112 protein-coding genes and 2 tRNA genes (2 of these 114 only partly in view) are annotated in these 111,319 nt (G+C 62.8%); 43 read left to right on the top strand and 71 right to left on the bottom strand.

Annotation, left to right across the window (positions count from 1 at the left end; all coding sequences use genetic code 11):
* The 4 genes from EB230_RS22690 to clpP all read right to left on the bottom strand — a co-directional run.
* A protein-coding gene (locus EB230_RS22690) for an HU family DNA-binding protein (protein WP_006201846.1) crosses the window boundary here: on the bottom strand, positions 1-68 show its start. 205 nt of this gene lie to the left of the window's left edge; 68 of the gene's 273 nt are visible here — the first part of the coding sequence; the start codon lies at positions 66-68; the stop codon falls past the left edge of the window.
* A gap of 196 nt (positions 69-264) precedes the next feature.
* The gene (gene lon / locus EB230_RS22695; RefSeq protein WP_056562362.1) at positions 265-2,676 is read right to left on the bottom strand and encodes an endopeptidase La; all 2,412 of its coding nucleotides are present in this window, start codon (positions 2,674-2,676) and stop codon (positions 265-267) included.
* Between the two features lie 273 nt (positions 2,677-2,949).
* A complete protein-coding gene (gene clpX, locus EB230_RS22700) occupies positions 2,950-4,224 on the bottom strand; it encodes an ATP-dependent Clp protease ATP-binding subunit ClpX (protein WP_023759839.1) in 1,275 nt (424 codons plus the stop codon).
* Positions 4,225-4,519: 295 nt separating this feature from the next.
* Positions 4,520-5,149, bottom strand: a complete 630-nt coding sequence (gene clpP, locus EB230_RS22705) for an ATP-dependent Clp endopeptidase proteolytic subunit ClpP (RefSeq protein ID WP_056562366.1) — start codon at positions 5,147-5,149, stop codon at positions 4,520-4,522.
* 341 nt (positions 5,150-5,490) lie between these two features.
* Between clpP and EB230_RS22710 the strand changes: the two genes are divergently transcribed.
* Together EB230_RS22710 and EB230_RS22715 are read left to right on the top strand one after the other, a co-directional pair.
* Positions 5,491-6,081, top strand: a complete 591-nt coding sequence (locus EB230_RS22710) for a hypothetical protein (protein WP_172373997.1) — start codon at positions 5,491-5,493, stop codon at positions 6,079-6,081.
* 49 nt (positions 6,082-6,130) lie between these two features.
* Positions 6,131-7,510: a pyridoxal-dependent decarboxylase gene (locus EB230_RS22715; protein ID WP_172373998.1), complete on the top strand. Its 1,380-nt coding sequence runs from the start codon at positions 6,131-6,133 to the stop codon at positions 7,508-7,510.
* Here the strand turns inward: EB230_RS22715 and EB230_RS22720 are convergent.
* On the bottom strand, positions 7,504-8,643 hold the full coding sequence (locus EB230_RS22720; RefSeq protein ID WP_172373999.1) for an FAD-dependent oxidoreductase: 1,140 nt from the start codon (positions 8,641-8,643) through the stop codon (positions 7,504-7,506). The two genes, EB230_RS22715 and EB230_RS22720, sit on opposite strands and share 7 nt — an antisense overlap.
* Before the next feature lie 103 nt (positions 8,644-8,746).
* On the opposite strand from EB230_RS22720, the gene EB230_RS22725 reads away from it, so the two are divergent.
* A complete protein-coding gene (locus tag EB230_RS22725) occupies positions 8,747-9,997 on the top strand; it encodes a cytochrome P450 (RefSeq protein ID WP_056562376.1) in 1,251 nt (416 codons plus the stop codon).
* A 198-nt stretch (positions 9,998-10,195) separates the two neighbouring features.
* Here the strand turns inward: EB230_RS22725 and EB230_RS22730 are convergent, their stop codons facing one another.
* The 7 genes from EB230_RS22730 to EB230_RS22760 form a co-directional block, all read right to left on the bottom strand.
* Positions 10,196-10,546: a cupin domain-containing protein gene (locus EB230_RS22730; protein ID WP_056562378.1), complete on the bottom strand. Its 351-nt coding sequence runs from the start codon at positions 10,544-10,546 to the stop codon at positions 10,196-10,198.
* An 87-nt stretch (positions 10,547-10,633) separates the two neighbouring features.
* Entirely contained in the window at positions 10,634-11,914 is a 1,281-nt protein-coding gene (locus EB230_RS22735) for an O-acetylhomoserine aminocarboxypropyltransferase (protein ID WP_056562381.1), read from the bottom strand.
* Positions 11,915-12,057: 143 nt separating this feature from the next.
* Positions 12,058-12,579 (bottom strand): CoA-binding protein, encoded by a 522-nt coding sequence (locus EB230_RS22740; RefSeq protein ID WP_056562384.1) that lies wholly within the window; start codon positions 12,577-12,579, stop codon positions 12,058-12,060.
* Positions 12,566-13,324: a GNAT family N-acetyltransferase gene (locus tag EB230_RS22745; protein WP_056562388.1), complete on the bottom strand. Its 759-nt coding sequence runs from the start codon at positions 13,322-13,324 to the stop codon at positions 12,566-12,568. The genes EB230_RS22740 and EB230_RS22745 overlap by 14 nt, the downstream gene beginning before the upstream one ends.
* An 11-nt stretch (positions 13,325-13,335) precedes the next feature.
* Complete coding sequence (locus tag EB230_RS22750) at positions 13,336-14,118, bottom strand: AAA family ATPase (protein WP_056562391.1); 783 nt, start codon at positions 14,116-14,118, stop codon at positions 13,336-13,338.
* Positions 14,118-14,540, bottom strand: coding sequence for a VOC family protein (locus EB230_RS22755; RefSeq protein WP_056562394.1), 423 nt, complete (start codon positions 14,538-14,540; stop codon positions 14,118-14,120). The genes EB230_RS22750 and EB230_RS22755 overlap by 1 nt, the downstream gene beginning before the upstream one ends.
* Before the next feature lie 2 nt (positions 14,541-14,542).
* Entirely contained in the window at positions 14,543-15,364 is an 822-nt protein-coding gene (locus tag EB230_RS22760; RefSeq protein WP_056562397.1) for an enoyl-CoA hydratase, read from the bottom strand.
* Positions 15,365-15,517: 153 nt separating this feature from the next.
* Here EB230_RS22760 and EB230_RS22765 point away from each other — a divergent pair, with 153 nt between their 5' ends.
* From EB230_RS22765 to EB230_RS22780, 4 genes are all read left to right on the top strand, one after another.
* Positions 15,518-15,982 (top strand): PaaI family thioesterase, encoded by a 465-nt coding sequence (locus tag EB230_RS22765; RefSeq protein WP_056562399.1) that lies wholly within the window; start codon positions 15,518-15,520, stop codon positions 15,980-15,982.
* A gap of 214 nt (positions 15,983-16,196) precedes the next feature.
* Positions 16,197-16,661: a 50S ribosomal protein L13 gene (gene rplM, locus EB230_RS22770; protein WP_010915638.1), complete on the top strand. Its 465-nt coding sequence runs from the start codon at positions 16,197-16,199 to the stop codon at positions 16,659-16,661.
* Between the two features lies 1 nt (position 16,662).
* Positions 16,663-17,145 (top strand): 30S ribosomal protein S9, encoded by a 483-nt coding sequence (rpsI, locus tag EB230_RS22775; RefSeq protein WP_013895952.1) that lies wholly within the window; start codon positions 16,663-16,665, stop codon positions 17,143-17,145.
* 293 nt (positions 17,146-17,438) lie between these two features.
* Positions 17,439-18,227 carry a class I SAM-dependent methyltransferase gene (locus EB230_RS22780; protein WP_172374000.1) on the top strand — a complete coding sequence of 263 codons (789 nt, stop codon included), beginning with the start codon at positions 17,439-17,441 and terminating at the stop codon, positions 18,225-18,227.
* Positions 18,228-18,344: 117 nt separating this feature from the next.
* Here EB230_RS22780 and EB230_RS22785 read toward each other — a convergent pair whose 3' ends face one another.
* Together EB230_RS22785 and EB230_RS22790 are read right to left on the bottom strand one after the other, a co-directional pair.
* On the bottom strand, positions 18,345-19,403 hold the full coding sequence (locus tag EB230_RS22785) for a glycerophosphodiester phosphodiesterase family protein (protein WP_172374001.1): 1,059 nt from the start codon (positions 19,401-19,403) through the stop codon (positions 18,345-18,347).
* Between the two features lie 85 nt (positions 19,404-19,488).
* Positions 19,489-20,697 (bottom strand): acyltransferase, encoded by a 1,209-nt coding sequence (locus EB230_RS22790; protein WP_056562407.1) that lies wholly within the window; start codon positions 20,695-20,697, stop codon positions 19,489-19,491.
* Positions 20,698-20,820: 123 nt separating this feature from the next.
* Between EB230_RS22790 and speB the strand changes: the two genes are divergently transcribed.
* The 3 genes from speB to EB230_RS22805 are packed head-to-tail and all read left to right on the top strand — an operon-like array spanning position 20,821 to position 23,624.
* Positions 20,821-21,828 (top strand): agmatinase, encoded by a 1,008-nt coding sequence (speB, locus tag EB230_RS22795; RefSeq protein WP_172374002.1) that lies wholly within the window; start codon positions 20,821-20,823, stop codon positions 21,826-21,828.
* 30 nt (positions 21,829-21,858) lie between these two features.
* Positions 21,859-22,785 (top strand): N-acetyl-gamma-glutamyl-phosphate reductase, encoded by a 927-nt coding sequence (gene argC / locus EB230_RS22800; RefSeq protein WP_056562414.1) that lies wholly within the window; start codon positions 21,859-21,861, stop codon positions 22,783-22,785.
* Positions 22,782-23,624, top strand: a complete 843-nt coding sequence (locus EB230_RS22805; RefSeq protein ID WP_196772371.1) for an aminoglycoside phosphotransferase family protein — start codon at positions 22,782-22,784, stop codon at positions 23,622-23,624. Before argC ends, EB230_RS22805 begins: the two co-directional genes overlap by 4 nt.
* Before the next feature lie 74 nt (positions 23,625-23,698).
* On the opposite strand, the gene EB230_RS22810 is transcribed toward EB230_RS22805, so the two are convergent.
* Positions 23,699-24,793, bottom strand: coding sequence for a COX15/CtaA family protein (locus EB230_RS22810; protein WP_081294710.1), 1,095 nt, complete (start codon positions 24,791-24,793; stop codon positions 23,699-23,701).
* 152 nt (positions 24,794-24,945) lie between these two features.
* On the opposite strand from EB230_RS22810, the gene EB230_RS22815 reads away from it, so the two are divergent.
* Positions 24,946-25,161, top strand: coding sequence for a DUF2842 domain-containing protein (locus EB230_RS22815; RefSeq protein ID WP_056562423.1), 216 nt, complete (start codon positions 24,946-24,948; stop codon positions 25,159-25,161).
* A 19-nt stretch (positions 25,162-25,180) separates the two neighbouring features.
* Here the strand turns inward: EB230_RS22815 and EB230_RS22820 are convergent, their stop codons facing one another.
* Positions 25,181-26,239 (bottom strand): polysaccharide deacetylase family protein, encoded by a 1,059-nt coding sequence (locus tag EB230_RS22820; protein WP_056562425.1) that lies wholly within the window; start codon positions 26,237-26,239, stop codon positions 25,181-25,183.
* A 93-nt stretch (positions 26,240-26,332) separates the two neighbouring features.
* On the opposite strand from EB230_RS22820, the gene EB230_RS22825 reads away from it, so the two are divergent.
* Positions 26,333-27,562, top strand: a complete 1,230-nt coding sequence (locus EB230_RS22825) for a GNAT family N-acetyltransferase (protein ID WP_172374003.1) — start codon at positions 26,333-26,335, stop codon at positions 27,560-27,562.
* Between the two features lie 21 nt (positions 27,563-27,583).
* Positions 27,584-28,420 carry a GNAT family N-acetyltransferase gene (locus EB230_RS22830; RefSeq protein WP_172374004.1) on the top strand — a complete coding sequence of 279 codons (837 nt, stop codon included), beginning with the start codon at positions 27,584-27,586 and terminating at the stop codon, positions 28,418-28,420.
* 28 nt (positions 28,421-28,448) lie between these two features.
* Here the strand turns inward: EB230_RS22830 and EB230_RS22835 are convergent, their stop codons facing one another.
* Entirely contained in the window at positions 28,449-30,752 is a 2,304-nt protein-coding gene (locus tag EB230_RS22835) for an exopolysaccharide transport family protein (RefSeq protein WP_172374005.1), read from the bottom strand.
* 256 nt (positions 30,753-31,008) lie between these two features.
* On the opposite strand from EB230_RS22835, the gene EB230_RS22840 reads away from it, so the two are divergent.
* The 4 genes from EB230_RS22840 to EB230_RS22855 all read left to right on the top strand — a co-directional run bounded on the left by EB230_RS22840 (position 31,009) and on the right by EB230_RS22855 (position 35,586).
* Entirely contained in the window at positions 31,009-31,572 is a 564-nt protein-coding gene (locus tag EB230_RS22840) for a polysaccharide biosynthesis/export family protein (protein WP_056565427.1), read from the top strand.
* Positions 31,573-31,582: 10 nt separating this feature from the next.
* Complete coding sequence (locus EB230_RS22845) at positions 31,583-32,713, top strand: glycosyltransferase family 4 protein (RefSeq protein ID WP_172374006.1); 1,131 nt, start codon at positions 31,583-31,585, stop codon at positions 32,711-32,713.
* A gap of 90 nt (positions 32,714-32,803) precedes the next feature.
* Positions 32,804-34,339, top strand: coding sequence for an undecaprenyl-phosphate glucose phosphotransferase (locus EB230_RS22850; RefSeq protein WP_172374007.1), 1,536 nt, complete (start codon positions 32,804-32,806; stop codon positions 34,337-34,339).
* Positions 34,336-35,586, top strand: coding sequence for an O-antigen ligase family protein (locus tag EB230_RS22855; RefSeq protein WP_172374008.1), 1,251 nt, complete (start codon positions 34,336-34,338; stop codon positions 35,584-35,586). Before EB230_RS22850 ends, EB230_RS22855 begins: the two co-directional genes overlap by 4 nt.
* A 1,010-nt stretch (positions 35,587-36,596) precedes the next feature.
* Here EB230_RS22855 and EB230_RS22860 read toward each other — a convergent pair.
* The 3 genes from EB230_RS22860 to EB230_RS22870 all read right to left on the bottom strand — a co-directional run bounded on the left by EB230_RS22860 (position 36,597) and on the right by EB230_RS22870 (position 37,755).
* Positions 36,597-36,673 (bottom strand) — tRNA-Pro (locus tag EB230_RS22860).
* Between the two features lie 109 nt (positions 36,674-36,782).
* Positions 36,783-37,244 carry a YbaK/EbsC family protein gene (locus tag EB230_RS22865; RefSeq protein WP_172374009.1) on the bottom strand — a complete coding sequence of 154 codons (462 nt, stop codon included), beginning with the start codon at positions 37,242-37,244 and terminating at the stop codon, positions 36,783-36,785.
* 226 nt (positions 37,245-37,470) lie between these two features.
* Positions 37,471-37,755 carry a helix-turn-helix transcriptional regulator gene (locus EB230_RS22870; protein ID WP_056562449.1) on the bottom strand — a complete coding sequence of 95 codons (285 nt, stop codon included), beginning with the start codon at positions 37,753-37,755 and terminating at the stop codon, positions 37,471-37,473.
* 283 nt (positions 37,756-38,038) lie between these two features.
* Between EB230_RS22870 and EB230_RS22875 the strand changes: the two genes are divergently transcribed.
* Positions 38,039-38,653: a hypothetical protein gene (locus tag EB230_RS22875; protein ID WP_172374010.1), complete on the top strand. Its 615-nt coding sequence runs from the start codon at positions 38,039-38,041 to the stop codon at positions 38,651-38,653.
* A gap of 766 nt (positions 38,654-39,419) precedes the next feature.
* Here EB230_RS22875 and EB230_RS22880 read toward each other — a convergent pair.
* The 7 genes from EB230_RS22880 to EB230_RS22910 all read right to left on the bottom strand — a co-directional run bounded on the left by EB230_RS22880 (position 39,420) and on the right by EB230_RS22910 (position 44,264).
* The gene (locus EB230_RS22880; protein WP_056565430.1) at positions 39,420-39,722 is read right to left on the bottom strand and encodes a hypothetical protein; all 303 of its coding nucleotides are present in this window, start codon (positions 39,720-39,722) and stop codon (positions 39,420-39,422) included.
* A gap of 105 nt (positions 39,723-39,827) precedes the next feature.
* Positions 39,828-40,367: a MerR family transcriptional regulator gene (locus EB230_RS22885; protein WP_056562455.1), complete on the bottom strand. Its 540-nt coding sequence runs from the start codon at positions 40,365-40,367 to the stop codon at positions 39,828-39,830.
* A 212-nt stretch (positions 40,368-40,579) separates the two neighbouring features.
* The gene (locus EB230_RS22890) at positions 40,580-40,903 is read right to left on the bottom strand and encodes an integration host factor subunit alpha (protein ID WP_010915609.1); all 324 of its coding nucleotides are present in this window, start codon (positions 40,901-40,903) and stop codon (positions 40,580-40,582) included.
* 102 nt (positions 40,904-41,005) lie between these two features.
* Entirely contained in the window at positions 41,006-41,977 is a 972-nt protein-coding gene (locus EB230_RS22895) for a beta-ketoacyl-ACP synthase III (RefSeq protein ID WP_056562459.1), read from the bottom strand.
* Positions 41,978-41,986: 9 nt separating this feature from the next.
* Positions 41,987-43,057, bottom strand: a complete 1,071-nt coding sequence (plsX, locus tag EB230_RS22900; protein WP_019857626.1) for a phosphate acyltransferase PlsX — start codon at positions 43,055-43,057, stop codon at positions 41,987-41,989.
* Positions 43,058-43,170: 113 nt separating this feature from the next.
* Positions 43,171-43,719, bottom strand: a complete 549-nt coding sequence (locus EB230_RS22905; protein WP_056562462.1) for a DUF177 domain-containing protein — start codon at positions 43,717-43,719, stop codon at positions 43,171-43,173.
* Positions 43,719-44,264: a ubiquinol-cytochrome C chaperone family protein gene (locus tag EB230_RS22910; RefSeq protein WP_056562464.1), complete on the bottom strand. Its 546-nt coding sequence runs from the start codon at positions 44,262-44,264 to the stop codon at positions 43,719-43,721. Before EB230_RS22910 ends, EB230_RS22905 begins: the two co-directional genes overlap by 1 nt.
* Before the next feature lie 114 nt (positions 44,265-44,378).
* Here EB230_RS22910 and EB230_RS22915 point away from each other — a divergent pair, with 114 nt between their 5' ends.
* From EB230_RS22915 to EB230_RS22925, 3 genes are all read left to right on the top strand, one after another.
* Complete coding sequence (locus EB230_RS22915; RefSeq protein ID WP_056562468.1) at positions 44,379-44,894, top strand: outer membrane protein assembly factor BamE; 516 nt, start codon at positions 44,379-44,381, stop codon at positions 44,892-44,894.
* 158 nt (positions 44,895-45,052) lie between these two features.
* The gene (locus EB230_RS22920; RefSeq protein WP_056562471.1) at positions 45,053-45,598 is read left to right on the top strand and encodes a dTDP-4-dehydrorhamnose 3,5-epimerase family protein; all 546 of its coding nucleotides are present in this window, start codon (positions 45,053-45,055) and stop codon (positions 45,596-45,598) included.
* Between the two features lies 1 nt (position 45,599).
* Entirely contained in the window at positions 45,600-46,598 is a 999-nt protein-coding gene (locus tag EB230_RS22925) for a glycosyltransferase family 2 protein (RefSeq protein ID WP_172374011.1), read from the top strand.
* Positions 46,599-46,680: 82 nt separating this feature from the next.
* Here the strand turns inward: EB230_RS22925 and EB230_RS22930 are convergent, their stop codons facing one another.
* The 20 genes from EB230_RS22930 to EB230_RS23025 form a co-directional block, all read right to left on the bottom strand.
* The gene (locus EB230_RS22930) at positions 46,681-48,822 is read right to left on the bottom strand and encodes a sodium-translocating pyrophosphatase (protein WP_056562478.1); all 2,142 of its coding nucleotides are present in this window, start codon (positions 48,820-48,822) and stop codon (positions 46,681-46,683) included.
* 261 nt (positions 48,823-49,083) lie between these two features.
* Positions 49,084-49,833, bottom strand: a complete 750-nt coding sequence (locus EB230_RS22935; protein WP_056562481.1) for an ABC transporter permease — start codon at positions 49,831-49,833, stop codon at positions 49,084-49,086.
* Entirely contained in the window at positions 49,830-50,768 is a 939-nt protein-coding gene (locus tag EB230_RS22940; protein ID WP_056562484.1) for an ABC transporter ATP-binding protein, read from the bottom strand. The genes EB230_RS22935 and EB230_RS22940 overlap by 4 nt, the downstream gene beginning before the upstream one ends.
* A complete protein-coding gene (locus tag EB230_RS22945; RefSeq protein ID WP_171883319.1) occupies positions 50,765-51,964 on the bottom strand; it encodes an ABC transporter permease in 1,200 nt (399 codons plus the stop codon). The genes EB230_RS22940 and EB230_RS22945 overlap by 4 nt, the downstream gene beginning before the upstream one ends.
* Positions 51,965-51,982: 18 nt before the next feature.
* Positions 51,983-52,894: an ABC transporter substrate-binding protein gene (locus EB230_RS22950; protein ID WP_056562487.1), complete on the bottom strand. Its 912-nt coding sequence runs from the start codon at positions 52,892-52,894 to the stop codon at positions 51,983-51,985.
* Positions 52,895-53,068: 174 nt separating this feature from the next.
* Positions 53,069-54,286 (bottom strand): MFS transporter, encoded by a 1,218-nt coding sequence (locus EB230_RS22955; RefSeq protein WP_056562489.1) that lies wholly within the window; start codon positions 54,284-54,286, stop codon positions 53,069-53,071.
* Positions 54,283-54,783, bottom strand: coding sequence for a transcription antitermination factor NusB (nusB, locus tag EB230_RS22960; protein WP_056562492.1), 501 nt, complete (start codon positions 54,781-54,783; stop codon positions 54,283-54,285). Before nusB ends, EB230_RS22955 begins: the two co-directional genes overlap by 4 nt.
* Entirely contained in the window at positions 54,780-55,274 is a 495-nt protein-coding gene (gene ribH / locus EB230_RS22965; protein WP_056562495.1) for a 6,7-dimethyl-8-ribityllumazine synthase, read from the bottom strand. Before ribH ends, nusB begins: the two co-directional genes overlap by 4 nt.
* Positions 55,275-55,527: 253 nt before the next feature.
* Positions 55,528-56,040, bottom strand: coding sequence for a GNAT family N-acetyltransferase (locus EB230_RS22970; protein ID WP_056562499.1), 513 nt, complete (start codon positions 56,038-56,040; stop codon positions 55,528-55,530).
* 2 nt (positions 56,041-56,042) lie between these two features.
* On the bottom strand, positions 56,043-56,336 hold the full coding sequence (locus tag EB230_RS22975) for a DUF1778 domain-containing protein (RefSeq protein ID WP_056562503.1): 294 nt from the start codon (positions 56,334-56,336) through the stop codon (positions 56,043-56,045).
* A 480-nt stretch (positions 56,337-56,816) separates the two neighbouring features.
* Positions 56,817-57,434: a riboflavin synthase gene (locus EB230_RS22980; RefSeq protein ID WP_172374012.1), complete on the bottom strand. Its 618-nt coding sequence runs from the start codon at positions 57,432-57,434 to the stop codon at positions 56,817-56,819.
* A gap of 12 nt (positions 57,435-57,446) precedes the next feature.
* Positions 57,447-58,577, bottom strand: a complete 1,131-nt coding sequence (ribD, locus tag EB230_RS22985) for a bifunctional diaminohydroxyphosphoribosylaminopyrimidine deaminase/5-amino-6-(5-phosphoribosylamino)uracil reductase RibD (RefSeq protein ID WP_172374013.1) — start codon at positions 58,575-58,577, stop codon at positions 57,447-57,449.
* 2 nt (positions 58,578-58,579) lie between these two features.
* On the bottom strand, positions 58,580-59,059 hold the full coding sequence (nrdR, locus tag EB230_RS22990; RefSeq protein WP_056562515.1) for a transcriptional regulator NrdR: 480 nt from the start codon (positions 59,057-59,059) through the stop codon (positions 58,580-58,582).
* A 189-nt stretch (positions 59,060-59,248) separates the two neighbouring features.
* Positions 59,249-59,827 (bottom strand): hypothetical protein, encoded by a 579-nt coding sequence (locus tag EB230_RS22995; protein WP_171883362.1) that lies wholly within the window; start codon positions 59,825-59,827, stop codon positions 59,249-59,251.
* A 99-nt stretch (positions 59,828-59,926) separates the two neighbouring features.
* On the bottom strand, positions 59,927-61,240 hold the full coding sequence (gene glyA / locus EB230_RS23000; protein ID WP_015318249.1) for a serine hydroxymethyltransferase: 1,314 nt from the start codon (positions 61,238-61,240) through the stop codon (positions 59,927-59,929).
* A 193-nt stretch (positions 61,241-61,433) separates the two neighbouring features.
* Positions 61,434-63,077, bottom strand: coding sequence for a Na+/H+ antiporter (locus EB230_RS23005; RefSeq protein WP_056562521.1), 1,644 nt, complete (start codon positions 63,075-63,077; stop codon positions 61,434-61,436).
* Between the two features lie 274 nt (positions 63,078-63,351).
* Positions 63,352-64,605 carry a murein L,D-transpeptidase gene (locus tag EB230_RS23010; protein WP_056562524.1) on the bottom strand — a complete coding sequence of 418 codons (1,254 nt, stop codon included), beginning with the start codon at positions 64,603-64,605 and terminating at the stop codon, positions 63,352-63,354.
* A gap of 350 nt (positions 64,606-64,955) precedes the next feature.
* Positions 64,956-65,471, bottom strand: a complete 516-nt coding sequence (locus EB230_RS23015; RefSeq protein WP_013896002.1) for a winged helix DNA-binding protein — start codon at positions 65,469-65,471, stop codon at positions 64,956-64,958.
* A gap of 238 nt (positions 65,472-65,709) precedes the next feature.
* Entirely contained in the window at positions 65,710-66,132 is a 423-nt protein-coding gene (locus EB230_RS23020) for a DUF6163 family protein (protein WP_056562528.1), read from the bottom strand.
* A complete protein-coding gene (locus EB230_RS23025) occupies positions 66,129-67,172 on the bottom strand; it encodes an enoyl-CoA hydratase/isomerase family protein (RefSeq protein WP_056562531.1) in 1,044 nt (347 codons plus the stop codon). The genes EB230_RS23020 and EB230_RS23025 overlap by 4 nt, the downstream gene beginning before the upstream one ends.
* 186 nt (positions 67,173-67,358) lie before the next feature.
* Here EB230_RS23025 and EB230_RS23030 point away from each other — a divergent pair, with 186 nt between their 5' ends.
* The 3 genes from EB230_RS23030 to EB230_RS23040 all read left to right on the top strand — a co-directional run bounded on the left by EB230_RS23030 (position 67,359) and on the right by EB230_RS23040 (position 70,184).
* Positions 67,359-68,183, top strand: a complete 825-nt coding sequence (locus tag EB230_RS23030) for a DUF2066 domain-containing protein (RefSeq protein ID WP_056562534.1) — start codon at positions 67,359-67,361, stop codon at positions 68,181-68,183.
* A 113-nt stretch (positions 68,184-68,296) separates the two neighbouring features.
* A complete protein-coding gene (gene hemB / locus EB230_RS23035) occupies positions 68,297-69,328 on the top strand; it encodes a porphobilinogen synthase (protein ID WP_172374014.1) in 1,032 nt (343 codons plus the stop codon).
* A 208-nt stretch (positions 69,329-69,536) separates the two neighbouring features.
* Positions 69,537-70,184, top strand: coding sequence for a dihydrofolate reductase family protein (locus EB230_RS23040; protein ID WP_172375152.1), 648 nt, complete (start codon positions 69,537-69,539; stop codon positions 70,182-70,184).
* Between the two features lie 189 nt (positions 70,185-70,373).
* On the opposite strand, the gene ppk2 is transcribed toward EB230_RS23040, so the two are convergent.
* Positions 70,374-71,294 (bottom strand): polyphosphate kinase 2, encoded by a 921-nt coding sequence (ppk2, locus tag EB230_RS23045; RefSeq protein ID WP_056562540.1) that lies wholly within the window; start codon positions 71,292-71,294, stop codon positions 70,374-70,376.
* Positions 71,295-71,575: 281 nt separating this feature from the next.
* On the opposite strand from ppk2, the gene EB230_RS23050 reads away from it, so the two are divergent.
* On the top strand, positions 71,576-72,619 hold the full coding sequence (locus EB230_RS23050) for an aldo/keto reductase (RefSeq protein ID WP_056562542.1): 1,044 nt from the start codon (positions 71,576-71,578) through the stop codon (positions 72,617-72,619).
* Positions 72,620-72,637: 18 nt separating this feature from the next.
* Here the strand turns inward: EB230_RS23050 and EB230_RS23055 are convergent, their stop codons facing one another.
* Together EB230_RS23055 and EB230_RS23060 are read right to left on the bottom strand one after the other, a co-directional pair.
* A complete protein-coding gene (locus tag EB230_RS23055) occupies positions 72,638-73,609 on the bottom strand; it encodes a glycosyl transferase family 90 (RefSeq protein WP_056562545.1) in 972 nt (323 codons plus the stop codon).
* A 149-nt stretch (positions 73,610-73,758) separates the two neighbouring features.
* Positions 73,759-74,730: a glycosyl transferase family 90 gene (locus EB230_RS23060; protein WP_056562550.1), complete on the bottom strand. Its 972-nt coding sequence runs from the start codon at positions 74,728-74,730 to the stop codon at positions 73,759-73,761.
* A gap of 199 nt (positions 74,731-74,929) precedes the next feature.
* Here EB230_RS23060 and EB230_RS23065 point away from each other — a divergent pair, with 199 nt between their 5' ends.
* The gene (locus tag EB230_RS23065; RefSeq protein WP_081294707.1) at positions 74,930-75,076 is read left to right on the top strand and encodes a hypothetical protein; all 147 of its coding nucleotides are present in this window, start codon (positions 74,930-74,932) and stop codon (positions 75,074-75,076) included.
* A 54-nt stretch (positions 75,077-75,130) separates the two neighbouring features.
* Here the strand turns inward: EB230_RS23065 and EB230_RS23070 are convergent, their stop codons facing one another.
* Entirely contained in the window at positions 75,131-75,391 is a 261-nt protein-coding gene (locus EB230_RS23070) for a DUF982 domain-containing protein (protein WP_056562552.1), read from the bottom strand.
* Positions 75,392-75,585: 194 nt separating this feature from the next.
* A complete protein-coding gene (locus tag EB230_RS23075) occupies positions 75,586-76,251 on the bottom strand; it encodes a GntR family transcriptional regulator (protein ID WP_172374015.1) in 666 nt (221 codons plus the stop codon).
* 116 nt (positions 76,252-76,367) lie between these two features.
* On the opposite strand from EB230_RS23075, the gene EB230_RS23080 reads away from it, so the two are divergent.
* Positions 76,368-77,621, top strand: coding sequence for a multidrug efflux MFS transporter (locus EB230_RS23080; protein WP_172374016.1), 1,254 nt, complete (start codon positions 76,368-76,370; stop codon positions 77,619-77,621).
* Positions 77,622-77,655: 34 nt separating this feature from the next.
* A complete protein-coding gene (locus EB230_RS23085; protein WP_172374017.1) occupies positions 77,656-78,021 on the top strand; it encodes a DUF423 domain-containing protein in 366 nt (121 codons plus the stop codon).
* Between the two features lie 17 nt (positions 78,022-78,038).
* Here the strand turns inward: EB230_RS23085 and EB230_RS23090 are convergent, their stop codons facing one another.
* Positions 78,039-78,188, bottom strand: a complete 150-nt coding sequence (locus tag EB230_RS23090) for a hypothetical protein (protein WP_172374018.1) — start codon at positions 78,186-78,188, stop codon at positions 78,039-78,041.
* A gap of 55 nt (positions 78,189-78,243) precedes the next feature.
* Positions 78,244-78,387, bottom strand: coding sequence for a hypothetical protein (locus EB230_RS23095; RefSeq protein WP_172374019.1), 144 nt, complete (start codon positions 78,385-78,387; stop codon positions 78,244-78,246).
* Positions 78,388-78,551: 164 nt separating this feature from the next.
* Between EB230_RS23095 and EB230_RS23100 the strand changes: the two genes are divergently transcribed.
* The gene (locus EB230_RS23100; protein WP_172374020.1) at positions 78,552-79,628 is read left to right on the top strand and encodes a substrate-binding domain-containing protein; all 1,077 of its coding nucleotides are present in this window, start codon (positions 78,552-78,554) and stop codon (positions 79,626-79,628) included.
* Positions 79,629-79,640: 12 nt separating this feature from the next.
* Here EB230_RS23100 and EB230_RS23105 read toward each other — a convergent pair whose 3' ends face one another.
* Entirely contained in the window at positions 79,641-80,819 is a 1,179-nt protein-coding gene (locus EB230_RS23105; RefSeq protein WP_056562565.1) for an OpgC family protein, read from the bottom strand.
* Between the two features lie 201 nt (positions 80,820-81,020).
* On the opposite strand from EB230_RS23105, the gene EB230_RS23110 reads away from it, so the two are divergent.
* A complete protein-coding gene (locus EB230_RS23110; RefSeq protein ID WP_172374021.1) occupies positions 81,021-81,680 on the top strand; it encodes an alpha/beta hydrolase in 660 nt (219 codons plus the stop codon).
* A 90-nt stretch (positions 81,681-81,770) separates the two neighbouring features.
* On the opposite strand, the gene sthA is transcribed toward EB230_RS23110, so the two are convergent.
* The gene (sthA, locus tag EB230_RS23115; protein WP_172374022.1) at positions 81,771-83,156 is read right to left on the bottom strand and encodes a Si-specific NAD(P)(+) transhydrogenase; all 1,386 of its coding nucleotides are present in this window, start codon (positions 83,154-83,156) and stop codon (positions 81,771-81,773) included.
* 214 nt (positions 83,157-83,370) lie between these two features.
* Between sthA and EB230_RS23120 the strand changes: the two genes are divergently transcribed.
* The 3 genes from EB230_RS23120 (at position 83,371) to EB230_RS23130 (ending at position 85,770) form a co-directional block, all read left to right on the top strand.
* Positions 83,371-83,841 (top strand): RDD family protein, encoded by a 471-nt coding sequence (locus EB230_RS23120; protein ID WP_056562574.1) that lies wholly within the window; start codon positions 83,371-83,373, stop codon positions 83,839-83,841.
* A 139-nt stretch (positions 83,842-83,980) separates the two neighbouring features.
* A complete protein-coding gene (locus EB230_RS23125) occupies positions 83,981-84,745 on the top strand; it encodes an arginyltransferase (RefSeq protein ID WP_010915563.1) in 765 nt (254 codons plus the stop codon).
* Between the two features lie 128 nt (positions 84,746-84,873).
* Positions 84,874-85,770, top strand: a complete 897-nt coding sequence (locus EB230_RS23130) for a DMT family transporter (protein WP_056562577.1) — start codon at positions 84,874-84,876, stop codon at positions 85,768-85,770.
* Between the two features lie 39 nt (positions 85,771-85,809).
* Here EB230_RS23130 and EB230_RS23135 read toward each other — a convergent pair whose 3' ends face one another.
* On the bottom strand, positions 85,810-87,024 hold the full coding sequence (locus EB230_RS23135; RefSeq protein WP_056562580.1) for an AI-2E family transporter: 1,215 nt from the start codon (positions 87,022-87,024) through the stop codon (positions 85,810-85,812).
* A 243-nt stretch (positions 87,025-87,267) separates the two neighbouring features.
* Entirely contained in the window at positions 87,268-89,520 is a 2,253-nt protein-coding gene (gene parC, locus EB230_RS23140) for a DNA topoisomerase IV subunit A (RefSeq protein WP_172374023.1), read from the bottom strand.
* Between the two features lie 338 nt (positions 89,521-89,858).
* Here parC and EB230_RS23145 point away from each other — a divergent pair, with 338 nt between their 5' ends.
* On the top strand, positions 89,859-91,049 hold the full coding sequence (locus EB230_RS23145; RefSeq protein ID WP_056562586.1) for a hypothetical protein: 1,191 nt from the start codon (positions 89,859-89,861) through the stop codon (positions 91,047-91,049).
* Positions 91,050-91,162: 113 nt separating this feature from the next.
* Here EB230_RS23145 and aspS read toward each other — a convergent pair whose 3' ends face one another.
* A complete protein-coding gene (gene aspS / locus EB230_RS23150) occupies positions 91,163-92,953 on the bottom strand; it encodes an aspartate--tRNA ligase (protein WP_056565438.1) in 1,791 nt (596 codons plus the stop codon).
* Positions 92,954-93,477: 524 nt separating this feature from the next.
* Between aspS and EB230_RS23155 the strand changes: the two genes are divergently transcribed.
* Together EB230_RS23155 and rnd are read left to right on the top strand one after the other, a co-directional pair.
* Positions 93,478-94,722 carry an MFS transporter gene (locus EB230_RS23155; RefSeq protein ID WP_172374024.1) on the top strand — a complete coding sequence of 415 codons (1,245 nt, stop codon included), beginning with the start codon at positions 93,478-93,480 and terminating at the stop codon, positions 94,720-94,722.
* Between the two features lie 75 nt (positions 94,723-94,797).
* Complete coding sequence (gene rnd, locus EB230_RS23160; RefSeq protein WP_172374025.1) at positions 94,798-95,949, top strand: ribonuclease D; 1,152 nt, start codon at positions 94,798-94,800, stop codon at positions 95,947-95,949.
* A gap of 116 nt (positions 95,950-96,065) precedes the next feature.
* On the opposite strand, the gene EB230_RS23165 is transcribed toward rnd, so the two are convergent.
* Genes EB230_RS23165 through EB230_RS23180 form a run of 4 tightly spaced genes read right to left on the bottom strand, consistent with a single transcriptional unit; the run spans position 96,066 to position 98,937 of the window.
* Complete coding sequence (locus tag EB230_RS23165) at positions 96,066-96,485, bottom strand: MAPEG family protein (RefSeq protein WP_056562596.1); 420 nt, start codon at positions 96,483-96,485, stop codon at positions 96,066-96,068.
* 25 nt (positions 96,486-96,510) lie between these two features.
* A complete protein-coding gene (locus EB230_RS23170) occupies positions 96,511-97,134 on the bottom strand; it encodes a hypothetical protein (protein WP_056562601.1) in 624 nt (207 codons plus the stop codon).
* Positions 97,085-98,587 (bottom strand): IMP dehydrogenase, encoded by a 1,503-nt coding sequence (gene guaB, locus EB230_RS23175; protein WP_172374026.1) that lies wholly within the window; start codon positions 98,585-98,587, stop codon positions 97,085-97,087. Before guaB ends, EB230_RS23170 begins: the two co-directional genes overlap by 50 nt.
* Positions 98,545-98,937, bottom strand: coding sequence for a hypothetical protein (locus EB230_RS23180; RefSeq protein WP_172370961.1), 393 nt, complete (start codon positions 98,935-98,937; stop codon positions 98,545-98,547). Before EB230_RS23180 ends, guaB begins: the two co-directional genes overlap by 43 nt.
* Between EB230_RS23180 and EB230_RS23185 the strand changes: the two genes are divergently transcribed.
* On the top strand, positions 98,870-100,291 hold the full coding sequence (locus EB230_RS23185) for an MFS transporter (protein ID WP_172374027.1): 1,422 nt from the start codon (positions 98,870-98,872) through the stop codon (positions 100,289-100,291). The genes EB230_RS23180 and EB230_RS23185 overlap by 68 nt on opposite strands.
* Before the next feature lie 5 nt (positions 100,292-100,296).
* Here EB230_RS23185 and EB230_RS23190 read toward each other — a convergent pair whose 3' ends face one another.
* Both EB230_RS23190 and EB230_RS23195 read right to left on the bottom strand, forming a co-directional pair.
* Positions 100,297-101,094: an RlmE family RNA methyltransferase gene (locus tag EB230_RS23190; RefSeq protein ID WP_172374028.1), complete on the bottom strand. Its 798-nt coding sequence runs from the start codon at positions 101,092-101,094 to the stop codon at positions 100,297-100,299.
* Positions 101,091-102,512: a Ppx/GppA phosphatase family protein gene (locus EB230_RS23195; protein ID WP_244493879.1), complete on the bottom strand. Its 1,422-nt coding sequence runs from the start codon at positions 102,510-102,512 to the stop codon at positions 101,091-101,093. Before EB230_RS23195 ends, EB230_RS23190 begins: the two co-directional genes overlap by 4 nt.
* A 354-nt stretch (positions 102,513-102,866) precedes the next feature.
* On the opposite strand from EB230_RS23195, the gene EB230_RS23200 reads away from it, so the two are divergent.
* From EB230_RS23200 to EB230_RS23210, 3 genes are all read left to right on the top strand, one after another.
* Positions 102,867-103,799: a lysylphosphatidylglycerol synthase domain-containing protein gene (locus EB230_RS23200; RefSeq protein WP_056562614.1), complete on the top strand. Its 933-nt coding sequence runs from the start codon at positions 102,867-102,869 to the stop codon at positions 103,797-103,799.
* A 178-nt stretch (positions 103,800-103,977) separates the two neighbouring features.
* Positions 103,978-104,051 (top strand) — tRNA-Gln (locus EB230_RS23205).
* Positions 104,052-104,335: 284 nt separating this feature from the next.
* Positions 104,336-104,881: a hypothetical protein gene (locus EB230_RS23210; RefSeq protein ID WP_172374029.1), complete on the top strand. Its 546-nt coding sequence runs from the start codon at positions 104,336-104,338 to the stop codon at positions 104,879-104,881.
* A 47-nt stretch (positions 104,882-104,928) separates the two neighbouring features.
* Here EB230_RS23210 and EB230_RS23215 read toward each other — a convergent pair whose 3' ends face one another.
* From EB230_RS23215 to EB230_RS23225, 3 genes are read right to left on the bottom strand one after another with little or no spacing between them, the layout of a single operon-like run.
* The gene (locus tag EB230_RS23215) at positions 104,929-105,183 is read right to left on the bottom strand and encodes a hypothetical protein (RefSeq protein ID WP_172229000.1); all 255 of its coding nucleotides are present in this window, start codon (positions 105,181-105,183) and stop codon (positions 104,929-104,931) included.
* Complete coding sequence (locus tag EB230_RS23220; protein WP_172374030.1) at positions 105,180-105,953, bottom strand: hypothetical protein; 774 nt, start codon at positions 105,951-105,953, stop codon at positions 105,180-105,182. Before EB230_RS23220 ends, EB230_RS23215 begins: the two co-directional genes overlap by 4 nt.
* Positions 105,946-106,104, bottom strand: a complete 159-nt coding sequence (locus EB230_RS23225; protein ID WP_172374031.1) for a hypothetical protein — start codon at positions 106,102-106,104, stop codon at positions 105,946-105,948. The genes EB230_RS23220 and EB230_RS23225 overlap by 8 nt, the downstream gene beginning before the upstream one ends.
* Before the next feature lie 197 nt (positions 106,105-106,301).
* Between EB230_RS23225 and EB230_RS23230 the strand changes: the two genes are divergently transcribed.
* Both EB230_RS23230 and EB230_RS23235 read left to right on the top strand, forming a co-directional pair.
* Complete coding sequence (locus EB230_RS23230) at positions 106,302-106,535, top strand: helix-turn-helix transcriptional regulator (protein ID WP_246738839.1); 234 nt, start codon at positions 106,302-106,304, stop codon at positions 106,533-106,535.
* A complete protein-coding gene (locus tag EB230_RS23235) occupies positions 106,535-107,128 on the top strand; it encodes a hypothetical protein (RefSeq protein ID WP_172374032.1) in 594 nt (197 codons plus the stop codon). The genes EB230_RS23230 and EB230_RS23235 overlap by 1 nt, the downstream gene beginning before the upstream one ends.
* Before the next feature lie 309 nt (positions 107,129-107,437).
* On the opposite strand, the gene EB230_RS23245 is transcribed toward EB230_RS23235, so the two are convergent.
* Positions 107,438-107,866: a hypothetical protein gene (locus EB230_RS23245; RefSeq protein WP_172370963.1), complete on the bottom strand. Its 429-nt coding sequence runs from the start codon at positions 107,864-107,866 to the stop codon at positions 107,438-107,440.
* Positions 107,867-107,915: 49 nt separating this feature from the next.
* Here EB230_RS23245 and EB230_RS23250 point away from each other — a divergent pair, with 49 nt between their 5' ends.
* Positions 107,916-108,233, top strand: coding sequence for a hypothetical protein (locus EB230_RS23250; RefSeq protein ID WP_172374034.1), 318 nt, complete (start codon positions 107,916-107,918; stop codon positions 108,231-108,233).
* Positions 108,234-108,291: 58 nt separating this feature from the next.
* Here EB230_RS23250 and EB230_RS23255 read toward each other — a convergent pair whose 3' ends face one another.
* Together EB230_RS23255 and EB230_RS23260 are read right to left on the bottom strand one after the other, a co-directional pair.
* Positions 108,292-108,630 (bottom strand): hypothetical protein, encoded by a 339-nt coding sequence (locus tag EB230_RS23255; RefSeq protein WP_172374035.1) that lies wholly within the window; start codon positions 108,628-108,630, stop codon positions 108,292-108,294.
* Positions 108,627-111,319, bottom strand: partial view of a phage tail tape measure protein gene (locus tag EB230_RS23260; protein WP_172374036.1) — the 3' portion only. Its footprint extends 331 nt past the window's final position; 2,693 of the gene's 3,024 nt are visible here — the last part of the coding sequence; its start codon lies off the right edge, out of view; it ends in the stop codon at positions 108,627-108,629. The genes EB230_RS23255 and EB230_RS23260 overlap by 4 nt, the downstream gene beginning before the upstream one ends.

Genomic DNA, 111,319 nt, shown 5'->3' on the forward strand with positions numbered 1-111,319 from the left:
GACTGCGCGTCACCCTTCGAAATGCTCGCGGCGTCGGCGACAGCGGACACCAGTTCGTTCTTGTTCATAAAAATTCCCTTCCATGAGAACACCGGAACTAACGACTCATCCGGCAGGAAACGGACTTTAGAAAGAAGCGTTCGCGCAACCAAGTCGAAAAGGCAGGAAAAAGTGGGAAAAAGCCCGGAAATCCGGGGTTTTTCACATGAAAAAGCCGGGCGCGAGGCCCGGCTTTCTGTTTGTGCGCTGCAACCTTAGAAATTTCTAATGTGCGAGCGACTTTCCAGCATCGTCGGCACTGTCCGTCGAGGCCGGCGGATTGACCGGTTCGACCCATTCGATCGGCTCCGGCATACGCACCAGCGCGTGGCGCAACACCTCACCAACGCGTGAGACCGGAATGATCTCCATGCCGTTCTTCACGTTGTCCGGAATCTCCGCCAGATCCTTGGCGTTGTCTTCCGGGATCAGCACCTTCTTGATGCCGCCGCGCAGAGCGGCGAGCAGCTTCTCCTTGAGGCCGCCGATCGGCAAGATGCGGCCGCGAAGCGTTATCTCGCCGGTCATCGCCACATCGGCCCGGACCGGAATGCCTGTCAGTACCGACACAATGGCTGTCGCCATGGCAGCACCGGCGGACGGACCGTCCTTGGGCGTTGCGCCTTCCGGCAAGTGCACGTGGATGTCGCGCTTGTCGAACAGCGGCGGCTCGATGCCGAAATCGATGGCCCGCGAGCGGACATAGGAGGCCGCCGCCGAAATCGATTCCTTCATCACGTCGCGCAGGTTGCCCGTCACCGTCATGCGGCCCTTGCCGGGCATCATGACGCCTTCGATCGTCAGCAGCTCGCCGCCGACTTCCGTCCAGGCAAGCCCGGTAACGACGCCGACCTGATCATCAGCCTCGACCTGACCGAAGCGGTAGCGCTGGACACCAAGGTAGTCGGCGAGGTTCGCCGCCGTGATGTTCACCGTCTTCTTCTTCGTCTTCAGGATCTCGGTCACCGCCTTGCGCCCAAGCTTCATCAGCTCGCGCTCCAGGCTCCGGACGCCCGCTTCGCGGGTGTAGGTCTGGATGATGGCGCGGATCGCATCCTCTCCGACGGAGAATTCCTTCGGCTGCAGCGCGTGATCGCGGATCACCTTCGGCATCAGATGCCGCTTGGCGATCTCGATCTTCTCGTCCTCGGTATAGCCGGCGATACGGATGATCTCCATGCGGTCCATCAAGGGCGCGGGGATGTTCAGCGTGTTCGCCGTCGTCACGAACATCACGCTCGACAAGTCGTATTCGACCTCGAGGTAATGGTCCATGAACGTCGAGTTCTGTTCGGGGTCGAGCACCTCGAGCAGCGCCGACGACGGATCGCCACGGAAGTCCTGGCCCATCTTGTCGATCTCATCGAGCAGGAAGAGGGGGTTGGACTTCTTCGCCTTCTTCATCGACTGGATGACCTTGCCGGGCATCGAGCCGATATAGGTACGCCGATGGCCACGAATCTCGGCTTCGTCACGCACGCCGCCCAGCGCCATGCGGATGAATTCGCGACCGGTCGCCTTGGCGATCGACTTGCCGAGCGAGGTCTTGCCGACGCCGGGAGGGCCGACGAGGCACAGGATCGGCCCCTTCAGCTTCTTCTGACGGCTCTGCACGGCAAGATACTCGACGATGCGGTCCTTGACCTTGTCCAGGCCGAAGTGATCGGTATCGAGCACGTTCTGGGCATAGGCCAAATCCTGCTTGACCTTGGAGTTCTTGCCCCACGGGATCGACAGCAGCCAATCGAGGTAGTTGCGCACGACGGTCGATTCCGCCGACATCGGCGACATCGTCCTCAGCTTCTTCAACTCGGCTTCCGCCTTTTCGCGAGCCTCCTTGGAGAGCTTGGTCTTCTTGATGCGCGCCTCGATCTCGGCGGCCTCGTCGCGGCCGTCCTCGCCTTCGCCGAGCTCCTTCTGGATCGCCTTCATCTGCTCGTTGAGGTAGTATTCGCGCTGCGTCTTCTCCATCTGGCGCTTGACGCGCGAGCGGATGCGCTTCTCCACCTGCAAGACGGAGATCTCGGCTTCCATGAAGCCCATCGCCTTTTCCAGTCGCTCCTTGACCGAGAGCGTGGCCAGCATTTCCTGCTTTTCAGGGATCTTGATGGCGAGATGCGAGGCAACCGTATCGGCGAGCTTGGAATAGTCGTCGATCTGGCTGGCGGCACCCACCACTTCAGGCGAGATTTTCTTGTTCAGCTTGACGTAGTTCTCGAAGTCGGTGACGACCGAGCGGGCCAGCGCCTCGACCTCGACCTCTTCCTCCTCCGGCTCGACCAGCGCCGAGGCGCGGGCTTCGTGGAAGTCGGGACGGTCGGTGAAGGAGACGATTTTCGCACGCGAGGCGCCCTCGACCAGAACCTTGACGGTGCCGTCGGGCAGCTTCAGCAATTGCAGCACATTGGCGAGCGTGCCGATGTCGAAGATCGCATCGGGCTCGGGATCGTCATCGGCGGCATTCATCTGGGTGGCAAGCAGGATCTGCTTCTCCTGCCCCATCACCTCTTCCAGCGCCTTGATCGACTTTTCGCGCCCGACAAAGAGCGGAACGATCATGTGCGGGAACACCACGATGTCGCGCAGTGGGAGGACTGCGAAGACGCCGTCGCTGGGAGCCTTGGATATTTTGGCCATTGTCCAACCTTTCATGTCGCGGTCACCATCAGGCCAACCGCGAATCTTATATTAACGACCGGGGATCGTTCCGCCTACCACCGTTTGTGACGGGAGTTTTACAGCACAGAAACCGGGCACCTCGGCCTTCTGGTGTTAGGTGGATGCAAGCGGGGCAAAGATCAAGATGTAACATCGTCCGCAATCCACTCCATCGCCGAGGTCGCGTGCCCTTCACAGCAAAACGGCGCCGCAACGGCGCCGTTCCATAAAAATATAGGGTGAAGTGCCATGTCAGGCACTGACGTTGCCCTTCTTTTCCTTCTGTTCGGAATAGATATAGAGCGGCCGGGCGCTGCCGGTCACCACTTCCTCCGAAATCACCACTTCGCGCACGCCTTCCAGCGCGGGCAGTTCGAACATGGTATCGAGCAGGATCGCTTCCATGATCGAACGCAGGCCGCGCGCGCCGGTCTTGCGCTCGATGGCGCGCTTGGCGATCGCCGACAGGGCGTTCTCGTGGAAGGTCAGGTCGACATTCTCCATCTCGAACAGCCGCTGATACTGCTTGACCAGAGCGTTCTTCGGCTCGGTCAGGATCTGGATCAGCGCAGGCTCGTCGAGGTCCTCCAGCGTCGCCAGAACCGGCAGGCGGCCGACGAACTCCGGAATGAGCCCGAACTTCAACAGATCCTCGGGCTCGACCAGGCGGAAGACATCGCCGGTGCGGCGATCCTCGGGCGACGCAACGATGGCGCCGAAGCCGATCGAGGTCTTGCGGCCGCGATCCGAGATGATCTTGTCCAGCCCGGCGAAGGCACCGCCGCAGATGAACAGGATGTTGGCGGTGTCGACCTGCAGGAATTCCTGCTGCGGATGCTTCCTGCCGCCCTGCGGCGGCACGGAGGCGACCGTGCCTTCCATGATCTTCAACAGTGCCTGCTGCACGCCCTCGCCCGACACGTCGCGGGTGATCGAGGGATTGTCGGACTTGCGCGAAATCTTGTCGATCTCGTCGATGTAGACGATACCGCGCTGGGCGCGCTCGACATTGTAGTCGGCCGACTGCAGCAGCTTCAGGATGATGTTCTCGACATCCTCGCCGACATAACCGGCTTCGGTCAGCGTCGTGGCATCCGCCATGGTGAAAGGCACGTCGATGATGCGGGCCAGCGTCTGCGCAAGCAGCGTCTTGCCGCAACCGGTCGGACCGATCAGCAGGATGTTGGACTTGGCCAGCTCGACGTCGTTGTTCTTGCCGGCATGGGCGAGGCGCTTGTAGTGGTTGTGGACCGCCACCGACAGCACGCGCTTGGCGTAGGGCTGGCCGATGACATAGTCGTCGAGAACCTTGAGGATCTCCTGCGGTGTCGGCACGCCCTCGCGCGACTTCACCATCGAGGTCTTGTTCTCCTCACGGATGATGTCCATGCAGAGCTCGACGCATTCGTCGCAGATGAAGACCGTCGGACCGGCGATCAGCTTGCGCACCTCATGCTGGCTTTTGCCGCAAAACGAGCAATAAAGCGTGTTCTTCGAGTCACCGCTGTTGTTGCCGACCTTGCTCATTTTCCTGTCCTTTCATGGCCGCCCGCCGATGGTCTGGCTGAAAGGGCGCACACTCTATTTATCGCGGGAATCCGCCGCCGCCAGTATCCCGGCTCCCGCAACGTATTCCGTACGAAACACAAATCAGAAAACGTGGCAATGATTCGCAGCAACCCCACACAAAGCTAAGCCGTCGAAAATCAACATAGCCTTAACGTAGGCAATCCCAACCGTCGAGGGAACAGCCAATTGTGGCCGAAATGCCGCAAGAGGCACCAAAAGCGCGTGATGGTGCCATCCAACTGCCACCAAGCCCTTATGCCACAGCACCTTCGGCCGGTTCGCGCGACGAAATGACCTTGTCGATGAGGCCGAAGTCCTTGGCTTCGTCGGCGGTCATGAAATGGTCGCGGTCGAGCGTGCGTTCAATCTCTTCGTAGCTCTTGCCGGTGTGCTTGACGTAGACCTCGTTGAGACGGCGCTTCAGCTTGACGATATCCATGGCATGGCGCTCGATGTCGGAGGCCTGCCCCTGGAAGCCGCCGGACGGCTGGTGAACCATGATGCGGGCATTCGGCGTGGCGAAGCGCATGTCCTTGTGGCCGGCGGTCAGCAATAGCGAGCCCATCGAGGCCGCCTGGCCGATGCAGAGCGTCGAAACGGCCGGCTTGATGAACTGCATGGTGTCGTAGATCGCCATGCCCGAGGTGACGACGCCACCCGGCGAATTGATGTAGAGGTTGATTTCCTTCTTCGGATTCTCGGCTTCAAGGAACAGAAGCTGCGCGCAGACCAGCGTCGCCATGCCGTCCTCGACCGGACCGGTGATGAAAATGATGCGCTCCTTGAGGAGGCGCGAGAAGATGTCGTAGGCCCGCTCGCCGCGATTGGTCTGTTCGACCACCATCGGAACGAGGTTCATGTAGGTTTCGACGGGGTTCTTCATCTGATGTCTCTTATCTCGCGGTGGGATTCCGGCGCCGGGAATGCCGGCAGATCGGGCAGAATCGGTTCTGGATCGTTGTTCCGTAGATAGGATGCCGGCTCATCCTTGTGCAAGGCCGACCCGTCCTAGCCATCTGGGTAAGTCGAATCAAGCTTTACGGCCCAGGATTCGTCACGGTGACGGCCCCAAACGCACCATGGCCGCACAACCAAGCCGCCGGCGCGTAGCAATTTCTTAACCGCGTCACTTAACGAAGTGCGGCGAAACCGCTTTTCTCCCGGACCGCCTACCCTACAATTCAACGTTGAACTTTTGGCTGCGGTTCAAACAGGGGGAGTGTCATGTTCAGGAGAAGCGTATCCTTCGCCGTTGCCGGGCTGGCCATGCTCGGCACCACTTGGCAGACGGCGGCAGGCGGCCGCGCCGTGGAATGCTACGAACCGGTCCGCACGCCTGATGTCTACGACACTGTCTATGAAGACGTGATGGTCAGCCCACCCGGCCAGCAGGTCGACTACACCCCACCCATCTACGGCACGCGTGAACGTGTGGTGATGACCGTTCCGGCACAGGTGACCTACGAGGTCGTGCCGGCCGTCACCCGCACCGTCTATCACACGGTGAAGGTCAATGGCGGCGGCTATTCCTGGGAATGGCGTGTCATCCATGGCCGCAAGGTGCTGTGCAAGGTCTGGCACAAGGCGCGCTACGAACGCGTCGCCGAGACGGTGGTCATCCAGTCCGAACGCACGCGGCGCATCGTCATTCCGGCGCAATACGACCAGATCGCCGAGGAAGTGCTGGTGCGGCCGGAGCAAAGGCGCGTCATCGACGTTCCCGCGTCTTACCAGACCGTGGCGCGGCGCGTGCTGGTCCGCGAAGGATCGTCCGGCTGGCGGCGCGTGCATATTCCAAGGCATTGCCAGGATTAGCGGGGATAGCATAGCCTGCGCCACAGCGGATCTCCGTTGGGCTAAGGACATGCGCAACCTGGAAATTTCCAATCAAGAACTATCGGATCTCGCGGAAGAAGCCGTGGATCTGGCCAAAAGCTATTGGGCGTCCCTCGAGGAACGTCAGGCGTATCCCTCGACCAGCGGCAAGAATACGACTGAACTCTTCTTGCGGCCTTGGGCGGAGAATGCGCGTGGCCGGGACGTCCTCCAGGATTTCAAGTCGATTGCTGAGCATGCGCGGCCTGCAACCGGCAGGTTCTTTGGTTACGTCCTCGGCTCAGGCGAACCAATCGGCGCCCTGGGCGAATTGCTGGCCGCGGTGCTCAATCAGAATGTGACGTCGTGGCGGTCGGCACCGGCGGCGACGTCGATCGAACGCACCGTTGTCGGATGGTTGGCGGAAGCCGTCGGCTGCGCGGGATTTACCGGCAGCCTGTGCGGTGGCGGCTCGATGGCCAACCTCATGGCGTTGGCGATGGCGCGAGAAGCGAAGCTGCCTGCCAACGAAACAGGCGCACGACCCTGCGTAATCTACGCTTCAGAACAAGTGCACATGTCTATCCCAAAGGCCGTCGCGCTGTTGGGCATAGGCAGAAAAAATCTTCGCCTGATCCCTGTCGACGATAAGTTCAGGATGCGCCCGGACGCCCTCCGGGCGGCAATAGCAGCCGACGGCGAGGCCGGCAACACGCCAATCGCCATCGTGGCCACGGTCGGTACCATCGTCTCCGGCGCGATCGATCCTCTCCCCGAAATTGCCGACATCGCCCGAAGAGAGGCCCTGTGGATGCACGTCGATGGTGCCTATGGGGGACTGGCGGCCCTGGCGGTTCCGGAAAAATTCCAGGGATTGTCTTTGGCGGATTCATTGTCGCTCGACGCACACAAATGGCTCTATCAACCACTCGATTGCGGCTGCCTGCTCAATCGCCATCCAGACATTGCGCGCACGACGTTCTCGCACAGCGACGATTACGTCAGGATACTGAGCGAAGACCCCACGGAAGCATTTGCCTTCTTTGAGGAGTCGATCGAGCTCTCGCGACGCTTCCGCGCGCTGAAGCTCTGGATGTCGCTGCAGTATCACGGACGCAGTGCCTATCGCGAGGCTATTGCGCGCGATCTCCACCATGCGCAAATGCTGGCTCGGACAATCGCAACGAGGCCTGAACTGGAACAGCTTGCGCCGGTATCGCTGAGCGCGGTCTGTTTTCGCCACCGCTCGAAGGACAATGAAGCGATCCTGCGCCGCGTGATTGCGCGCGGCCGGGTATACCTGTCAAATGCCTCGATCAACGGCCAGTTCGCGTTGCGGGCGTGTTTCGTCAATCACCGAACGACGCCAGATGACGTACAGGCGATTGTTTCCGAAGTCATAGCCGCCGCTGACGAGCTCAATCACTGAGCCGTCGCATGTCTCGGCCTGGCTTGCACCCAAGCCACCTCCGCCCGCAGCCATTGCTTCAGCCCCGCGACATCGCCATTGCCGACCGCAGCCGCAACGCGCCGACCGACCGCCGCCCCGAACTTGTAGCCGTGACCTGAGCAGGCCGAGACGACAAGGCACCTGCCCTTCTCATGGGCGAGAAATCTCTCGTCCTCGGTGAAAGTGTAGGCGCAGGTGACGACCTCGGTCACCTCATACTCCTCGATGCGGGCGATCGGCGGCGAAAACAGGTTGCGGATCGCCTCGCCCTCGCCCGGCACCGGATCGCGGTTCCAGTCCGCATCGCTGGTCGGCACCCGGTGCAGACCTGAGCCGAATTTCATGCCGGCGCCGCCGGAGGGCGGGATCACGTAGCCATCGACAGCGCCACCGACGTCGAGGACGACGGGTGCCGCCTTCCAGGCCGCCTTGAGGTCTGCAGGCGGTTCGACATAAGCGAGCGCGGTTCGATACGTCTTCAGTGCGCCGCCCAGTTCGGGAAACAATCTCAGCACCCAGGCGCCGGCGGCGACGACGATGCGATCGGCCTGCATGGTTTCGCCGCTTTCGAGCACGATGCGGCCGGCCTCGGAATCGACCTCCGTCACCTTGCTGTGTTCATAGACATTGGCGCCGTTGGCGCGGAGCCAGGCGGCAAGGCCGGAAGCGATCTTGCGGCAGTGGAGCGCGCCGCCTTCCGGTGAATAGTATGCATAGCGGAATGTGCCCGGCTCAAGGAAAGGCCAACGCCTGACCGCGGCGTCTGGCTCGAACAGCTCGAAGGGAAAATTCCCTTCCTCGAGGCCCTCGCGGTATTCCTCGGCCTCGTCACCGGCCTCGCGGGAAATGCACACGAAACCGCGCGCATCAAGATGACTTTCGCCGAGATCGGCCCACATCTCGTCCCAGGCGTCATAGGCCTCTGTGATCAGCCGGCCGTAACCGGTTCCGGCCCGATAGGCGCGACGGATGATGCGGTGATGATCGCCCGACGCGGCCAGCGGATTGGGGATCGGTCCCTGCTCGACGATCGACACGCCGTGGCCCGCCTTGACCAGCGACCACGCCGTGGAGAGACCGGCAATACCCGCACCGACGACAATCACATTCATCCGCTCCGACCTCCGCAGCCGCCTCGGCTAGCTCAATTCATGGGTTGTCGCGCGCCAACATACGGTCTGGAATGAGGCTGGCAAGCCGCGCTATGGGTCTGGCATGACCAAATTGACGCTCCCCTACACCGCCTTTGATCCAGCCACACGCCTGCTGAGGCTCGACCCGCACGAGCCGGCTTTCTTCCTGAATCCGTACGAGGCCTATGCCTTCCTGCACGGCGCATCGAATGCGTTCTACTGGGAAGAGTTCGGCTTCTGGTGCTTCGGCGGCTTCGACGATGTCAACCGGCTGCTGCGCGATCGCCGTTTCGGCCGCCAGAACCCGGCCGGCATTCCCGACAGCCGCGGCGTCGGCCAGGACCGAAGCCATCTCACGGCATTCGACGGCATCGAAGCCAATTCGATGCTGGAGCTGGAACCGCCGGTGCACACGCGGCTGAGGACGCTGGTCAACCGGGCCTTTGTCTCGCGCCAGGTCGAACGGCTGCGACCGCGGGTCGAGGCACTCGCCAACGAGCTGATCGACCGTTTTGATCCGGCTGGTCCAGTCGACCTTTTGCCCGCCTTCGCTTCGCCCCTGCCGATCACCATCATCGCCGAAATGCTTGGCGTGCCGGTCGAGATGGGACCGCAACTGCTCGACTGGTCCCATCAGATGGTCGCCATGTACATCCATGGCCGCAGCCGCGAGACCGAGGAGACAGCCAATCGCGCGGCGGGTGAATTCGCCGATTTCCTGCGCGGCTGCGTCACCGAACGACGCAAGAACCCTGGTGACGATCTGCTGTCGCTGCTTATCTCGGCGCAGGAAGACGGCCAGAGGCTGTCGGAGGACGAGATGGTGTCCTCGGCGATCCTGCTGCTCAATGCCGGCCACGAGGCGACCGTGCACCAGACCGGCAATGCGGTGCGCTCGATCCTGGCGCAAGGCGGTGACCCCGGCCGCTTCTTCACCTCACCCGAAGCGACCGCCGCCACCGTCGAGGAATGCCTGCGCTTCGACGCGCCGCTGCACATGTTCACGCGCTACGCCTATCAGGAGATCGAGATCGCGCCTGGCATCGTCGTGCAGCCGGGCCAGACGATCGGGCTTTTGCTCGGCATGGCCAATCATGATCCGCGCGCCTTCGCCGAACCGCGGGCCTTCCGGCCGGATCGTGCGGACCAGAAGAACGTATCCTTCGGCGCCGGCATTCATTTCTGCATCGGCGCGCCGCTGGCCCGGCTCGAACTGCAGGTGTCGCTGAAGACTTTGTTCGACCGGCATCCGCGACTGCATCTTGCCGAACAGCCCCGCTTTCGCGACACTTACCACTTCCACGGGCTGGAAACGCTCGCCGTCGGCTTCTGACGATCGCGGGCCTGGGGCTGCGTCATCAGACTGTTGGAGACCGGCGACGGCGTTCGCATTGGCGTCTCTATGCGCCTGCACTGAGCTGCAAGCACCCAGCAACAGCCGGATTCCGATCTCGAAGCGCAGAACGCCGATCTGCCGACGGCGCACGACAAGGCGTCGGAAGCCTGCCTCAGCCAGTTTCCGGCGAAGTGATCACAGCTTGATCACATACTCCTTGCGGGTCGTTTCAAGCACTTCCCAGCTGCCCTTGAAGCCCGGCCTCAGCACGAAACTGTCGCCGGACTTGACGGTGCGTGCTTGCCCTCCGTCTTCCGCGATCACCGAAACGCCGGACAGAATGTGGCAGAACTCCCATTCGTCATAGACGATGCGCCATTTGCCAGGGGTCGATTCCCAGATGCCGGCATAGAGGCCGTCGTCGCGCTCCTCGGCATTCCAGGTGCGGAATTTCGGATCGCCCGAGATCAGCCGATCCAGCGCCGGCGCGCCGGATTCTGGTTCGACGCCGTCAATTGATATTGTCAGGTAATGCGCGGACAGAATTTGCCTCCATTAAAAGAGCCGGCTTCGCGCCGGCTCGCCCCCACCCCGGCGCTACGCGCCGACCCTCCCCGCAAGGGAGGGTAAGGATCAAACCTTGGCGAGCGCCTGTTCGAGGTCGGCGACAATGTCGGTGACGTCCTCGATGCCGATGGAAAGCCGCACGGTGTCCGGGCCGGCGCCGGCCTTGACCTTCTGCTCGTCGGAAAGCTGGCGGTGCGTGGTCGACGCCGGATGGATGACGAGCGACTTGGTATCGCCGACGTTGGCCAGATGCGAAAACAGCTCGAGCGCCTCGACGAATTTGACGCCGGCCTCATAACCGCCCTTGAGGCCGAAGGTGAACACGGCGCCCGCGCCAAGGGGCGAGTATTTCTTCTGCAGCGCATTGTTCTTGTCGCTGGGCAGGCCGGGATAGTTCACCCAGGCGACCTTGGGGTGGTTGGACAGCCAGCCCGCGACCGTGACGGCATTGTCGCAGTGGCGCTGCATGCGCAGCGGCAGGGTTTCGAGGCCGGTCAGGATGAGAAAGGCGTTGAAAGGCGAGATCGCCGGGCCGAGGTCGCGCAGGCCGAGCACGCGCGCGGCTATGGCGAAAGCGAAATTGCCGAAGGTCTCATGCAGGACGAGGCCGCCATATTCGGGGCGCGGTTCCGACAGCATCGGGTACTTGCCCGACTTCGACCAGTCGAAGGTGCCGCCGTCGACAATGACGCCGCCGATGGAATTGCCATGGCCACCGATGAACTTGGTCAGCGAGTGGACGACGATGTCGGCGCCATGCTCGATCGGCCGGATCAAATAGGGCGAGGCCAGCGTGTTGTCGACGATCAGCGGCAGGCCGTGCTTACGGGCGATGTCGCCGATCTTTTCGATATCGACGAAGGTGCCGCCCGGATTGGCAAGGCTCTCGATGAAGATCGCCTTGGTCTTGTTGTCGATCTGGCTTTCAAAGGTCGAGAGGTCGTTGGTGTCGGCCCAGCGCACTTCCCAGCCATAATTCTTGAAGGCGTGGCCAAACTGGTTGATCGAACCGCCATAGAGCTTGTTGGCGGCGACGAAATTGTCGCCCGGCTGCATCAAATTGTGGAACACGATCACCTGCGCGGCGTGACCGGACGCGACCGCAAGGGCAGCCGTACCGCCCTCGAGTGCGGCGACGCGCTCTTCGAGCACTGCCTGCGTCGGGTTCATGATGCGGGTATAGATGTTACCGAACGCCTTCAGGCCGAACAGCGAGGCGGCGTGGTCGGCGTCATCGAAGACGAAGGAGGTCGTCTGGTATATCGGCGTGGCGCGCGCGCCGGTGGCCGGATCGGGCTTGGCGCCGGCATGGACGGCGAGCGTGTTGAAACCGGGCGTACGGGTCACTTAAACCTCCCTTTGAACTTCTCGAATTGGCCGCGCATTCTTGGCGAAGGCCGCGCGTGAATGCAAAGAAGAAAATACCTTTCGGCAAACGATTTGTGATGAACGCGCCAGAAAATACCTTTCTTCCCGGAATAATTTTGCGTCTATTTCTGGCGCACGCCAAAGCTCTGGAAGCCCTGGCGCATCAGCGGCTTCTTTGATGATAGCACCCCGGAATTGACACCGGTCCAGCCGATCTCGCCGGACAGCTTGCCGTACTCGATCTTCGGGCAACGGTTCATCACCACCTTGACGCCGGCGGCTTCGGCGCGGGCGGCCGCCTCGTCATGGCGCACGCCAAGCTGCATCCAGACGACCTTCGGCAAGGGATCGAGGCGCAAGGCCTCGTCGACGATGCCGGGCACAGCCGCCGGGGCGCGAAAGATATCGACCATGTCGATCGGCCCGGGAACATCGGCGAGGCTGGCATAGGTCATGCGGCCGAGGATTTCCTTGCCAGCCTGGCCAGGATTGATCGGGAACACCAAAAAGCCCTTGGCCAGCAAGTACTTCAGGACGAAGTAGCTTGGCCTCACGTCGTTGGCGGACGCGCCGACCATGGCGATGGTCTTCACCGAATTGAGGATGCCGGCAATGTAGGTGTTGTCGTAGCTATCGTGGTTCATACGGCTTCCTGCGGTAGTGATATCGATAGAGTTCGCGATTGAACCCCAGCGAGGCATAGAGCGCGCGGCCCGGCACGTTGTCGGCCACAACCTGGAGGCATGCCGCCGAGGCACCTGCCTGTCGCGCCCAGTCGATCAGGCCGCCAACGGTCTTGCGCCCCAGGCCTTGCTGCCTGAAGCGGCGATCCGTTTCAACCGATTCCACCACAAGCAGCCCATCGCGAATGACGCCATAGGCCAGGGCGGCAATTACGCTGTCGTGTTCGCAGGATACGAATGCCCGCTCACCGATGATCAGCCCAGTCATATCGCGAAAGACGCGGCTGTCGGTGTCGTCATAGGCGCCCATGCGGAACCGCGCAGCGAACCAGTCCTCGCTTGGCATTGGCGAAACCGAGACGTGTTCGTCGCGAACCTCCGCCAAATCGTCGATCCCCGCATGGAGATGGATTGTTCCGCCCTCCAACTGGTAGCCGCGACCGTCGAGCGCGGCCACGAGTTCGTCGGCGATATCAGGCACGCGGAAGAGAGGCGTCTGGCCATGACCGATATAAAAGGCCTCGGCAGCGTCGAGCACTGTTTCAGGCGCTCCCCGCCTGCCCCGCAAAGGATTGGCTGAGTTCGCGCGCCGGGTCCTGCCACCCGAGCGCCTCAGAACCCAGCCATGGAAGACCGTCTCGGAGGCCGCCGGCCAGGCTGCGCGGCATGCCTCTTCCATCCGCCAATTGAGATCGTCGTCAGCCATGCGCGCCCCCGTCACGCGTCGGCTTCCCGCAGCGCTTCCTCCATAAACATGTCGGGGTCGCTGCAGAAGTCGCGCATCATGCGAAAGTGATCGGTGTCGGTGAAATCTGTCGGGTCGAGCCCGAACCGGCTGATGCGGAACAATTGCGCTCCGGGACAAGCCATCAACAGCGGCGAGTGTGTCGCCATGATCACCTGCGCGGTGCCGGACTGGTCCATGCGCCGCAGCATCTTGAGCAGTTCGATCTGGCGCGATGGCGAAAGCGCGCTCTCCGGTTCGTCGAGGATGTAGATGCCTTGCCTGCGGCAGCGCTCCTCGAAAAAGCGGATGAACCCCTCGCCGTGCGACCAGGAGAGGAAATCCGGCGGCGGCGGCTTGAACGGGTCTTCCAGTGCCGCCTGGTCGAGGTAACGTGCCACCGAATAGAAGGATTCGGCGCGAAAGAACCAGCCGGCGGTAACCTTTGGCAGCCAGTGGCCACGGAATGTGTTGGCCAATGCGGCGCCGCTCTTGTCGATGGCGCTGGAGTGGTCGACCGGGCGATAGCCCTTGCCGCCGCCGGCCTCGTCGTAGCCGGCCAAAGCGCCGATCGCCTCGAGAAGCGTGGATTTGCCGGTGCCGTTCTCGCCGACGATGATGGTGATGGGGGTGGTGAATTCGAGTTGGAATTCGTGGCCGCGAAAGAGCGGCAGGTTCCAGGGATATTTTTCCCAGTCGGACACCCGCTCCGGATCGAGCAGGATACGCTTGAGATAGGGCGCCTTGAGCCGTGTCAGCTGTTTGCGGTAGGCCATCAATCAGGCAGCGAAATCGTGCCGTCTTCGGCGATCGGAAAGGCCGGATTGTGCGCCACTTCCCAGACATGCCCGTCGGCATCGGCGAAATAACCGTACCAGCCGCCCCAGAAGGCGCGGCCGGCCGGCTTGACGATACGGCCGCCGGCTTTCTCAGCCATCGCCAGCACCTCGTCGACTTCAGCGTCGGAGCGGGTGTTGTAGGCGAGATAGACAGCGGAGGGCGCCCTGGCGAAGGTGATGCCCGAATCCGCCTCGGCGCTGGCACGCGGAAACAGGCCGAGAATGGCGCCGCCCATCTGGAAGAAGGCGACGCCGTCGGTGATGCCGGCATGCCGCCTCAGGCCCATCGCCTCGTAGAACCGCACGGCGCGATCGAGATCGTCCGTGGCGATGGTGACGATGGAGATGCGCGGTTCCACGGTTACTCGTCCGTCCATTCCGGCTTGCGCTTGCCGATGAAGGCGCCGATGCCCTCCTCCGCGTCGCGCGCCAGCATGTTCTCGACCATGACGCGGCCGGTATAGGCATAGGCATCCGCCAGCCCCATCTCGGCCTGCGCGTAAAAGGCCTCCTTGCCGATCTTCACCACCAAAGATGATTTGGAAGCAATGGTTTGCGCGTATTTGGTGACGATCTGATTCAGGTATTCGCGCGGCACGACGCGGTTGACCAGGCCGAATTCCTTGGCGGTCGCCGCGTCGATCGTCTCGCCGGTCAGGAGCATCTCCATCGCCTGTTTGCGCGAGACGTTGCGCGACAGCGCCACCATCGGCGTGGAACAGAACAGCCCGATGTTGACGCCCGGCGTGCAGAACGTCGCCTCATGGGAGGCGATCGCCAGGTCGCAGCTGGCGACAAGCTGCAGGCCGGCGGCGGTCGCCAGGCCGTCGACTTCGGCGATGACAGGCAAGGGATGACGCACAATCGCCTGCATCAGCGTCGCACAGGCGGCGAACGTCTCTTCGAAAAAGGCCTTGCCGCGATCGGCGTCGGCGCGGCGCGCCGTCATTTCCTTGAGATCATGGCCGGCGCAGAATACTTTTCCGGCTGCCGACAGCACGATGACGCGAACGGCCTTGTCGTGCTTGGCGCGGTCGAGTTCGGCGGTCAGTGCCGCCATTACCCCAAGCGACAGGGCGTTGGCAGGAGGATTGGAGAGCGTCAGGCGCAGCACACCCTTGTCCAGCCTGGTCGTGACCGGCCCTTCGACAGCGACAGGCTTGATGGCAAGGATTTCGGCCATGGCTGAGATCTCCGCGATTCCGAACGGGCTGGCAGAGTATCTAATATCGGATCGGGTTTCATCCAACACCCATCGCTTGCGCCAGAAGACTGAAGATGTTGCCAGGAATGCCCAGCTGCGCCCATACAGGCCTGCGCAGAACGAGAGACCGACATGCCCGCCCAGACCAATCTCAAACCGGTGCTGACCGCAGCGCAGATCAATACGCTGATGGAGACCGTCTTCCCGCAACTCAACGAGAATTCCGCCGCCTATGAGGCGATCGACGTGTTCCCCGGCGGCTGCATCGTGCGACTCAATGCTGGCGAGCGGCATCTGCGTCCCGGCGGCACGGTGTCCGGCCCGGCCCTGTTCACGCTGGCCGATATTGGCGGTTATGTCTGCGTGCTCAGCCATGCCGGGCCGGATGCGCTCTCGGTCACCACCAACCTCAACATCAACTTCGTGCGCAAGGCCGAGGCCGGACCGATCGACGGCCATTGCCGCATCCTGAAGCTGGGAAAGAGCTTGATGGTGTTCGACATCGACATCGTCGCCGGCCCGGAAGGACACACGATCGCGCATGCCACGGGCACCTATTCGATCCCGCCGAAGCGCATTGGCGATGTGGTAAAATAATACCTTTTTCCCAGACCATTGTTTTTGTTATCATTTCTCCATTTGAGAGCCTTTTGATCGGCTTGACGCGCAATTCCCCCTCGCCTATAAGCCCTCACGAAGCAGCGGCCCGCAAAGGCCGCCGTTTTGTTATTGGCGGCGGGCAGGCGCTCATCGTCAATCCAAGCAACAAGAAACGCCTTCCCCGTGAAGGTCAGAACCGAGAGCAGAAAACATGACAACCTTTTCGCAGAAGCCTGCGGATGTGGTGAAGAAGTGGATCCTGATCGACGCCGAGGGTCTCGTCGTTGGTCGTCTGGCCACTGTCATCGCCAATCATCTTCGCGGCAAGCACAAGCCGACCTTCACCCCGCATGTCGACGACGGCGACAATGTCATCGTCATCAATGCCGACAAGGTGGTGTTCACCGGCAAGAAGTTCACCGACAAGGTCTATTACTGGCACACCGGCCACCCCGGCGGCATCAAGGAGCGCACCGCGCGCCAGCTGCTCGAGGGCCGTTTCCCCGAGCGTGTCGTCGAAAAGGCCGTTGAGCGCATGGTGCCGCGTGGTCCGCTTGGCCGTCGCCAGATGAAGAACCTGCGCGTCTATGCAGGCGCAGAGCATCCGCATGTTGCCCAGCAGCCAGAAGTCCTCGACGTGGCCAAGCTGAATTCCAAGAACAAGAAGGTCGCATAAGATGGCTGAGCTTTCCTCGCTCGCAGAACTGGGCGCCGCCACCGGCAACACCAACACGCAGGCCGCGGCCCCGGTCCACGTCCAGAAGCTCGACAAGTCGGGCCGCGCCTATGCCACCGGCAAGCGCAAGAACGCCATTGCGCGCGTCTGGGTGAAGCCGGGCTCCGGCAAGATCGTCGTCAACGACAAGGAATTCGCGACCTATTTCGCGCGTCCGGTCCTGCAGATGATCCTCAACCAGCCGATCATCGCCTCCAACCGCGCGGGCCAGTACGACATCGTCGCCACCGTCGTCGGCGGCGGTCTCTCCGGCCAGGCCGGTGCGGTTCGTCACGGCATCTCCAAGGCGCTGACCTACTACGAGCCGGCGCTGCGCGCCGTGCTCAAGAAGGGCGGCTTCCTGACCCGCGACAGCCGCGTCGTCGAGCGCAAGAAGTACGGCAAGGCGAAAGCCCGCCGCAGCTTCCAGTTCTCGAAGCGCTAAGCGCTCCGCGGTTTTGGACAATCGAAAAGGCCGCCTCCGGGCGGCCTTTTTGCATTGCGCATCCCCTATCCGGCGGAATGGCCAGCGTCGCGGATGAACAGGAATGCGCAGACCGCCGAGAACGCCACGGGCGCGGCATTCGATGCAAGCCGTGTTGTACATCCGGCAAATGTCAGGCCAGGCAAATTTCCTGCGGTCCGTCGCGCGCGGCGCGGCACCATGCTACGAGACAGGGACCGGCCTTTTCGATCCAAAGTATATCTGGACAGGTAGTTCTTAGGGGGAGATCTCAGATGTCGTCACCCGAACCGATCAAATTCACCGACGGCGCGGCTTACGAGCGCTTCATGGCTCCCTGGAGCCGATCCGCCGGGGCTTTGTTCATCGACTGGCTGGCGCCGGACCCCGGACGGGCCTGGGTTGATGTCGGTGCCGGCAACGGCGCGTTCACTGAGCTCATTCTAGCGAAGTGCGCCCCTTCGTCCGTTTGCGCGATCGATCCCTCCGACGCGCAGATTGCGACTGCTCGGCAAAAAATCTCGGCAAAGCAGGTCGAGCTGTCGATTGGCGATGCGATGGCCCTTCCTTACGACGCCAACCGCTTCGACGTCGCGGTGATGGCGCTGGTGCTGTTCTTCGTCCCCGACCCGCGCAAGGGCGCCTCGGAAATGCTCCGCGTCACCAAGCCCGGCGGCATTGTCGCGTCCTACACCTGGGACGTCATGCGCGGCGGCACCCCTACGCAGCATTTGTGGGAGGAGATGGACGCGATGGGCAAACCGGCCGCACGTCCGCCGAGCGCGGAGGTCTCGCGTTTCGCGGCGCTGAAGGCGCTTTGGGCGGAGCTCGGCATCCGCGATGTCGAGACGCGCGAGCTTGTCGTCGAACGCACCTTCGCCGACTTCGACGATTATTGGCTATCCATGGTCGTGAGCAGCCCGAGCGGAATCGTCGGGAAGCTGTCGGATGCGGAGAGCGCGGAGCTTAAACGCCGACTAAAGGACAGACTGCCGGCAAGCGCCACGGGAGCGATCACGGTTCACGCATGGTCGACGGCGATCAAGGGGCGAAAGGCCGCTTAATGCATGCGACGCCTTACGTCGCCGCTTTCTTCTTCGCCTTCGGCTTGGCCGGCTTCGGTGCAAGTCCGTCCGGATCGTCGCCGTTGAACAGCAACGCGATGCGCTCGTAGCTCTGGCTCAATTGATGCTGGCGGTCGCGGCAGGCTCGATGCGTTCGCCCGTCCCGGCGTAGGGCACGCGAAAACCGTTCGCCGCCAGCCAGTCGATTGCCGCCTTCGGCTCGTCGGTCTGGATGATGGTGGCGCCACGATCGGCCCAGAAACCCCAGGCTTCGCGCGGCAGGCTGGCCTTGACCGCCAGTTCGTCGCCACGTCCGCCGGCCAGGAAGCCGCCCGGCTTGTTGACGATGGCGTAGGTGTCGGCCCAGATGTGCCAGTTACCCCGCACCGCGGCGGCCCGCATGCGCGTGCTGAACAGGGGGCCACCGGTCTCGGTCAGCGTCTCGGCACCCGCCCGCCAGTTGATCAGCTCGATCGCATGCGGCGAGAAAGCGTGGTCGACCGTCTCGGCGAAACCGGCATCGTGTACCGCGTCATCGGCGATGATCGGCATGAACTGGACACCGCCGCCGATGGCGGTCATCGCGGCCTTGACCGTGGCGATCCTGTTCTGGTTCCAGAGGTTCTCCTTGACGATGACCTGATCGGCCATGCCGAGATCGCGCGCCACCGCGATCATGCCCGGGAGGTCGCCGACGTCGAGCTTGTTGTCGAGGTTGATGAGGATCCGGTCCCTGGTCGCCAGCAGCATCTCGCGCAGCGTCGAGACCCTCTCGTTGGTGACAGAGCCGGTGCCCTCGACCACCAGCCGACATGCCCTGAGTTCGTCCAGCGTATAGTTCACCACCTCGCCCTTGCAGGTCGTGGTGCGATCGAGCCAACTGTCATGCATGACGACGAACGCGCCGTCCTTCGAGCGCCTGATGTCGACCTCGACAATCTCCGCGCCCATGGCGATCGAGCCTTCGACGGCGGCAAGCGAGTTTTCCGCGTACAGCGTCTTGCCGGCCTGCATGCCGCCGGCCCGGTGCGCTGCCACCATGACATGGTCGCGCCACTGGTTGGCATGCTCGAAGCGGTCGAGAATCTGCCTGGCGCGGCTTTCGCCCGCCGAGGCCTGGCCGCAGGCAGCCGCAAGTACCGTGGAAAGCAGAAGGCTCAGCCAGATTGTCCGCATCGAGAATCGCTCCTTGCAGGATCGAAACCCGGATAGGCGGTCCCCGTGACAGGGAGGTGAACGAAGCCGGCTAGCGGATAGTGAGTCAGATGCGCCTGGATAGCCGGCGGAACCATGCCATGGCCGGCATCTCGACCAGGCGCCACGTAATCCAGGAGGCGGCGATGGTGGCGACGAGCATGATGACGATTGCCCCGATCCCAGCCCAGCCGGCGCCGAAGCCGGTCGCGGGCTGTCCGCGCAGCACGAAGTCGCCGATCAGGCCAAGGCCGAGCTTGCGCTCAACGATCCCGGCAAAATTGATCAGACGCGCCTGGACGAAGATGTGGACCATGTAGATCGAATAGGACAGCGCGCCGAGCGTGAGCATGAACGGCGTCCTCAGCAAGGCGGAGATCCATCCGCCTTCATGGGCGAAGAGAAACAGCGCCAGTACGAACACCACAGGCGCGGCGATGCCGAAATCATTGCTGCCCGCCAGCGAGACGAAAAGGACGATGACCGCCACCATGACGATTTCGGCAAGCGTCCAGTCCATGCGCGGGCCGCTCCTGGCAAGAAGCTGTCGCGCCCCTGCAATGGAATCATGCTGAAACCAGGCCAGCAGGGCGCCGAGCGAGAAGCCGTAGAGACAGCGGATGAAGCCGAAATCGTAGGACACGTCCATATGATGCGTGGAGAAGCCGAGCAGGAACAGCGGCGCGGTGACGGCGGCGGCGACAAACCATATCCAGGCACGCGCGCCGGCGACGAAGACCACGCCCGCGAACAAGAGATAGGCGAAGAACTCGGCCGAAATGCTCCAGCTTGGCGCATTCCAGGTCAATTGATCCTCAAAGCCCATTCCCTGCAGCAGAAGCAGATTGGCAAGCAGACTTCCAGGGTCGAAACCGCTGGTGAAAGGAGCTGCGCCGGTGCCATGCAGTTGCGGCAGCATCAGCCGCAGCAACTCGAATCCCGCAAAGGCCGCAAGCATCAGCAGATGCAGCGGGTATATGCGGCCGAAACGCACCAGCGCGAAGCGGGCGACCTCTTCCGGCCGGCTCAGCCGATTGGCGTAGCTGCTGGCGATGACGAAACCGGAAAGAACGAAGAAGAAGTCGACGAAAAGGTAGGACGAACCCACAAAGGCGCTTTGCGAGATAGACGAGGCGGTCGGGAAGTGAAACAGCGCCACCAGAAGCGCGCAGATGCCGCGCCACGAATCGAGAACCTGGAAGCGCTCTCCCGCTACCGTACCGGCATGGGTCGACACCACGGCATGGGACGGATTAAGAAACGCGGTCTGCGTCATGATGATACAAATCCTGTCTTGCCGTGGCACCCGGGCGGCACCGTTTCGTCTCCCCAAGCTGTGACTGGCATCTTCCGTGCCGGTTCTGTAGTTGTTGCACCCCGATGAAAACGAGGACCAGTAATGGCGACCAAGAACATCGACCATGCCTTCACCGCCCGCTCCAAAACAGGCGGCGCCCTTGAGCCGACCTATTCCGGCGCGCTGTCGTTCATGCGGCGCAAATACACCAAGGACGTGAAGGGCACGGACGCGGTGGTGTGGGGCATTCCCTTCGACGCCGCCGTCACCAACCGGCCCGGCGCCCGCTTCGGGCCGCAGGCGATTCGCCGTGCCTCCGCGATCCTCGACAATGACCCGCAATACCCGTTCTCGCGCGATCTGTTCGAGCATCTGGCCGTGGTCGACTATGGCGACTGCCTGCTCGACTCCGGCAACCACCAGAAGACGCCCGGCACGATCGAGCGCGAAGCAGCGAAAATCCTGAAGTCGGGCGCCTTCCTGCTGACGCTTGGCGGTGACCATTTCGTCACTTGGCCGCTGCTCAAGGCGCATGCCGCGATCCACGGACCGCTCGCCTTGGTGCAGTTCGACGCGCACCAGGATACGTGGGAAGACGACGGCAAGCGCATCGACCACGGATCCTTCGTCGGCCGTGCGGTCAAGGAAGGCATCATCGACCCCGACCGGTCGATCCAGATCGGCATCCGAACGCACGCGCCCGACACGTTCGGCATCAAGATCCTCTACGGCCATGAGATCGAGGAGATGCGTGCATCCGACATCGCCTATGCCATCGTCGACCGCACGGGCGGCAAGAAGACTTATCTGACCTTCGACATCGACTGCCTTGACCCGGCCTATGCGCCCGGCACAGGCACGCCGGTGGCCGGCGGGCCTTCGTCGGCGAAGATCCTGTCGACGCTGCGTCAGCTCAACCAGGTCGATATTGTCGGTGCCGACGTCGTGGAGGTTGCGCCGGCCTACGATCACGCCGATATAACGGCGATCGCCGGCTCGATGGTCGCCATGCAATATCTCGGCCTGCTGGCCGAACGAAAGGCACGACAGTTAGAGATGAACAACGGCAATCATAACGGTGCCGCGGTGAATCAGGGTCACGGCATATAGTCTTGAAATATCAGGGAATTTGATCAGGTCATGAAACCGAAAATCTTCATCGACGGCGAGCACGGCACCACCGGCCTCCAGATCCGGGCACTGCTTGCCGAGCGTGGCGACCTGGAGATCATTTCCATTCCCACCGAGCGCCGCAAGGAGACGGCGGCGCGCGCCGAATTCCTCAATGCCGCCGACATCGCGATCCTGTGCCTGCCGGACGACGCGGCGAAGGAGAGCGTCTCGCTGATCGCCAACGACACCACCAAGGTCATCGATGCGTCGACCGCGCATCGCGTCGCCGAAGGCTGGGCATATGGCTTCGCCGAGATGGACAAGGATCAGGCCAAGACGATCGCCACGGCCAAGCGCGTCGCTAATCCCGGCTGCTGGCCGCAGGGACCGATCGCGACACTGCGGCCATTGGTTGCCGCCGGCCTGCTGCCAACCGATTTCCCCATCACCGTCAACGGCATTTCGGGCTATTCGGGCGGGGGGCGGCCGATGATCGAGGACTATGTCGCCAAGGGCGAGGACGCCTCGGAGTTCCTGCCCTACGGCCTGACCCTGCAGCACAAGCACGTACCGGAACTGAGGGCCTATGCGAAGCTGTCGCATGATCCGATCATGCAGCCGGCGGTGGGCAATTTCGCACAGGGCATGATCACCGTGGTGCCGCTGCAGCTTGGCGGCCTGGACCATGTGCCGACGGGCGCGGAGCTCCATGCGGCCATTGCCGACCATTTCGCCGCGATCAAGGGCGGCGTGGTGGAAGTGGCGCCTTACGCCCATCTGGAGCGTGTGCCGGAGATCGATCCCGAGATCTACAACGGCACCAACCGCATGAAGGTCTACGTCTTTGCCAACGACAAACGCGCGCAGGCACTGCTGCTGGCGGTCTATGACAATCTCGGCAAGGGTGCCTCGGGGGCGGCCGTCCAGAACATGGACCTGATGCTCGGCCTTTGATGGACGCACCGGGCTTCCCGGCGCGCTGGAAGGTCAGCGCGCCCGAACTCATTGCCGAGACCTTTTCGAGCCGCATCTGGAAGGTTGTCCGCGAGGACGGCTCGCCGGCCGTCGTCAAGGCGCTCAAGCCTTTCGACGATGTCGCCGACGAGTTGCGCGGCGAGCATTTCCTTGCCTGGCGGCGGGGCGAAGGCGCGGTGCGCCTGCTTGCCCGCTCCGGCCATAGCATGCTGCTCGAATATGCCGGCGATACGCTGCTCTCACGGGTTCTCGATGAACAGGGCGACGACGCCGCAACAGAGATAGCGGCGGATCTGATGGCGAAATTGTTTTCGCCATCGAAGCACCCCTTCCCGCCCGAGCTTCAGCCGCTCAGGGAACGGTTCGCCAGCCTGTTCAAGAAAGCAGCAACAGACCGCGGCGCCCGCCGCGACAGCCTCTATGTCGAGGCCGCCGCCATCGCCGATCGGCTACTGGATGACCCGCATGACGTCAGGCCGCTGCATGGCGACCTGCATCACGAAAACATCTTGCACGGGCCGCGCGGCTGGCTGGCGATCGACCCGAAGGGCGTGCTTGGCGATCCCGGCTTCGACGCCGCCAACATGTTCTACAATCCGCTCGACCGCGACGCGCTCTGCCTCGATCCTCTACGGATCGCGCACATGGGCGAAGTCTTTGCCAGGACGCTGGGGCAGTCTCCGGCCGCGATACTGGATCATGCCATCGCCTATGGCTGCCTGTCCGCGGCATGGCACCACGAGGACGACAATGCGGCCGAGGAGAACCGCGAGCTGTCGATCGCCAAGACGATTCGGGCCGTGCGGACGCATTTCTGACCGGGGAACGGCTCGACGGCGAGAAACCACGCAGTCCGACGAATTCTGGATGTGACGAGCTGATCGGCTCGGGTTCAATTCCTGAGCGCGACCTCTTGCGGCAAGGGGTAGGCTCCCTTGGTGCCGCGCCAATGAGCGGCGGCAAAGCCCAGAACGATCAGTGCGAAACCCTGATGGGTGAGCGCCATATGCAGCGGCACCTGCATCAGCAGCGTACCGATGCCGATCGACGCCTGCACCAGCACCAGCACGAACAATAGCGTCGCGCGACGGGCGTGGGTTGAGCCGGGCAAGCGGATCCGTGTCGCGATCATATGCCAGAGCGCGACGGCGAAGACCGTATAGGCACCGAACCGATGGACGAACTGCACCGTCTTCGGGCTTTCGAAGAAGTTGCGCCATGCCGGCTCGAGGATCAGCAGATCGCCGGGGATGATCTTGCCGTCCATCAGCGGCCAGGTGTTGTAGCTCAAACCGGCATTGAGACCTGCGACAAGGCCGCCGAGATAGATCTGGATCAACGCCAGAAGCACGATGAAGCCGGCCAGGCGCTGCGTCGAGCGATCGGCCGCGGGTTCGGAATGCGGCGCCAGCCCGCGCGCCACGACCATGGTGGCGGTGAAGATCAGCGCAGCCAGTGTCAGATGCGTCGCCAGCCTGTACTGGCTCACCGACACACGATCGACCAAGCCGGAGGCCACCATCCACCAGCCGATGGCGCCCTGCAGGCCGCCGAGGAGAAGAATGCCGACCAGCTTTGGTCCCAAGCCGCGCTCGATGCGGCGTGTCACCCAGAACACCAGCAGCGGCAAGGCAAAGACCAGGCCGACGCTGCGCGCCAACAGACGGTGCGCCCACTCCCACCAGAAGATCGACTTGAACGCCTCGATGCTCATCCCCTTGTTGAGCTCGGTGTATTGCGGGATCTGCTGGTAGCGCTGGAATTCCTCTTGCCACTCGGCGTCATTGAGCGGCGGGATGACGCCATGGATCGGCCGCCATTCGGTGATCGACAGGCCCGACTCGGTAAGCCGCGTGGCGCCGCCGACCAGCACCAGTGCAAACAGCACCAGAAGTACGACATAAAGCCAGCCCCGAACCAGCGCCCGGTTGTGCAGGTCGCGGTCTCGGGCAGCGTATGGCGCAGCGGCGGCTGATATGGCAGCCATGATCTTGTCCCGGCAGGTTGAAGTCGCGGATAGGTGAACCATCGCACCCCTGCTGGCAAGGCCATCCGGCGCGGCACGCCGTCGCGCCGCCCGCGGCGGGTTGCGCGCATCTTGCGTTCGGCTTAAGCGATAGCGATCAACGAGGCCAAGCCATGCCCATTCGCCTGAAGAAGCTGATCGGAATGTTCCTGCTGGTGGCGCTGGTGATCATCTATGCGCTCGTCGCATCAATCTTCGCGGTCGCCCGTTTGTCGGAATCGGGCGCTTTGGTGCAATTCCTGTTCTTCCTGCTCAGCGGACTGCTGTGGGTGCTGCCGGCGATGGGCATCATCAAGTGGCTGATGCTGGAACCGCGGGTGAAACGCTGACGCTGCGCCAGCCCGTCGGTCAGACGGTGACGACCATCTTGCCGGCATTGGCGAGCGGCGTGGTCACGCCCGACAGCATGGTGCGGATGTGGGCCAGGCTCTGGTAGCGGCCATTGATCGAAATGCGCGGCAAGGCATGCAGGAAGCCGGCATGTTCGGCGCGCAGCACGCCATGGCGGGTCGTCACGGCGGAGACATAGCCGGCGTCACGGGCAAAGCCCACTTCGCGGCAGCCGACGGCGCTCGCATAGCCATAGGGATAGGCGAAATGGCGGGGCTCCCTGCCGAGTTCGGCGCGCAACTTGTCCTTTACAGCGCCGATCTCGTGCCGCGCATCGGCTTCGGACAGCCGCTTCAGATTGCTGTGGTTGATCGTATGGGCGCCAATCGTCACCAATGGATGCGCCGCGACAGTGTGAATCTCATCCCAGTTCATCAGTGTCCGCAGGCGCGGAGCGTCCGCGTCGACGCCATTTGATTTGGCCAGATCGCGCAGCACGGTCCGCAAATCCTCCTCGCGAACCTCGGTGGCGAGATAGGCATGCAGCCGGGCTATCGCCTGGGTTTTCCTGGCACGGGTCGCGCAATCGATCACCGCCGGACCGTTCGTGGTCGCGAGCGTCAGGCGATCGCACGCATTGACGATGTCCTCGGCCACGTCCCACCAGAGATCGGCGGTGCCGTCGATCAGGCCGGGCGCGACGTAGATGGTGATCGGCGCGCCGTGCTTTTCCAGCACCGGCAGGGCCTCGATCATGTTGTCGCGATACGCATCGTCGGCGGTGATGGTGGCGAACCGGCCGCCCTTGCCGCCTGCCTTGATGCGCTCCACGGCTTCGTCCATCGGGACGAAGGCATAGCCGTCCGCCTTCATGTCGGCGATCACCGCGTCAAGGAAGCTGGGCGCGATGTTGAGATGCCGGTTGACGCTGTCGGGTTTTTCCGGTGTCGCCGTCACGCGGTGCAGCATCAGGATGGCTCCGATGCCGCCGACAAATGGCCTGGCCAACGGTGCAAGGCCGGTATAACGGGCGACGTTGAGCGCCAGTCTCCGGATTGCCTCCCCGCCGTCGATCATTCATTCACCTTTTGCGCCTAGGCTTGATCCAAGCACGGAATACGCCTGAGCGCCCCCCCCAAATAGGGATCAATACGCCTTAAGGATTGAGGTATGGTTGACGCAATGGCGTCATTTGACGGCAATCGGCTCGCGGCGACCGAGGCGTCGCCACGCGCCCTGCCGAAGGATGCCGAGGGGCTGTCGGTTTCCGTCGTGGGTGCGGACGGGCTAGCGGCCTATGCGGAGTTTTGCCGGTCGGCGCTTAGCGCGCCGGCGCAGGGCGCGACGTGGATCCTGAACTGGGCCGCTCAGGTCAAGCCGGATCTGCTCGTGGCGACGCTCACTCTCGAAGGCAAGCCGGTCTTCGCGTTGGCGCTGGAGATTGTCAGCCGCGGCCCTTTCCGGGTCGCCCGTTTCATGGGCGACCGCCACGCCAATGGAAATTTCGCGGCAGCCGACACCCAATGGCTGAAAAGGGCGGATCGCGCGACCGTCCGCTCGATGTTCGCAGCCATCGCCAAGGCTCGTCCCGACATCGATCTCATCGCGCTGGAAAGGTTGCTGCCCGATCTCGACGGCATCGCCAATCCGCTCGCGTCGCTCGACCATTTTGCCAGCCCCAATCTTTCACTGGCCGTCAACCTTGCCGGTGGCTTCGATGCGTTGCTGCTGCGCGCCAGCGGCAAGCGCAAACGCAAGAAGCATCGTTCGCAGACGCGCAAATTCGAGGCCGTCGGCAGCCACCGGCGCATCGAGGCGCGAACTTCGGATGAAGTGGACAGGCTGCTCGACGCCTTCTTCGAGATGAAGGAACATCGCTTTCGCAAGATGGGCATTGCCAACGTCTTCGGCGACGCTCGGACACGCGCCTTCTTCCGGGGGCTGTTCACACAAGCCCTGGCCGAGGACAGGCCGTCCTTCGTGCTGCATGGCCTGGAGGTCGCCGGCAAGCTGCGCGCCGTCACCGGGTCGAGCCGTTCGGGCAAGCGCCTGATCTGCGAATTCGGCGCGATCGCGGAAGACGATCTCGCGCACAGCAGTCCCGGCGATTTCCTGTTCTTCGACAACATACAGGAAGCCTGCGATACCGGTTTTGCCGTCTATGATTTCTCCGTCGGCGACGAGGCCTACAAACGGCAGTGGTGCGATATCGAAACGCGGCATTTCCAAGTGCTGGTCCCGCTGACACTGAAGGGCCGCGCCCTGGCGCGGACGCTTCGCCAGGGCGCGCGGCTGAAGGCCTTCGTCAAGAACAGCCCGGCGATCTGGAAACTGACGAAGATGCTGCGCCGCAAGGCAGCAGGACAGCCAGCGCCCGCGGCTGTCGAGGACGACGGTTAAGCTCGCTTCGAAATGAGCGCCATGAAGCCGACCATCCGCACGCTATCCCTCCGGGAACTGACTGACCTGATCGACTGGGCAGCCGCCGAGGGCTGGAACCCGGGCCTTGAAGACGCGGCGATGTTCCAGGCCGCGGATCCAGAGGGATTCATCGGGGCTTTTGTCGGCGACGAGATGGTCGCAGCGATCTCGGCGGTGGCCTATGGGCGCGATTTTGGTTTCATCGGCCTCTACATCAGCCGTCCGGACATGCGCGGCAAGGGCTACGGCAAGGCGGTGTGGGCCGCTGGCATGGCCAGGTTGGTCGGGCGCACCATCGGACTGGATGGCGTCGAAGAGCAGCGGGCCAACTACCAGAGCAAAGGGCTCAGGCCGGTCTACGAAACCATCCGCTACAGCGGACGCCTTGCGGGCTCGCCCGTCGGCGCCGGGCGTCCTCGGATGGTGACCGCGCAAGCTGTGCCCGACATCATCGGGTATGACGCGCTTTGCTTTCCCGCGCCCCGGCACTCTTTCCTGCAGCAATGGCTGCAGCCGCCTCACCACGCCCTGGCCGCGATCCAATCGTGGGGAATGGCCGGCTATGCGGTGGCCCGTTCCTGCCGCAGCGGCTTCAAGGTCGGCCCGCTCTTCGCCGACGACACGCAGACGGCGCTCGAATTGCTCGCAGAGCTGGCAAGTGCGTGCGAAGGCGGCGAACTGAACATCGACGTCCCGGCCACCCAAGTCGATTTCATCGCGGCGCTCGAGGCCGCCGGCTTCTCACCGACCTTCACCACCACCCGCATGTATCAAGGCCCGCCCCCGAAGCTTGATGCCAGCAGGGTATTCGGCGTGACGACGCTGGAACTGGGATAGGCCAGGCGTGCCTGCGAACAGCGGCTGTTCAGGCCGCCGAACGCCGGCCCGGAGTTCCCGGTGGTTCGTGGCCAAGCGGCGTCACCAGCGTCAGGTCGGGGTAGCCGCTCTCGATCAGCTTGACCGCTGCCTGCGTCACCTCGTCGTCCGGCTCCAGCATGGACAGGAACACTTCGGTCGCGTCGCCGCCCAGACGGCTGATGCCTTGCGCATCGGCCGGCCCGCACTCGACCACCACCAGATCATAGGCCGTGGTCAGCGACTGCATGATGATCGGCAACCTGTCGGCGGCGCGCATGGCGCGGACCGGATCAGCGGTGCCGACCGGAATGACGTGGCAATCGGAATAGAGATCTGCATGGATGACGTCGCTGAACTGCGCCTGCGACGCGAGCAGATCGGTGATGCCCGGGAAAAGCCCGCTGTCCAGCATTGGCCGCGAAGCAGCACCCGAGGCGGTAAGATCGAGCAGCAGGACGCGCAGGCCGGCGTCGGACACCTCGCGCGCCACCAGAACTGCCGATGCTGCTGCCTCGTCGCCTTCGGGCGAAACGAATATGGCGCGTGCGGCACCGCTGGCGATCAGCTTTTCCGCGGCCTTCTCGATGTCGATTTCACCGAGCACCGAGCGCGGCCTCTGGACCTCCGCGACGGGTTCCGGCTCGACAGCTGATACGGCCTTGGCGACAGGCTCTGCCCTGGCGGCTGGCTCAGGCTCGGTAGCAGGCGCAGGCTCGGCAATGGGCTGGGCTCGCACCGTCATTTCGGAATCCGCGACCGTTTCGGCCCATGGCACCTCAGCACCACGATTGGCGAACTCACTGACGACAGCAGGCTCCAGTCGGGCAGTTGGCTCCAGGGGAGCGGCCGGCTCCTGGCGGGCGGTTGTCGGCATCGCCACTTCGTCGATCGGCTCAAAACGGGCGCCCGTGGCCGGGCGCATCGCACGGCCCGAGAAGAGTTCCCGCAGCAGCGTGAAGACCGCCGCCAGCAGAAGCGAAGCGGCGGCGGCGGCACCAACGATCGGCCCGACCTTGGGGAAGTATGGCTCGGAGGGCACCGAAGCCGGCGAGGAGACACGAGCGTCGACCGGCACATAGTTGCGGTCCTGGCGCGAAGCCGCCTCGCGGTAGTTGGTCAGATAGAGTTCGAGCTGTTGGCGCTTGGCCGCCGCATCGCGCTGCAGCGCGTCGAGCCCGACCTGCTGTTCGCCAGCCTGCGCCGAGGCCGCCTTCAGCGTGTTGACGTCGGCGACGAGCTGGTTTTCGCGCGCCTTGGCGGCATCGGCCTGCATGACCAGGCCCTTCATGACCTTCTGTGCTTCGCCGCGGATCTGCGCATCGAGATCGGCCAGTTGTGATTTCGCGGCGCGAACGCGCGGATGATTGTCGAGCATCGTCGTCGACAGATCGGCGATATTGGCGCGCAGCTCGACCTGGCGCTCCCGCAAACGCTGGATCAGGTCGGACGACAGCACTTCCGGCAGCGAATCCAGCGAGCCGCCATTCTGCAGCGCCTTGCGTACGCTGTCGGCGGTGCCTTCGGCCGCGGCGCGGTTGGCCCGCACCCGCGACAATTCGGTCGACAGCTCGGCCAGTTGCTGTGTGGCCAGGGTGGAATTGTTACCGCCCATCAGGAGGTCCGACTGGCCGCGGTACGCCGCGACCTTGGCCTCGGCATCCCTGACCTGCTTCGACAGGTCGGCGATCTCAGGCGCCAGGAAATCCGCGGCGGCGGTGTTCGACTCGCTCTTGGCCGCGCCCTGCCCCGCAATATAGGCAGCGGCAATGGCGTCAGGGATTGCCGCGGCGAGCTTGGGATCCTCGGATGAGAACTCGATGGCAATGATGCGTGTCTTTTCAACGCCAAAGACGTTGAGCTTCTCGCGCATCTTCTTCAACACGCGTTCGTCGGCCGGAATATCCATCGGATCGTTCTTCAGCCCAAGCAGGATCAGCACGCGGCTGAGGGATGACATGTTGATCGTTTCGTCGAATTCGGGCAGCCGCGCCAGACCGAGTTTCCGCGCCACCTGCTTGAGGATTTCGTTGGACGAAATGATCTGGACCTGGGTGGCGACGCCTTGCTCGTCGAGGATCGGCTTGTCGCCGTCATTATTGCTGCCGGCCGGGCGGGTATAAACGGATTCGCGCGGGGCGATTTCCACCTGCGTCTGCGCCTTGTAGTGCCGCGTCGCCAACGACGCGAAAGCAAACGCCAGGCCTGTCACCGCCAGAACAAAGAGCAATATGCGCAGCCAGTTCCTCGCCAGGCTGGCGAAAAGCTGCCTGAGGTCGACATCGACATCTGCGGCCGCGGACTGAACGGACATGCATCCCTACTCCGAAACTGGGTCAGGATGCACCGTAAACAACTATGGTAACTCAGCAGTTAAGATCGCGGCAATACTCCATTAGGGATCACTGGCGAGCGGCTAGAAAAAGCGACAAAATGGCGAAATCCCTGCCGGCGCGAGCTCTATCGGCCGGCGCCTTTACCGGCCATTAACCCTAACAGGATGATAACGAACCCGATCCCAGATGTTTGCTGCGACGCCGCAGCGGCCAGTCGAAGGTACGTATCCGGTCATGAAAAGCACTGCTTCCCTCGTTCGCGCGCTGCTTGCCGTATCGATGCTCGCCGGCTGCTCCAGCTACCGCCCGCCGCCGGCCGCCTTCCACGAAGTCCTCGACCAGCCTTATCGCCTCGGCGCCGGCGACCGCGTGCGCGTCACCGTGTTCGAACAGGACGGCCTGACCAACACCTACAGTGTCGACCAGTCCGGCTATCTCTCCTTCCCGCTTGTCGGCGCCGTGCCCGCGCGTGGTCACACAGCACAGCAGATGGAAAAGGAGATCGCCGACAAATTGCGGCAAGGCTATCTGCGCGACCCCGACGTTTCGGTCGAGATCGACCGCTACCGGCCGATCTTCGTCATGGGCGAGGTGGGTGCTGCCGGCCAGTATTCCTACGTGCCCGGCCTGACGGTGCAGAAGGCCATCGCCATCGCCGGAGGCTTCACGCCACGCGCCAACCAGGAAAGCGTCGACATCACCCGCGACATCAACGGCAAGGTGATGACCGGGCGCGTGGTCACCTCCGACCCGCTGCTGCCCGGGGATACCGTCTTCGTCCGCGAACGCCTGTTCTGACAGATACCACGTGGCGGACAAGCTCAGGATCGTCCACTGCTTTCGTTCACCCGTCGGAGGAATTTTCCGGCATGTGCGCGACCTGACGGAAGCTCAGGTCGCGGCGGGTCATGTGGTCGGGATCGTCTGCGATTCGACCACCGGCGGCGAATTCGAGGAACGCCTGTTCGAGCAGATGAAGGGCACGCTGGCGCTCGGTATCCATCGCACGCCAATGCAGCGCCATGTCGGCCCGGGCGATCTCGCCTCGGCCCGGCGCACCTACAGGATCATCAAGGAATTGCAGCCGGACGTCCTGCACGGGCACGGTGCCAAGGGTGGCGCCTATGCCCGTCTGTTCGGCTCATTGTTGCGGGTATCAAGGTCTCGCGTAGCCCGCCTTTATTCGCCGCATGGCGGCTCCCTCCACTATGACGAAACAACGGCCACGGGGAGGCTGTTCTTCGCGCTGGAGCGCTCCATGGCGCGCTTCACCGATTGCCTGCTCTTCGTCTCGGATTATGAGCGGCGAACCTATCGCAGGAAGGTGGGCGAGCCGCCGATCCCGAACACACTGGTCTACAACGGACTGCGCGCCGCGGAATTCGAACCGGTGGCGATCGAACCCGATGCGGTGGATCTGCTCTACATCGGCATGATGCGGGACCTGAAGGGCCCCGACATCTTCATCGATGCACTGGCGGCCGCCGGTCCCCGGCTTGGCCGTGCGCTGCGCGCGGTGATGGTCGGCGACGGCGACGACCTGCCGCGTTATCACGCGCAAGTGAAGCGCCTTGGGCTTCAGGACCATGTCCGCTTCCTGCCGCCGATGCCGGCCAGGGAGGCCTTCGCGCTGGCGGCGCTCGTCGTCGTTCCCTCGCGCGCCGAAGCCATGCCCTATATCGTGCTGGAGACACTCGCCGCGGCAAGGCCCATGATCGCGACCTCGGTCGGCGGCATACCGGAGATTTTCGCTGCCGGCTCCCCTGCCCTGATCAGGCCCGATCCCATCGAACTCACTGACAAGATGAGTGAGGCGCTGGCCGATCTCGCAGCCTACGGCAAGCTGATGCCCGACGGCGCCAACCTCAAGGCACGCTTCGGCGCCGACGTCATGGCCGCCGAAATCGAGAAGGCCTATTTCGCCGCGCTCGGCAGGTGACGCCCCAAGCCTTTCCAAAGCCACGTGTTGTTTCAAGGGTTTCTTAGCTCTCTTTTGCTAATCACCCAGGGGAAGCTTGCGGACTGTTCCATGAACGAGATCGACCCCGCGCGCCGCTTTTCAGCAGAAGCGGTGCGTAAATTCGACGGCCCGGCCGATGGCGATGCGCCCGGGGGTATGAACGATGTTGCCCGACAGGTGGCGTCGCAATACCGGCGCGATACGATGTCGCCGATCATGGTCAGCGGTGTCCTGCGCATGGTCGAGTTCGCGATCCTGTTCTTTTCGGGGCTCTGCGTCTATTTCTACTTTGTCGGGTTCTTCAACTATTTCGCCTGGCAATATCCGGTGACGATCGCCGCCGCGTCGTTCCTCGCCGTGGTTCTGCTCGATGTCACCGACTGCTACCAGGTCGTTTCGCTGATGCGGCCGATCGCCAATTTCAGCCGCATCCTGCTGGTCTGGGCCGGCACCTTCGCGCTGATGGCGTTGACGGCTTTCACCATGAAGATGTCGGAAGACTATTCGCGGCTGCTGTTCGGCACCTGGTTCGTGGTCGGCTTCGTCCTCCTCTTCGGCCTCAGGCTGGTGTTGTCGAAGCTGATCCGGCGCTGGGCTCGCGATGGCCGCATGGAGCGGCGTGCCGTCATCGTCGGCGGCGGCAAGGCGGCGGAAGTCCTGATCCGTTCGGTCGAAAAACAGCCTTACAACGACATCCGCATCTGCGGCATATTCGATGACCGCAGCGACAAGCGCTCGCCGCCCATCGTTGCCGGCTATCCCAAGCTCGGCACCATTTCGGAACTGATCGAGTTCGCTCGCATCGCCCGCATCGACATGCTGATCGTGTCGCTGCCGCTGACCGCCGAAACGCGTGTGCTGCAGCTGTTGAAGAAACTGTGGGTGCTGCCGGTGGACATTCGGCTTTCGGCGCATTCGAACGCGCTGCAGTTCCGCCCTCGCGCCTATTCCTTCATCGGCTCGGTGCCGATGCTCGACATCTTCGACAAGCCGATCAACGACTGGGATTCGGTCGCCAAGCGCGCCTTCGACATCATTTTCTCGCTGATCGGCATCATCGTCTTCTCGCCGGTGATGCTGGCGACCGCGATCGCCATCAAACTCGACAGCAAGGGACCGGTGCTGTTCAAGCAAAAGCGACACGGCTTCAACAATGAGATCATCGAGGTCTACAAGTTCCGCTCGATGTACACCGACAGGTCGGATCCGACCGCCAAGCAGACAGTGACCAAGAACGATCCGCGCGTCACGCGCGTCGGCCGCTTCATCCGCAAGACGTCGATCGACGAACTGCCGCAGTTCGTCAATTCGCTGCTGGGATCACTGTCGCTGATCGGTCCGCGCCCGCATGCCATCGCGGCGCAGTCGCACAACCTTCTCTACAACGAGGTGGTCGACGGTTATTTCGCCCGCCACAAGGTCAAGCCGGGCGTGACCGGCTGGGCGCAGATCAACGGCTGGCGCGGCGAGATGGACACCAACGAGAAGATCCGCATGCGCACGGAATACGACCTCTACTACATCGAGAACTGGTCGCTGCTGTTCGATCTGCGGATCCTGTTCCTGACACCGATCCGGCTGCTCAACACGGAAAACGCCTATTGAGCGCGATTTCCCATGAGCTGCCGTCGGCCGCGGTCAACGCCAAGCTGATCGCGCTGATTTCTTCCAGTGCGGTGGTGTTCGGCATTCTTCTGTCCGGCTTCGTCATCAACGAGCCGGCGCCTTATGAAATCTACATGGCCGGGCTGATCGCCATCTGGGCGCTCTTCGGCTTGCGGATTTCCCGCGCGGCCATGCCGCTGCCGGTGCTGCTGGTGACAATGAACATCGGCGGCATGATCTCGATGACGCAGATGGCGGACCTCGCCTTCACACCCCTCTATCTCTCCGTGTCGCTGTTCCTGGCCTTCAGCGCGGTGTTCTTCGCCTCGGTCACCGCCACGCAACCAGGTCTCTACCGGCTGATCTTCAATGCCTATGTCGTTTCGGCCGTGGCGACGTCGCTGCTCGGCATAGCAGGCTATTTCCATGCCTTTCCCGGCGCCGAGATCTTCACCAAATACGACCGCGCCGCCGGCGCCTTCCAGGATCCGAACGTCTTCGGACCCTTCCTGGTGCTGCCCGGCATCTATCTGCTCCATCTGCTCCTGACCGGTCCGGTCTCGCGCATGCCGCTGCTGGCGGTGCCGCTGCTGATCATCGTATCGGGCATCTTCTTCTCCTTCTCGCGCGGCGCCTGGGGCATGTTCGTCGTATCGGCGGTCCTGCTAACCGGCTGCCTGTTCCTGCAGAGCAACAGCGGCAAGTTCCGGCTGCGCGTGGTGATCATGACCATCGCCGCGCTGTCGTTGCTGGCGATCGCCATCATCGTCATCCTGCAATTGCCCGGGGTTGCGGACATGTTCACCCAGCGCGCGCATCTCGAACAGAGCTACGACACCGCGCGCCTCGGCCGCTTCGCTCGCTACGGAATCGGATTCCAGATGGCGATGGAGCATCCGTTCGGCATCGGGCCGCTGGTCTTCGGCAAGATGTTCGGCGAGGACACGCACGACATCTGGCTGAAAATGCTCATGGATTATGGCTGGCTCGGCTTCGTGTCGTTCCTGACGCTTGTGCTGTGGACCATAGCCTCCGGGTTCCGCATCCTGCTACGCGATCGGCCATGGCAGCCTTACCTCTTGTGCGCCTATGTCGCCTTCATCGGCAATATCGGACTCGGCACCTTCATCGATATCGATCACTGGCGCCACGTCTACCTGCTGCTCGGCCTGATCTGGGGCGCCATCGCCCTGGAATACCGCCATCAGCGACTGTTGCGGCCGGCTCTGGCTCAAGCAAGAAGCTGAAGGCGTGATCTGTCCAGGGTTCAGCCAAGACGAACCGTGGAAAAGTCCCATCTCGTCGCCGACACCATGCGCCAATGTGGCTTCTCAAAAACGAAACGACGAAGGTCGTTACCGGCTTTCCGTTCATCGCGCGGCTCCTTCATTTGCATGCTTCGGCCATATTAGTATCAGTGCATAGATTTGCCAGCCGGCGGTTCGGTCCCTAAACAGTCCGCCGGTCAGGCCCGGTGTCCCAATTCATCCCAACGCAGGCACCGGGCCGCCTTGAGCTTCGGTAATCCCGGGATTTTGGTCTCGACCCAAGCGTCGACGAGATGTCCTGAGCCGGCTTCGTTCCATGCTGCCACTTGCGGTCGAGCTTGCGCTGCGCAATACTACCTCTTGGGGTAAAGGGTTGCAGGGGAGTAGTATGCCAGTCTACGATGTCGCAGAAATGCGCTACGATCGGGTAATCAGGTGCAAGGCAGTCGAAGCGACTAGTCCTGCCGTGGCCGCATCGGAAATGAATGCCTGCGAGGCGGCCTCTCAAAGATGGGCGAAGGATTGGATTCGCGTCACCGATGAGGCTCGCGGGGAAGTATTCGCCTACACGGTCGCTCGCCAAATGAATTCGGCTCAACCAGCATCCTGAAAATACAAATGTTGGCTCGCAGTGGTGACCAGCCCGCTGCTGGGACTTCTTTGGGGGTGCAGCGGGCTGCGGGTGTGGACACCCAAGGAACAGCGAAGGGCTGAATCGGTTCGCTGTTCGCGGTCAACATATGAGATTTCGGCTCAACGGCGCGACTTACGGATTCGTAAGGAGCAACCTCTCTCGCCCGCGGCGCTGCACGTTCGGGGAAATTTGCACGGCGAATTCCGGAATCGCCGAACCAGGAACATTCGCTGTTTGTGAGGGACTTTTTCGGAACTTCGTGTTCCGAAACGGACAACTGGAGCGCCTTTCGTTTCAAAAACGAGAAAGGCGCCCAAGGCGCCTTCGGTAAAAACCAGGGATTTCAAGGAACTAATGGTCGGAGTGGCCGGATTCGAACCGACGACCCCTTGACCCCCAGTCAAGTGCGCTACCGGGCTGCGCTACACTCCGGACCGGTCGCGATGTATCGTGATAACCCTGCTCGGGTCAACCGAATTCCGCGACTATCTTGCAGGTAGATTTGTGAGACAATGGCGGCCCAGTGCGTCAGTATCTTACCTTAAGCCTGGCACACATCGACCCATTCCGCACCGATAAGATCGACCATGCGCTGCGGGGCGATCCGTACCGCGGCGTTGGTGGCGCCGGCGGCCGGCACGACCTCTTCAAATTCGCGCAGGGACACGTCGCAGCAGACCTGCAGAGGTGCCGGCAGGCCGAACGGACAAACACCGCCAACCGGATGGCTCGTGGCAGCCACAACTTCCTTCGCGTCCAGCATGCGCGGCTTGCCGCCGAACCGGTCCTTGAACTTGCGGTTGTCCAGTCTGGCGATGCCGCTGGTCACGACCAGCATGGTCCGGTCGCCGACGCGCAGGCAGATCGTCTTGGCGATCTGCGCCGGAAGGACGCCATGCGCTTCCGCCGCCAGCATCACCGTTGCCGAACTCGCTTGCGTGACGATGACTTCGACATCAGGCGCATGGACGGCAAAGAACGCACGAACGGATTCCAGGCTCATATCGAAAACTCACGGTTCAAATCCGACGCACAAGCCGCCCGACACACTATTCGCCCGACACACTGGGCTCCCATACACCAGGCGATTGGCGCAAATCTGGGTGCGGCACGTATAAACACGCGCGATTCATGAATCGGCAAGCCCGGCCACCGAGGAACGTCGATGCATCAACAAGAAACCCGCCAAGCGGGCCTTGGCGGGTTCCGCGGCATGGCTGTCGCCGGTTCTATGCTAGGGGTCGACCTTGTGCGGCCGGTGTCGGTGCAGCGAAAGCAATGAGAGCATCCTGGGGTAGCCGAAGCGCGGCCGCGATACGACGCAGCTTCGCCGGATCGGCAGCCCTGCCGTTCTCGATGTCCTCAATTTCGCCGACCGCGAGTCCGCAGGTCAGGGAAAGCTCTTCCAAGCTGTATCCGCGGGTTTCCCGCAGTGCTCTGAGGCTACTGGAATCTGACCCGATCTCGCTGACTAGCGGTTCGGAGAGGGCATTGATTTTTGCGTTTTGGGGCATTGGCAACTCCGGTGGCTGAAAGAATTTGATCAAAATGGAGTGTTGCCTGAGACGAGCAGGAAGATGCCCGCTCGCCAGTGATTTGCCAAGAGCCAAACGGACCGTCACGCTATCGTGAACCGGAAGCCTTCGCACCGGCTTACGCACATCGGCACCATCAAGTTCTTTTGAACACCCGGCACCTTTTTGCTCGACGGTTTAGGCCCACCTGTTCGTTGTTCTGATGCACTGGCGTGAAAACCATCCGGTTCCAGCCAGGCCATTCCCCAGAAGGATATCTGCAATGAACGTCAAGGCATCCCTCCTCGTGCTCGGCACGATCTCCAGTCTTTTCATCGCCGGTGCGGCGAGCGCTCAAGCGGTGGACGCGTTGCGCGTTCGTGGTACTGTGATCAGCTTCGAGCCCTCACTGCTCACCGTCAAAACCCGCCAGGGCAACACCTCGGCGATCAAGCTCAATACCGGCTGGAAGATCTCTGGCGTCGCCAGCGCCTCCGAAAAGGACATCAAGCAAGGCGATTTCCTCGGCATCGCTTCCGTTTCAAAGGCGGATGGCGGCAGCGGGGCGCTGGAAGTCGTGATTTTCCCCGCTGCCTTGAAAGGCACCGGCGAGGGTGACCGCCCATGGGACCTGCAGCCGAACAGCCGCATGACCAACGGCACGGTAGCGGACGTCACCGACATAAGCGGGCGAGCCGTGACGCTGACCTACGACAATGGGCAAACCAAGAAGATTTCGATCCCCGACAGCACGCCTGTCGTGACCTTTGCCCCGGCCACGCCGACCGATCTCAAGCCAGGCGCAACGGTCTTCGTGACGGCCCAGCGTGAGGCTGACGGGACGCTGAGTTCCAGCCGTGTCGTGGTGGGAAACAAGGGCGTGGTCCCGCCGATGTAGCCAAACAGCCGGAAGGAGCGCGGCTTTTCAGGCCTGGTGGTGATGGCCGGCAAGCCAGCTTCTTCAGAAACAGTCCAGAAATAAAATTCTACAATCGGGAAATACTGACGAAAAAATTCGGGAGCGTAATCCCATGCGCGGCGGTCGGGCTATCGACCCGATGTATATCTGCCCGCGAAAAAAGGAAACGATCCATGAAGAAGTCCCTCCTCTCGGCTCTCGGGCTTGCAGTTGCAGTTGCTTTCACGGTGCCGGCTATCGGCGTGACGAGCGCGGATGCGGCCCCGATGGCGAAGCATCATCGTCATCATCACCACCATCGTCATCATCACCGCCATCACCATCACCACCATCATCACCACCACATGAAGACGATGAAGAAGGCCTGACACCACACTGCCAACGAGAAGACCGGCCTTGGCTTCTTGTTCAGGGCCGGTCTTCTCCTGGTCGCACTGCCAGGCCCGACATGAACCGGGCCTCACACTTCGCCACCCTCGGCGATCGGCTCGATGTCGAAGGCGGCGCTGTTTTCGAGGGCGCAGGCCACTGTCTCGTACTCTCGGGTGCAATGGCGCCTATAAGGACGCCACCGACGGGGACGGCACGGTCTATGGCCAATGCAGCCAGACCGCGCAGGTTTCGCCCCAGACCAAGATCAAGCTCGCCAAGTAACCACCGGACGGCAATAAGAATGGCGGCTCGCCCTTCGGGTCGGCCGCCATCTTTCTTGGTTGAATCCCTTGTCTTATGACCGGAGGGATCCTCAGCGCCGGCTGAAAAGCAGGCTGGCGACCAGGCCGAGTACCACAAGGCCGACCGCGGCGGTGGCCGCCGGGTGGTCGCGGGCCGATTTTTCGATCACCCTGCCCTGTTTGCGGATTGCCGGCATGGCATCCCGCAGCCGTCCAGCAAGATCCGAGTATGTATCAAGAGCGGCATCGCGACCGTCTTCATAGTACGCGCCACCCCGTTTTAACGTTGCCCTGCGCAACGCCGCGAGTTCCCTTGAGAGGGCCGCGACCTGCTTTTCGAGGTCGATGTCCGAAAGGGTCGAGAATGATGCCATCATGCGTTTCCTTGTCTTGCTGGACGACGTCTTGCAGAAGGAAACGTAACGCCTCACCCGAAGGCGAGTTCCGGCCCAAAGGCTTCAAAACGCGTCGTGCGGCGGTCAGCGCACCTGGTCAAGCAGACGCTTGCATTCCAGCAGATCGAACAGCGCCTCCTGCAGCAGCGCGCGGTTGTCGCGCGAGAGTTTCGACGCGTCCGGCTGAACCGGACCTTCCTCGTCGCTCTTGCCCAGGCCAAAAAAGCGGCGACTGGGCTTGACCCTTGGCTGGCCAACCAGCTCATCATCTCCACCGCGCGGCTGCGCCGCCGAGGTCAGCGGCACTTGGTCGGCCTGCTTCCGTTGCGAGATCGCCTCGACGGCCGCCATGTCACCATTACCGATGGCGACCAGGAAATGATTGCCGTTTTCGCGCAGCAGCTTCTGCACGCCCTTGATCGTGTAGCCCTGGTCGTAGAGCATGTGGCGGATGCCCTTGATCAGTTCGACATCCTGCGGCCGGTAGTAGCGACGGCCGCCGCCGCGCTTCATCGGCTTGATCTGGTTGAAGCGCGTCTCCCAGAAGCGCAGCACATGCTGCGGCAGGTCAAGATCTTCAGCGACCTCGCTGATGGTGCGGAAGGCGTCAGGGCTCTTGTCCATGGGCGAAATCCTCACGCTGGAGCGTGACCCGGAACGGCATTCAGCGAGATCAGGCTCACCAAAGAGAAAAGCTCATTCCAGTCGCGCGGAATGGACCATTCGCGGAACACCAATCCGGCCATGCTGCCGAATCGGACCTTATTTCAGCGGTTTGTGAAGCAATATTCAAGCCCCGCGTCATGGCGGCGCCGGTTTTCAACCGCCAATGGAGGCTATTTGCCGCCCTTGGCCTTGCTGTTCTGATGCGAGCGCAGGATGCGGTTCTTCAGCACGTTGGACGATTTGAAGGTCATCACCCGACGCGGCAGGATCGGCACCTCTTCACCGGTCTTGGGATTGCGTCCGATGCGCTCGTTCTTGGAGCGGACATGAAACGTCGCGAAGGACGACAGCTTGACAGTCTCGCCACGCACGATGGCTTCGCAGATTTCGTCCAGCACAGCTTCGACGAGTTCGGCGGATTCAGTGCGCGACAGACCGACCTTTCGATAGACGGCCTCCGCAAGGTCGGCACGCGTAAGTGTCTTTCCCCCCATGCGACCGTCCCATCAGCTCAAACATAAAAATCGGCACAACAACGGCTGAGCCTAAGTAATTGATCCGGCAAGGTCAAGGACCGAAACCGACCCGTTCGGCACTTACCAGCGAACCAGAACAGCACCCCAGGTGAAGCCGCCGCCCATCGCTTCCAGGAGGACCAGGTCTCCCTTCTTGATGCGACCATCGGCAACGGCCACCGACAATGCCAGCGGCACGGAAGCCGCCGAGGTGTTACCGTGCAAATCGACCGTAACCACCACCTTTTGCTCGGCTATCCCGAGCTTCTTGGCGGAAGCGTCAATAATTCGTTTATTGGCCTGGTGCGGCACGAACCAGTCGAGATCGTCAGCGGTGATGCCCGCGGCCGAGAAGGTCGCCTCGATAACGTCGGTGATCATGCCGACCGCGTGCTTGAAGACCTCGCGGCCTTCCATCCTGAGATGGCCGACCGTTCCCGTGGTCGACGGTCCGCCATCGACGAAAAGCTTGTCCTTGTGCGCGCCGTCGGAGCGCAGGCTGGCCGCCAGAACGCCATGGTCGGCAATCGTGCCGGCCCCCTCGCCCGCTTCAAGGACCAGCGCGCCGGCGCCGTCGCCGAACAAGACGCAGGTCGAGCGGTCATTCCAGTCGAGGATGCGCGAGAATGTTTCCGAGCCGATGACCAGTACACGCTTGGCGAGGCCGCCACGGATATAGAGATCGGCTGTCGTCACCGCATAGACGAAGCCCGAGCACACTGCCTGCATGTCGAAAGCGAAGCCGTGATGCATGCCGAGCCTGTTCTGGATCTCGACTGCAGTAGCCGGGAATGTGTTGTTGGGCGTCGATGTCGCCAGCACGATCAGGTCGATGTCGTCCGGCGTCAGCCCGGCATTTGCAAGGGCGGCGCGGGCCGCGGCCTCGCCCAGGGAAGCCGTCGTCTCGTCGTCGGCCGCGATATGACGCTGGCGGATGCCGGTGCGCTGGGCAATCCACTCGTCCGAGGTTTCGACCATGCCCTCGAAATCGGCATTCTTCATGATGCGGCGGGGCAGCGCGGCGCCCGTGCCGCGCACGACTGATCTGATCAAAGTTCTTTCCTATTCCTTCGCGTCGGTAACGACGTCGGATTTCCTAGATGACAGGGCACGCGGGTTGCGTGCGTGAAACAGGTCCAGGTCGGCCTCGATCCGGTCAAGCAGATTGTTGCGAACCATGTCGTAGCCGAGTTCGATCGCGGCGGCGAACCCGTCCGAATCGGCGCCGCCATGGCTTTTGACGACGATGCCGCTCAGCCCCAGGAAAACGCCGCCATTGGAGCGGCCGACATCCATCTTTTCGCGCAGGCGATCGAAGGCACCCTTGGCGAAGACATAGCCGATCTTGGCCATCAGCGTGCGGCTCATGGCGGCGCGCAGATACCCTGCTATCTGGCGCGCGGTGCCTTCCGCCGTCTTCAGCGCGATATTGCCGGCGAAGCCTTCGGTCACCACCACATCGACCGTGCCCTTGCCGATATCGTCGCCTTCGACAAAGCCATGATAGTTCATCGAGGCCATGTTGGCCTCGCGCAGCATGCGTCCTGCTTCCTTGACCTCTTCCTGGCCCTTGATCTCTTCCACGCCGACATTGAGCAGGCCAACCGTCGGTCGGGCGATGCCGAACACGGCGCGCGCCATGCCGGTGCCGAGAATGGCAAAATCGATGAGCTGTTGCGCATCGGCGCCGATGGTGGCGCCGACGTCCAGAACCACGCTTTCGCCGCGCAATGTCGGCCACAATGCCGCGATCGCCGGGCGATCGATGGTCGCCATGGTGCGCAGGCAGAATTTCGACATCGCCATCAACGCGCCTGTGTTGCCGGCGGAGATGCAGGCGTCCGCCGCACCCGACTTGACCGCTTCGACCGCCTTCCACATCGAAGACTTCCAGCGGCCATGGCGCAGCGCCTGGCTGGGCTTGTCGTCCATCCTGACCGCGATCTCGCAGTGGAAGAATTCGCTCACCTCGGCCAGTTTGGGGAACTTGGCCAGTTCGGGGCGCACCAGTTCCTCACGCCCGTAGATGACGAAGCGGATGTCGGGACGGCGGGTCGCGACCGTCATGAGCGCCGGAATGACCACGGCTGGTCCGTGATCGCCGCCCATGGCATCGATGGAAATCCTGATCACGCGGTATTTATCTCACGGTTATGCGGCAGGTCGCTTTAGTGATCGCGAAGGTTCGGCGAAAATAGCGGTTTTGGGTTTTCACACAACCGACTTTTCCATCGCGGGCGAGGTTTTCAGGATTTTCCCAGCAAGGATCGCAGTTTTTGCTGGAATTCGTTCTCAGCCGCTTCGGTCCTACCGCCGGCGTCCAACGAAGCGCCCGGCTTGCGCGGATAAGGGTCGATCGCCAATCCGAAGAACTGTTCGGCGAGTGCCCCGACATCGATGGTGTCGCCGGAAAATGTTTCGGGACCGTCGGGCCCGTCCGCATCGAGAAGTATCTCACCGCCGCCTTCGAATCCCTGCCGTCCGAGCTTGGAGTCCTCGGGCAACAGCAGCGCCTCGACCGGCTCGTCGATATGCGCCTGGACCGGATCGAGCGTGACGATGCAGGCCTGGGTGATGTCGGCCTCGACACGGCCGCTGACCTTCACGCCATTGCGCTTCCAGGACGCCACCAGGAGTTCCGCACGATAGGCTTCCACCGAAAGCAGCCCATGCTCCCCGGCGAGCGCCGCGCGCTGGGCGGCATCGGCCTCGATCACCACGGGCAGGCCCTTCTGCGGCAGCCGGGCGACGTTGGCGAAAAACGATACCGGGCTTCGCGTATCAGCGTGTTTCATCAAGCTCCTCCCTTGGCGAGCGGAAACGTCGCCGTACCGGAAACGATTGATTCGGACGGCTGCGCGGCCAGTTGCCGGCAAGCATCGACAACATAGTCGGCCAATTGCGACGCCTCGGGCCACGCGCCGGCGTCGGGCCGGACATTGCGGGCAAGGGCCGCGGTCAGCCCGTCATGGTCGTTTCTTTCCAGCGCATCATCATAGGCAGCGGTACGACCATAAAACATCTTCGCCAGCTTCTTCATGCGTTTGGGCACGCCAACATCGCCAATGCCCAACTCCCGCAGCGAATGATCGACGTCGAGGAAGAACTCGTCGATCAGCACCTGGGCGATTTCCTGCGTCACTCCGTCTTCACCGCGCAAGCGATGCTGGAACAGGAACATATGCAGCGAAAGCATCTCGAAACGGCCTAGCGGCGTGTCCGGTACATTCCAGTGGGAATAAAATACAGTCTGCCGCGCCGCTGCCACGATTTGTGCGTAGAGCGCGTCGGTGATGGCGCGGTTGGCATGGCGTTCGCGACCAAAAAGGCGCTGGAACATGGGGATGGTCTCCGGGGACCGTTTGTTGAATTGGCCTTGTTGCATCGGCAGGCAAGCTGGTTTACCGGTTTTGCGGCCCAGCGCAAGTTGCGGCGATATAATGGAGAATTGTTGTTGCGCGCGCTGAATTTCAAGTCGACCTTCTCGTCCAGGCCTGCTGGCGCGATCTCACTGCTGCTCGTCGTATCGGCGCTCTCGGCATGTCATACCAACAAGATGATCGGCGACCTCAATCCAAGCGAGACGTTTACGCAAGGGTACGTCTATGACCAGCAGGCCGTCGATTCGGTGCCTGTCGGTTCCAGCCGCGAGCAGGTGCTTCTGGCGCTTGGCACGCCATCGACGACAGCGACGTTCGACAACGAGGCGTTCTATTACATTTCGCAAACCCGCAAACGCTATGTCGCCTTCGACAAGCCCAGGCTCGTCGACCAGAAAGTGCTCGCGGTCTATTTCGGGGCCGACGGCCGCGTCAGCCAGATCGCCAATTACGGCTTGAAGGACGGCAAGATTTTCGACTTCATTTCGCGCACCACGCCGACTGGCGGCAAGGACCAGAACTTCCTCAGCCAGATCATCAACGGCGCGAGCAAGCTGGCGCCCGGCATTCCGGGCGGTGGAACTCCCTGATCATCAGAACCCGCTTTCCCTTGGGAAAGCGGCAACATCTCAGGCGACCGAAAACCCGTGGGAGCGATCTCACGGGTTTTTGTTTCGCCAAGGCAAGGCCAGCTTGCCAGCAATGGGGCAAGCCCTTATCAAATCCCCTGGGCTTTGGTTTTTTGAAAATGAGCAGTGGCGAACGCATAGCGCCGGACGGCTGGATGGCCACCGGCACGCCTGACAGGCAAACCGTGACCTCGGACTGGCTTGCCGTCGATCCTCCGGCAATCGACGGCGTCAGGGTCAAGGAAATCAGGCCCGTCGCGACGTCCAACGGCTATCTCACCGAGGTATTCCGCGATGAGTGGGATCTCGACCGGTCGCCAGTCGGCCAGGTCTTCCAGCGCACGATGTATCCAGGCGCGGTAACCGGCTGGCATGCGCATGAGGTGACGCTGGATCGGCTGTTCTGTTGCGTCGGGAGCGTGCGCATATCGCTCTATGACGGCCGAAAGGCCTCGCCCAGCTTCGGCACTGTCTGGCACAAGATCGTCGGCGCGCTACGACCGGCGATCGTCATCATCCCGCCCGGCGTGTGGCACGGTGTGACGGCGCTCGGGCCGGAGATCGCCCTGCTGCTCAATCTCGTCGACAAGGCCTATGCATATGACGCGCCTGACCATTGGCGCCTGCCGCCGGACACCGATCACATCCCCTACAAGCTGGTGTAGCGTGGCGCGCCCCGGCCAGTCCGATGCAGCCGGGCAGAAGCCGCCGCTCGTCTCGGTGGTGATCGCAACCCACGACCGCCCGGCCGCCTTGCGGCAGGCATTGCGCAGCGTCCTGGGTCAGACCCTGCAGGACTTTGAAATTCTGGTGATAGGCGACGCCTGTCGCCCCGACACGGCGGCGGTCATCGCCGAATTCGCCGATCCGCGCATCGTCTATATCAACCCGCCGGCCAATTTCGGCGAGCAGTCCGGCCCCAACAATATCGGCTTTGCCAGGGCACGCGGCCGGTTCGTCGCCTTGCTCAACCATGACGACCTCTGGTTCCCGGACCATCTCGCGGCGACCACGGGATGGATCGATGCGACCGGCGCCGATGTGGTGATCGCAAGGGGCGTCGTTGTCGAACCACCGCTGGTCGATGGCAAGCCTGTCAAGAACTCGATCTTCGGCGTCGGCAAGGATGGATTCTACGATCCCGTTGACACGGTAGGGTTTGGCTCGGCGCAGGTAGTCCGGCTGATATCGCTGGACTGGCTCGGCCCCTGGCGCCCCGCCAGCCAGTGCTTTTGCGAGGCCTCGCAGGACTGGCTCTTCCGGGCCTGGCGAAAGGGCGCGGTCATCGCGACGATGCCGCATCTGACCGTGCTCAAGCTGCATTCCGGCAATCGCAAGGGCAGCTATGTCAAGGACCTTGCGACGGAACAGGAAGAGCTCGTCGCGGCAATGGCGATGCCCAACACCTTGCGGGTGAGAGTTCTTGTCGGTGCCGACGGACCGCCTCGCTCGACAAGAGCCACCTATCTCAGGCGCAGATTGCTCGCGGCTTGCGGCATCCACCCCAGGGCGCGTTCCTTCCGTCATCGACACAAACGCGGCGCATTCGTCGCGCTGCTGCGCGAGATTCGCGGCCTCCCGCCAATGCCCGAGCGCGAGCCGGGTGTGCAGGAACTGTCGGAGATCTACGGCAGCCGCCCGGACACGGACGCCAGCGGCGGCTGAAATCCCGTCGAAGCTGACGCATCAAAATGAAAAGCCCGCGGGGATCGCTCCCCGCGGGCTTTTTGGACCACCGACCCGGCGGTTAGCCGTGCGCGAGCACGGCCAGCAGCAGGAGGGCCACAATGTTGGTGATCTTGATCGCCGGATTGACCGCGGGGCCCGCGGTGTCCTTGTAGGGATCGCCGACCGTGTCGCCGGTCACCGAAGCCTTGTGCGCCTCGGAGCCCTTGAGGTGCTTGACGCCGTCCTTGTCGGTGAACCCATCCTCGAACGACTTCTTCGCATTGTCCCAGGCGCCGCCGCCCGAGGTCATCGAGATGGCGACGAACAGGCCGTTGACGATAACGCCGAGCAGCGAGGCACCGAGGGCCGCGAAGGCCGATGCTTTCGAACCGGAGATCAGCAGCACGCCGAAATAGACGACGAGCGGCGCCAGCACCGGCAGCAGCGACGGGATGATCATCTCCCGGATCGCCGCCTTGGTCAGAAGATCGACCGCACGCGCATAGTTCGGCTTGGACGTGCCTGCCATGATGCCCGGATCTTCGCGGAACTGCTTGCGAACCTCCTCGACGATGGCGCCCGCCGCGCGGCCAACGGCCGTCATGGCGATACCACCGAACAGATACGGGATCAGACCGCCGAAGATCAGGCCGGCGACAACGTAAGGGTTGGAGAGATCGAAGGAGATTTCGCCCATGCCCTGGAAGTAGGGATATTTGTCGCCATTGGCGGCAAAGAACTTAAGGTCGTTCGAATAGGCCGCAAACAGCACCAATGCGCCGAGGCCTGCCGAGCCGATGGCATAACCCTTGGTCACGGCCTTGGTGGTGTTGCCGACCGCGTCGAGCGCGTCGGTGGAGTGGCGCACTTCCTTGGGCAGGCCCGCCATTTCGGCGATGCCGCCGGCATTGTCGGTGACCGGGCCGAAGGCGTCGAGCGCCACGATCATGCCGGCGAGGCCGAGCATGGTGGTGACCGCGATCGCCGTGCCGTAGAGGCCGGCGAGCTGGTAGGTCGAGATGATGCCGCCGACGATGACGATGGCCGGCAACGCCGTCGATTCCAGCGAAACCGCGAGGCCCTGGATGACGTTGGTGCCGTGGCCGGTGACCGAAGCCTGGGCGATCGAGTTGACCGGGCGCTTGTTGGTGCCGGTGTAGTACTCGGTGATCACCACGATCAAACCCGTCACCACGAGGCCGATGAGGCCGCAGATGAACAGGTTCTTGCCGGTGATGACGATGCCGGCGACAGTGCCGACCTCGCCCCAGCCGAGCGTTGCCGAAGTGGCGATGGCGAGGCCGACGATCGACAGCAGGCCGGTGACAATGAGCCCCTTGTAGAGGGCGCCCATGATCGAGCCATTGGAGCCGAGCTTGACGAAGAAGGTGCCGACGATCGAGGTCAGGATGCAGGCGCCGCAGATGGCGAGCGGATACAGCATCGCAGTCTGGAGAACGGCGGTACCGCCAAAGAAGATGGCGCCGAGAACCATGGTGGCGACGACCGTCACCGCATAGGTCTCGAACAGGTCGGCCGCCATGCCGGCGCAGTCACCGACATTGTCGCCGACATTGTCGGCGATGGTGGCCGGGTTGCGCGGATCATCTTCCGGGATGCCGGCTTCGACCTTGCCGACCAGATCGCCGCCCACGTCGGCACCCTTGGTGAAGATGCCGCCGCCGAGGCGGGCAAAGATCGAGATCAGCGAGGCGCCGAAGCCGAGCGAGACCAGCGAGTCGATGACGATGCGGTCATTGGGCTGGAGGCCCATGGGGCCGGTCAGGATCAGGTAGTAGATCGAGACGCCAAGCAATGCCAGGCCCGCCACCAGCATGCCGGTGATGGCGCCCGACTTGAAGGCGATGTCGAGACCGGCGGCGAGGCTGTTGGACGCCGCCTGCGCGGTGCGCACATTGGCACGCACCGAAACATGCATGCCGATGAAGCCGGCGGCGCCGGACAGGACGGCGCCGATCAGGAAGCCGATCGCGGCGGTGATAGAAAGCAGCCACCAGGCGAGCAAAAGCACGACCACGCCGACGATGGCGATGGTGGTGTACTGGCGCGCCAGATAGGCTTGCGCGCCTTCGCGGATGGCGGCGGAGATTTCCTGCATGCGTGCATTGCCCTGATCGGACGCGAGAACCGATCGTGTCGCCCAGATAGCGTAAAGGACAGAAAGCAGACCGCAGGCGATGACGGCGTAAAGTATGGTCATTGCCAAATTTTCCTCGATTGTTGGCCCAAATGAACCCCTCCCTGGGCCGTTGAGACAAAGACCGGAATCCGCGCACGGAATCCACCTCTTCGCATCGGTGTATGCGAAACAGGGCTCGGAACGTCAAGATATTGTTCAGTTTTTGCCCGGCTTTCGCCCAAAAGACAAAGCCGCGACCACAGTGCCCACGTGGGCCTTTCATTTAGATCGATTGAAATGACGCATCGGAATCATTGCGACAGGACGGCCAACTCCCAAGGATTATTCCGCCTCGCGGCCCATTCGGCGTGCCGTGTAGCGTTCGACCGCCGACAGACCGTCATAGATCAGCACGGCAAGGGCCGCCACGATCAGGCCACCCTGCAGGATGAAGGCAAGGTTGTTGGACAACAACCCGGCGATGATCACCTCGCCCAGCGTCTTGGCGGCCACGGTCGAGCCGATGGTCGCGGTGGCCAGGCTGATCACCACCGACAGCCTGATGCCGCCCAGGATGATCGGCGCGCTCAGCGGCAGTTCGACCTTGGTGAGCCTTTGCCAGCCGGTCATGCCGGCGCCACGCGCCGCCTCCATGACGTTGGCCGGCAGCGTCGTCAGTCCGGTCAGGGCATTCTCGAAGATCGGCAGCAGGCCATAGAGAAACAGCGCGATCAGCGTCGGCTTCTCGCCAAAGCCGACAGCCGGCACGGCAAGCGCCAGCACCGCCACCGGCGGAAAGGTCTGGCCGATGTTGACCAGGCTGCGCGACAGCGGCAGGAATTCGGCGCCGGCTGGCCTGGTAACGAGGATGGCCAGGGCCACGGCAACGATGGTCGCGGCGACGGTGGCGATCAGCACGGTGCGCAGATGCAGCAGCGTCAACGTCAGCAGGCTGCCTTGATTGTAGATCGCGGGAGCATTGTTTTCGGTCAGCGGCTTGAGCAGTGGCTCGAACCAGCCTGGACTGGTGACAAAGGCCACGAGCAACACCACCAGGGCAAGCCTCAGCAGCAGAGGCAGCCAGGCTTTCATGCCGGCCTCGCCGCGCGCTTGACCAGCCCGTCCACCGTGACGCGGCCGAGCGGTTTGCCGTCGGCGCCTTTCACCGGCAGCGCCGGCCGGCCCGACCACAGGAGTTCGGCCAGCGCATCGCGCTGGCTTGCATCGCCAGGGATCGCCTCGCCATCGGCGGTGCCCTTTTCCACCGCGTCACGCACCCGCCCGAGCGACAACAGCCTGAACGGTCTCTCGCTGGCGCCAACCAGGGTCTCGACAAAGCTGCTGGCCGGCTTTGCCAGGATCTCGGCGGGCTTGGCGTATTGCACGAGCTTGCCGGCATCCATGACAGCGATCTTGTCGCCCAGATGCACGGCCTCTTCCATGTCGTGAGTGACGAGAATGATGGTGGTGCCGAAGCGCTTCTGGATCGCCAGCAGGTCTTCCTGCGCCTTGGTGCGAATGATCGGGTCGAGTGCGCCAAACGGTTCGTCCATCAGAAGCACGTTGGGCTCGGCGGCGAGCGCCCGGGCCACCCCGACACGCTGCTGCTGGCCGCCGGACAATTCGTGCGGGTAGCGCGGCCCGAATGCCTCGGGATCAAGCTGGTAGAGCGTCATCAGTTCGTCGACGCGGGCCTTGATACGGGCCTTGTCCCAGCCGAGCAGCACCGGCACGGTGGCGATGTTCTGCGCCACGGTGCGATGCGGAAACAGGCCATGGCCCTGGATGGCGTAGCCGATGCTGCGTCGCAGTTCGTAGCCGGGCACCGAACGATTGTCGGCGCCGTCGAGCTTGATGATGCCGGCGGTTGGCTCGACCAGCCGGTTGATCATGCGCAGCAACGTCGTCTTGCCGGAGCCGGAGGTGCCGACAATGACACAAACCGTGCGTGGCTCGATGACCATCGACACGTCGTCGACAACGGTGGTCGCATCATAGCGCTTGGTAATGCCTTCGATCTCGATCATGCCGTTTCAACCCTGCGCCTGGTGGCGGTCATTTCGATCACCGCATCGAGGATGATGGCGGCGGCGAAGGCGAGCGCGACCGTCGGCACCGCGCCAAGCAGCACCAGGTCCATCGCCGTCTGACCAACGCCCTGGAAGACGAAAACGCCGAAGCCGCCGCCACCGATAAGCGCGGCGATGGTGGCGAGGCCGATATTCTGCACCAGCACGATGCGGATGCCAGTGAGGATCACCGGAAAGGCCAGCGGAAATTCGACGCCGAACAGGCGCTGGCGGTCCGTCATGCCCATGCCGCGCGCGGCGTCGTTGGCGGCACGCGGCACGCCGGCGAGACCGACAACCGTGTTGGCCACCACCGGCAGCAGCGAATAGAGAAACAGGGCGACGAAGGCAGGTGCGGTGCCTATGCCGCGAATGCCGAGTGCGGCAGCTCCGGGCACATGCGCGGCGACCCAGCCGAGCGGAGCGATCAGCAGGCCAAACAACGCGATCGAAGGAATGGTCTGGATGATGTTGAGCACGTTGAGCACGCCGGCGCGCAGCTTTTCGACGCGGTGGCAGAGGATGCCGAGCGGCAGGCCGACGATCACTGCCGCGGCCAGCGAGCCAAGTGCCAGCGTCACGTGCTTGGAGCCCTCGGCCCAGAAACTGTCGGCACGGTTGGCGTATTCCTTGAGGATGGAAAGGTCGTTCCAGGCCCCCGACACCAGAAGCAGGCCGACCGCCACCGCGGCGGCGGCCAGCACACCGACACGCGCCGATGGCGACAAATTCAGGCGCGTCAGGACGTCGGCCAGCAAGAGCGTGAACGCAAAGATGAGAATCCAGAAACCGGAGGCCGGAGATACTCTGGCAAAGGTGTTGCCGGCCGGCGTCAAGAACGTGCCGGCGACGCCGACAAGCAGCGCGAGCGCGGCAAGCGCGACCACACCGGCGGCAAGGCGCAGCCCAAGCGGTGTCCTGAAAAGTGCTATGAGCGCCGCCACGACCACGATAGCCAAAAGCAATGCCCCGGCGGTTGCCGGCAGCGCCTCGAGAATCGAACGCGCCTGGCCGGGAACGATCCGGTTGGCGCGGAGCGTGGCGAAGGGGGCGAGGAACGCTGCATAGGCGGCGATCGCGGCGATGACCACGCCGAGCTTGTCGAAACGGATTGACACGCCCTCCCCCGTCGGTCGTTCCGGCGCGCCACGCATGCGGCGCGCCGGAATCGCCTACTTCAGAAAGCCGTTCTTCTTCAGGAAGTCCTCGGCGACGCCCTTGACCGGCTCACCGCCGACCTGCACGCGGCCGTTCAGCTCCTGCAGCGTGACGAGGTCGAGCTTGGCGAAGACCGGCTTCAGCAGCGTCTCGATCTCGGGATGTTCCTTGAGCACGGATTCGCGGATGATCGGGGCGGGTTGGTAGACCGGCTGCACGCCCTTGTCGTCCTCAAGCACGACCAGGCCGGACGGCGCGATGCCGCCGTCGGTGCCATAGACCATGGCAGCGTTGGCGCCACTGGTCTGGTTGGCCGCCGCGGCGATAGTCGCCGCCGTGTCGCCGCCCGAGAGCGTGATCAACTGGTCCGGCTTCAGGGTGAAGCTGTAGGTGGTCTGGAAGGCCGGAAGGGCTGCCGCCGAATTGACGAACTCGGAGGACGCCGCCAGCACCACCTTGCCGCCGCCGGCGACGTATTTGCCGAAGTCCGACAGGGTGACGAGCTTGTTTTCGTCCGTCACTTCCTTGCGCAGCGCGATCGCCCAGGTGTTGTTGGCCGGCGCCGGCGACAGCCAGACGATCTTGTTGGCATCATAGTCGAGCTTCTTGGCCGCCTCATAAGCCTTGGCGGCATCCTTCCAGACCGGGTCATCGGCCTTTTCGAAGAAGAAGGCGGCATTTCCGGTGTATTCGGGATAGATGTCGATCTCGCCGGCGGTGATCGCCTTGCGCACCACCGGCGTGCCGCCGAGCTGGATGCGGTCCGTTGTCTTGATGTTGTTGGCGTTGAGCACGAGCTGGATGATGTTGCCGAGTACGCCGCCCTCGGTGTCGATCTTCGAGGACACGACCACCTGGGCACTGGCGGAAGCCGCCGTGATGCCGAGCGCGAGCGCCGCGCCAGCCAGAGCCTTGATTGAAAACATTGTGAAAATCCCTTGCTATGAACCGGAATCGGGTCGCCGCATATGAGCATGGCCCAAACGCGGCGTCGGGGCATACGGTTTCATAAGAGCAGGTATCAGCGCAATAATTTTGTTCTGAAGCGGCGACTTCGACCGAAGCCATCCTGACAGCGTCATGTCACCTCAAGTCGAGGCTCAGGCGTCGGATTTGCGCGGGCCCGTCAGTTTCAACGTGCCAAGTGCCAAAAAGCACAGAACGGTGACCGGAAAGATCATCCAGTTGAGCATCTCCCAGCCCCAGGCGTTGTAGACCATGCCCGACAGCAGCGACGCGCAGGCGACGGAGCCGAACAGGGCGAAGTCGTGAAAACCCTGCACCTTGCCCTTTTCCGACGGCCGGTAGCTGGCAGCGACCATGGCGGTGGCGCCGATGAAGCCGAAATTCCAGCCGAGACCGAGCAGGATCAGCGATGTCCAGAATTGCCACAGCGCCAGGCCCGACAAGGCTACCGCAGCGCAGCCGATCAGCAGCAGCAGGCCAATGGCGACGATGCGCTCGGCGCCAAACCGATGGATCAGCGAGCCGGTGAAGAAGCTCGGCGCGAACATCGCCATGACGTGCCAGGAAATGCCCAGCGTCGCATCATTCTCCGACAGGCCACAGCCAACCATGGCCAGTGGCGCGCCGGTCATGACGAAGCTCATCAGCGCATAGCAGCCGACGGCGCAGAACAGTGCGGCGACGAAGCGCGGCCTGGTGACGATTTCGGCCAGGGGTCTGGCATCGCCGCCGGCAACATCAACCTTGCTGGCGGCCTTTGCCGGCAGGCGCAGAAACGACAGGGTAACGGCTCCAACCGCGGCAAGCGGCAGGATAGCGGCGAATGACCCGGCAAACATCACCGGCGCGAACAGTTCACGGGTGAAGATGACGATCTGCGGCCCAAGGATGGCGGTGACGATGCCGCCGGCCAGCACGAAGGAGATGGCGCGCGCCTTGAACTCCGGCGGCGCGTTGTCGGCGGCGGCGAAGCGGAACTGCTGGACGAAGGCACCACCGATGCCGATCACGAGCAGCGCGAACGCGAACAGCCAGAAACTGCCGTGGAAAAGCGCCAGGGTGGCGATCAGGCCGCCAAGCGCGGTGACGACGGTTCCGGTCATGAAGCCGCCGCGCTGGCCCAGCCGGCGGATAATGGCCGCGGCCGGCAAAGCGCCAAGCGCCACGCCAAGGTTGAAGCCGGTGATCGGCGCCGTCGCCAACGACTTGTCGGCGCCGAGCAGGTATTGCCCTGCCAGTGCACCCATGGAGATGGCTATGGGTGCAGCCGAACCGATAATCGCCTGCGAGGCAGCGAGGATCAAAGCGGTGTGCCGCGCGTCCCTGCCCACCTCGACAGTGGTGGCTGTCACGATGCGTCCTTGCCGCGCCCCTCGCCGCGCACCCGGCGTGACACGCGGTCGAGCACGGCATTGACCAGCTTCGGTTCGTCTTCCTCGTAAAAAGCCTTGGCGATGTCGACATATTCCGAAACGATGACCGCCACCGGCACGTCTTCGCGCTTCATCAATTCATAGACGCCGGCGCGCATAATGGCGCGCAACGTCGAATCGAGCCGAGACAGCGGCCAATCATCGGTCAGCGCCTGGCGGATGATTGGATCGATGGTCTTCTGGTTCTCGACGACGCCGGTCAGGATGGCGCGGAACCATTGCGCATCCGCCTCGCGATAAAGCGCGCCGTCGACTTCCTTGCCAAGCCGGAACGCCTCGTATTCGGCGGTGATCTCGAAGACGCCGCTGCCGGCGACATCCATCTGGTAGAGCGCCTGCACGGCAGCCAGACGGGCGGCACCGCGCTTGTTGGCGTGGCGTATCGCGGGCTGTCCGGGCGAAGCGGGTTCGCTCACGATCGCGCTCCCAATTGTTCCTTGAGGGCGATCATGGTCAGCGCCGCACGCGCGGCAAAGCCGCCCTTGTCGCCCTCCGAGCGCTTGGCCCGCGTCCATGCCTGTGCATCGTTCTCGGTGGTCAGGATGCCGTTGCCGATGCAGACCGAATCCTGCACGGACAGGTCCATCAGCGCGCGGCTGGATTCGTTGGCGACGATGTCGAAATGATAGGTGTCGCCGCGAATGACGGTGCCGAGCGCAACGAAACCGTCGTAATTCGTGCCGCCTTCCGCCGCACCGTCCAGAGCGAAAGTAATCACTGCGGGAATTTCCAGCGAACCTGGAACGGTGATGACATCGTAGGTCGCGCCCGCTTCATCGAGCGCGCTCGTCGCGCCTTCGAGCAGCGCGTCGGCAAGGTCGTCGTGGAAGCGCGCTTCGACAATCAGCAGATGCGCCTTCGCCTTCGGGCGAATGAAGGCTTTGCCGTGTTGGGATGTGCCTGCCATAAAAATCTCCGGGGGGTTGCCGGTGACTTAGGCCGAAGCCGGATTGATCGCAAGCGGAAGATTGCTGGAGGTGTGTCGGGCTTATCGCCGCTTTGGGGAAGGCGCCGAGATCGGACAGTCCGTACCGAGGCTTTCAGCCCAGTCAACAACGGCTTCGTGATCCACCACACGGCCGGCATCCACATCGGCCGATGCTTCCCACGTGAGGCGCTCTTGCTCTTTGGAATTCCTGCTTTCCATCACAGTCACTTCCTCATTTAAACAGCTCTGCGATATCAGCCATTGGCCGAAACAGCTTCTTAGGCTGATCGGGAAATGACAGAAAGCTTTCTCGTTCGTAAAAGCGGCGTGCGTTCTCATCCTTTGCGTCGACAATGACAGCGAACGAGGCAATCTCGCTGCGGAGCGATCGAAGCAAGGCATCGGCCAGGAGGTATCGACCGTAACCCCTGCCCTGTTGCCGTCGATCGACTGCCAGACGTCCGAGAAGCGTTGCCGGAATGAGCCGATAACGCGGCAGCTTACGGACAGTTTGGACAGGCCATTCGCCGACATCCACCGCAGTCGATGAGAGCGTGTAAAAGCCACCAATAGCTCCATCCGGCATGACCAGTACGAACGGCGCGGCAATGTTTTTGCGGGCCTCTTGTCCGGCCTGCATCCGAAGGTATCGATCGAGTGATTCTACACCGCTTTCAAACAAGGTTCTGTCGTGCTGCGGACCAAGCACTTCAACTCGCAAAGAGGCCTCGGTCGAGCCCGTCACCCTCAGGTGCCAGTGGCGTGGCGATACCGACGCACCGTATCGCGCAGGCGGTCGTTTACTGGTTTCGGATTGACGAGGGCATCCACGAAGGCCTGGCTGTCACGAACGGATAGCTCCAGGCGCTGATGCTCCTCGATGGTCCGGCGGGCAGCCTCCTGAACGCTCGTCAGCACGAAGTCCGTTACCGTGCGGCCCTGGAGCGCCGCAGCGTGCTCGATAAGGTTCTTCTGGTCGGCCGTGACGCGAGTTTCAAGACGTTCGCCACGAACACGGCCACGCGGTGGGTGTGCAGTCATCGTCGTTCTCCTGGCGACAATGTACGGCCAATGGCCGGAAGTTTCAAGGTCGCCATGAGGTACCGGCGCCGTTCAGACCGCTCGCCGCCCCTGCCGAGCGACAAAGACCATGATGTCGTCAAACATGTCTTCGAAGGAGCCGTGAGCGCGTTCGGCTTGGCGAAGTTCGCCAACAAGTTCCAAAACAGAACCCATATCGATCGCACCGCGCGATATGGCCCAATCCTGTGATGGAAATCCTTCGGACATCCGGATCGGAAGAACGGGCGTATTTGAAGCAGACATCCTGCGCAAAACGCCAGTCATCGTGCCACGATATGCTGAGTATCGCGCGGATTTGCTCCCCGACATCGCCGGAAAGCAGATCTTTGTAGGTCTTGGAGCTGTCGAGATATCTGACCGCTTCGTAGACAAGGTTTTCAGTATCTTCGATCAATTGCTGCCTTCGGGACGGCTCGCGGAATATCGACCAAGTGACCGCTACAAGCCCTCTTTCGCCGCCTCCGCCAGTCGCGCCGCGTAGCGCGCCATGGTGTCGATCTCGAGATTGACGCGGTCGCCGACCTTGCGCTCGCCCCAGGTGGTGACGGTCAGCGAATGATGGATCAGCAGCACGTCGAAGCGGGTGCCCTCCACTTTGTTGACGGTGAGCGAGGTGCCGTCGAGCGCGACGGAGCCCTTTGGCGCGATGAACTTCGCCAGGTGGCGCGGCGCCTCCAGCGTGAAGCGCACCGCGTCGCCCTCGTCCTTGCGCTCGATGATCTCGGCGGTGCCGTCGACATGGCCCGACACGATGTGGCCGCCGAGTTCGTCGCCGATCTTCAGCGCCCGCTCGAGATTGATCTTGGTGCCGGATTTCCAGCTCGAGGCCGTGGTCAGCCGCAAGGCCTCTTCCCAGGCTTCGACCTCGAACCAGCGCGCGTTCGAGCCATGTTCGGGCAGCGCCGTGACCGTCAGGCAGACGCCGCCGCAGGAGATCGAGGCGCCGATGGCGATGGTTTCGGGATCATAGACGGTATCGATGCGCAGGCCGACGCCTTCGCTGAGCGGCTTGACGGCCGCAACGATGCCGATATCGGTGACAATTCCTGTAAACATCAATGCCGATCCCTAGAGGTCTCTTATCCACTCGGCGTAGGTGTCTTCGCCGAAGCGCATCTCGCGCAATTTGCGAAAGCCTGCCGGGATATGGTCAGCATCGACCGGCGATGCAATGCCGTCCTCGCCAATCGCCTCCGGCCCCTGGAACAAGACGATGCGGTCGACCAGCTCTTCGTCCAGGAATGCCTTGGCGACCTGGGCGCCGCCCTCGACCAGCACGCTTGCCATGCCGAGCGCCCCCAGGTCTTCGAGCAGTTCCGGCAAGGCAACCACGCCGTCATGCGTTTCAGTGCCTATGAAGCGTACGCCGGCGCGTTCCAGCGCGGCGCGGCGCTGCGGATCAGCCTCAAGACAGGCAGCGACATAGAGCGGCACGCGGTCGACACCGGAAACCAGCTTCGAGGCTTCCGGGAGCCGTATCTGGCGATCGAGGATGATGCGCGCCGGCGAACGGTTTTCCAGTCCAGGCAGGCGCACGGTCAGTGCCGGGTCGTCTTCCAGCGCCGTGCCGACGCCGATCAGGATAGCGTCCGACTCCGCGCGCATCAGATAGACGTCGCGGCGAGCGACCTCGCCGGTGATCGCAACCTGGCCGGCGCCTTTCCTGCCGATCTTGCCATCGCTCGAAAGCGCAAGCTTCAGCGTCACTTCCGGGCGTTTTCGCAGGGATCGAATCAAATAGCCCGCCATCTGCTCGGCGGCTTCCACGGCCAGCACCTTCTCGACCACCTCGATGCCTGCGGCGCGCAGAATGGCGTAGCCCTTGCCGGAGACGCGCGTGTCCGGATCGCTGGCAGCCCCTACGACGCGCGCGATGCCGGCATTGACCAGCGCATTGGCGCAAGGCGGCGTGCGGCCGTGGTGGGCACAGGGTTCCAAAGTGACGTAAGCCGTGGCGCCACGCGCGAGCTCGCCGGCCTCGGCCAGCGCCTCGGTCTCGGCATGCGGACGGCCACCGACGGCGGTGACGCCGGTGCCGACGATCATCGGCCCCTCGCCATCATCGCGCACGATGATCGTTCCGACCGAAGGATTGGTCGAGGTCCTGCCCGCATTCTTGCGAGAAAGCCGCAGGGCCGCGGCCATGAAACGGCGATCAAGGGCCGCTTGTCCGGCCTCGCTCGGTTGCGGTGCTGCCATGCTCAGCCGGCGTCCTCTTCGGTCTTGTCTTCGTCGCCCTTCAGTTCGCCCAGCAACTCGTGGAAATCCTTGGCCTCGCGGAAATTGCGGTAGACCGAGGCAAAGCGCACATAGGCGACGTCGTCGAGCGATTTCAACGCCTCCATGACCAGCCGGCCGACCTCGCCGGAAGCCACTTCCGTCTCGCCGGAGCTTTCGAGCTGGCGCACGATACCGGTCACCGCGCGGTCGATGCGCTCGGGATCGACATTGCGTTTGCGCACCGCGATCTCAACCGAGCGCAGCAGCTTGTCGCGGTCGAACGGTACTTTCCGGCCCGACTTCTTGACCACGACCAGATCGCGCAACTGCACGCGTTCGAAGGTGGTGAAACGGCCGCCGCAATCGGGGCAGACACGCCGCCTGCGGATCGCCGCGCCATCCTCGGCGGGGCGCGAATCCTTCACCTGCGTATCTTCGGACTGGCAATAGGGACAGCGCATGAAAAGCCTTGGGTTCGCGAATCTGGTGAGGCGAAAGATTTAGAGCCTTTCCGGCCGGGATTGAAGCAGTTCCGTTTCTTCAGAGATAGCGAGGCGCGAGGAAGATTGCCAGCGTGGCAACCGGCCAGACGGCGATGCCGCCGGCAACGGCCAGGCGATAGTCGACCTATTGCGGACCCAGCCGTCCAGTCACGGCGCGACGTCCTTGGTCGGGAAGCCGCAGGACGTGCCCAGGTTGCGGTAGGCCTTGGTGAAGCCGTCCATCGGGATACTGGCGAAAGCCTGCTTGCCGAAAGTCACGTCGAGCGAGACAACCTGGCGCATGGCACGCAGCAGCGCGAGACTGGTCTTGGCCTGATTGTCGACCGTCCAGCTCGGGCGGCCGATGACGGCATCGTTGGAATAGACCGTCGCCGAAACCTTGACGCCGGGGTCGCCAAACGTCGCCGCGATCTTCTTGCCGGTCGGCAGCTGCTTGTTGTCGACAGTGAGCATGATGGCCGGAAAGGCATCGGGCGGCAGCGCATCGCCGGTCGAGATCGACAAGGTCAGCGTGCCCGAATTGCCGTTCGCATCGAAGAACGCCGTCGAAGCCGCACAGGTCTTGCTCGCATCCTGGCCGGTGTCGAGCACATCGACGATGGTCGTCCATTTGCCGAAAGTGTTGGTAACCGGCGTCTCCGGGGCGGGCTGTGTCTGCGCCAGGGCGGATCCGCAAAGGGCCAGCCAGCTGACAACGCCGAGCGGGGCGAGACGAAAATTGCGCATCATCAGGTCTCCAGTTCCATGCGTCACCCGATCAGGGGTGACGCACCGCCGGCGAATAAGAGATGACGCTTCGCGCCGGGTCAATCGAGATAGAGACGATCAACCGAGATAAGGATAGAGCGGAAAACGATCGGTCAGCGCCACGACCTTGGCCTTGACCGCCGCCTCGACCGCGGCATTGCCCTCGTCGGAATTGGCGACCTTGAGACCATCAAGCACTTCGGCGATCAGCTTGCCGATCTCGCGGAATTCGGCCTGGCCAAAGCCGCGCGTCGTGCCGGCAGGGGTGCCGAGGCGCACGCCCGAGGTGACGAAGGGCTTTTCCGGATCGAAGGGAATACCGTTCTTGTTGCAGGTGATGTTGGCGCGGCCAAGAGCTGCCTCGGCGCGCTTGCCCGTGGCGTTCTTGGGGCGCAAATCGACCAGCATCAGATGGTTGTCGGTACCACCGGAAACGATGTCGAGACCGGTCTCCTTGAGGCTCGAAGCCAGCGCCTTGGCATTGGCGGCCACGCTCTCGGCATAGACCTTGAAGCTCGGCTTCAGCGCCTCGCCGAAGGCCACCGCCTTGGCGGCGATGACATGCATCAGCGGGCCGCCCTGCAGGCCGGGGAACACCGCCGAGTTCATCTTCTTGGCAATGTCCTCGTCGTTGCACAGGATCATGCCGCCGCGCGGGCCGCGCAGCGACTTGTGCGTGGTGGTCGTCACCACATGCGCGTGCGGCAGCGGCGACGGGTGCACGCCGCCGGCGACGAGGCCGGCAATGTGCGCCATGTCGACCATCAGATAAGCGCCAACCGCGTCAGCGATCTCGCGGAAACGCTTCCAGTCCCAGATGCGCGAATAGGCGGTGCCGCCGGCCAGGATCAGCTTCGGCTTGGTCTCATGCGCGGTCTTCTCGATCGCGTCCATGTCGAGCAGATGGTCGTCCTTGCGCACGCCATAGGAGACGACCTTGAACCATTTGCCGCTCATGTTCACAGGCGAGCCATGGGTAAGATGGCCACCGGAATTGAGATCAAGGCCCATGAAGGTGTCGCCGGGCTGCAGCAGCGCCAGGAATACCGCCTGGTTCATCTGGCTGCCGGAATTCGGCTGGACGTTGGCGAAATTGCATCCGAACAGCTTCTTCGCCCGCTCGATGGCCAGTTCCTCGGCCACGTCGACGAACTGGCAGCCGCCGTAATAGCGCTTACCCGGATAGCCTTCGGCATATTTGTTGGTCATGATCGACCCTTGCGCCTCGAGCACCGCGCGCGAGACGATGTTTTCCGAAGCGATCAGTTCGATCTCGTGGCGCTGTCGACCGAGTTCGTTGCGGATGGCGCCGAAAATCTCCGGATCGGCGTCTTCCAGCGTGGTTTCGAAGAAGGATTCGAATTTATTCGACGCTGCCGCTGCTGTTGCCATAGCCTGAAATCCTCGGTTCGGGGGCAATTTGTTTATGCATACCGTTGCCCCAAAACCGCTGCGCACTTTTGGGCGACACGCATTGCCGCGCCATTAACACAGTTGTTTTCGACCCGCCACGTTTGCGGCGCGAAATTTGCTGGCCGGTTTGCGGCAGAGGTTGCAAATCCATGTCCCTTGGGCATTGCGGGCCTTATTTTCGTGCCTGCCTGCCGTCCAGAAGAGCTTCGGTGAGCGTGATCTCGGTGAACAACGCCCGCGCCGTGTGGTCGTTGATCTCGCCGCGGCGTAGCATGGCGCGCAAGGCGTCACGCTCGGCGGCGATGCCGGCCAGCCTCAGGTCGATCTCCAGCCTCCCCGCCTCGCGCATCTCTGCGCGCGCTTCATCGGCCTCGTCGGCCGCCGCGATGCGCCGCCGGTAGGCAGCGACAATCCCATTGGCGGCGGCGAGCCTGACGCCGGGCACATCGCCCTCCTCGTCGTCGGTCTGCGCGATGCTTTCAAGGTGGGCGATCGCGGCCTTTGCCGCGCCGACACGCGCCATGCGTTCCTCGGCGGCGCCTGCGTCTTCACCCGGTTCGACCAGTCCGCGCGCGATGACGGGCAAGGCCAGGCTGGCGATCGCCAGGGAGCAGATGATGACGCCGGCGGCGAGAAAGATGACAAGGTCCCGCGCGGGAAACGGCGAGCCGTCCTGCAGGGCCAGCGGCAGCGACAATATGCCGGCCAGCGTTATGGCGCCACGCACGCCGGCCACCGATCCGGCGAGCCGCACGCGCAGGCCGAATGGCTCGGCCCTGCGTTTGCCAAGCCGGGCCGCAAGCCCCGCCATGATGTCGCCGATCCAGATCCAGACGAAACGGAGCGCGATCAGGCACAAGGTCAGCGCCATCACGGTCAGCACCGGCTGAATGAGCGGATAGTTGCCGGTGAGCTCCGGTGGCACCTTGCGGATGATTTCGGGGAGCTGCAGGCCGAGCACGATGAACAGCGCGCCGTTGAAGACGAAGGAAAATGTCGTCCAGAGCGAGATCGTCTGCACGCGCGCCGAAACGCCAAGAAAGCGGAATATGCCGGTGCTCCCGGTCAAAAGGCCGGCGGTCACCGCGGCCAGGATACCCGAAGCCTCGAAGTGCTCGGCGGCCAGATAGGCGACGAAGGGAAGCAGGATGGTGATCAGCACCTGCGCCTCGGGCGGCACGTCGCCGATGCGGTTCAGGAGTTGCAGCGCCTTGGCGGCGACGAACAATGCCGCCACGCCGGCCAGGATGCCGACCACCACGGCGTAGAGGAAACTCAGCGAGGCGTCAGCGAAGGAAAAACTGCCGGTCAATGCCGCCGCGACGGCAAAGCGGAACATGACCAGGCCCGACGCATCGTTGAGCAGCGACTCGCCTTCCAGAATGTGCATCAGCCGCGCCGGGACCACGCTTCTGTCGACGATCGAGGAGACTGCCACCGCGTCGGTCGGTGACAGGACCGCCGCGAGCGCGAAGGCAACGACCAGCGGAATGCTCGGCACCAGCCAGTGCAAGGCATAGCCGAAGCCGACAATGGTGAAGAAGACGAGGCCGATGGCAAGGTCGAGGATGGGTCCGCGCAATGCCATCAGGTCGCGCTTGGGCGCGCCAAAAGCGTCACTGAACAGCAGCGGTGGAATGAACACCAGCAGGAACAGTTCAGGATCGATCTCGATATGGATGCCGCGCACCGGCCATGCGAGCGCGGCGCCCATCGCAATCTGCAGGATCGGCAGCGGCACCCGCACCAGCCGCACCAGCGCGCCGGAAACGGCGACGAAGACGAGCACGACGAGGACAAGGATGGCGGCTTGCATGGTGCGATTCCGGCTGTGTCGCGAACCATGCGCAATCGTCGACCCCGCGTCCAGACAGCGCCGGCGCGGCGACGGCCGGGCTGAGTTCATGGCGTGGGCGAGCCGACCGCATGGGCAAGCATGCCGCCAATGTCGAAAAAAAGGCCGGCACCTGGCGTCAACGCGAGGTTGCCTAGGGGCACCAGCTGGCCGGCCGCACGCCAGCCCCCGCGGACGTTCCCGCCAAACAAAAAAGGCCGCCTGATGGCGGCCTTTCGTTATGAATATCAAAGCCTTATAGCGAAGATGTAATCTGCAGCTCGCTGGCGCCGTCCAGCGCGTAGACGTCGTCGCGGAACTGGACCACGCCAGGTCCCGTCGACCAGGCCGAGAGATAGAGGAAGTGCACCGGCACCGGGTTGGTGACCTGGATCGGCGTGTTCTGGCCGGTCTTGATCGCCGCCTCGAAATGCTGACGGTCCCAGCCGGGCGTGTCGCGCAGGATCCAGGTTACGAGATCGCGCACGTTCTGGACGCGCACGCAGCCCGAGGAGTCGAAGCGCATCATTTTGCCGAACAGGCTCTGCTGGGGCGTGTCGTGCATGTAGACGCCGTCCGGGCTCGGGAAATTGATCTTGACCGAAGCCATGGCGTTTTCCGAACCGGGATCCTGGCGGAACCGGTATTTGGCAGCATCATCGGTCGACCAGTCGACGTTCATCGGATCGACTTCGCTGCCGTCCGGCGCGAACAGGCGGATATGGCTGTTCTTCAAATAGTCGGGATCCTTCCGCATCAGCGGAATGATGTCCTTGCGCACGATCGAGACCGGCGCGTTCCAGTACGGGTTGACGATGATCTCGTTGATCTTGGAATTGACGATCGGCGTCTGGCGATCGATCTTGCCGACGATTGCCGTGTGGCGAAGCACGACGCGGTCGTTCTCGACCGCTTCGACCTGGGCCGCCGGAATGTCGACCAGCACATAGCGGCTGCCCAGCGTGCCGGCCTTCTCCTTCAGCCGCTGCAGATTGGTTTGCAGCTGGCCAAGCCGGACCTGCGCCGAAACGTTCATCGCCGCATAGGTGTATTTGCCCATCGAGCCGTCAGCGGGCAGGCCGTGGCGCAGCTGGAAGCGCTTCACCGCCGAGTCGACATAGGAATCGAAGGCCGTCGAGATGCCGGCGCTCTGCGAAAGGTCGCCAGCGACCATGAGCCGCTTGCGCAGCGGCACGACATCGGGATCATCGACGCCGAGTTGCAGCTTCTTGGTCGCGGGGACCTCTACCCAGCCACCCTGCCCGACAATGTTCTGATACTGCGCGACCGCCTGCTCCGTGAACGCAACCGTCTGCGGGCTGAAGATCGGCAGCGTCGACGCCACCTTGCCGCCTTCGCTGGCACGGGCGTCGAATTGGTCGTCCCAATTGCCGCGGGCCGAGGATTTCAGGATATCTCCGATCACATCCTGCGCGCTCGCGCGGCCGGCCACCATGGCGGCGGCGAGCAACGAGGCTCCGGAAAGGAAGAAGCGGCGGCTGGTTCTCATGGACGTTCCAGACATAGGTAGCGGTTCGATCACTTGCTGCGTCGATCATCGGGCGATCTCGCCCGCACTCTAAAATTGGCAATCTTAACAATTAGCCAACCATGGCCCGTATCACGTTGGCGAGAAACGCGCGAGGCGCGATACGGTTGCGGGTGGACGCATGGTCTTCACGACAGCATCACTGCCACCCTCGGTTCCACTGGAATATGGCGGCAACGTGGCCTTGCGCCCAAATCGGCCGGGCCGGCGCTCCGAAAAGAAAGGGACCGGTGCTTTTCGGCACCGGCCTTGACTGAAGGTCGCTATTTCGGCCGCGCTTCTGTGGCGCGGGCCAGATCCGACGCGGCGCCTTACATCCGGTAGGCGATGGTGTCGTTCCAGAAGCGGTCGAGCCGCTGCAAAGCGCGGTTCATCTGCTTGAACTCGTCGGTGTTGATGCCGCCGACCTGCTCGATCGAGCCGACATGGCGCTCATAGAGACCGGCGACGACGTCAGCCACCTCGTTGCCCTTCGGAGTCAGCGAGACGCGGACCGAACGGCGGTCGATGCGCGAACGCTGGTGGTTGATGAAGCCGAGATCGACCAGCTTCTTCAGATTGTAGGACACGTTCGAGCCGAGATAGTAGCCACGCGAGCGCAGCTCTCCGGCGGTCAGCTCGGAATTGCCGATGTTGAACAGCAGCAGCGCCTGGATGGCATTGATGTCAGAACGGCCGTTGCGGTCGAATTCGTCCTTGATCACGTCAAGCAGACGGCGGTGCAGCCGCTCGACGAGCTGCAGCGATTCCATGTAAAGCGAACGGATAGCCTCGCGGCGATCGTCGGAAACGTTGGCGGTCTTCGCCGCCGGACGCGAATTGATCATTGTCTTTGCCTCTCGTTTGTCGCCCTGGTGATTTTTTGTTTTTCACCTTGATCGCGACACTATCGAATACTCATAAAATTCGACTTAAACGCTAGGGCTAACAAGAGCTTACCGGTAACAGGTTTCGAAAGAGGCTTAACGAACGGTCACCCGAGCAAGGATAATTAACCTAAAGGCTTAGGCAATAATCGCGAGGCCGGATCGCGGGGGCCGCGAAGTCGTCAACGGCGGCAAGAGCTTAGTGCCGCGCGGGGCGTTTCTGCAGGTAGATGACGACGCGAAAGACGATGTAGAGCAGCGCCACCGCCGCATGCGAGACGACGATCAGCAGCCGATGGCCGAAAAGCTCGGGAAAGCCGGCATACATGACGGTTTCGGTGACGGCGCAGATGAACCAGATCACCGGCCCCCAGGAGGCCAGCATCCAAAGCCCCGCCGCGGCGAAGGGGAAGAACACGGCGAGCATCACCGCCGCCACCTGCCAGTGCACCGGCATCAGGTCGAAGCGCCAGAGCGATCCAGGGTAAAAGCCGATCAGCTTGATCCAGTACAGGATGCCGAACAGCAGGCAGTAGCCGGCGATGACGCGCTGGAACCAGGCGAAGATGACCTCGACCGTCGAGGGCTGGAGCACGACGCGTCGCGACGTCACCTCGCTCATAGCGGGAGTTCCCGTTCGCCGAGCGGGGCGAAATAGGCCTCGACATCCGCCTCGCCGACCGCATCGAGGGTTGCCGGCCGCCATTGCGGCTTCGACCCCTTGTCGATGATGGCGGCGCGGATGCCTTCGTAGAAATCGTGGCCGGCAAGCATGCGGTTGAGGATGCGAAATTCCATCTTCATGCACTCGTCCATCGACAGCGTCTGCCCGGCGCTGATCTGCCGCCAGGCGACGCGAAGGCTGGTCGGAGAGCGCATGCGGATCGTCGCCAGCGTCTTGGCCGCGAATTCATCGGTGCCCGACGCGCGATCCAAGCTGTCGAGAACATCCTGAAGAGACGGCTGGTTGAAATGGCGCGATATCGCTTCGAGCGTCGGCCTGTCGGTCTCCCGCTTTGCCTGGACAAAGAAACCGCGCAGCACCGATTCCGGATCACCGGTCAGCACCAGCCGATCGAGGATGCTGGCCTGGTCTTCGGCCTTGATCGTGTGGGTGGCGAGCCCCGACCACAGCGCGTCGCCATAGCGGATGCGGTTGCCGGTCAAGGCCAGATACATGCCGAAGGAACCGCCAAGGTCGGGCAGAAGATGGCTGGCGCCGACATCCGGGAAAAAGCCGATGCCGACCTCCGGCATGGCGAACTGGGCATTTTCGGTCATCACCCGGTGCGAACCGTGAAAGGAGATGCCGACTCCGCCGCCCATGACGATGCCGTCGATGAGGGCGACATAGGGTTTCTTGAAGCTGTTGATGCGGGCGTTCAGCCGATACTCGTCGGCGAAGAACTCGACCGGCGGATTTCCCGCCCGGCCGGACTCGTAGATATGCAGGATGTCGCCACCTGCCGAAAACGCCCTGCCCTCGGCCCTGACGAGGACGACGTCCACGCCGTCATCGCGCTCCCAGGCATGCAAGGCCTTGCCCAGCGCCTTGACCATGCGATGGGTGACGGCGTTGAGCGCCTGCGGTCGCGTCAGCGTCACGACACCGGCCCTGCCCAACCGTTCGAAGCGAATTTCGTCGCCTCCACCAAAATCCATCGCCAGAGAATCCTTCCCCCGCGCCTGCGGGACTGAAGTGCTAAAGGCGGCGCATGGGTGCGTCAATGGCGGCGGCCTCTCCACCACAGGCTTGGCGGCCGGCGGCGAGCAATGCTACGAAGATCGCTGCCGTTGCAAGCGACGCGCCGATACCGCGCGCGCAAGCGGATTCGGGGACAGTTGGCCATGTCCGGATTTCTTCGTCCAGCGCTGTTGACGATCGGGCTTATTATGATCGCGAGCCTTGCACCGCGCCCCGCGTCCGCCGTCACGATCGACGATCTCTACCAGTCACGGACCATCGTCACCGGCCAGGGCGAAGAGAACCGCCAGATAGGCTTCAGGGACTGCCTGGACCGGGTCCTGGTCAGGGTTTCAGGCGACCAACGGCTGCCGAAAAAGCCGGAAATGCTGGCGCTACGCGACAAGGCCGGCGATTTCATCGACACCTTCCGCTACCATGACCGGCTGGAAGGCATTCCGATACATGACGAGCAAGGCACGCATGACCGGCCGCATGATCTGATTTGTCTCTACAAGCCCGCCACGGTCGACAAGCTGCTCGAACAGCTCGGCAGCAGGCCCTGGCTTGGCGAGCGGCCGACGCTTACCGTCTTTCTCACCGTCGAACAGGGCGCTCGGCATTTTTTGCTAGGCGCCGACGAGGAGCGTGGCGAGACGATGCGCGCATCTTTCGCCAATGCCACCGATCCGTTGTTGATGCATGTCGTATTCCCCAACGCGGCGCAGTTGGCCGAGCTGGACGGAAAAGGGCTGCGCATCGACGACATGGCAAGGCTGGATCTGCTGGCCAAACAGGCCGGTGGCGCGCAAGCGCTCGCCGGCAGCATCGTATGGAGCGACAAGGAGCTCGGCTGGATCGCCGATTGGCGACTGGCCGGTCACGGCAAGACCTATCGCTGGCAGGTCCGCGGCGTCAGCTTCGACGAGGCGTTCCGGGCGGCAATAGGGGGTGCCGCGCAGATTCTTTCCGGCAATGGAAAGCCCTGACCGGATAGGCATGGCGGGACGGTACCTCCCCTTCTGCCGGCCTGGCACAATCGTGTCGCATTGGTCAGCGACAAGGGCTCGTGGTAAAAGCCGCCGAAACGAGAGTTTTGGCCATGAACAAATTCACCCCGACCAAGCCAGCCGGCGCGCGCAGCGTCGATGACATCACCGGCAGCCGCCGCCTGCGCCGCATGCGCAAGGCCGACTGGTCGCGCCGCCTGGTGCAGGAGAACCGGCTTACGGTCGACGACCTGATCTGGCCGATCTTCGTTGTCGAGGGCAAGGATGTACGCGAGCCGATCGCGGCCATGCCAGGCGTCTTCCGCCTGTCGGTCGACCTTGCCGTCAAGGAGGCCGAACGGGCGGCAAAGCTCGGCATTCCGGCTCTCGCCACGTTCCCCAATGTCGAGCTCGGCTTGCGCGACCAGACCGGGTCGCACATCCTCGACCCGCAAAACATCATCAATCGCGCCAGCCGCGCGATAAAGGACGCGGTGCCCGAAATCGGCATCATCACCGACGCCGCGCTCGACCCGTTCACCAGCCACGGCCATGACGGCATCCTGCGCGACGGCATCATCGTCAACGACGAGACGGTCGAGCAGGTCGCGGCTGCGGCCGTCATCCAGGCGGCCGCCGGCGCCGACATCATCGCGCCTTCCGACATGATGGACGGCCGGATCGGCGCCATCCGCGATGCGCTCGACGCCAACGGTTTTCAGGACGTGGCGATCATGTCCTACGCGACGAAGTTCGCCTCGGCCTTCTACGGCCCCTATCGCGAGGCGGTCGGCACCGCCGGGCTGCTCAAGGGCGACAAGAAGACCTATTACATCGACCACGCAAATTCCGACGAGGCGGTGCGCGAGGCCGAGCAGGACATCGCCGAGGGCGCCGACATGCTGATGGTCAAACCAGGCCTGCCCTATCTCGACATCATCCGCCGGCTGAAGGACGAATTCCAGATGCCGACCTTCGCCTACCAGGTGTCGGGCGAATATTCGATGATCAAGGCCGCCGGCGCCAATGGCTGGATAGACGGCGAGAAGGCGATGCTGGAATCGCTGCTCGCCTTCAAGCGCGCCGGCTGCGACGGCATCCTCACCTATTTCGCACCGGAAGTGGCTGAGATGCTTAAGGGGTAGCTCGCACCAAACCTGAACGAGAAAGCCGCCGAAGCCCAGCGATGTGGCGTATCAGCGCCGTTATCTTTTGTTTTGAACGATCTTTCCCAGCTGGCTGTCAGGAGCCTTCTGTAGCCCGTTGCGCATTCACACGAAACCAATTGCTTTTTGCAAGCAGTTAGGTTAAACGGCCACTGATTGCAAATTACATGCGGTTCAGGAGGCAATGGTGTCAAAACTTCGTGTCAATGCTTTCACCCTGTCGCTCGACGGTTATGGCGCAGGGCCTGGCCAGACCCTCGAACATCCGCTCGGCGTGGGAGGCGAGAACCTGCACAAATGGATGGTCGGCACCCGCACCTTCCGCGCGATGGTGCTCGGACAAGATGGCGGGACCACCGATACCAACGAGACGTTCGCGGCGCGCAGTTTCGAAAATGTCGGCGCCTGGATCCTCGGCCGCAACATGTTCGGGCCGATCCGCGGAGAATGGCCCGACGACAAGTGGAAGGGCTGGTGGGGCGACAACCCGCCCTACCATGTGCCGGTTTTCGTGCTGACGCACCACAAGCGGGCACCCATCACCATGGAAGGCGGCACGACCTTCCACTTCATCACCGACGGCATCCATTCGGCGCTCGAGCAGGCAAGGTCGGCGGCCGGCGACAAGGACGTGCGGGTGGGCGGCGGTGTCGATACCATCCGCCAGTACCTGCAGGAAAAGCTGATCGACGAGATGCACCTGGCGGTGGCGCCCGTGCTGCTTGGCAGGGGCGAGAACCTCTTTGCCGGCCTGGATATGTTGAAGCTAGGCTATCGATGCACCGAGCAGGTTGCGACGACACTTGCCACGCACGTGACGATCGGGCGGGCGTGACTATAGCTCTTTCTCCCCGTCACTATACGGGGAGAAATGCCCGGCAGGGCAAATGAGGGGCGTCGCTGACATTTGGAGACTAGCGGCAAGCTACCAATGGCATTGGGGCTCAATCGCCAACGCCGGCGCAGCCCCTCATCCGCCCCCTCGGGCGCCTTCTCCCCGTGAACGGGGAGAAGGACAAGGTGCTCAATACTTCTCCGGCACGTAGAGTTCGCGCGGCAATGTCTGGCGCTCGTATTCGGGATTGAAGACACGCTCGGGCAGCGTGATCTCCTCGTGCGGCACCTCTTCGTAAGGCATCTGCTTGAGCAGATGGTCGATGCAGTTCAGCCGCGCGCGCTTCTTGTCGTTGCCCTCGACGATGAACCAGGGCGCCTCCGGAATGTTGGTGCGGGCGAAGGTTTCCTCCTTGGCCTTGGTGTACTGCTCCCAGCGTACGCGCGATTGCAGATCCATCGGCGACAGCTTCCATTGCTTCATCGGATCGTGGATGCGCATCAGGAAGCGCATCTGCTGCTCCTCGTCGGTGATCGAGAACCAGTACTTGACCACGGTGATGCCTGAACGCACCAGCATGCGCTCGAACTCCGGCACGTCGTGGAAGAACTCCTCGACCTGCTCCTGCGAGGCAAAGCCCATCACTCGTTCGACGCCGGAGCGATTGTACCAGGAGCGGTCGAACAGCACGATCTCACCGCCAGCCGGCAGATGCGGGACATAGCGCTGGAAATACCATTGCGACTTCTCGCGTTCGGTCGGCGCCGGAAGTGCCACGACGCGGCAGATGCGCGGATTGAGCCGCTGCGTGATGCGCTTGATGACGCCGCCCTTGCCGGCAGAGTCACGGCCCTCGAAAATCACCACCAGCTTCTTCTTGTGATAAGCGACCCAGGACTGCAGCTTGATCAATTCGGACTGCAAGGTGATCAGGTCGCGAAAATACTGCATGCGATCGATCGAAGGCGGATGCGAGTTCTTGTAGATCTTGGCGATCTCCATCGACAGCGCCGGCTCCGACATTTCAAGCTCATAGTCTTCGTCGAGCGTGTCGGCGAGCTCGGCTTCAAGCCAATCCTTGGCGGGAGAATTCTGTCTCAGCTCGGTCATATCGGTCGCTCCGCTAGCAAGCCCTGTCGGTTCATGTCCGGCACCCAAACTGCAGGCCCGTGGCCTGCAATGGAAACACCTTAGCCGAATTCAATATAGGCCGGCGGTGACGGTTTTATTGCAGTTCGGGGCGCGACCGCGGCCGTTGAAAGCTCCGCCATGCGTGATCGATCCACCATCTTTGCATGACGACAAGCCGGGCAAATTGTCCTACAAATCCCCGGTCGCATTCCGGGCTGCCCTTCGCGGCACCCCAATTCAACACAATCGCGAGGACTGACATGGAATACCGCACCCTTGGCCGTTCCGGCCTGAAGGTTTCGACATTGACTTTGGGCACCATGACGTTCGGCGGCACCGGGCCCTTCGCCGCGGTGGGCAACAGCGATCTTACCGAAGCCAAGCGGATGATCGACATGTGCATCGACGCCGGCATCAACCTCATCGACACCGCCAATGTCTATTCAAACGGGCTGTCGGAGGAGATCATCGGCGAGGCACTCGGCGGCAAGCGCAAGAACGACGTGCTGATCGCGTCCAAGGCGCGCATGCGGATCGGCGGCGGTCCGAACGACGAAGGCCTGTCGCGCCACCATCTGATCCGTGAATGCGAAAAGAGCCTGAAGCGGCTGAAGACCGACGTCATCGACATCTATTTCGTCCACCAGTGGGATGGTCTTACCCCGGTCGAGGAAACGGTGGCCGCGCTCGACACCTTGGTCGGCCAAGGCAAGGTGCGCTATATCGGCTGCTCCAACTGGTCCGGCTGGCAGGTGATGAAGGCGCTCTCCATCAGCGACAGCCGTCACCAGCAACGCTTCGTCACCCAGCAGATCCACTATACGCTGGAAGCACGCGAGGCCGAATATGAACTGCTGCCGATCTCGGTCGACCAGGGACTGGGCGTGCTGGTCTGGAGCCCGCTCGCCGGCGGCTTGCTGTCCGGCAAATACCGCCGCGACAGCCCGACCGCGCGCCAGCTCGCGGGCTGGTCCGAGCCGCCGATCCGGGACGAGGATCGGCTCTGGCGGATCGTGGATGTGCTGGTGGAGATCGGCAAGGCTCGCGGCGTCTCGGCGGCGCAGGTGGCACTTGCGTGGCTGCTCGGCCGCCCCGCCGTCTCCTCGCTGGTGATCGGCGCCCGCAACGATACCCAACTCAAGGACAATCTCGCCGCGGCAGCCCTGGAGCTCAACGCCGAAGAACGCCAGCGCCTCGACGCGGTCAGCCGCCCGCCCCTGCTCTACCCCTACTGGCACCAGCAATTGACGGCAAAGGATCGCTTCGGCCCCGCCGATATGGTTCTTGACCGCAGCGTCATCTGACTCTCCGGCCGAAGCGCGCTAGCCCTCGATGAAGTGCCAGAGTTGGCGATCGGGCTCGATCTGGCCGCTGAGCACGAAATATTTATAGAGCACGAGCAGGGAGACAGCCTGCTCGTCCCGCTCATTGGAGAATGTCCGGCAGTAGGCATTGGCCGCGGCAACAATACGCTCGGCCTGCGCCGGATGCCGTTCGAAATAGCGAACCTTTTCGCCAAGGTCGGCGAAATCCGGATCGAGCGGCACATAGTGGACGTTGGCTTCGAGCCGGCTCTCCGCGAACCACGTCTCGTAGGTCGGCGGCGGCATCAGGCACAGCGAGTTCGAATTCATGATCCATTTGAGGTTGGTCGCCACGTCATTGCCCTCGAGCGAGACGATATAGCGGTAGCGCAAGTGTTGGCGGATGCTGAGAAAGGGCTTGCTGTACTCGGCCGGCGCACTTCGCTTGTGTGAACCTACGTCGCAGAATGGCAGGTCACGCGCCGCGTCCAGGAACCGCGTCCTGATCGGATTGTTGAGATCGCCGCGCCAGATCACGACCGGCAGCTTGTCGGCGAAGGCGACTGCGTCGGCGGGCATGTAGAAGTGGCGGAACTTGTTGAACTTCAGAATGACCGCATTGCCATTGTCCGTATGGATCGGCCGGTCCTTGACGAGCGTCGGCACCTTCGGCACCCCGATGACGTCGCCGAACTCCACGTCGAGAAGCAATGACGGGTCGAAATAGCGGGCAAACTCCTTCAGGTCGTAATAGTACATGCTCGGCTCGAACGGCATCTTGTCGATGCGCACCGCATCCGGGCCAGGCACAAAGGCGTCCTGCAGCTTGTTGTAGTCATTCAACCGCCGGCGCACGGCCTCGTCCGAAAGCCTGGCCTGCTCCAGGCGGTCCGCCAGCCGTCGTCGGAAGAGTGCCTGTGGCGCGATATCGCGCATGACGTTTCGCGCGTAATAGAAAACCTTCTGCGTCGTTCTTTTTATGCCGGCCATGGTTCACGTTGATCAGGACAAACGCGACCAAAACACACGACAGCCGAGTTTGTTCCCGCGTCACGCCCGCGCGTCGTTGTGCCAGGCATTTACTGGCGCGGCGGTCGTCCAGCGCGTGCCTCCCGGCTTCGATGGAAGGGCCTGGGCAACTAGCCCGTTATGCAGCGCCAGACCTCGGCATCCGGCTTGATCTGGCCGCTGAGCACAAAATATTTGTACAGCACCAGCAGGGAGATCGCCTGTTCGGTCTGTTCGTGCCCAAAGGTCCGGCAATAGGCGTTCGCAGCCGCGGTGATACGCTCCGCCTTCTCCGGGTTGCGTTCGAAATAGGCCACATGTTCGGCAAGGTCCGAGAAATCAGCTTCGAGCGGCACATAGTGGACATTGGGCTCGAGCTGTCGCTCGGCGAACCATGTCTCGTATGTCGGCGGCGGCATCAGGCAGAGCGACTTCGAGCTCAAGATCCATTTGAGGTTGGTCGCGACATCATTGCCCTCAAGCGAGACGATGTAGCGGTAGCGCTGGTGCTGGCTGATGCTGAGAAACGGCTTGGCGTATTCGGCCGGAGCGTTCGGCTTGTGCGAGCCGGCATCGCAGAACGGCAGGTCGCGCACCGCCTTCAGAAATCTCGTCCTGATCGGATTGTTGAGATCGCCGCGCCAGACCACGACAGGCAGCTTGTCGGCGAACGAGATGGCGTCAGCCGGCATCTGGAAGTGACGAAACTTGTCGAGCTTCATGATGACCGCGTTCTTGTCGTCATCACGGATCGGCCGGTCCTTCACGATCGTCGGCACCTTCGGCACATTCCTGACGTCGCCGAATTCGAGATCGATCAGCAATCCGGGGTCGAAGTAGCGGGCGAACTCCTTCAGGTCGTAATAGTACATGGTCGGCGTGAAGGGCAGTTTGCTGATGCGCATGGCATTGGCGCTTGGGGCGAAGCCATCCTGCAGCTTGTTGTAGTAATTCACCCGCCGGCGCGCCGTCTCGTCGGAAAGCCTGGCCTTTTCGAGGCGGACGGCCAGTCTGCGGCGAAACAAGGCTTGTGGAATGACATCGCGCGCGACGTTTCGCGCATAATAGAAAACCTTTGCCGACGTCCGCGCAATTGTGGCCATGGTTCACTTGATCAAAACAAACGAGCAGCTCTCAATACGCTGGCGCCCCGCGTTTTCTACATCATTACGGCGCCCGTCTGGCAAGCCCCCCTGCGGATCCGCGACGCCGCGCCCGCGCAGAGCCGCTTCAGCTGTTGTGTTTGACGGCTAATGCTCCTAGGCAGGGTCAGAGCCGCAAGGCAGGTCAAAAGGAACCGATATGGCGCGAGCACCAAACTACGATCAGGAACGCAAGGAACGTGACCGGCAGAAGGCGGCGAAGAAGGCCGAAAAGCTGGCGGCCAAGGTTGCCGCGCGGGAACGTTCAAAACCCGAGACCGAGATCGAAAACGAAACAGCGGAATGACGGCAAAAGGCCCGCATATGCGGGCCTTGCCTCAATCCAGCTCGCCGCCCTGTGTCAGGCGGGCGCCTTGTCGCTGATAAAAACGTCCACTTCCCGCGCCGCGGCGATAAAGGCGCGCCTGGCATTCATGGCCGGCTTGTCGCCGGCCAGCGCATCGTGGCAAGCCTGCAGCGCCGCGCGATGCTTGGGACTGCGCTTGCCGGGCCAGCTGTTGAGGAGGTAATCGGAAGCCTCGCGGGCCGTGCGCAAGAGCTGAGTGCTTCCCGCCGTGACGGACTTGACGGTCACGGGTGTTTCAAATCGGTTGTTTTCCATCGCCGCTCTTACGCCATCGGCGCCCGTGAAGCGAGGCCGAAAGTGCGCTTCGCGTGCGGACGCCGCTTTTGCCCGGCAGCGCCCTGCCCGTGCGGAACAGTCCCGACTTCACGGAAACGCCTAACCGCCTCTGTCTCTTTATGCTGGACGCAATTCCGGGCAGAAAACCGCTTCACACTTTTCCCGGACCTGCTTCAAGCGGCGACGACGGCAAATCCCCTGGCGCGAAGACCGCGTCGATCGTTGGCGAGCGACGTCACCAGCCGGTCGCGGCTGCCGACGATATGGGCCGAAAGCCGGCGCTCCGCTTCGTCGGCCTCGCCAAGGCGGGCTGCCGCCAGAATGGCACGGTGTTCGGCCCAGGCGCGCCCCAGAGCCGCCTCGTCACGCACCTCCAACCAGCGGGCCCGCGACAGGCGCGTCATGGCATCGCGCACTGCCCTGAACAGGAATTCGTTGCCCGACAGGCGCGCCAGCTCGATGTGAAAATCCATGCCGACACGGTGCCATTCCTCGCGCGGCGTGTTTTCGTCGCAGGAATCGAGCATCGCCTCGATGATATCGATGGCGCTGCTTTCGGCGTGCATGCATGTCAGCCGCACGGCCGCGACCTCGACAGCTTCGCGATAGACGGCGATCTGCTCGAGCTCGGCAAGGTTGATCGGCGACACCGTCCAGCCACGGCCATCCCTGCCAACCAGCCCCTCGGTCTCCAGCCGCAGAAGTGCCGCCCTGACCGGTGTGCGCGAGGCGCCGAAGCGCCCTTCGATCCAACGCTCGGTCAATTTCTCGCCTGGGCCGATCTCGAGCCCCAGGATCATCTCCCGCAACTGTCGTTCGACATTCTGCATCTGCGACATCGTGTTGGCCTCTTCGAAGCCGCATTGACAGCAGCCGGGTTGAAGTTCATGACGGATACCATTTTGGTATCCCAAAACGGTATCCGCAACAAGCATTGATATCGAGCAGGCAGGGCATGGCACAGGAAGATACGCAACAGGGCGGCTACAACATCCATTGGCGGCGCAATCTCGCCGTCTGTTTCGCCGGCTCGTTCAGCACACTCATCGCCATGACGCTGCTGTTGCCTTTTCTGCCGCTCTATGTCGAGCAGCTCGGCGCACAAGGCCATGCGGCGATCGTGCAGTGGTCCGGCATCGCCTACGGCGCCACCTTCTTCGCCGCGGCCCTGGTCGCGCCGCTGTGGGGACGGCTGGGCGACCGCTACGGCCGCAAGGTGATGCTGGTGCGCGCCAGCTTCGGCATGGCGATCTGCATGTCGCTGACGGGCATGGTCGAGACGGTCTGGCAACTGGTGCTGCTGCGCCTGCTGATCGGGTTTGCCGGCGGCTATTCATCGGGTTCGACCATACTGGTGGCCATGCAGACGCCCAAGGACCGTTCCGGCTGGGCGCTCGGCGTCCTGTCCGCGGGAATCACGGCGGGTTCACTTGTCGGTCCCCTGCTCGGCGGTGCGCTGCCGCCGATCATCGGCATTCGCGCCACGTTCCTGTTGTCCGGCGGCGTCATCTTCCTTGCCTTCCTGGCGACCACGTTCCTCATCAAGGAGACCCAGCGAGCGAGGCCGGTCACGGCAGCGTCGGCGGCAAAGCCGAAAAGCGGCTGGTCGCAGATCCCGGACAAGCGCCCCGTCGTGGCCATGCTGACAACCGGCATGCTGCTCGCCTTCGCCACAATGTCGATCGAGCCGATCATCACCGTCTATGTACAGCAACTCATAGAGGACCAGAGCCGGGTGACGATGATCGCGGGCGTGGTGATGTCGGCGACGGCGCTGGGCACTATCCTGTCGGCATCCTGGCTCGGCAAGCTCGCGGATCGTGTCGGCCACTGGAATGTCGTCGTCGGAGCGCTGGCCGTATCGGCCCTGCTGCTTATCCCGCAGGCCTTCGTCAGCAATGGCTGGCAACTGATCGGCCTGCGCTTTCTGATGGGACTGGCGCTGGGTGGCCTGCTGCCCTGCATCACCAGCGTCATCCGCCACAACATCCCCGACGGCGTCGGCGGCAATGTGCTTGGGCTGGCCATCTCGGCGCAGTATGTCGGGCAGGTCGCGGGACCACTATCCGGTGGTTTCGTCGGCGGTCACTTCGGAATGCGCTCGGTGTTTCTCGCGACATCGGTGCTGATGGCCGGCGGTGCCGTCTACAACTGGATTGTCCAGTCGCGGCGCACACGGCATATGGCGTTGGAAGCGAGCGAGTCCTGAGGGCTCAGGCCGTTAAAAGAGGGAACCAGCCGACATGAATTCCTCCGAACCGACAGCCAGCCCTGCCCTCGTGTTTGCCGGCGGTCTCGTCGGCGCGGCAGGCGTGGCGCTGTCAGCTGCCGCCGCGCATCTCGGCGGCGCCTTCACCGGCACGGCCGCGTCGTTCCTCTTGATGCACGCGCCTGTCTTCCTCGCCGTCGGCCTCGCCGGCGCGAATCGCTTTCTGCGGATCGCCAGCGTCGCCTTGCTTGCCGGGCTCCTGCTTTTCGCGGGCGATCTACTTGCCCGCGATTTCCTGGGCTCGAGACTGTTCCCTATGTCGGCGCCGATTGGAGGCACTTTGCTCATCGCCGGCTGGCTGGGGATAGCGATATCCGCCCTGATACGTCGGCGTTCCTAGGGCCGAATCGGTCGGGATCAATCCCCGGGACGTCCGGTGCGTATCCACAGATCGCGATTGCGCGAGGCCCGCTTCGTCAGGCGTCGCGCTTCCGGTCGCTCGGCGGCAGGAGCGATGCCCCAGTAGTTGCGGTAAATGTCCTCGAACAGATGCCTGATGGGATGCATGATTTTTCTCTTTTCGGGTTGAATCGATCCAATGCGTAGGCAAAAAACACGGCGATCAGCTTCGCTTACGCCCCACCAGGAAGCGAAGGTCGCGAATCCATGGGCTTGCCCTGCCCCGCAGCCTGAAGCTGTTGGCGGCCGACCCGATGCTCCAGTCGTTGCGATAGATGTCTTCGAACAGGTAATTGACGGGTTGCATGCCGTACCTCCTCTGAAAACACAGACGGGCCAAACCAATCAACTTGGATCGATTCAATACTAGGTCTCCGACAGTTCCCGGTCAAGCAGAATTTGAATCGATCCAACGAAAGTGCTAGATGCAAATCCGGAACGTGCTAAATGCATGTCAGGAGGCACGCACAAATGGCGTCACTCACCGCAGGCAATCGAAGACCCGTCCGGCTGGCCGATATCGCCAAGGCCGCCGGTGTTTCGCACGGCACCGCATCCAATGTCTTCAGCCGCCCGGAGATCGTGCGCGAGGAGGTTCGCGAACGAGTGAAGGCCGCGGCCGAGGCGATGGGCTATGGCGGGCCGGATCCCAAGGGCCGCCTGTTGCGGGCGGGCAAGGTCAACGCCATCGGCGTCGCCACCGCCGAACCCCTCTCCTACTTCTTCGACGATCCTTTCGCGCGGGTCATGATGGCGAGCATCTCGCAGGCCTGCGATGCGACAGGAGCCGGCATTTCCCTGGTATCGGCAGCTAATAACGAACAGCTTGCCTGGAACATCCAGAGTGCCCTGGTCGACGGCTTCATCGTCTTCTGCATCGAAGGCGGTTCGCGGCTGGTGGAACTGGCGCGCGAGCGCAAACTGCCCTTCGTGGCACTCGACCTTGACTCCGAGGACGGAGCGGTCGCGGCGATCGGTGTCGACAACATCGCCGGTGCCAGCCTCGCGGCGCGCCATCTCACGGATCTAGGACATCGCCGCTTTGCCGTTCTGGCACTGCCTTTCGTCGACGGCAGGACGGGGCTCGTTTCGCCCGAGCAGGTTCGCTCAGCGACCTATGCCGGCACGCGCGACCGGCTCACCGGCTATCTCCAGGAGCTTTCACGGGTTGGCGTCGACACATCCACAGTGCCCGTCTACGAGACCGCCAACGACGCGGCCAGCACGAGAGCGGCCCTCGAAACCGTCTTCGCGGCCAAGGAGCCGCCCACGGCCATCCTGGCGATGTCGGACAAAATAGCCCTGGTGACGCTCGAATGGTTGAGCGCGCGCAAGCTCAGCGTCCCCAACGATGTTTCCGTCATCGGGTTCGACGGTGTTCCGGAGGCCGCCGTGTCCGAGCCGCCCTTGACCACGATCGCCCAGCCGATAGCCGAAATGGGCCGCCTTGCCGTCAAGGCCATCCTGGAGAGCGACGGCAAGGTCAGCCGGCAGTTGCTGCCGGTCAAACTGGTCGTGCGGGCCTCGTCGGCTCCGCCGCGCGGCTGAACGACGGCCCCCTCAGCGATTGGCTCTTGCCATGGCGGAGATGCCGAAAGACGCACGCGCCGGCGTGACATCCTTTTGCGTCATGCGGACCTTGGCCGAAGCGCTGATGGTCGACAGCCATTCGAGATAGAAGGCGAGCGCGAACTGCATGGCGATGCCGGCCGACAGCAGCAGGCTGTCATAGGCAAGCCCGCCCGGATTGATCAGTTTCATCACCTGCGCGACCATGGCGATCACCGTGCCGGCGATGAAGACCGGCAGCGAGCGCTTGCCGAGTATCGCCAGCGGATGGTCAGGGCTGGTGCGGAACAGGTTCGAGAGCGCCGGCAAGGCGACGATCAGATAGCTGACAGCCAGGATATGCAGCAGCCTTGGCAGCGACAGGAAGGTCTTGTCAAAACCGCCGATGACCACCGGAAGCTTGAACCATGTTATCTGGCCCCAGAGCGGACTGTGCACCCATATCAGCGCCGTCAGCACATAGGTCGCGGCCGCGCCGACCAGCCAGCGGTTGATCGGAATGACACCGCCGCGCCTGACATGCAGCATGGCGGCGAGGCCGATGTTGAACAGGAACTGCCAGGAGAGAGGGTTCAGGAACCAGAAGCCGGGCTCAGGATAGTTGGGCGGGGCGATCTGCCAGATGCCGGCGACCAACCACAGCGCGCCGGACACGACCAGCGCCGCGACGGGTCTGTAGCTGATGAACAGGACGAAGGCCGGGGCCATCAGAAGCAGCGCGGCATAGACCGGCAGGATATTGTTGTAGCCAAGCTGATGGCCGAGCGTGACGATGCCGACCAGCACTTCCGGCGTGTTCTTCATCAAGGGCTCGATGTTGATCAGTTTCAGCAATTCCGGCCGCCTCGTGAACACGGCCACGGTACAGAACAAGGCGATCACAACCATGGTCGTGACGATATGGGCGATATAGAGCATGCCTGCCCGCCGCCACATCTTCAATGTGGCCAGAAGCCGGCCACCCGAGCGGAACTTCGTGCCGTAGGCCAGCGCCACCGAGATGCCGGAAATCAGCACGAACGCCTCTGCCGCGTCCGAGAAACCGAAATTCTTGTAGGTCATGACCTCGAAAGCCGTGCCCGGCACATGGTCGATGAAAATGGTGAGCAGCGCCAATGCGCGCAGCACATCGATACGCGTATCGCGTTCGGGCGAGACAGGGGTAATCATCGACAAAAGGCCTCAAAGCTGGTTGTTCATGTCCAGCAATGCGACCCCCGGCGCACCGCTTCGATTCCTCCCAAGCGGAGTATATCGGCGCACAAACGGGCTGGAATGAGCCTGGTTCAATCAACTTTCGCGGAGCATGAAAATATTGCGTTTTGAAGCCGGCAAATTGAACGAAGCCTCATATAATCAAGAGGATGCGGGATGACCGGCGACAGCACCGAAAACAGTCCGCTGCTCAAGGATCTGGCCTTTCCCTATCGCCTCCTGGGCGCCGGCGGGAACAGCCGCGAATGCCTTTTCCTGCTGCATGGATCGGGTGTCGACGAGACCACCCTGGTGCCGCTGGCAAGACGCATCGCACCCGACGCAATGCTGATCGCGGCGCGTGGCCGTATCCCCCAGGAGGACGGTTTTCGCTGGTTCGAGCGGATAACCCCGACGCGCTTCGAACAGAAGAGCATCGTGGCCGAAACGGCCGCCTTCGCGGCATTCGCAAGCGAGGCCGCCAAGCGCCATGGGCTTGATCTCAATCACGCGACATTCCTCGGCTATTCGAACGGAGCCAATCTGGTTTCCAGCCTGATGCTGCTCCATCCGGGCATCGTCCGCAGGGCGGTGCTGCTAAGGCCAATGCCTGTACTCGACCATGTGCCCGCGACGGACCTCGTTGGAATACCGACGCTGATTATCGCTGGCGCCGCCGACGAGACCTACGGGCCCTTTGCGCCGGCACTGGTGACGCTGCTCAGCCGGCGCGGCGCCGCGATCGACGCTCGGATCATTCCCTCGGGCCATGAAATCGGCGATCCGGACGCCGCCATTGTCAGGCAATGGCTGGCGGGGTCGGCTGACGTGGCGTAGGCGCACCGGCCCTTCGAATCGACCGCTGTCTCGATCGGGCGCGGCCGCGATCCGCGCCTCCGCACCGGCGAGGAGCGAAGATGCTGAAGCCTAGCGCCCCATCCTGTTCCAGGCGTCGAGCCCGGCGATCTTGTAGGCTTCCGCCAGCGTCGGGTAGTTGAAAGTGTTGTTGACGAAGAAGTCGACCGTACCGCCGAGGTTGATGACCGCCTGGCCGATATGGATGAGCTCGGTGGCGCCCTCGCCGACAATATGGGCGCCGAGCAGTCGCCGCGTCTCGATCGAGAACAACAGTTTCAGGAAGCCGGTGTCGACACCCATAATGTGGCCGCGCGAGGTTTCGCGGAAACGCGCGACACCGACCTCATAGGCGCCGCCGCTCTGGCGCACCTGTTCCTCGGACTGGCCGACGGTCGAGATCTCCGGCACCGCATAGATGCCATAGGGGAAGGTCTCCGGTGGCGGCGGCAGCGTCACGCCGAAAGCGTGGCAGGCGGCCACCCTGCCCTGCTCCATCGAGGTCGAGGCGAGACTTGGAAAGCCGATGACATCGCCGGCGGCGTAGATGTTGGGCACGCTGGTCTGGAACGTCTGTGGATCGACCTTGATGCGGCCTCGGGAGTCGGCCTCGATGCCGACCACGTCGAGGCCCAGGCTGGCGATATTACCGGTGCGACCGGCGGCGTAGAGCACGACCTCGGAGCGGATGGTGCGGCCATCGGCCAGTTCCACCTCGGCTGCCTCGGGCTTGGAGCGGATTTCCTTCACCGCGCTGCCCAGCCTTATCGTCATGCCGCGATCGCGCATCTGGTGGATGAAATCATCGACGATCTCGCGGTCGACGAAATCGAGGATGGAATTGCGCGGCTCGACCAGCGTCACCGGCACATCGAGCGCCGAAAAGATCGTGGCGTATTCGACCCCGATAACGCCACCACCGATGACCGTCAGCGTGCGCGGCAGGCGGTCAAGCTCGAGCATCTCGTCGCTGTCGAAGACACGGGTCTTGTCGAAAGGCACGTCGCGCGGCCTGTGCGGCCTGGTGCCGACCGCGATCAGCGCGTTGGCGAAGCCGACCTCGCTGTAATCGCCATTGTCCGATGTCAGGCTGACCTTGTCGGGGCCGAGAAATTTCACCGCCGCGCGGGCGCTCTTGACGGTGTTGCGCATGAACTGGTGTTGCAGCACCTCGACCTCGTGATCGAGCGTCTTGTGCAGGCGCTCGATCAGGTCGCCGACCGAAATGTCCTGCTTGACCCTGTAGCCGCGTCCATAAAAGCCGCGCTCGCGCCAGCCCGAGAGATTGAGCACCGTTTCGCGCAGCGTTTTCGAGGGGATGGTGCCGGTGTGCACCGAGACGCCGCCGAGACGCCGGCCGCGATCGACCACCAGCACCGATTTGCCGAGTTTGGCCGACTGCACCGCGGCGCGGCGTCCGGAAGGGCCGCTGCCGATGACCAGCATATCGTAGTCCATAGTGCCGTCCCCTCACTTCCGCCCCAGAACGCTTTGTTGCGCCGCAACAAGCTAAAGCCATCCACGCGGCGAATTCAACCGATTCAGATCGCGGAGCACGGCTTTCAGGCTTCGCGTCCCTCGAAGCGCTCGACCTTGATTCCGCCGCAAGCCTTCACCATTTCATCATCGGGCGGCCCGCACCCTATGTCGGGCCTTGTTACGAGGAAATGACATGAACGCGCGCGTTCTCGACGGCGAAATCATCAACACCCGGCTTGACGACGTCAGGGCCTATGAGGGCGTGCGCACAAGGCGCATCCTGGCCTTCGTGCTCGACTACATCATCGTCGCCCTGCTCACCATTCCCTTCGCCATACTGGTGTTTTTCCTCGGGCTTCTGACGCTCGGCGTTGGCTGGATGCTGTTCGGCGTCCTGGTGCCGGCCGTCGCCATCCTCTACATCTGGAACACGCTGGGCAGCGCGGACCAGGCGACCACGGGCATGAAGATGATGGGCATCCGCCTCGACCGCCTCGACGGCAGGCCGATCGACGGCCTGACCGCGGTCGTCCATTCGGTGCTGTTCTGGGCGGGCAATGTCATTCTGTCGCCCCTGGTCCTGCTGGTGACCCTGTTCTCGGACCGCAAGCGCACGCTGCACGACCTTCTGCTCGGCACGGTGGTCAGCCGCACCGGCCGCTGAGGCGCTTTCCGAAAGCGTTACACGCCCTGTCGGCGCAAATGTGAAGGCATCCGCTTGCAGGTGCATTCACAATCCTGTTGAATTTTTCGCTTTCCGCGCCAAAGGTAGAGCGACTCGAAGGAGCGTTTCCAAGACTTAGATGACGCAGCATCCGACCCAGTCGCCACAGTTCTTCCTGACCGCGCCGTCGCCGTGCCCCTATCTCGACGGCCAGTTCGAGCGCAAGGTGTTCACGCATCTGGTCGGCGACAAGGCGTCGGAGATGAACGACCTCCTCACGCAAGGCGGCTTCAGGCGTTCGCAGAACATTGCCTACAGGCCGGCCTGCGAGACGTGCCGCGCCTGTGTTTCCGTGCGCATCCTCGCCCAGGAATTCACCGCCAGCCGCAATATGAAGCGCGTTCTGCAGCATAATTCCGACCTTGTCGGCGCCATGCACAATGCCGAGCCCTCGACCGAACAATATTCGCTGTTCCGCAGCTATCTCGATGCCCGCCACCGGCGCGGCGGCATGTCCGACATGACGGTGCTCGACTACGCCATGATGGTCGAGGACACCCATGTCGACACCAAGGTGATCGAATACCGGCGGCGCGGACCCGACACCTTCATCACCGGCAAGGGCCAGGGTGAGCTTATCGCGGTGGCACTCACCGACAAGATGGCGGACGGCCTGTCGATGGTCTATTCCTACTTCAATCCCGAATTCGAGGAGCGTTCGCTCGGCACGTTCATGATCCTCGACCACATCGCCCGCGCCAGGGCGATGGGCCTGCCCCATGTCTACCTCGGTTACTGGGTCAACGGCTCGCGCAAGATGAATTATAAGATGCGCTTCATGCCGCAGGAGCATCTCGGCCCGAAGGGCTGGGAGCGCTATACCAACGAAGCGGTTTCACGCTGAGTTTTTCCACGATCCGCGCTTAAACAGTTTCAAGGCAGGGGATGCTGGTCTTTCAGCCGGTTGGCTGGAGAGAGTGCACGATTGCACCGGTCGGCCGCCAGCCTGCATTTCATTGCGAAAGTTCCTGCATGACTTCCCACCATAACCACCAGAAGGGTCTTTTGATCACCGCCATCGGCGGACTGACGCTGACTGTCGACATACCGTTGATCCGCCTCGCCGACGGCGGCGCATGGACGATCATGCTGCTTCGCACCGGCACCACATTCGTTGCCGCCATGGTCATCTGGTCGGTCTGGCGGGCTTTGAGCCGTAACGCCCCGCCGCTCATTCCCGGCTGGTCCGGCCTGATCGTCGCGATATGCTACGGGCTGACAGGGATCACTTTCGTCACCGCCGTCTATCACACCTCGACGGCCGATCTCGTCTTCATCCTGGCCTTCAACACCGTGTTCGCAGGGCTATTGTCCTGGATATTCCTGCGGGAGAGGCCACGGCTGGTGACCATCGTGGCGATGCTGATCATGATCCTGGGCGTGCTGGTCATCGTCGGCGGGTCGGTCGGCACCGGCAAACTGTTCGGCGATTTCATGGCGCTGTGCTCGGCTTTCTTCATCGCGGTGGCCATCACCATCTCGCGCGCCAGCGGCAAGGACATGGGCTTCACCTCACTTGTCGGCGTCCTTCTGCCTATGGCCCTGGCAGCCTTCATGGTGTCGGGCGAAGGCTTTCACGTGAACGCGCCATGGTGGATCATCTTCAACGGCGCCGTCGTCATGCCGATCTCGTTCTTCTGTCTTGCCGCCGGGCCGAAATACATTTCCGGGCCGGAAGTGGCGATGTTCTACGTGCTCGAAACGGTGCTGGCGCCGGTCTGGGTGTGGATGATCTTCGCCGAGGCACCGACCCGCAACAGCCTGATCGGCGGCGCGATCCTGATCGTCACGCTGGTCGCCCATTCGCTCTGGCAACTGCATGAGGGGCGCAGGCAACGGGGTGACCTTGCGGTGCACCACCCAGCCTGAGTTGTAGTTGATGGGCCTGGCGCAAGTAGCGTTTCGGGATCAGGCGCTGGCCTTCTTTGCCGCGCCAGGCTCCGGCAAGACCTCGATCTGTGGGCTGGCCTCGATCTCGGCCGCCGAGCCGGCGGCCAACTCGTCGACCAGTTCCACCTCGCGCAGCCACTCGCGCCAGATGGCGACCAGCAGCGCCATCAGCACCGGACCGATGAACAGGCCGAGGAAGCCCATGGTCTTGACGCCGCCGATCAGGCCGAAAAAGGTCGGCAGGAAAGGCAGCTTTATCGGTCCGCCGACAAGCTTCGGGCGCAGCGTCTTGTCGACGATGAACAGTTCGACCGCACCCCACAGGAACAGCGCCAGACCGGCCATGGGCGAGCCGCTGGCCGCGAGGTAGATCGAGACAAGGGTGAAGGACAAGGGTGCGCCGCCGGGGATGAGCGCCATGACGCCGGTCAGGGCACCGAGCGTCACCGGCGACGGCACGCCCGCCAGCCAATAGGCAATGCCCAGCACCAGCCCCTCGCCGATGGCGATGACGGTCATGCCGGTCACGGTCGAGGAGATCGTCGCCGGCACGACGCGCGAAATCCGCTCCCATCTGGTCGGCAGGATGCGCTCGCCAAGGCGGTCGACCTGGCCGGCAAAATGCTCGCCATCGCGATAGGCGAAGAACAGGGCGATCATCATGAACAGCAACGTCAGGAGCAGCCCAAAGGCACTGCCGCCGGCGGCGAGCGCGCCACGATAGATGCTGCCGATATTGGCGCCGCTGACCAACTGGATCAGCTCGCCAATGCCGCCGGGATGTCCGAAATTGGTCGTCCACTGCTCGTTCAGCCAGTCGCCGATGACAGGCATGGTCGCGATCCAGTGCGGCGTGGTGGCACCATGCCGGTTGGTCTCGATCGCCCAGGCGACCCATTCGCGCACCTCGTTGATGGCATAGGTGCCGGCAAGCGCGATCGGTATCACCAGGAAGGCAAGGATGAACAGGATGGCCAAGGTGGCGGCGACGGTGCGGTTGCCGCCGACGCCGGCAAGCAGCCGCTGGTAGAGCGGCCAGCTGGCGAAAGCGATGACAAGCGCGGCCAGCACCGGAAACAGGAAGCCGTGGAAGAAGTAGACGCCCGCGGCGACGATCAGCACCAGCAGCCAGCGCGCCGCCGACAGCGGCGGAATGACAGCCGACCGCAACGGCGTCGACAGGCCGAACAGGCGCTGCTGCCGTTCCGGTTTCTGGATCCTGGATTCCTTCAAACGCCCGTGTCTCCCAAACACCCTTCTCCGTTATGCACTGATATAGTGCAGCAATCGTGACGATACTCCAAATGATGATGGTGACGCCGCCAATCTCCCCCTCGTTGAGGCGATTTCCGCAGGCCAGAGGGGGCCGCGCGGAGCGCTAGCCTCGTCTGTCGCGATAGGGGGTTGCGTCCGGTCGTGCCGATCCCCTCTGTCGCCTTTGGCGACATCTCCCCCTCGAGGGGGGAGATCGCGACGTCAGCCGAATTTGCCGGTCCTCGGGAAACCCTTTGGCACCATACGTCCCGCCGATGCCCGGGCGCCGATCCATTCGGCCAGCTCCTCGCGCGACCTCGTGAAGGTGCGGTCGGCCGAATCCTGCCAGGACAGACCCGTCTCCAATGTGAACGGCTTGAGATCGAGCAGTCCGCCATCCTTGTATTTTTGCAGCCGCACGCCCTTGCCGCGGCCCATTTCCGGAATTTCGGAGAGCGCGAACACCAGCATCTTGCGGTTCTCGCCAACGATGGCGAGATGATCGCCGGTGACCGGCACGCAGCGCTTGGCTTCGTCCGGCGCCTTGACGTTCATCACCTGCTTGCCCTTGCGAGTGTTGGCGACCACGTCCTCCTCCGGCACGATGAAGCCGTTGGCGTCATGCGAGGCCAGCAAGAGCTTGCGCTTGGGGTCGTGGACGAAGGCGGTGACGATGTCCTGGTCATTGTCCATGTCGACGATGATGCGGATCGGCTCGCCATGGCCGCGTCCGCCTGGCAACCGGTCGGCGCCGATGGTGTAGAACTTGCCGCCAGTGGTGAACACTAGCACCTTGTCGGTGGTCTGGGCATGGAAGGCGAGCTTCAGGCTGTCACCTTCCTTGAAGGTGAGTGTCGAAAGGTCGGCCAGATGACCCTTCATGGCCCTGAGCCAACCCTTCTCCGAAACCACCACGGTGACCGGCTCGCGCTCGATCATGGCGTGGGCGATATCGGTCAGGTCGTGCTCGGGCGCATCGGCGAACTGGGTGCGGCGCTTGCCGATTTCCGTCTCCGGGCCGAATTTTTCACGCAGATTGGCGACTTCCCACTTGATCGTCGACCATTGCCTGGCATCGGACGCCAGCAGCGCCTCGATCTGCGTCTTCTCCGCGCTCAGGCCATCGAATTCCTTGCGGATCTCGAATTCTTCCAGCTTGCGCAAGGCGCGCAACCGCATGTTGAGGATGGCTTCAGCCTGGGTGTCGGTGAGTGACCAGCGGGCCATCATCACCTGCTTGGGCTCGTCCTCCTCGCGGATGATCTTTATCACCTCGTCGATGTTGAGATAGGCGATCAGGTAGCCGGCAAGGATTTCCAGCCGCCGTTCGATCTCGCCGAGGCGATGTTTCGAGCGGCGGATCAGCACGTCGCGGCGGTGGTCGAGCCATTCCTGCAGCACGCCCTTCAGAGACAGGACATTGGGCACCTTGCCGCGCGACAGCACATTCATGTTGAGCGGGAAGCGGCTTTCGAGCTCGGTGAGCTTGAACAGCGATTCCATCAGGATGCCCGGATCGACAGAACGGCTCTTGGGCACCAGCACGACGCGGATATCCTCGGCGCTTTCGTCCCTGACGTCCTCGAGCAGCGGCAGTTTGCGCGCCATCAGAAGCTCGGCGATCTTTTCGATCAGCCGCGCTTTCTGCACGCCATAAGGGATTTCGGTGACAACGATGCTCCAGGTGCCCCTGCCCTGGTCTTCCTGGCTCCATTTCGAACGCACGCGAAAACCGCCACGGCCGGTCTCGTAGGCTTCGAGGATGGATGCGCGGCTGTCGACGATGATGCCGCCCGTCGGGAAATCCGGGCCCTGGACGAAATCCATCAACTTCGCCACCGGCGCATCCCGGTGCTCGATCAGATGCAATGCCGCGTCGCAGAGCTCGGCCGCGTTGTGCGGAGGGATCGATGTCGCCATGCCGACCGCGATGCCGGACGAGCCGTTGGCCAGAAGGTTCGGGAAGGCGCCGGGGAGCACCACCGGCTCCTCGTCCTCTTCATTGTAGGTCGGCCGGTAATCGACGGCGTCCTCGGTGATGCCGGCGAGCAATTCGGTCGCCACGTCGGTCATGCGCGCTTCGGTGTAGCGCATGGCGGCGGCGTTATCGCCGTCGATGTTGCCGAAATTACCCTGGCCGTCGACCAGGGGATAGCGCATCGAAAAATCCTGCGCCAACCGCACCAGCGCGTCATAGATCGACTGATCGCCATGCGGGTGGAACTTGCCCATCACCTCGCCGACGATACGCGCGCATTTGGCGAAGCCCTGGTCGGGGTTGAGACGCAGCAGGCGCATGGCGTGCATGATGCGGCGATGGACCGGCTTCAGTCCGTCGCGTACGTCGGGCAGCGCCCGGTGCATGATGGTCGACAGCGCATAGGCAAGATAGCGCTCTTCCAGCGCCTTCTTCAGATCGACCGGTTCGATGTGATCGCCACCGCCATCTTGAGGCGGCAAAAGCCTTTTTCCCATGGGCTGGGACTAGCCGAGCGGGTGATTCGCGGCAAGAGGCGCGCGCCCGGCCGGTCGACTTGCGTGCTTTTCTGCAACAGGAAACCGCAAGGTCGCGCTTGCCGGCCAACATCAATCTGTTACACGCCGCATCTATTGCGAAGCACGATAACGCTCGACGGCCCGACCTTCATGCCAAATTCACCGCGTTCTCCAATGGCGTTCGGATCGGGTTTGCCTTTCACCGCAATTTTTGACCATTGTGCCGGGACATGCCTTTTTCCCGTCCAGTTCGTCACGGAATGGTGATGGCGCGAAGAATTGAAAAACAATTTCAGGACACTCTCAGGGACCTTGCGATGACAATCAAACGCTCAACTCTCCGGAAATTCGCTCTTTCGACCTTCCTGTTCACACTGCCGCTGAACGCGGCCCTTGCCCAGGACGCGGCCGTTGCCGACCGGCTGAAGGCGGCGCTGGCGGCCCAGGGCGTAAACATCTCCTGGACCGGAGTGACCGGTGACAACACCAGCATGGTGCTGCAGGGCGTGTCCATCAAACCGGCGGCGGAAAAGGAAGCCCTGCCGATCGGTGACGTCAAGCTCGAGGGCGTGACCGAGGCCAATGGCGGCTACGACATCGGCACCGTCTCGACCTCCCCCTTCGAACACAGCAAGGATGGGGTCACCCTCAACCTGAGCCCCTTCGTCATCCACGACATGACGGTTCCGGCCGAAGGCGCCACCGGCCCGTTGGGCTCGCTGCTGATGTACAAATCGGCCGAACTCTCCAACATGACGGTCAAGGTCGCCGACAAGACCGCCTTCTCGATGGACGGGCTTGCCATCCAGATCACGCCGCCCGCGGACGGCAAGGCGATGGAATTCACCGGCAATACGGAAAAGTTCACGGCCGATCTGTCGCTGGTCGAGGATCCCAAGTCCAAGGAAGTCATCGACGCGCTCGGCTACCAGAACATCTCCGGCAATCTCGCAATGGCCGGCACCTGGCAGCCCTCGGACGGCAAGATGGAACTGTCGAAATATGACATCTCCGTCGAAAATGCCGGCACGCTCGGCATGACCTTCAATCTCGGCGGCTACACGATGGACTTCATCAAGTCGCTGCAGGAGATGCAGAAGAAGATGGCGGCGCAGCCCGAAGGCGCCGACAATTCGGCGCAAGGCATGGCCATGCTCGGCCTGTTGCAGCAGCTTTCCTTCAACAGCGCCTCGATCCGCTTCGACGACGATTCGCTGACCGGCAAGGTGCTGGAATATGTCGGCAAGCAGCAAGGCATGTCGGCCAAGGACATCGCCAACCAAGCCAAGGCGATCGTGCCGTTCGGCATGGCGCAGCTCAACAATCCCGAACTGACGGCGCAGGTGACGGCAGCGGTCAGCAAATATCTAGACGACCCGAAGAGCCTCGAAATCTCGGCCGAGCCGCCGGCATCGGTGCCGTTCGCGCTGATCATGGCGGGCGCCATGTCCAACCCGCTCGATCTGCCGAAGACGCTCGGCGTGGCCGTCAAGGCCAACGAAGACTGATCGACCATCAGGATCACAAAAAAGCCCGGCAGCGATGCCGGGCTTTTTTGTGGACTATAGAATCCGAAGAGGTAGTTCCGCCCGCTTCTTAAAGCATTGCCCGAAGCTCGCGATCAGGCGTCCTTCTTGGTCGGCGCGACACGCAGGGCCAGTTCGCGAAGCTGCTGCGGCGAGGCTTCCGACGGTGCGTTCATCAACAGATCATACGCTTGCTGGTTCATCGGGAACATGGTGATCTCGCGCAGGTTCTTGGCGCCAACCAGCAACATGACGACGCGGTCGACGCCCGCCGCCATGCCGCCATGCGGCGGCGCGCCGTACTGGAAGGCGCGGTAGAGGCCGCCGAAACGCTCCTCCACCGTGGCGCGGTCCAGCCCGACCGTCTCGAACGCCTTGACCATGGTTTCGGGCAGATGATTGCGGATGCCACCGCTGGCGATCTCGAAGCCATTGCAGACCATGTCGTACTGGAACGCCTTGATGCCGAGCAGATCCTCGCCATCCAGCGCGTCGATGCCGCCCTGCGGCATCGAGAACGGGTTGTGGGCGAAGTCGATCTTCTTTTCCTCCTCGTTCCATTCGAAGAACGGAAAGTCGACGATCCAGCACAATTCGAAGCGCTCGCGGTCGACGAGGTTCAGTTCCTCGCCGGCGCGGGTGCGTGCCGCTCCCGCGAAGGAGACGAACTTCTTCGGGTCGCCGGCGACGAAGAAGGCGGCGTCGCCGTCGGCAAGGCCGAGCTGCTGCCGGATCGCCTCGGTGCGCTCCTCGCCGATGTTCTTGGCGAGCGGGCCGGCGCCTTCGAGCTTGTCACCCTCCTTGCGCCAGAAGATGTAACCCAACCCCGGCTGGCCCTCGCCTTGCGCCCAGGAGTTCATGCGGTCGCAGAAGGCGCGGCTGCCGCCTGTCTTGGCCGGAATGCCCCACACCTCGGCCTTCGCATCGTTGGCCAGGATGTTGGCGAACACCTTGAAGCCGGAATCGCGGAAATGATCGGAGACGGCCTGCATCTCGATCGGGTTGCGCAGGTCCGGCTTGTCGGAGCCGTATTTGCGCATGGCGACATCATAGGGAATGCGCTGGAATTTCTGCGTCACCGGCTTGCCGTTGGCGAAGGCCTCGAAGACGCCGCGCATCACCGGTTCCATGGTCGACAGCACGTCGTCCTGCTCGACGAAGCTCATTTCAAGGTCGAGCTGATAGAATTCGCCAGGCAGACGGTCGGCGCGCGGGTCCTCGTCGCGGAAGCAAGGCGCGATCTGGAAATAGCGGTCGAAGCCCGACACCATGATCAGCTGCTTGTATTGCTGCGGCGCCTGCGGCAGCGCGTAGAAGGTGCCGGGATGGATGCGCGACGGGACGAGGAAGTCGCGGGCGCCTTCAGGCGAGGAGGCGGTGAGGATCGGCGTCGAGAATTCGGTGAAGCCGACATCGTTCATGCGCTTGCGCATCTCGGCGATGATTTTCGTGCGCGCCACGATGTTCCTGTGCAGCGTGTCGCGGCGCAGGTCGAGGAAGCGGTACTTCAGCCTGATGTCCTCGGGATAGTCCGGCTCGCCGAACACCGGCAGCGGCAATTCCTTGGCCGCCGACAGCACCTCGATCTCGCGGGCGAAAATCTCGATCTCGCCGGTCGGCAGGTTGGCGTTGACCGTCTCCGGCAGGCGCGCCTTGACCTCGCCGTCGACGCGGATGACCCATTCGCCGCGCACGGTCTCGGCGACCTTGAAGGCAGGCGAATCGGGATCGGCGACGATCTGGGTCAGGCCGTAGTGGTCACGCAGGTCGATGAAGAGCAGGCCGCCATGATCGCGCACGCGATGCACCCAGCCCGACAGGCGAACGGATGAGCCGACATCGCTCTTTCTCAACTGGGCACAGGTATGGCTGCGGTAACGGTGCATGGTCATTGGTAAAGTCCGGGGTGCTGGGTGGCAGGCCAAAGCATCAAAGCCCGGCCCAAAATTTGCGCGAAAAGCGCATGGGAGGCCGGATTTGTCAAGGCGAGGAGACGTTGAGCCGAATCCAGGTTCGACCGTCAGGGTTTCAAGTCTTTGCCGGCCTCCACGCATTGCCGCCAGACGTCCTTCCTGAGACGACGCCCTTATCAAGCGATCCGGAGACGCCTCGTTCCAAAACACACTCTCCCACGATGCACAGGGCACATAATGGCCGTGAGCTGGAACTGATGCTTCAGGGTGACAAGCCAATGGCCTCGTTCTCGGTCGAACCGGGCATGGACGCCGAAGATGGAAGATAGTGGCGACGCGGGGTTTGAAGCGGATTGAATGAAGGCCCAGTCTGGGCCGATTTCGCCATGCTTCGCAATCGAATGTAGCGGGCGGCTACCGATGCTGGCCTGGAATTGCCGCTGGCATTGATGGAAGCAATGGTTCAAGAAGGGATCACCGATACGTGATCGCCTTTCATGTCCTCCATCCGCCCGCTGATCCCGCTTCTTCTCGCCGCAGGCATCCTGCTTGGCGGCAATGGGCTGCAGAGCACGCTGATCGCGCTGCGCGGCGCGCAGGAGGGGTTTTCCGCTTCCGACATCGGCCTGATGGGCACATTCTATTTCGCCGGCTTCCTGCTCGGCTGCCTGGCCATCACCCGCATCATGAAGGCGGTCGGCCATATCAGGGCGTTTTCGGCGTTGGCCGCGATCGCATCGGTCGGCACACTGCTGCTGGTGCTGGTCCTCGATCCGGTGATGTGGTGCGCGGTGCGCTTTGCCGGCGGCTTCTGTTTCGCCGGTTTGTTCACCATCGTTGAAAGCTGGCTGAATTCCGGCGTCAGCAATCACGACCGCGCACGCGTGCTGGCGATCTACCGGATGGTCGACACCGGTTCCGTAACCGGCGCCCAGTTCCTGATTCCGATCTTCGGCGCCGGCGGCTTCACCATCTTCGCCATCATGTCGATCATGATCACGCTGTCGCTGGTGCCGGTGTCGCTCGGCGACCGCTCCAACCCGACGCCGCCGGAGGAGGTCAAGCTCGACCTGGGGCGCGTCTGGCGCATTTCGCCGCTGGGCTGTTTCGGCTGCATTGCCGTCGGCGTCACCAACAGCGCCTTTCGCACGTTGTCGCCGGTCTATGCCGAGCAGATCGGCATGTCGGTCGCCGATGTCGTCACCTTCGTCAGCGTCGGCATCTTCGGCGGCGCCATCATCCAGTACCCGCTGGGCTACCTGTCCGACCGCTGGGACCGGCGCCGGGTGCTGTTGATAACGACCTGCTGCGCGATGCTTTCGGCATTGGCGCTGGTGTTCATCGCCGGCAGCAATCCGCTGCTCAACTTCGTCATCGTCTTCATCTTCGGCTGTTTCGCCATGCCGCTCTATTCGCTGTCGGCGGCGCATTCCAATGACCGCGCCGACACGGGCGAGTTCGTGCTGATCAATGCGGCGCTGATGCTGTTCTACTCCTTCGGCGCCATCGGCGGCCCTTACGCAGCCTCCACGGCGATGCAGTATTTCGGGCCGAGCGCGCTGTTCGTGTTCAGCGCCATCGTCTATGCGATCTTCATCGCCGTCATCCTCTACCGCATGCAGGCCCGGTCCGGCGTGCCTTTGAGCAAACGCAGCCGATTCACCGCTCTGTTGCGCACCTCCACCATTTTCGCGCGTCTGGCCAGACGGAATGGTGATTCAGACGACCCGGGAGGTTCATGATGGAGGCGCCAAAGCTTGACGAAAGCCTTTCCGGCTGAAATCTAGGAAGACCTTACTCCTGCCAAAAGCGATTTGATGCACGTCATCACCACCCAGAAAGAACTCGAGACCGTTCTCGCCGCTTTCGAAAAGTCGGATTTCGTCACCGTCGACACCGAATTCATCCGCGAAACGACCTTCTGGCCAATCCTGTGCCTGATCCAGATGGCGGCCCCGGGCGTGACGGCGCTGATCGATCCGCTGTCGCCAGACATCGACCTGGCACCCTTCTTCAGGCTGATGGCCAACGAGGCGGTGGTCAAGGTCTTCCATGCCGCCCGGCAGGACATCGAAATCATCGTCCATCTCGGGGATCTGGTGCCGCATCCTGTGTTCGATACACAGATCGCGGCGATGGTCTGCGGCTTTGGCGACAGCGTTTCCTACGACCAGCTCGTGCAGCGCATCACCGGTGCGCGGCTCGACAAATCTTCGCGCTTCACCGACTGGCGCCACCGGCCGCTGTCCGACAAGCAGCTCGATTACGCGCTGGCCGACGTCACCCATCTGATCGAGGTCTACCAGCACCTGAGCGCCGAATTGGCACGGGAAAACCGCGCCCACTGGCTGAACGAAGAAATGGATGTGCTGACCTCGCGCGAGACCTACGATCCGCATCCCGAAGACGCCTGGAAGCGGCTGAAGATGCGGCTGCGCAAGCCGCAGGAACTGGCGATCGTGCAGGCCGTGGCGGCATGGCGCGAGCGCGAGGCCAGGGAACGCGACGTGCCGCGCGGCCGCGTGCTCAAGGACGACGCGATCTACGAGGTGGCGCAGCAGGCGCCGCGTGACGCGGCGGCGCTTGCCAAGCTGCGCACAACACCCAAGGGCTGGGAGCGCTCCTCGACGGCGACGGCCCTGCTTGGGGCGGTCAACGCAGCGCTGGCCTTGCCCAAGGAGCAGATGCCGAAACTGCCGAAGAATTTTCAGCCGCCGGAAGGCTCAAATGCCGCGGCGGAACTGTTGAAAGTACTGCTCAGGATCGTTGCCGAGAAGCAGGGCGTGGCCTCGAAAGTATTGGCATCCAGCGACGACATCGACCGCATCGCGGCCGAGGGCGAGGACGCCGATGTGCCGGCGCTGCAGGGATGGCGGCGTGCCGTGTTCGGCGAACAGGCGCTGAAGCTGGTGCGTGGCGAGATCGGCATCAAGTTCGACAAACGCAAGATCGCGGTGTTCGATTTATAGCGCCTGCCCTCGCCCCGCTCCGCTTTGCGGTGCGACCTTCTTCGCAAGGTGGGAAGGGGCCGCGGGCCACGAAAGCCACCTGCCTGACTTTTCGCCCCCAAGGGCCGGTGCGCGGCCTAAACCACGCCCAGCAGATGCAGGGCGAGCCAGATCCAGCCCAACAGGATGATCACGGCTCCAAAAGAGAAAGAGCGGCTGCGCAGCAGCAGATTGTTGCTGGTCAGGTGAACCCAGGCGTGAAAGCAGCGCGAGGCGACAAAAATCCACATCAGTGCCAAGGTCAGATAGTTGACGCCATTGGTCACATGCAGCGTCAGGCACAACACATAGAAAAGCACCGGCAGTTCGAACTGGTTGCTGAGATTGGCGGCAACGGTGACGCTGGAGGCCGGCTCGGTCGAGCGGACCTTGTATTGACCAACCTTGGCCTCGCCTGACCTGATTGCACCATATCTGCGACGACCCAACACGGCGTAGACGATATAGATCAGCAACACCTGCGCCAGTACCGGCCAGAAAATCGCGGTCTGGTTCATGATGTTTCCCCTGCCCTGTCCAGCATCAAGGCAGGGGTCTCTGGCCAATCAGCCAGAAAGCGGCGATGACGACCACCGGGATGGCAAGAAGGGCGAATTTGGCGACGATCAGCGACGAGGCGAAAGACAGCGAATCCGGGTTGGCCGACAGGAAATCGGACAGAAGGCGCGCCACGGCGATATTCTGCGCATAGTCGGCAAGCGTATAGGGCAGCACCAGCACCAGCGCGAAGATCGACTGCGCCTGCGGCGGCAGCACGCGGAAATTCTTCAGGCGCCGGCCGGAGGCCAGGATCAGGCTCACCAGGGTCAGCGACAACAGCGCCGGGAACAAGAGATCAAAGGTGAGGTAGTGCCAGACGAGGATGATCTCGCCGCCGCGGCGGCCAAGCGCCGTCAGCCAGGCCATGCCTTCGTCGGGCGTGAAGCCGAAATAGCGCATGTCGAGCGACGGCAGGCCGCCGCTCAATTGACGGAAATAGAAGAATTCCAGCAGCGTCATGGCCATAAAAACCGACGCCGACAGGAAACAAAGCGCTGCCGCGTGGCGAGACAGCCGCAGGATCGTCGCGGTCAGGCTTCGCCCGAGCCCGTATTGCTCAGGCTCCGCCGGGATAGTTCGGGCTTTCGCGGGTAATCGTGACGTCATGGGCGTGGCTTTCACGAAGTCCGGCGTTGGATATGCGCACAAAGGTGGCGCGCTCGCGGAAATCGGCAAGGTCGCGGCCACCAACATAACCCATAGCGGCTTTTAGCCCGCCTGCAAGCTGGTGCAGCACGCCAGACACAGGTCCTTTGTAAGGGACCTGGCCTTCAATGCCTTCCGGCACCAGTTTCAGCGTGTCGCGAACCTCGGCCTGGAAGTAGCGATCTGCCGAGCCGCGCGCCATGGCGCCGACCGAACCCATGCCGCGATAGGCCTTGAAGGAGCGGCCCTGGTGCAGATAGACCTCGCCCGGGCTTTCGTCCGTACCGGCCAGCAGCGAACCGATCATGGCGGCGCTGGCGCCCGCGGCGAGCGCCTTGGCAAGGTCGCCGGAATATTTGATGCCGCCATCGGCAATCACCGACACACCTGATTTGTGCGCCGTCTCGACGGCTGACATGATGGCTGAAAGCTGCGGCACGCCGACGCCGGCAACGATGCGGGTGGTGCAGATGGAGCCCGGGCCGATGCCGACCTTGACGGCGTCGGCGCCAGCGTCGATCAGCGCCTGCGTGCCTTCAGCGGTCGCGACGTTGCCGGCCAGGATGCGAACCGAATTGGAAAGCTTCTTGGCACGCGTCACCGCATCCAGCACGCGCTGCGAGTGGCCATGCGCGGTGTCGATGACCAAAAGGTCGACGCCGGCCTCGATCAGGCGCTCGGCACGCTCGAAGCCGTCGTCGCCGACGCTGGTGGCGGCTGCCGCACGCAGGCGCCCCTGCGCATCCTTGGTGGCGTGCGGGTTGAGCTGCGACTTCTCGATGTCCTTGACGGTGATCAGGCCAACGCAGTTGCCCTTCTTGTCGACGACGACGAGTTTTTCGATCCGGTGCTGATGCAGGAGCCGCTTGGCCTCGTCCTGGTCGACATTCTCCTTGACCGTGATCAGGTTTTCACGGGTCATCAATTCGTAGACCTTCTGCGCTGGATCGGAGGCGAAGCGCACGTCGCGATTGGTCAGGATGCCGACCAGCCGGCCGGTCTTGTGGCCGCCCGTGTCGCCATTCTCGACCACCGGAATGCCCGAGATCGAATAGGTGCGCATCAGGGACAGCGCGTCGGCCAGCGTGGCGTCGGGGCCGATGGTGACCGGGTTGACCACCATGCCGGATTCGAATTTCTTCACCTGCCGCACCTGTTCGGCCTGTTCGGCCGGCGAGAAATTGCGATGGATGACCCCGATGCCGCCGGCCTGGGCCATGGCGATGGCAAGACGCGCCTCGGTGACGGTATCCATCGCGGCGGAGAGGATCGGCACGTTCAGGTCGATGTCGCCGGCAATGCGGGTCCGGACATCGGTTTCGCCCGGCATGACCTCGGAATGACCCGGCTGCAAAAGCACGTCGTCAAAGGTCAGCGCCAGTGCGCCGGTGGACGTTTCGATGATTTTTGCCATGGCCAGCCCTTTAGAATGCGGAAAAAGCGCTGGACCGGGATGGACAGCGCCGACTCGTTCTTCCCTTTCAGGATTGGCGCTGGCTGGTAACACGTCGCGGCGCGGATGAAAAGCCGATCGTTGCATCGCACAACGGCGTTATCGCTTGATTTGGCGCCACCGCTGGTTGCAGTCGCACAAAAGTGACAGCAAATTAACACGACATTGGTGTCCAGCCGTGATAACCGCGCCCCTGCACCGGCTCCCTCCCGGTCGGAAACAAAGTTCGAAACGGTCACGCTCGTGAATCGCACCATCCCGCTCATCCTGGCGGTCGCACTTTTCATGGAGAACATGGATTCGACCGTCATCGCGACATCGCTGCCGGCGATCGCCATAGACATCCATACCAGCCCTATCGCGCTCAAGCTGGCATTGACTGCCTATCTGGTGTCGCTGGCCATCTTCATTCCGATCAGCGGCTGGATGGCCGACCGTTTCGGCGCCAAGAATATTTTTCGCGCCGCGATCGCGGTGTTTATCGTCGGTTCGGTCGCCTGCGCCCTGTCAGGTTCTCTACCGGCCTTCGTGGTATCGCGGTTCCTGCAAGGCATCGGCGGCGCCATGATGACGCCGGTCGGGCGCCTGGTGCTGGTGCGGGCCACACCCAAGAGCGACCTGGTCGCCGCCATGTCCTGGCTGACCGTTCCCGCCCTGGTCGGACCGCTGGTCGGCCCGCCGATCGGCGGCTTCATCACCACCTATTTCACCTGGCACTGGATATTCCTGATCAACGTGCCGATCGGCCTGATCGGCATCTGGCTGGCCACACGCTTCCTGCCGGAAACCGAATCGATGGAAACACCGCCGCTCGATTTCGTCGGCTTCGTGCTGAGCGGGGTGGCGGCATCCGGTGTGGTGTTCGGCCTGTCGGTGGTCAGCCTGCCCTATCTGCCGCCGGCGACCGGCTTCATCACCGTGGCCGTCGGGCTGCTGTCGGGCGCGCTTTACCTGATGCACGCGCGCCACGCCAGGAATCCGCTGCTGGCACTCGAACTGTTCCGCAACCAGGTGTTCCGCTCGTCGGTGCTTGGCGGCTCGCTGTTTCGCATCGGCATCGGGGCGGTGCCATTCCTGCTGCCGCTGATGTTCCAGATCGGCTTCGGGCTGACGCCGTTCCAATCCGGCATGATCACCTTCGTCTCGGCGATCGGCGCCATCGGCATGAAATTCGTCACCGCGCTGATTTTTCGCGTTGCCGGCTTCCGGCGCGTGCTGATCGTCGGCTCGCTGGTCGCCGCCGCATCGATCGCCATTTACGGCCTCTTCACCCCCGAAACACCTTACGTGCTGATGCTGGCCATATTGCTGGTCGGCGGCTTCATCCGCTCGATGTTCTTCACCGGCGTCAACGCGCTTTCCTATGCCGAGGTGTCGGCCGAGGACACCAGCAAGGCAACGCCCATCACGGCGGTGTTCCAGCAGTTGTCGATCGCGCTCGGCGTGGCGCTAGCCGGCGGCATCCTGGAGGTCTCGACCTCGATCCATGGCGGCCCGCTAACGCTGGGCGATTTCCATATCGCCTTCTTCATCGTGGCGGCCGTATCCGCGGCGGCGTCGCTGTCGTTCATGCGGCTGGCGCCCGATGCGGGCAACGCCGTCTCCGGCCATGGCCGGCTGACAACGCCCAAGACGCTGGAACCTGCGAGATCGCCGGGGGAGTGAGCCGCCTAGGCTTCAGCGTCTCCCGGCCCTTCGCTGTGGCTCCGGGCGCCCATTCCCTTCGGAACGTCCGCTGGACGTTCCGATCCGCCTGATGGCGGACCGGACTCTCGCCCCTTGAAATCCTTGGCCAGCAGATAAAGTTCGACCGATTCATCGCGCGAGGCCGGCGGCTTGACGTGATGGACGGAGCGGAAGTTCTTCTTCAGCATCGAAAGCAGCTCGTTTTCGGCGCCGCCCTGGAAGGTCTTGGCCAGGAAATGCCCGCCCGGCTTCAGCACGGACAGCGCGAAATCGGCTGCCACCTCGCACAGATGCATGGTGCGGATGTGGTCGGTCCGCTTGTGGCCGGTGGTGGGCGCGGCCATGTCGGACAGCACGACATCGGGATCGCCGCCCAGTGCCTCGGACAGCTTGCGCGGTGCATCCGGATCGAGAAAATCCATCAACAGCACCGGCGCGCCGGGCACGGCATCCATCTCCAGATAGTCGATGCCGACGACATGCGGATTTTCCGCCGTCGATTTCGTGCGCGCGGCCGCCACCTGGCACCAGCCGCCGGGGGCAGCGCCGAGATCAATCACCTTCATGCCGGGCTTCAGGAGATGGTGCTTGTCGTCGATTTCGATCAGCTTGTAGGCGGCGCGCGATCGGTAGCCGTCGGCCTTCGACCGCTGGACATAGGGATCGTTGATGTGGCGCTGCAGCCAGCGGCGCGACGATTCCTTCAGGCCGCTCTTTTTCTTGATCCGCGTCTTCAGCACACGAATGCCGGCGGACCCTGGGTTTTCCGGTTTCTTGGTCATTGCCGGCCACCACGCCCATCGTTGCGCCAGACGCCGTCATCGGCCATCAGCTCGCTCAATATACCTTCGCGCAGGCCACGGTCGGCGACGCGCAGCCGCTCCGAAGGCCAGACGGCGCGTATCGCTTCCAGGATGGCACACCCGGCCAGCACCAGGTCGGCGCGGTCCGCACCGATGCAAGGGTTGGCGCAGCGTTGCTGGAAATCCCAGCCCACCAGCCTCTCCACCATGCGGTCGACGCTGTCGCGGTCCATCCACAATCCGTCGACCCGACGCCGGTCGTAACGTTCCAGATCGAGGTGAACGCCGGCCAGCGTCGTGACCGTGCCGGAGGTGCCGAGCAAATGGAAGTTCGGGCTGGCCTTGAGGTGGCTCAGCCGGTCGCGGCCATCGAAGGAGGCCAGCCGGCCGGCAACGTCGTCGACCATGGCGGTGAAGATTTCACGCGTCACGGTGCGGCCGCCAAAGCGCTCCGCCAGGGAGACGACGCCGACCGGCAGCGACGTCCACGAGACGATGTGGTTGGCGAGTCGTGGGGAACGGCGGCCGGTGAGGTCGATCAGCGCGATTTCGGAGGAGCCGCCGCCGATATCGAACAGGACGACGCCCTGCGTGTCACGCTCGACCAGCGAGCCGCAGCCGGAAACCGCCAACCGTGCTTCGGTCTGGCGGTCGATGATCTCGAGCTTCAACCCGGCCTCGCGCTCGACGCGTTCAAGAAACTCGACGCCGTTCTCGGCCGAGCGGCAAGCTTCCGTGGCGATCAGCCTGGCCTTCCTGATCTTGCGGCCGCGCAATTTGTCGCCGCAGACCTTCAGCGCCTCGACAGCGCGGTCCATCGCCGGCTTGCCGAGCCGGCCATTGGCGGTGAGCCCCTCACCCAGCCTGACGATGCGCGAAAAGGCGTCGATGACGCGAAACTGGCCATGCCGCGTGGGAACGGCGACCAGCAGCCGGCAATTGTTGGTGCCGAGGTCGAGGGCGGCGAATACGGGAAGCTCGTGCGCCGGCTGCCGGCGGGTGCCCTGCTCGTGGCGCGGCATCTGGAGAACGGGCGAGATCACCGGGCCGGCCGGCGGCTGCTTCGGCTCAACGGCCGAAGCAGCCGCCTTGCCTGGCACCGGCGATCGATTGTCCTGCGCTTCGTCGCGCGCAAAAACCTTGCGCCCGCGCCTTCGCTTGCGCCGCTTCTTGGGTTTGCCCTTCTGGTGATGGGTCGCGTCGCCCGCCTGCCCGTCGGCGGAGCGCGGCTCCGTCGGGCGGCGTTGCTGCCAACCGGCTGTCCCCGAGCCCGATGGCCCTGGGGAAGCGCTGGACGCGCCCACCTCCGACGCGCCTGCGCCGGTGTCGCGGTCTTCCACTGTCGTTCCTTCCGGCGCCGCGCGAACCGGTGACGGACGCAGCTGGCGCTTTGGCATGTTTCAAGTTGCCGCCAGACTAACAGCGCCGTGCCCGATCACCAAGAGCCGTACGCCGAATTTTGCCGGCTGGACGCCAACCGCCTTTCGCCCCGCCGCGAAATGTTCCAGCAAGGCTGGGTTGGCACGCGATGCCGGCGAAGACAATCTCCTGTCAAAGCTATCACCATACGCCGGCGCCTTCGCGCCATCTTTCCTGCGGACGGATCTTTGCCGGCTGCGGCGCGACAAGTGTTCGCGGTTGAATAGCCGGCTTCAATGAGGCATTTCTGAAATGTACGGAGGTCGCCGGGCAACCGGCTTCCCACAATCAGGCGAAAAGGAAGCGGACACGCAGCGCATGGCAGTCAGGCAATGAACTGGAGACGTTATTTCTGGCCGGTCGTCGGCATCGCCGCGGTGATCTTCTCGCTGCTGCTGCTCTGGCACGAACTGCGCGGCATTTCGCTCGACGATGTCTGGGACGGGCTCGCCGCCATTCCAACCCGCGGCTGGATCCTGGCAGCGTTGAGTTCGGTCATCGCCTATGCCGCTCTCGCCGGCTATGACCACATCGCGCTGCTGCATATCGGCAAGCGGGTGTCGTGGCTGTTCGTGACGCTGTGCTCCTTCACCACCTACGCGCTGTCGCACAATATCGGCGGCTCGGTGTTCTCCGGCGCCGTCATCCGCTACCGCGCCTATGGCACGAGGGGCCTGACCGGCCAGGATGTCGGCGTGCTGGTGGCGATCTGCTGGATCACCTTCGTGCTGTCGACGATACTCGCCTCCGGCCTCGTGCTGGTGTTCGAGCCCCAGATCATCGACCGCTTTTCGGGCATCGCCCATCACGGCCTGTCGGAAGCGGCTGGTATCGCCATGCTGCTGGTCGTCGCCGCCTACGTCTTCGGCAGTTGGCTGCATCTGCGCCCGCTTAAGATCGCCAGCTTCCAGTTGCACTACCCGGCGCTGCCGATCGTCGCCAGGCAATTGCTGATCGGCCCGATTGAATTGCTTGCAGCGGCCGCCATCATCTTCTTCGCCCTGCCCGAGGCCCACAATCCCGGCTATTTCGTCGTGCTCGGCGTCTTCCTGGTCTCCTTCTCGGTCGCCCAGATCTCGCACGCGCCGGGTGGGCTGGGCGTGTTCGAGGTGGTGTTCCTGGCCGGGCTTTCGGACATGGAGCCGGTCGGCGTGCTGGCGGCGCTGCTGGTGTTCCGGCTGTTTTATCTCATCATCCCGCTGTTTCTGGGCTTGGGTATCGTGCTGTTCTTCGAGCGTTCGCAGTTCAGCCGGACGGAGAGCTGAGGCGCGGATTGGATTTCATGTCCGCGCGTGGAGCGCCGCGAGGCAACGAGTCTGCACCCGGCAGACAAAACGTGGCGATTGAACCACAAAGCAGGCTTGACTATTTTCCGCCGGCGGCTACAAGGCAGCGCTCAAGCGGCTCAGCCGTTCGGCCCGCGCGGTTCGTGACCGCGCCTGCTGGGGAATAGGTTAACGGTAGACCCACGGACTCTGACTCCGTTAGTCCTGGTTCGAATCCAGGTTCCCCAGCCAAGACTTTCTCAAGTAAAAACAATTGGTTAGATGAAGGTAGAGCAGCCCGTTGGTGTTGCAGCCATTTTCCTGCCCTGTGACACGCAAACCCTTGCATTCCGGGCATGTCCCGCTTTGTCCCGTTCAGTCTGTGCAACATGACTGCAACACGGAGAGGACGCTTTGTTCCCCCGATGTTCGGCCGCTGCTGCTAGGGAACCCTTCCAATTGCGGTGCCAGTCCTTTCCTGCAACTATCGGCAGGTCCATGCTGCTACTTGAATACGACATGGGCAGGGTGGGAAAATGGTAGGAATTGCTCCCGAGGTCTGGTTTCCGATCATTACGCTCGGAGTAGGCGCCGGTATCACTGCGCTTTCCCAAAAAATCTCGGACACACGCCAACTGACAAGGGAGAGGGAAGCACGCCGTGAGCAACGCCGTGAGACGATCAGCTTGCGCCGGGTTGAGTTTCAGCGAGCTACATTGCTTGAGTTGCAGGAGCGGCTACTGGATCTAGGTCGGATGGTGACCAGGGCGCAATTGGAGGATTTCCGTGCCTTGGAAACATCAGGAAAATGGCGCTTAGGCAAGCTTTCCGAAGAAGTGAATGAAGGGTGTAGGTTGGCCCAGGCGTCAGTCACTCGCCTCTTAGAGAGAGTGCGGGATGACCAAGTTAGGGCACTTGCATCATCATTTAGCGAAATCTGCGTTTCGGTGACGCTCGCACGGAGCAAAGCGGATTCCGATAGTTATTACAACAAAATGTTGCACACCTCGGGCGAGTTGAACGCTCGATTAGGCGTGGTTCTTCGCAGCCTGGACGACGACGAAGACCACATAATCAAATAAGCCCGCCACCGTGAGGCCAGCGGGCCAAACTTATCAGCGTGATAAATTTACAGGCCCTGCCCTCCCGATATAAAGCCGGGGCCGTCGTAATCCCCGTGGTCGTCCTCCCGCTCGTCGATGGCTTCCCGCTCGTCGTCGCCTTCGCGATCGTCCATGGTGCGCTGATCAAAGCCAGCGTGGTATGGCTCAAGGTTCTCGTCGCCATCGATCTCGTCGAGCAACGAGAGCAGGTTCTCGATCGTCGTTTCGATGCGAAGGCGCAGCGTCGGCGTCATGCCGATGAACAGGGTCTGGCGATTCATGACGCACCAGCCTTCCCGGCTACACGAGCGATGTCGTCCATGATGAAGTTGAAGTCTTCCCCGTCGTACTCCCACACCCGATGAACCCGCACCTTGGAGGCAAGGTCTTCAAGCGTCGCGGCAGGGTAGCGAAGGAGCGCGTTGGCCGCGTCCGAAGTGCGGTGCGTGGCGTTTTTGTATGCTTTATCGAGCTTGCCGAAGCCCGTCTTGCGGCGAGCAGCAGCATCGGCCTTCTCATACGCGCGCATTGCCTCGGCATGTTCGACGCTGGCGCGGCTCGGCGGCAGCTTTGCGAGGTCGGCAACAGCCGTCTTGCGGAGCGTTTCGACTTCCTCCGGTGTCATTTCACCCATGACGGGCCGCCAGCCCGTGGAGTCCATATAGCGCCGCTCGGCTGCATTCACCGCCGGTTCCATGGCGCGGAGCGCAGCCCATTCGGCATGGAAGGCAGCTTCCAGTTGGGCTACTCGGGGAGAAGGAGAAGGCGACCTATCAAGGCTTTCGAACACGACAGGATGCTTGCGCTGGCTGTAGGGGTAGACGTGGGCCTTCCAGATATCGGGGACGCCATCAACGCCAAGGTCGACCATCCAGTCGTCCATGGCCCGCGCCAGGGCGAAGGCGAGGTTTTTGACGCGGGTAACAGGCGCCTCATTGACGACAGCCGCCGCCACGTTGCCGGGAGCGACTATCGCAGCGAGTGTAGCGGCAAGGCCTGATCCTGTGACGGCCAGAGCTTTACGGCGGTTGAAATTGGGCATGTCATCCATGGAAGTCCTCCTCGAGGTTGGTCATTGCGCGGGCGCCGGCGTCGTACAGGACGTTGGACGTCTTCAGGAGCAGGTAGGCGAGGCAACCGCGCGCCAGCCGCGTTCTCAGGGCTGCTACTGCCAGCAACAGCACGGTGGCAGCGAAGGTCATGATGGCCTCCGCTGGATAAGCAGGATGTGGCCTGAAAATCGGCCGATAATGGCTATCCTGGCAGCGGGCATAGCTTCGCCGGCCGCCGGAACATGGGTGTTCGGCATTGGTTGCTCCTGTAGCTATCTAAGTGTACAACGTACCAACAGATAGCGACGAAACGCCTTTCCGTCAACTTGCATAGGTACAATGTACAAATGACGCCGGTTCAAATGCGCATGGCTCGGGCTGCTCTTGGCTGGGGAGTGAGGGATCTCGCCGAAAAGGCGGGCGTGACCGCAAACACGGTGACGCGCATTGAAAACGGTTCAGACGCAAAGCAATCGACTGTTGCTGCTCTGCGCGCTGCCCTCGAATCGGCCGGGGTTGAGTTCATCCCCGAGAATGGCGGCGGTGCCGGGGTGAGGCTGAAAATGAGAGGCGGTGGCTAGTGACGGCGCTCTCAAAGATTGATGCCGCGCGTCGCCAATTATTGGCAGCGATCCACATTCACTGGTATCTCGACGAGCCGTTGGCCGTCTACACCCTCGCTGCAAACTCCTGGGAAGTCGCGGACGCCTTGATCAACCACCAAGGTGGCAAACTTCGAATGATCGACCAGTTCGTTGCCGCTCATGGTAGGCCGGCAAAGGACTTTCGCGATCAGCTAAATGGTCCGCGGAACTTCCTAAAACACGCCGATCGCGACCCGGACGCTTTACTAGCCAGCATCTCGGACGAGGACTGCGACAGCACCGTCGGCGTAGCCTGCCTTGATTATATGGTCGCATCGGGCCGGAGCCCGTACATTCTCGGTCTATTCATGACATGGTACGCGGCCCTCTACCCGGCCAAGACAGGCGATTTCTTGCGCCGCGAAGCCGAAGCCGTTTTTCCAGGGCTCGCAACTATCTCTAGGAAAGATCAGTACGCCGCAGCACGAGCTTCGGCCACAAAATGGGGCAAGTCGCCGTTGATGGCGGATGCAAAGAACGAACTGACAGACAACTCTCGGTGGACCAAGTTGCGAAACGCGCTCGGCTAAAGCCTTCTGTGAGACGTCCACTGCGTCTAACTGGAAATCGTCAAGCACGCCCTTGCGCTTGTGTTTGTCCTGTCCCGGCGCGATGCTCGCGCTCGGGGTGATTATCAGACAGCTTGGCTCCCGCGCGCTGTAGGGCGTCATCCACCCTTCGCCTTGCCGTAGCCGGTCGGGCTGGTATCGGGAGTGTAGATCAGCCCGACATCATTGCCGTTGCATTTCTTGCAGCGAAGCTTCGGCCTGATATCCCATTCCATGGCTGGCGCGTCCGGGCCGAATCGGTCGCGGAGTTTCGGAAGGTCGAGCACTTGCTTATGATGGCATGCCGAGTTGTGGCAGAACGCCGTCACCGTCATCTTGCCGTCGATCAGAGATTGGTACGTCCAGCCCTTGCCCATGGGGCCGATATAGCGCGGCGCGGGGAAGCCCGCCAGCGCGCGGCGCGGCCGGCTGGTGCTTGGCTTGCCATTCCTGCCAGGCGCGCTCTGCCGCGGCCCTGTAGCCGGCCGGCATGGGCAACCAATCGTCTGGTGGCAGTCGCATGGTCCACTTGGGATCGCGAAAGCCCCAATGCTCGAGCCCGACCATCTGGGAGCCGTCAAACCACACGGTCACATTGAGTTTCGCGAAGTGCAGCACCTTGGCTTGCCACCATGTGCGCTCGATCTCGTATTCGCCGGCGCCTTCGGCCCACCGCGACCAGCCCTTGCCAGGCCGCTCTGTAAGCTCGGCATCGCGCATATATTAGCAACCCCTTGACGATATGATTTGCCGCTCCAGACTCTGCCTTATGGCAAAGGGCTCAATCAAGGTCGGTGACGAGGTCGCGATCACCGCGACAATAAGGAAGCGCGTGACGGAAGACAGGGTCAGCGTGCTGATCCCGTCATATCACCAGCCGCACTCGATCGTGGACACCACAGCGCACATCAGCAGTGGACAGAAGATCGAGCTAACCGGCGAAGTCACCCACGTTGACGCGGAGGCCCGAACTGTCACCATCAACTTGGGCGGCGTCCCCGTTACTGTCAAAGCCGACACTGTGACGCTGGTAACCGCCTACGTGCCACCGAAGCGAAAGACACCCCTGGTCGACAAGCCGATTTAAAACGGCCAAGCCAGCGCCAGCACGACGCCGGCGGACAGCGCGAAGGCGAGCCGGGCGATCATGCCTGCCCCTCGGCCGGGCCATAGGCCATCTGCACGATCTCGGCCGCCGTCATCATGGCCAGCGCGTATTCGTTGCCGAAGGCCTGCCACAGTGTGAACGGGATCGCGACCTTGACGGTTGATCCGTCTTCCATGTCCATGATGATGCCGACCCACTCGCCTTTCGGCGCCGGGCCGAAGTGCAGGCCGACAACATGCCTGCTTTTGAAGTCACCGAACCGCTCCTGAAAGGTGGCTTGGTGAGCACGTACAGTAGGGTCATGCTGATCACCGGGCTTCGGGATAGTGGCCGGATCGAAGTCGGGCATGTCAAAGTCGCTGATCTTCTCGGTCATTTGCCACCCCTCAGCGGCTTGCGGCCAGTGCTCAACAGCCCGCTCTTGACCGCAAAGCCCTGCAACTTGCGCACAACATGCCCCTCGCCGATCAAATCGAAGACGTCTTGCGGGCCGAGACCGAAGTCGAGCCTGACATGTGTCAGCCCGGACGCTCCAGCGATCGCCGAGCCACCACCGGCCGGGATTGGAACCATACCACCACCGGCGAGGCGCGGGATGGCGAGCGAGCGGCCGATGTTGTCGACGAAGCCGCCAACATTGAAGCCACGGAACCCAGCAAGGACATCCTTGCCATAGTTCCAAGCGTTGAGCACATCGACGCCAATCCGCTTCACCGCGTCGGCTGTGAAGACGTATTCGCCGTTGGAGAGGTAGGCCAGGATCGAGTCGCTCTTCGGTCCACCAGGACCGCGCACGGCACCGCCACCGGCGAAGCCGCCTTGCGAGCCACCTCCGCCGGATGAAGACGAGGACGACGAGCCCGCCGCCTGCGCCCGGAGAGCCGATGCCGCGGCGGCTGCCTCGCGCAAGGCCGACAGTATCGAAGCGATCTGCGAATTGATCTGCGCGGCCAGGCTGGTGACGATGCTGGACAGATTGGCGAAGCCGCCCTGCAGCAACGACCGCAAGCCGCCAAGGATGGTGCCGAACTGCCCCGGGAGCACTGCGAAAGGCGCAACGATCGCCTCCGCTGCGGCCTGTGCTGCACCAGCATCGAGGCTGCCCAGCGAGCTGTTAAAGCCGGCTGCAGCTTGTTCGGCCGCCGGCGCGATCGTTCCGATTGAATTGGTGATGTCGTTGCTGACGCCATCCACCGCCTTGCTGGTGTCGTCGACGGAACCCTTCAGCCCGTCGAGCGCCTGCTTGCCTTGATCGGCGCGATGGGCCACGCCGTCGACGACATCGAAAACCTCTTTCGACAGTTGGCCACCAGCCCCGCCGCCGCGAAACACGCTGATCTGATGATCGAGGTTCTGGACCTTGGTGGCTGTCTGATCGACCGCCGCACCGACGGTATTGGTGTCGGCAGCGGCGGCGGCAGCGGCCTGACCATAGCCGGCAATGCCGCGTGCTGCTTGCTTGGCAGCGAAGTCAGCGTCGGTCATCTTGCCCGTTACGAAAGCGAACTTGTCGGCCATCTCGCCAACGGCGCCAGAAGTAGTGGTCGCGTCCTTCGACATATCCAGCCATGATTTGGCCAGTTTTCCCACATCGTTGCCGATGTTTGCAGCGCCGATCTTGGTAATTTCGGAGTTGAACTGCTCGACAGAAATCTTGCCTTCCTGAAGCGACTTCGCGACAGCGAACATCGCTTGAGCTGCGGCATTTCCAAGATCGCCTTCGAAGTGAGGCAGCTTGTTGACGAGGTTGGACAGCGCTTCGTTAAACGCCGCCGTGTCCTTTTCGAGCGCATCGGCGGTCTCAAGGCTCAGCCGATCCCTTACCTCCTGGGTCATCTTGGCAAGCGAGCCGCCGGCCTTCTGATAGGCCGCATCGACCTCGTCGACGACTTCCTTGTGCCGTTCCAGCGCCGCCGTTGCATTGCTGGTGCTGGTCGCCCATATGGCGATGCCGGCGGCTACCGCCGCGATCGGTATAAGCCAGGGATTGGCGACCAGCACAGTACTGATGGAAGCAATCGCTTCGACCACCAGAACGACTGCCGACCAAAGCACCCTGAACCCGCCGACCAAGCGAATGAGTGCGCCGCCGATCAGCACCTCTCCGGTCGTGATGTTCGTGCCAAAAATTCCATTGAGTGCACCGGTCAAGAGGTCCGCGGCTTCATGCACTTTCTGCATCGCCGGGATGACGACGCCCGTGGCCACATGCACGAAATCGCTGCCGAAGCCGACGATCGCATCGCGCCATGAGATCAGCCATTTGTTCGAGGTGACGTCGGCATCCCTGCCGGACAGCGTGGCGAAAAAATCCTTGATGAAGACGGTTGCGGCCTGAACGCCGTTGCGGACGAAATCGAGGATCGCGGCACGATTGCGGACGATGATATCGCGAAAGGCGTTGGCTCCGGCAGTGAAGGCTGGGGCGAACAGCAAGCCGATCTGGCGCGACACGCCGGCGACCGTCTTCTTCAAATCGCCGAGCGACGTGTTGAAAGCCTCGGCGGTCTTGATCTGGTCATCGGAGAAGACGATGCCAAGTCGTGCGGCTTCATCCTCGAGCGCCTGGATCCCCTTGGCACCCTCATTCAGGAACGGGATGAGCTTAGCACCCTCCAGTCCGAACAGCTTGAGCGCGATGGCTGATTTTCGGGCGCCGTCAGGCATTTTCTGGAAGGCGTTGGCGACCTCAAGCAGAAGTTTTTCACCATCCTTCAGTTTGCCGCTGGTGTCTTTGACCTTGATGCCGAGATCATCGAAACCAGTTTTCGCTTTCACGGTTCCGGCCTTGACCTTGGATGCGGCGGCACCGAAACGCGTCACCTCGACGCCGATATCCTTGAATGCCTGGACCGTGTAGCCGGCACCCTGGGTGATATCGGTGGCCGCTTGCTTGCCATCGGCACCGAACCTCTTGAGCGCCGTGCTCATCTTGCCGGTGTTTTTCACCGTCTCGTCGGCTGTTTTGGTGATCTGCTTGTTGAAAGCATTCATCGCCGTGTTGAAGTTCTGCTGGCTGACATCCGATTCGCCGGCCGCGAAGGCCAGCTTTTGATAGGCTTCTG

This window comes from Mesorhizobium sp. NZP2234 (assembly GCF_013170765.1).
Classification (GTDB): domain Bacteria; phylum Pseudomonadota; class Alphaproteobacteria; order Rhizobiales; family Rhizobiaceae; genus Mesorhizobium; species Mesorhizobium loti_D.

What these genes read in the sequence shown, in the direction of transcription:
- speB (WP_172374002.1), top strand. Translation starts at nt 20,821, where the DNA reads ATGGCGACCAAGAACATCGACCATGCCTTCACCGCCCGCTCCAAAACA.
- EB230_RS22815 (WP_056562423.1), top strand. Translation starts at nt 24,946, where the DNA reads ATGCCCATTCGCCTGAAGAAGCTGATCGGAATGTTCCTGCTGGTGGCG.
- EB230_RS23010 (WP_056562524.1), bottom strand. Translation starts at nt 64,605, where the DNA reads ATGAGAACCAGCCGCCGCTTCTTCCTTTCCGGAGCCTCGTTGCTCGCC.
- EB230_RS23060 (WP_056562550.1), bottom strand. Translation starts at nt 74,730, where the DNA reads ATGGCCACAATTGCGCGGACGTCGGCAAAGGTTTTCTATTATGCGCGA.
- EB230_RS22865 (WP_172374009.1), bottom strand. Translation starts at nt 37,244, where the DNA reads ATGAGCCTGGAATCCGTTCGTGCGTTCTTTGCCGTCCATGCGCCTGAT.
- hemB (WP_172374014.1), top strand. Translation starts at nt 68,297, where the DNA reads ATGAACAAATTCACCCCGACCAAGCCAGCCGGCGCGCGCAGCGTCGAT.
- EB230_RS23100 (WP_172374020.1), top strand. Translation starts at nt 78,552, where the DNA reads ATGGCGTCACTCACCGCAGGCAATCGAAGACCCGTCCGGCTGGCCGAT.
- ppk2 (WP_056562540.1), bottom strand. Translation starts at nt 71,294, where the DNA reads ATGACCGAGCTGAGACAGAATTCTCCCGCCAAGGATTGGCTTGAAGCC.
- rpsI (WP_013895952.1), top strand. Translation starts at nt 16,663, where the DNA reads ATGGCTGAGCTTTCCTCGCTCGCAGAACTGGGCGCCGCCACCGGCAAC.
- EB230_RS23105 (WP_056562565.1), bottom strand. Translation starts at nt 80,819, where the DNA reads ATGATTACCCCTGTCTCGCCCGAACGCGATACGCGTATCGATGTGCTG.
- EB230_RS22830 (WP_172374004.1), top strand. Translation starts at nt 27,584, where the DNA reads ATGAAGCCGACCATCCGCACGCTATCCCTCCGGGAACTGACTGACCTG.
- EB230_RS23220 (WP_172374030.1), bottom strand. Translation starts at nt 105,953, where the DNA reads ATGGATGACATGCCCAATTTCAACCGCCGTAAAGCTCTGGCCGTCACA.
- EB230_RS23080 (WP_172374016.1), top strand. Translation starts at nt 76,368, where the DNA reads ATGGCACAGGAAGATACGCAACAGGGCGGCTACAACATCCATTGGCGG.
- EB230_RS23085 (WP_172374017.1), top strand. Translation starts at nt 77,656, where the DNA reads ATGAATTCCTCCGAACCGACAGCCAGCCCTGCCCTCGTGTTTGCCGGC.
- EB230_RS23130 (WP_056562577.1), top strand. Translation starts at nt 84,874, where the DNA reads ATGACTTCCCACCATAACCACCAGAAGGGTCTTTTGATCACCGCCATC.
- EB230_RS22935 (WP_056562481.1), bottom strand. Translation starts at nt 49,833, where the DNA reads ATGAAAGCCTGGCTGCCTCTGCTGCTGAGGCTTGCCCTGGTGGTGTTG.
- EB230_RS23200 (WP_056562614.1), top strand. Translation starts at nt 102,867, where the DNA reads ATGAACTGGAGACGTTATTTCTGGCCGGTCGTCGGCATCGCCGCGGTG.
- EB230_RS22725 (WP_056562376.1), top strand. Translation starts at nt 8,747, where the DNA reads ATGACCAAATTGACGCTCCCCTACACCGCCTTTGATCCAGCCACACGC.
- EB230_RS22790 (WP_056562407.1), bottom strand. Translation starts at nt 20,697, where the DNA reads ATGACGCAGACCGCGTTTCTTAATCCGTCCCATGCCGTGGTGTCGACC.
- EB230_RS23155 (WP_172374024.1), top strand. Translation starts at nt 93,478, where the DNA reads ATGTCCTCCATCCGCCCGCTGATCCCGCTTCTTCTCGCCGCAGGCATC.
- EB230_RS23180 (WP_172370961.1), bottom strand. Translation starts at nt 98,937, where the DNA reads ATGACGGTCGAATCCATGTTCTCCATGAAAAGTGCGACCGCCAGGATG.
- EB230_RS23145 (WP_056562586.1), top strand. Translation starts at nt 89,859, where the DNA reads ATGACAATCAAACGCTCAACTCTCCGGAAATTCGCTCTTTCGACCTTC.
- EB230_RS22810 (WP_081294710.1), bottom strand. Translation starts at nt 24,793, where the DNA reads ATGGCTGCCATATCAGCCGCCGCTGCGCCATACGCTGCCCGAGACCGC.
- EB230_RS22920 (WP_056562471.1), top strand. Translation starts at nt 45,053, where the DNA reads ATGAGCAGTGGCGAACGCATAGCGCCGGACGGCTGGATGGCCACCGGC.
- EB230_RS23125 (WP_010915563.1), top strand. Translation starts at nt 83,981, where the DNA reads ATGACGCAGCATCCGACCCAGTCGCCACAGTTCTTCCTGACCGCGCCG.
- EB230_RS23020 (WP_056562528.1), bottom strand. Translation starts at nt 66,132, where the DNA reads ATGAGCGAGGTGACGTCGCGACGCGTCGTGCTCCAGCCCTCGACGGTC.
- EB230_RS23230 (WP_246738839.1), top strand. Translation starts at nt 106,302, where the DNA reads ATGACGCCGGTTCAAATGCGCATGGCTCGGGCTGCTCTTGGCTGGGGA.
- guaB (WP_172374026.1), bottom strand. Translation starts at nt 98,587, where the DNA reads ATGGCAAAAATCATCGAAACGTCCACCGGCGCACTGGCGCTGACCTTT.
- EB230_RS23070 (WP_056562552.1), bottom strand. Translation starts at nt 75,391, where the DNA reads ATGGAAAACAACCGATTTGAAACACCCGTGACCGTCAAGTCCGTCACG.
- EB230_RS23065 (WP_081294707.1), top strand. Translation starts at nt 74,930, where the DNA reads ATGGCGCGAGCACCAAACTACGATCAGGAACGCAAGGAACGTGACCGG.
- EB230_RS23195 (WP_244493879.1), bottom strand. Translation starts at nt 102,512, where the DNA reads ATGCCAAAGCGCCAGCTGCGTCCGTCACCGGTTCGCGCGGCGCCGGAA.
- EB230_RS23025 (WP_056562531.1), bottom strand. Translation starts at nt 67,172, where the DNA reads ATGGATTTTGGTGGAGGCGACGAAATTCGCTTCGAACGGTTGGGCAGG.
- EB230_RS23245 (WP_172370963.1), bottom strand. Translation starts at nt 107,866, where the DNA reads ATGCGCGATGCCGAGCTTACAGAGCGGCCTGGCAAGGGCTGGTCGCGG.
- EB230_RS23215 (WP_172229000.1), bottom strand. Translation starts at nt 105,183, where the DNA reads ATGAATCGCCAGACCCTGTTCATCGGCATGACGCCGACGCTGCGCCTT.
- ribH (WP_056562495.1), bottom strand. Translation starts at nt 55,274, where the DNA reads ATGGCAGGCACATCCCAACACGGCAAAGCCTTCATTCGCCCGAAGGCG.
- EB230_RS22765 (WP_056562399.1), top strand. Translation starts at nt 15,518, where the DNA reads ATGCCCGCCCAGACCAATCTCAAACCGGTGCTGACCGCAGCGCAGATC.
- EB230_RS22850 (WP_172374007.1), top strand. Translation starts at nt 32,804, where the DNA reads ATGAACGAGATCGACCCCGCGCGCCGCTTTTCAGCAGAAGCGGTGCGT.
- parC (WP_172374023.1), bottom strand. Translation starts at nt 89,520, where the DNA reads ATGGGAAAAAGGCTTTTGCCGCCTCAAGATGGCGGTGGCGATCACATC.
- EB230_RS22995 (WP_171883362.1), bottom strand. Translation starts at nt 59,827, where the DNA reads ATGCGCAATTTTCGTCTCGCCCCGCTCGGCGTTGTCAGCTGGCTGGCC.
- EB230_RS22905 (WP_056562462.1), bottom strand. Translation starts at nt 43,719, where the DNA reads ATGAAACACGCTGATACGCGAAGCCCGGTATCGTTTTTCGCCAACGTC.
- EB230_RS23210 (WP_172374029.1), top strand. Translation starts at nt 104,336, where the DNA reads ATGGTAGGAATTGCTCCCGAGGTCTGGTTTCCGATCATTACGCTCGGA.
- EB230_RS22715 (WP_172373998.1), top strand. Translation starts at nt 6,131, where the DNA reads ATGCGCAACCTGGAAATTTCCAATCAAGAACTATCGGATCTCGCGGAA.
- EB230_RS22720 (WP_172373999.1), bottom strand. Translation starts at nt 8,643, where the DNA reads ATGAATGTGATTGTCGTCGGTGCGGGTATTGCCGGTCTCTCCACGGCG.
- EB230_RS22885 (WP_056562455.1), bottom strand. Translation starts at nt 40,367, where the DNA reads ATGGACAAGAGCCCTGACGCCTTCCGCACCATCAGCGAGGTCGCTGAA.
- EB230_RS23170 (WP_056562601.1), bottom strand. Translation starts at nt 97,134, where the DNA reads ATGACGTCACGATTACCCGCGAAAGCCCGAACTATCCCGGCGGAGCCT.
- EB230_RS23005 (WP_056562521.1), bottom strand. Translation starts at nt 63,077, where the DNA reads ATGCAAGCCGCCATCCTTGTCCTCGTCGTGCTCGTCTTCGTCGCCGTT.
- rnd (WP_172374025.1), top strand. Translation starts at nt 94,798, where the DNA reads ATGCACGTCATCACCACCCAGAAAGAACTCGAGACCGTTCTCGCCGCT.
- EB230_RS23255 (WP_172374035.1), bottom strand. Translation starts at nt 108,630, where the DNA reads ATGACCGAGAAGATCAGCGACTTTGACATGCCCGACTTCGATCCGGCC.
- EB230_RS23110 (WP_172374021.1), top strand. Translation starts at nt 81,021, where the DNA reads ATGACCGGCGACAGCACCGAAAACAGTCCGCTGCTCAAGGATCTGGCC.
- EB230_RS23165 (WP_056562596.1), bottom strand. Translation starts at nt 96,485, where the DNA reads ATGAACCAGACCGCGATTTTCTGGCCGGTACTGGCGCAGGTGTTGCTG.
- EB230_RS23030 (WP_056562534.1), top strand. Translation starts at nt 67,359, where the DNA reads ATGTCCGGATTTCTTCGTCCAGCGCTGTTGACGATCGGGCTTATTATG.
- EB230_RS22975 (WP_056562503.1), bottom strand. Translation starts at nt 56,336, where the DNA reads ATGACTGCACACCCACCGCGTGGCCGTGTTCGTGGCGAACGTCTTGAA.
- EB230_RS22945 (WP_171883319.1), bottom strand. Translation starts at nt 51,964, where the DNA reads ATGCGTGGCGCGCCGGAACGACCGACGGGGGAGGGCGTGTCAATCCGT.
- EB230_RS23075 (WP_172374015.1), bottom strand. Translation starts at nt 76,251, where the DNA reads ATGTCGCAGATGCAGAATGTCGAACGACAGTTGCGGGAGATGATCCTG.
- EB230_RS22870 (WP_056562449.1), bottom strand. Translation starts at nt 37,755, where the DNA reads ATGCCCCAAAACGCAAAAATCAATGCCCTCTCCGAACCGCTAGTCAGC.
- EB230_RS22760 (WP_056562397.1), bottom strand. Translation starts at nt 15,364, where the DNA reads ATGGCCGAAATCCTTGCCATCAAGCCTGTCGCTGTCGAAGGGCCGGTC.
- EB230_RS22980 (WP_172374012.1), bottom strand. Translation starts at nt 57,434, where the DNA reads ATGTTTACAGGAATTGTCACCGATATCGGCATCGTTGCGGCCGTCAAG.
- EB230_RS22740 (WP_056562384.1), bottom strand. Translation starts at nt 12,579, where the DNA reads ATGAACCACGATAGCTACGACAACACCTACATTGCCGGCATCCTCAAT.
- aspS (WP_056565438.1), bottom strand. Translation starts at nt 92,953, where the DNA reads ATGCACCGTTACCGCAGCCATACCTGTGCCCAGTTGAGAAAGAGCGAT.
- EB230_RS22930 (WP_056562478.1), bottom strand. Translation starts at nt 48,822, where the DNA reads ATGACCATACTTTACGCCGTCATCGCCTGCGGTCTGCTTTCTGTCCTT.
- EB230_RS23095 (WP_172374019.1), bottom strand. Translation starts at nt 78,387, where the DNA reads ATGCAACCCGTCAATTACCTGTTCGAAGACATCTATCGCAACGACTGG.
- ribD (WP_172374013.1), bottom strand. Translation starts at nt 58,577, where the DNA reads ATGGCAGCACCGCAACCGAGCGAGGCCGGACAAGCGGCCCTTGATCGC.
- EB230_RS22840 (WP_056565427.1), top strand. Translation starts at nt 31,009, where the DNA reads ATGAAAAGCACTGCTTCCCTCGTTCGCGCGCTGCTTGCCGTATCGATG.
- EB230_RS22780 (WP_172374000.1), top strand. Translation starts at nt 17,439, where the DNA reads ATGTCGTCACCCGAACCGATCAAATTCACCGACGGCGCGGCTTACGAG.
- lon (WP_056562362.1), bottom strand. Translation starts at nt 2,676, where the DNA reads ATGGCCAAAATATCCAAGGCTCCCAGCGACGGCGTCTTCGCAGTCCTC.
- EB230_RS23015 (WP_013896002.1), bottom strand. Translation starts at nt 65,471, where the DNA reads ATGATCAATTCGCGTCCGGCGGCGAAGACCGCCAACGTTTCCGACGAT.
- sthA (WP_172374022.1), bottom strand. Translation starts at nt 83,156, where the DNA reads ATGGACTACGATATGCTGGTCATCGGCAGCGGCCCTTCCGGACGCCGC.
- argC (WP_056562414.1), top strand. Translation starts at nt 21,859, where the DNA reads ATGAAACCGAAAATCTTCATCGACGGCGAGCACGGCACCACCGGCCTC.
- EB230_RS22820 (WP_056562425.1), bottom strand. Translation starts at nt 26,239, where the DNA reads ATGATCGACGGCGGGGAGGCAATCCGGAGACTGGCGCTCAACGTCGCC.
- clpP (WP_056562366.1), bottom strand. Translation starts at nt 5,149, where the DNA reads ATGAAGAACCCCGTCGAAACCTACATGAACCTCGTTCCGATGGTGGTC.
- EB230_RS22745 (WP_056562388.1), bottom strand. Translation starts at nt 13,324, where the DNA reads ATGGCTGACGACGATCTCAATTGGCGGATGGAAGAGGCATGCCGCGCA.
- EB230_RS22710 (WP_172373997.1), top strand. Translation starts at nt 5,491, where the DNA reads ATGTTCAGGAGAAGCGTATCCTTCGCCGTTGCCGGGCTGGCCATGCTC.
- EB230_RS22750 (WP_056562391.1), bottom strand. Translation starts at nt 14,118, where the DNA reads ATGGCCTACCGCAAACAGCTGACACGGCTCAAGGCGCCCTATCTCAAG.
- EB230_RS22950 (WP_056562487.1), bottom strand. Translation starts at nt 52,894, where the DNA reads ATGTTTTCAATCAAGGCTCTGGCTGGCGCGGCGCTCGCGCTCGGCATC.
- EB230_RS22835 (WP_172374005.1), bottom strand. Translation starts at nt 30,752, where the DNA reads ATGTCCGTTCAGTCCGCGGCCGCAGATGTCGATGTCGACCTCAGGCAG.
- EB230_RS22825 (WP_172374003.1), top strand. Translation starts at nt 26,333, where the DNA reads ATGGTTGACGCAATGGCGTCATTTGACGGCAATCGGCTCGCGGCGACC.
- EB230_RS23225 (WP_172374031.1), bottom strand. Translation starts at nt 106,104, where the DNA reads ATGACCTTCGCTGCCACCGTGCTGTTGCTGGCAGTAGCAGCCCTGAGA.
- EB230_RS23190 (WP_172374028.1), bottom strand. Translation starts at nt 101,094, where the DNA reads ATGACCAAGAAACCGGAAAACCCAGGGTCCGCCGGCATTCGTGTGCTG.
- EB230_RS22875 (WP_172374010.1), top strand. Translation starts at nt 38,039, where the DNA reads ATGAACGTCAAGGCATCCCTCCTCGTGCTCGGCACGATCTCCAGTCTT.
- EB230_RS22940 (WP_056562484.1), bottom strand. Translation starts at nt 50,768, where the DNA reads ATGATCGAGATCGAAGGCATTACCAAGCGCTATGATGCGACCACCGTT.
- EB230_RS22910 (WP_056562464.1), bottom strand. Translation starts at nt 44,264, where the DNA reads ATGTTCCAGCGCCTTTTTGGTCGCGAACGCCATGCCAACCGCGCCATC.
- EB230_RS22890 (WP_010915609.1), bottom strand. Translation starts at nt 40,903, where the DNA reads ATGGGGGGAAAGACACTTACGCGTGCCGACCTTGCGGAGGCCGTCTAT.
- nrdR (WP_056562515.1), bottom strand. Translation starts at nt 59,059, where the DNA reads ATGCGCTGTCCCTATTGCCAGTCCGAAGATACGCAGGTGAAGGATTCG.
- rplM (WP_010915638.1), top strand. Translation starts at nt 16,197, where the DNA reads ATGACAACCTTTTCGCAGAAGCCTGCGGATGTGGTGAAGAAGTGGATC.
- EB230_RS23055 (WP_056562545.1), bottom strand. Translation starts at nt 73,609, where the DNA reads ATGGCCGGCATAAAAAGAACGACGCAGAAGGTTTTCTATTACGCGCGA.
- EB230_RS22880 (WP_056565430.1), bottom strand. Translation starts at nt 39,722, where the DNA reads ATGGCATCATTCTCGACCCTTTCGGACATCGACCTCGAAAAGCAGGTC.
- EB230_RS23090 (WP_172374018.1), bottom strand. Translation starts at nt 78,188, where the DNA reads ATGCATCCCATCAGGCATCTGTTCGAGGACATTTACCGCAACTACTGG.
- EB230_RS23050 (WP_056562542.1), top strand. Translation starts at nt 71,576, where the DNA reads ATGGAATACCGCACCCTTGGCCGTTCCGGCCTGAAGGTTTCGACATTG.
- EB230_RS22785 (WP_172374001.1), bottom strand. Translation starts at nt 19,403, where the DNA reads ATGCGGACAATCTGGCTGAGCCTTCTGCTTTCCACGGTACTTGCGGCT.
- EB230_RS23250 (WP_172374034.1), top strand. Translation starts at nt 107,916, where the DNA reads ATGGCAAAGGGCTCAATCAAGGTCGGTGACGAGGTCGCGATCACCGCG.
- EB230_RS23120 (WP_056562574.1), top strand. Translation starts at nt 83,371, where the DNA reads ATGAACGCGCGCGTTCTCGACGGCGAAATCATCAACACCCGGCTTGAC.
- glyA (WP_015318249.1), bottom strand. Translation starts at nt 61,240, where the DNA reads ATGGCAACAGCAGCGGCAGCGTCGAATAAATTCGAATCCTTCTTCGAA.
- clpX (WP_023759839.1), bottom strand. Translation starts at nt 4,224, where the DNA reads ATGAGCAAGGTCGGCAACAACAGCGGTGACTCGAAGAACACGCTTTAT.